Here is a 112,451-nt window from a genome sequence, read left to right on the forward strand (position 1 = left end):
GATCGAACAGGTCCGGGTTTGGGATACCCCCACCCAGCGAAATCACGCCCGCCATTTTGCTATGTTTTAATAATTCACGGATGGCAGAGGATTGCAGGCCCTGCGCGCTGCGGGCGAGTTTGTTTGCAGACATTCTTTGATTACCTTCTTTTTTTATATTGTGCCCAATCTTAGCAGAATATGGGCAATAAATTCCGTCAGCTTAGGCAGCGGCCGCAAATCCTGACGCCACAGTAAATGCACCGGCCTCGGCGCGGGCGTGAACGGCTCCAGCACCCGAACCAGCCTGCCGCTTGCCAGCTCTTCCGCCACCAGCACCTCCGGCTGCAGCAACAGCCCCGCCCCCGCGCGCGCCGCCATGCGTAAGCCATAGCCGTCATTGCATCGTAAAACGGCATCGCGCTTCCAGCGCACCTCCCCTTCCACGCCCGGCAGCCGCCACTCGTTGCGCGCGGTCCACACCGTGTGCGAAAGACAGAGGTGATCCACCAGATCGTCTGGCGTTTGCGGCGTGCCGTGTTGCGCTAAATAGTCCGGCGCGGCACAGATCACCATGTTGTAGGGGCACAGGTATTTCGCCACCAGATCGTCATTACGAATGTCGCCAATGCGAATGGCCAGATCGACGCCCTCTTCCACCAGATCGACCATCCGGTTAGTCAGATCCAGCTCGATGCGTACCTCCGGGTAGCGCTGCAAAAAGGATGCCGTCAGCGGGGCGATCGCGCAGCCGCCAAACGACGTAGGCGCCGTGACGCGCAGGGTTCCTGCGGGCGTGGCACGCAGCCGTTCAACCGCGCTTTCGGCAATCGACACCTGCTCCAGAACCCGTCGGGCTTCTTCAAAATAAACGCGTCCGGCATCCGTCAGGCTCTGACGGCGCGTGTTACGCTCCAGCAGTCGGGTGCCCAGCTGTGCTTCCAGCAGCGCAACGTATTTGCCCACCATCACCGCCGACATCTCCAGCCGCGCCGCCGCGCCGGTGAAGCTGCCGCTTTCCACCACGGCAATAAACGTCTCCATGCTGCGAAGCTTATCCATATTCCAAACCTCTGGTTAGCAATCTTCTAACTTTAGCCCAGTTTATCCGACTTTTAATTTATTAAAGAATGAAGGCTCACAACATAAGGAGTCGGCTATGAAAATCGTCATTATTGGTGCCAGCGGTACGGTCGGTCGTGCGGTAAAGGATGAGCTGAGTCGTCGCCACGAGGTCATCCGCGTGGGCCGCACGCAGGGCGACGAGCAGGTAGATATCACCTCGCAGGCGAGCGTTCAGGCGCTGTTTGAGAAAATCGGCCCGGTGGATGCCATTGTGTCCGCCAGCGGCGGCCTCTACTTCGGCCCGCTCGCGACCATGAAGGACAGTGACTTCAACCAGGGCCTGCAGGATAAGCTGCTCGGGCAGGTGCGTCTGGCGCTGACCGGCCAGCACTACCTGAACGAAGGCGGCTCGATTACGTTGATAAGCGGGATCGTGGCGCACGAGCCGATTGCGCAGGGGGTAAATGCCACCACGGTGAATGCCGCGCTGGAAGGGTTTGTTCGCGCCGCAGCCTGCGAACTGCCGCGCGGGATCCGCATCAACCTGATCAGCCCAACGGTGCTCACTGAATCGGTCGACACGTACGATGGCTTCTTCCCGGGCTTCGAAAGCGTGCCTGCCGCCACGGTGGCGCAAGCCTATCGTCGCAGCGTGGAAGGCGTGCAGACCGGGCGGGTGTACAAGGTCGGCTACTGAGCCTTGCGGGCGGCGATCAGCACCAGCATCGGGCGCTCCGCCTCTTCGGCCAGCGCGGGCCAGGCGTCAATCTGCGCCTGCGTTGGCCCCCATTCGTTGACGTTGCTTATCGTTAATCCGGCCTTGATCAGCGCGTTAAGCGTGGTGCCCAGCGTGCGGTGGTATTTGATCACCCCGTCCGCCAGCCAGTTGCTGACGCGCTGGCCTTCGTCCTGATAATGATTCACGCCCCAGAACCGCTCGCCGTTATCATCGGTCAGCCAGCCCTGACGCGAGGCGCAGGTGTAAATCGGGTGCTCCATGGAAAAGACCAGCCTGCCGCCGGGCTTGAGCGCGCGCTGAACCCTGGCGAATAACGTGTCCAGTTCCGGAAGGTAGTGCAGCGCCAGCGAGCTGTAGACGAGGTCGAGGCTGCTTTCGTCGAGCTTGAGAGCGTCCAGATCGCTGCGCTGATAGTGAATCTGTGGATCCGCCGTAAGCTCCGCTGCGCGGGCGAGCATCTTTTCGGAGATATCAACGCCCGTGACCTCAGAGGCGCCCAGTTCGCGCGCCGCGCGGCAGAACCAGCCGTAGCCGCAGCCGAGATCGACAACCGATTTACCGGTTAAATCCGGCAGCATGGCCTTAAGCGCGGGCCACTCCGGCGCACCGTCCAGCCCCTGCACCGAGCGCGGAAGCTGGGCGTAGCCTTCGAAAAACGCCGGGTTGTCGTAGATGTTTTGTGCCATGGCAGATCCCTCTTTAATAATGTGACTGCCAGTATAAAACATTGCCGGGTGGCGCTGCGCTTACCCGGCCTACGATTTGAGGGTTTCAGTAGGCCGGGTAAGGCGAAGCCGCCACCCGGCTCGCTTTTAGCCCACCGTACCCCAGACCAGATTGCCCTTATGGAACGTCGCGGTGCGCGGGGAGATGCGCGCCACGGCTTCGGCGGAACAGGAGGCGTCCACCAGCACAAAGCTGGCGTCGTCCTGCGCTTTCGGCCACACGCGTTCACCTTTGTCGTTCAGCGGCAGCACGTCGCCGGTCGCAATTCCCAGCGCGCGGGAGAGCGTCTGTTCGTTCGGGCGGATGTAGAGCTGGGCGTAGAGATTCGCTTTTTCCAGCATGTCCCCCAGACCGTACGGCGACCAGTGGTCGATTACGCTGTCGGTGCCGGTCATCACAAACACGCCTTTATCGCGCAGCTGCTTCAGCGGCATATGCAGGGTGCCAATCGGCACGGTGGAGGCGATAGTCACCTGCTGCGCCGCCATGCGGGTAGCAATCTCATCCACCTGTTGCTCGTTGAGCGTCGCCAGCGCGAAGGCGTGGCTGATGGTCAGCTTGCCCTTCAGTTGCGGGGTTTTCTCCACCGTTTCGACCATGTAATTCACCGCCGCCACGCCCGCCGGGCTGGTTTCGTGCAGGTGAATGTCCACCCCTTTGTCGTAGTCCAGCGCAATCTGGAACATCAGATCGAGAGATTTCTCCATCGCCCCGTCGACGTTGGTCGGGTCCAGCCCGCCCACGTAGTGCGCCCCGGCCTGCATCGCTTCGCGCATCAGCTTTTCGGAATTCGACAGCAGCAGCCCGTGCTGCGGAAACGCCACGATCTCGCAGTCAAATCCGGGCTTGCGGCGCGCCAGCACCGCCTGCAGGTTTTCGAGATTCTTCAGGCCGGAAACCGGCTCGATATTGCAGTGGCTGCGGGCGAGGGTGGAGCCTTTCGACTGGATCAGGTCGATCAGCTTTTCCGCACGCTCCTGGGTGTAGGGTTGGAGCTCAGGCAGCAGCTTCTGTTCCAGGCGGATCATATCCTGAATGGTGGTGCCCGCCGGGCGGTTGAGGGAGCGCCACGGGCCGCCGTAGAAGGTTTTATCCAGGTGAATGTGCATGTCGCGCATCGCCGGAAGCATCAGCTTTTTACCCGCGTCGTAGTGCGGCAGGGTCGCGTCGGCGTGGCTGCCGTTATCGCGCAGGGCGACAATTTTCCCGTCTTTGATCTCCAGCGTTTTCAGCTCGGTGCGGGTGCTCGTCGCCACGCTGCCGTCAAAATTAAACCCGGCTTCGAGCAGCACGTTGTCCAGATAGTAATGTTTCGCGGTGATGGTCATCGGTTTACCCGTCTCGCAGGTTGGTTTTGCGGAGTCGGCAGCATACGCGACGGAACCGGTCGCGCCAAACAGCGCGCAGGCGGTCACCATTTTGCCGCTCTGGCTGATGAATTCACGGCGGCTTTTATTTTCACTCATCTTATCTTCCTTCAGTCACAATATGGGTACCGGTTTCTCCGCGCAGCGCGGCGGGCAGGCAGTCCGGCGAGGTGATAATCACGCGCTTGCCGCCGTGGTGTAAAAACGCCAGCGAGGCGACGATTTTGGGCAGCATGCTGCCCGCCGGGAAATGGCCCTCGTCTTTGTAACGCGTCATCTGCGCCACGCTCACCGCGTCCAGCGCCTGCTGGTTCGGCTTGCCGAAGTTGATGCACACTTTTTCGACCCCGGTGGTGATCACCAGCACGTCGGCGCGGATCTCGCGCGCCAGCAGCGCGGTGGAGAGATCTTTATCGATCACCGCGTCGACGCTCTGGTAATCGCCCTGCTCAGTGCGCACCACCGGAATACCGCCGCCGCCCGCGCCAATCACCACAAAGCCTTTTTGCGTCAGGGTCTTGATCGCATCGGCCTCGACAATGCGCAGCGGCTTCGGGGAGGCCACCACGCGACGATATCCCCGGCCCGAATCCTCAACAAAGTGCCAGTCCGGGTGCGCGCGCTGCAGCTCGTCGCGCTGCGCCTCGCTGAAGAACGCGCCGATCGGCTTCGTGGGGTGCGTGAAACCCGGATCGTTTTTATCCACCTCCACCTGCGTGACGACCGTGACCGCTTTTTGCTCCCCGCGTGCGGCCAGGCGGTTGTTCAGCGCCTGCTGGATGAGGTAGCCGATGCCGCCCTGGGTGTCCGCCACGCAGTTTGCCAGCGGCGTCAGCGGGAGCCCTTCCCGCTCGTGGGCGATTTCGGCGCGGCGCAGATCCAGCCCCACCTGCGGACCGTTTCCGTGGGTGAGCACGATGTCATAGTCGGAGGCCAGCATTTCGAGCACCGACTCTGCCACCGCTTTAACCGCCTGCGCCTGATGTTCAATCGACTGGCTGGCGTTGTCTTTGATAATGCTGTTGCCGCCGATGGCAACGACCATAAGCTCTTTCATACGTGCTCCTTCGCAACAGTACCCGACGCAGCGCTCGTCACTTCCCGGCTGTCGAGAAAATGCTTCACCACAAACATGCCGCCCATCATCAGATACGCGGTGACGAACATCAGCGAACTGCCTTCGGCAAAGCCCACCACCGGCGCGTGGATCACCCCGAACAGCGCCAGCAGTGCCCCGCCCGCGGCAGCCACGGCGCCGCGCAGCGGTTTATTGATGATGGCGAAAATGGCGATACAGCCCCAGAGCATACTGGCGAGCGGTGCCCCGTTCCCCAGATGGACGAGTCCTTCGTAGTAGATCCCTTTGCTGTGCAGCACGTCGGTACCGATTTTGGCGGCATTGGTGCCCGCCGCCCCCATCACGCTGTTCATCATGGTCAGCGCCCAGTTGGCGATCCACGGGAACAGGCAGATGAAGATCACCGGCACTTCCACTTTCGGCGTCTCCCTCACCACCTGGTTGGCGGTGACCACGCCGATAAACACCAGAATCGGTACGATGGCGGTCATCGGGATGATGGCGAGCATAAAGGCTCCCAGCCCGAACAGCGGCACGATGAACATGGTCACGCCGGAAGCCAGCGTGTAGCCGATGCTCGCGCCCATCGCTTTCCAGCCCGGGTGGCCGACATAAACCGTCACCGGGAACGGGTTCCCCATCAGGCAGCCGAGCATCGACGCCAGACCGTTTGCCAGCATGACTTTACGCGTCGGGTATTCATCCCCCGCCGCATGGGCACTTTCGATGTTCTCCAGGTCAAAGATGTAGTTCGCCAGCCCCAGCGGCACGGCAGAGGCCAGATACGGCAGCGCATGCGGCAAGCCCTGCAGGAAGCCCTCCACATGCACCTGCGGCGGGTTAAAGCCGAACGATGACATGGAGGCTTTGATCGCTTCCGGGCTCTGCAGGCCGGAGATCCACGCCAGGGCCGTACCGGCAATCAGCAACAGCAGACCGGTCGGGATTTTGGCGAAAATCGGCTTTTTACCGAACCAGTTAATAAAGATCAGCAGCAGCACGATAAACGACACGGTGGGCGCTTCGAACGCCTGCAGCATCGGGTTCATCGCCAGCAGCAGCAGGCCCAGGCCGGAGAGGCACGACAGCAGCACGGTGCGCGGGATCATTTTGCGGATGGTTTCACCGAGGAACGAACCGCCCGCCAGGATCATCGCCTCCACGAAGCACCACACCAGGCCAATCTGAATCGCGAACTCCGCATCGCCCGTTTGCTGATAGACCGGCATCAGCACCAGGAAGGTCACGGTAAAAATTGACGGCGCGCTGGGGCCGGACGGCAGCGCGGTGACGTCCGTACGCCCGGTCTGGCGCGCCATCTGCATGCCGAACCACGCATAGCAAATACTCGCGGCCAATACCGCCAGCCCGAAGGCTGGCGCAATGCGTCCATAAACAATCTCCTTCGGGATGCCGACGACAAAAATGAGCAACCCCATCATGGTCAGCAGATTGGTCAGGTTGTTGGTCATCAACCCGAAATACGCCGCCCAGTCACCTCTTTTCCACTCCAGTTTCATGTTTTTCATGGATGCATGCCTTATAAAAAGTAGCGATCGCGGAAGGTCAACAGCGCCTTTTCAAAACAGCTAAACGGCGGGTGAACGATGCCCGCCCCTATCATGCCGATGCCCGCGTCTTTGTGGGCAATGGCGGTATTGATGACCGGCAGAATGCCGCTGCCCGCGACCTTCGTGATGTCGATGGCGGTCGGGATCCCCATAAAGGAGAGCAGCGGAATGGTGACGTTCGGGTTTTCGCCAAGGGTGATTTCGCGCATCTGACGGGAGAAGTCGATGGCTTCCTCCACCGTGCCGCCCACCAGCGCCACGATTGCCGGTGCCGTCGCCATCGCAAAGCCGCCGATGCCGTAGGTTTCGGTGATCGCGCTGTCGCCGATGTCCAGCCCGGAATCCTCCGGCTTATAGCCCGCGAACATCGGGCCAATCACCTGCTGCGCCGGGCCGGTGAACCACTGCCCCGGCAGGCCGGAGACGCGCAGGCCGAACTCGTAGCCGTTGCGCGCCATGGTGGTCACGACGGTGCTGTATTCAATGCCGTGGGCAGCGTCCAGCGCGGCTTTACACATCGCCATCCACGTCGGGCCGGAGAAGTAGTCGCTGCTGGCGACAAACTCGAACACCTCGCGCTGCTGCTCAACCGGATAGCCCGCCTGGATCAGCCCCGGGGTCAGCGCCTGGATCAGCAGCGTGGTGCCCGCATTGTTGCGGTTGTGGCACTCGTCGCCCATGTGCAGCGCCTGGGCCAGCATCAGGCGCAGGTCGATTTCGCCGATAATGTTCATGGCGTCGCGCAGCATCGGGCCGAGCACGTCGCGCATCCAGTTCAGGCGATCGATGACGCTCTGATCGTTGGCACCCATGCGCAGGATCTTCGCCATCTGCTCGCTGAGGTTGGTGAACGCGCGGTTGCCGTAGGTTTTGTTCTCCACGATGTGCATAAACATCGACGCAGAGGTGACGCCCGCCATGGAGCCCACGCAGTCATGCTCGTGGCACGGCGAGAAGGCGATCTCCCCGGAGGCGGCAAGCCGTGCCGCGTCGTCCAGATCTTTCGCCAGACCTTCAAACACCAGCGCACCGGTGACCGCGCCCTTCATCGCGCCGCACATGTTTTCCCAGGTAACAGGCGGACCGGCGTGCAGAATGGTGGTGTGGGTCATCCCCGGCACAACGTTAATCGCCTGGTCATACCCCACCAGCACCGGATGGGACTGAATAATGCGCTCAAGGGCGATTTGGTTAGCGGCGGCGATCTTCTCCGCCAGCGGTTTTTTCGCCAGCTGGTCGAGCGCTTCCACCACCTGCATATTGCCCTGCCCCGGCGGCGTCCAGTCGAGCTGGGTCACGGGTACGTGCTGCTTTTTAAGATCGTCGCTGAACATCGCAATGCCGATGTTAATGACGTTCAGCGGCTGGTTGAATAAGGTGGTCATTATACGTTCTCCCCTTTGCAGACAAATTCGCGTGCCAGTAATCCGGTATTGGTGCTGCTGCTGGCCCAGATGACGCCTGCGTCGGTCAGCCGCTGGCACTGCTGCGCCAGCGACTGCGGATCCTGGTCGGTGCCGAGCACGTAGCCGAGGATCTCAAGCGGACGGTTATCGGCCTTCGCGATGGCCTGCGCCTCTTTGATCGCCTCGATCATCACCCCTACAGGATCCTCATGCGCGCCGAAGCCCAGCACGAAGTCCATCACGATGACGCCCACTTCCGGATCGCGCGCCTCCTGCAGCAGGCGGCTGATGCGGTTGGTCGGGTCGATCATCGGGTGCGGCTTGCCGTTGGTGAACTCATCGTCGCCAAAGTCGAGGAAGGTATGGGCTTTACTGACGCTTATGTCGCTCAGGCGCTTAGCCGGATCCGGCTGGATGTTGCTGTAGACGTCGTCGAATTTCGCAAGCGCCGCAAACATCGCCTCGTCGCACAGGGTGCCGCCGCAGAACAGGCCGCGAATGTACTTCTGCTGCGGGGTCAGGCGGGCGCGCACCTCTTCGATCAATGGCCAGTTGAGCGGGTGCAGATCGAGGGACTCTTTTTTGATGCCGGTAAGCAGAACGGCCTTGAGCGCCGCCTCTTTGGTGCCGCGCGCAAACTGCAGTCCGTCCTCATCGGCGGGCGGTTCATTGCGCCCGAGGAAGCAAACAACCACCGGCTTGCGGCAGGCTTTGGCGCGGGCCAGCACCTTCTCTGCCACGGCTGGCGCCGGCGGCTTGGAGATCAGCGCAATCACCTCTGTGCCCTCGTCGGCTTCCAGCATGTCGATGGCGTCGAGCATCATCAGGCCGCCGATCTTCGCGCTAAGATCGCGCCCGCCGGTGCCAATCAGCTGCGACACGCCACCGCCGAATTCATGGATGCGCACGCTTAGCTCCTGGCTGCCGGTGCCGGACGCGCCGACGATGCCAATCGGCCCGCGACGCACCGCGTTGGCGAAGCACAATCCCGCGCCGTTGATAATGGCGGTGCCGCAGTCCGGCCCCATCATCAGCAGCCCTTTCTGGTGCGCCAGCTGCTTCAGCGCCAGCTCGTCGTCGAGCGACACGTTATCGGAGAAGAGCATCACGTTGAGATCGTGTTCCAGCGCCTGGCGCGCTTCGCGGGCAGCGAAGGTGCCGTTGACGGAAATCACCGCGAGGTTGCTCTCCGGGCGATGTTTTTTGGCGCTGGCAATCGTCGCGTAGCGCGCTTCATGGGAGCCCGCGGGCTCTTTACGCGTAAACAGCGCTTCGATGGCCGCCAGGGTTTCATCATTTGCCGCGTCGCCTTTAATGACGATCATCAGGTCGCCGTTTTTCGCCTCATTTAATTCCGGCGTTAACAGCCCGAGGTTTTTTAATACGCCCTTATTCATCTCCGTCGCCATGGCGACAAAGGCCTGCTCGACGCCCGGCAATTTATTGGCTTTGGTGGAAACGGACATTAATGACACGGAGTCATAATACGTATTCTTTTTAATCACGATTTTCGTTGGCATTATTTGCACCTGTTTACGGATAAAAGGAGGCCGCCGTCGTGCAAAATGCACGTCGGTAAAAATGCTTTTTTAAATTAGCGGCCAGCCGGAACGGGCTGACCGGTCGTGTTACGCGCCCGCCGCCAGCAGCAGGTCGGCAATCTCAGTGAAGCCTTTCTCCCGCGCCAGTTCGAGCGGGGTTTTGCCGTATTTGTCGGTCATGTGCGGGTTCGCGCCGTGATCCAGCAGCAGCTTCACAATCTCTTGCTGTTTCGCACCGCCGTCGTTTAACACGATGGCTTCCAGCAGCGGCGTCCAGCCGACAAAGTTGGTGTGGTTAACGTTAATGTCGGTTTTTTCCAGCAGCTCGCGCACGATCTCCACGTGCCCTTTTTCACTGGCAGGGGTAATGCCCACGCCGCCGAAGCGGGTAAGGCGGTCGAGATCCGGATTCGCGGGTAATACCAGCCGCAGGAGGGTTAAATCGTTCGTCAGGCAGCTGATCAGGAAGGGGTTAAAACAGGTCTGGTCCTGTTTATCAATATCTGCCCCGGCGGCAATTAATAACGCCACGCAGGAATAGTGTTTTTTCAGGCTGGCAATCGTAACGGCGGTTCTTTTCTGGCGGTTAGTGGCGTTAATATCCACGCCTTTTTCCAGACAGGCTTTTAGCGCATCGCTATTTCCCTCTTCTGCCGCCAGCAGAAATTCCGTAACCAGTTCAGTTGCAGACATATTCAGACTCCCGATGTTTTATTGCTCTTGACCCGAGAATAGCAACAGCCTGGTCATAAAAGAATCCGCTTAAAAATGATTCATCGACAGTGAATTCATTGTTGAGATAAATTTAACAGTCGGGATAAAACGTGCGTCCGTGCAACCTTTTTCTTATGTTTAACCGCTTTTTAGCGCCTCAGGCTGCATTATTCTTATGGTTGAAAAAGCCTTGCATGACGGGGCTCTGCGTAAAGAGTCAGAACTGTGATCGGCTTCAAATGTGTTGTAAAGGCGTTGTTAAAATATGTTCAAAACTGATGACTGAGGAAGCTGTGATATGAATTCCATCTTTACCGAAGAGAACCTGCTGGCCTTTACCACCGCCGCACGCTTCGGCAGCTTCAGCAAGGCGGCTGCCGAGCTGGGGGTCACCACCTCGGCCATCAGTTACACCATCAAGCGGATGGAAACCGGGCTGGACGTGGTGCTGTTTGTGCGTAACACGCGCAGCATTGAGCTGACCGAGTCCGGGTTCTACTTTTACCGCAAAGCCACCGACCTGCTTAACGACTTCCACGCCATCAAGCGCGGGATTGATACCATTTCACAGGGCATCGAGGCGCGGGTGCGCATCTGTATCAACCAGCTGTTATATACGCCGCGCCATACCGCGCGGCTGCTCCAGGTGCTGAAAAAGCAGTTTCCTACCTGCCAGATCACCGTCACCACGGAGGTCTATAACGGCGTGTGGGATTCGATCATCAACAACCAGGCCAATATCGCCATTGGCGCGCCGGACACGCTGCTCGACGGCGGCGGAATTGACTACACCGAGATCGGCGCCATCCGCTGGGTGTTTGCCATTGCGCCGGCGCATCCGCTGGCGTTCGTTCCGGAACCGATAGCGGAGAGCCAGCTGCGCCTGTATCCCAACATCATGGTGGAAGATACCGCACACACCATTAACAAGAAGGTGGGCTGGCTGCTGCACGGTCAGGAGGCGATTCTGGTGCCGGACTTTAATACCAAATGCCAGTGTCAGATCCTGGGCGAAGGGATAGGTTTTTTACCGGAGTATATGGCGCGGGACGCGGTGGAAGATGGGCTGCTGGTGACGCGGCGTATCAATAACCCGCGTCAGGATTCGCGCATGCTGCTCGCCACGCAGCATGCCGCGACAGGCCAGGTCACGCGCTGGATCAAACAGCAGTTTGGTCCAGCGGGGGTGCTGACCGATATCTATAGCGATTTACTGTGGCGCGCTTAGCTTTTGCTCTGTACCCAAAACGCGTGTATGAGGCCGGGGAAGTAGCCCAGCAGCGTCAGAAGAATGTTGATGATAAACGCCCAGCCAAGCCCTTTGCCCAACAGCACGCCCAGCGGCGGTAGCAGGATGGTAAAAACAATACGCCAAAAACCCATATTAAAACCCCGTGCAAGCTAATCCATTGAAAATAATAGAGAGAACCCTTTCTAAGCATAGCCAGTTTACCTGTCTGCGCCAGATCCCTGCTCCGCGTTTACCCTCTTTTACGCTTTTTACGCTGGCGTAAGGCGCACAATTACTTTAGCATTGCCTTAATTAAGTAAACGCTAAAGTACTATGACTGAACTCGAACAGCTTCAGGCCAGCGCAGAGCAGGCCGCAACGCTTTTAAAAGCGATGAGCAACCCGCGTCGGCTGCTGATCCTCTGCACGCTGTGCGGCGCCCCCGGCACCAGCGCGGGGGAGCTGGCCCGCGCGACGGGCCTGAGTCCTTCCGCCACGTCGCAGCATCTGGCGCGCATGCGTGAGGAAGGCCTGATCGCCAGCACCCGCGAGGCGCAGCGCATTCTCTATTTCATTAAAAACGACGCGGTGCATCAGCTCATCAGCACCCTGAAAACCCTTTATTGCCCGTAAGGAGCCGCCATGTCACTTCCCCTTCTTTCGCCGCGCGAGGCCAATGCCCGCATCGCCGATGGCGCAAAACTGATTGATATTCGTGATGCCGACGAGTACGCCCGCGAGCATATTCCCGCCGCGCAGTCCGTGCCGCTGAATACCTTACCCGGCGGACTTAAAACGCAGGCGGGCGAAACGGTGATTTTTCACTGCCAGTCTGGCGCCCGCACCTCAGGCAATGCCGATCGCCTTGCGCAGGCGGCCGCCCCCGCTCAGGCATTTGTGGTCGAAGGAGGCATTCAGGGCTGGAAGCAGGCGGGTCTGCAGACAGTCGAAGACAAAACCCAGCCGCTGCCGCTGATGCGTCAGGTGCAAATCGCTGCCGGGCTGCTCATTCTCTGCGGCGTAGTGCTGGGCTATAGCGTCTCAGACGGCTTTTTCCTGCTCAGCGGCTTCGTGGGGGCCGGGCTGCTGTTCGCCGGTGTAACCGGTTTTTGCGGCATGGCGCGGCTGCTGAAGGTGATGCCCTGGAACCGGCGTACCTCATAAGCAGTAATCGGTGAAATACGCTGTACCCGGTGTCATACGTGGGCTAAGGTGAAGATCGCTAAAACGATGAGGAGGTAATATGTTTTCTGTCGGTGATTATGTACAACCGCGTAAAGGCGGCCCGAAGCTGAAAGTGCTCGAAGTGAACGGTGAAAGCGTGGTGGCGGTACAGGCCAGCAATGAACAAGGCGAGAAATATACCCTGAAAGCCGCCGAGCTGGCGCCGTATACCGAAGACGGTGATTTCGGCGTCTGCTGAAAAGAGTGCCGGGCGGTATGTTCCGCCCGGTTCACGCATTAGATCAGAAAATCATCCAGTGATTTCCCCTCTGCCAGCGCGCTGGCAATAGGCTTCGGCGTACGGCCCTGGCCGGTCCACGTTTTCTCTTCACCGTTCTGGTCAATAAAGCGGTATTTCGCTTCACGCGGCTTACGCTTTTTCGTGGATTTACCCGTCTGCGCCAGTTCAGAGCCCAGCAGATCGGTCGGTGAAATACCATCGGCTTTCATCCGCTCCAGCAGAGCATTAATTTTCTCCTGCTGCTCGGCTCTCTGCTGCTCTAATTCCGCCAGCTCACTACGTTTCTCTTCAGCAACGACCCTGACTTTTTCCAGCATTTCCTCAAGAACGTCCAGGGATAATTCGCGTGCCATGGCGCGCAGAGTTCGGATATTATTAAGATTCTGTAACGTCAAAGACATATTATTTGAAAACCTTTTGTTTAGGGTAAATAGATAAATCACCGACAGAATAATTCATTTCCGCTGAAATATCTACCCGCAGGCTGGCCAGTCAATAGCGTAAATATGTTTACTGTCGCCGTTAATATTATCTTATAACGTCTGAGCGATACGCAGGGATTCAATCATCACTGCAATATAAAGGGTCAACCTTAATCAAAATTTCAGCATTCTTCGCTCCCCACAAAAGCACTGACTCACCTTTCAACATCAAGATAGTTAAGCCAATGATTTAAAACCAAAAATCATCGCACGAGACAGATTATAACGAAGCGAACAAAAAACCATCAATTTTAGAGAATTTTGTGGACAAAACGCGATTAAATAAAAATTAATCACTAGTTGTTACTTCAAACGTAGAGATATACGCTATACACGTCAAACAAACCAACCTAAAGCACTAACCGCTTCGGGAAAATCGTTTCTTTTGTGTTCTTCTCAAGGAGTTCAGACATGTTCTCACCGCAATCACGCCTTCGCCATGCTGTGGCGGATACTTTCGCGATGGTTGTTTACTGTTCCGTTGTGAACATGCTGATCGAAATATTCCTCTCCGGAATGTCCTTCGAGCAGTCACTTTCTTCTCGTCTGGTGGCGATTCCGGTCAATATTATTATTGCCTGGCCTTACGGTTTATACCGCGATGCCGTCATGCGCTTCGCGCGGCGTGTCAGCCCCGCAGGCTGGGTGAAAAATCTGGCAGACGTTCTGGCCTATGTGACGTTCCAGTCGCCGGTTTACGTGGCCATTCTGCTGACGGTGGGCGCGGACTGGCACCAGATCGCGGCGGCGGTCAGTTCGAATATTGTGATTTCAATGCTGATGGGGGCGGTATATGGCTATTTCCTCGACTACTGTCGCCGCCTGTTTAAGGTCAGCCAGTACAGCCAGGCTAAAGCGTGATGTGAAGCGACTGGCGCAGGCCAGTCGCAAATTTACTGTACGTCGCCAAACAGTCCCTTCAAAAACCGTTCCAGCGCCATACGCGAGCTGAAACCATGCGGAATACCATAATGCTCATGCGTCTCTCCGCCTAAATAGAGCGGAAATTGCTGATAATGATCGCAGGTTTTAATATCCGAGGCAGGCTCAGCAAATGACAGACTTCTGTCTTTCAGCGTCGGGTGAATAATGAGAGCGGTACGTCCCATTCTTGCTTCACGATTAACGTAAACATAATTCTCGCCACGGCGATATCCATACGCTTTTGGCGTCACCTCATCCATGGTGAATCCCTCTTTTTCAAGAACGCGTGCCACCTCGTCAGGTCGTAAATACATATCTTTTCCTCGTTATCTTTTCCTGCCCGGCAACCTTACAGTATTCAGCATTAGCAGGGCTTTCAGAATAGTCCATAAACTGGCGGATATCGCGTGATGCGCTTCAGATATTAAATTTCTGAACTAAACTGAACGGGAACACAAAATTACGGAGGATCGTATGTTTAACAGACCGAACCGAAACGATATTAACGACGACGCTCAGGATATTCGTAATGATGTCAGCCAATTAGCAGACACGCTGGAAGAGGTGCTGAAATCCTGGGGAAGTGACGCGAAGGACGAAGCGGATGCCGCAAAACGTAAGGCTCAGTCTCTGCTCCGTGAAACCCGCGCACGCCTAAATGGCCGCACGCGTACCACACAGGCTGCCTGCGATGCCGTCAGCTGCGCAACGACCTTCGTGCGCGAAAAACCGCTCTGCACGCTCGGCACGGTAGCGGCAGTCGGGATCTTCGTCGGCGCTCTGCTTAGCCTGCGTAAGTAAGCGCGAGCCATTAGCCCCGGTCGCCGCTGGCGCCGGGGCTTTTTAATGCCCGCAAGCCTGAAAAACCCGTACAACACCCCCTGCCCCGCTGTGCTCATCATCAGGGCATCATCAATCTAAATTTCCCATATCTTGTATGGTTGAAACTTAAGACAACTACATCTAGTATTCCTTTTAGCAAGATACACACAACCTGACGCGATGATTCGCGCCGCTCTCTCATTTTAAATGGAAATACGAATCATGAGCATTATTATTTACACTCGTAACGATTGTGTTCAGTGCCACGCGACCAAACGGGCGATGGAAAGCCGCGGCGTGGCGTTTGAGATGGTGAATATTGACCAGCAGCCCGAGGCCGCCGATACCCTTCGCGCGCAGGGTTTCCGTCAGCTTCCGGTGGTGGTGGCCGGGGAGACCAGCTGGTCTGGCTTCCGTCCGGACATGATCAACCGCATCGCCGCGCAGGCCGCACGGGCATGATTCGGCTGGTCTTCTTCTCCAGCAGCTCGGAAAACACGCTCCGTTTTATTGAGCGCGTCGGGCTGCCTGCGGTGCGCATTCCCCTTAACGAGCGGGAGCGCATCCGGGTAGGAGAACCGTACATTCTGGTGGTGCCCAGCTACGGCGGCGGCGGTACGGCGGGCGCTGTGCCTCGCCAGGTGATCCGCTTTCTGAACGATCCGCATAACCGCGGGCTAATCCGAGGCGTGATCGCGGCGGGCAATCGCAATTTCGGCGATGCCTTTGGCCGCGCCGGAGATGTCATCTCTCAAAAATGCGGCGTGCCGTATCTCTATCGCTTTGAGCTGATGGGGACGCAGCAGGACGTCGAAAACGTGCGTAAAGGAGTGAACGAATTTTGGCAACGACAACCGCAGAACGGGTAATACAGGCGACGCCGGATTACCACGCATTAAACGCGATGCTTAACCTCTATGACCGGGAGGGACGCATTCAGTTTGATAAAGACCGTGAGGCGGTGGACGCCTTTTTTGCCGCCCACGTGCGGCCCAACAGCGTGACCTTCGCGAGCCAGGATGAACGTCTCGACCACCTGGTTAACGAAGGTTACTACGACGCACGCGTCCTCACCCGCTACGCACGCGCCTTCGTCGTGAAGCTGTTTGAACGCGCCCACGCCAGCGGCTTTCGTTTCCAGACGTTCCTTGGCGCGTGGAAGTTCTACACCAGCTACACCCTGAAGACCTTCGACGGTAAGCGCTACTTAGAAAGCTTTGAAGATCGCGTGGTGATGGTCGCGCTGACCCTGGCGCAGGGCGATGAAGCGCTGGCGCAACAGCTCACCGACGAGATCCTCTCCGGCCGCTTCCAGCCCGCCACGCCGACCTTTCTCAACTGCGGCAAAGCCCAGCGCGGTGAACTGGTCTCCTGCTTCCTGCTGCGCATTGAAGATAATATGGAGTCGATAGGCCGCGCGGTGAACTCGGCGCTGCAGCTCTCCAAACGCGGCGGCGGCGTGGCGTTTATGCTCTCGAACCTGCGTGAAGCGGGCGCGCCGATTAAGCGCATCGAAAACCAGTCCTCCGGCGTGATCCCGGTCATGAAGATGCTGGAAGATGCCTTCTCCTACGCCAACCAGCTTGGCGCGCGTCAGGGCGCGGGCGCGGTTTATCTGCACGCGCACCACCCCGACATTCTGCGTTTCCTCGATACCAAGCGCGAAAACGCCGACGAAAAAATCCGCATAAAAACCCTGTCGCTGGGCGTGGTGATCCCGGATATCACCTTTAAGCTGGCTAAAGAGAATGCCGACATGGCGCTCTTCTCGCCGTATGACGTCGAGCGGATTTACGGCAAAGCCTTTGGCGACGTGGCGATAAGCGAGCTGTACGACGAGCTGCTGGCAGACGATCGCATCCGCAAAAAAACCATCAACGCCCGCGATTTCTTCCAGACGCTTGCCGAAATTCAGTTTGAGTCCGGCTATCCGTACATCATGTACGAGGACACGGTGAACCGCGCAAACCCGATTGCCGGACGCATCAACATGAGCAACCTGTGCTCGGAGATTTTGCAGGTCAACAGCGCCTCCCGCTATGACGAGAATCTGGACTACGCGGAGATCGGCAAAGACATCTCCTGCAACCTCGGGTCGCTGAATATCGCCCACACCATGGATTCCCCCGACTTTGGCCGCACGATAGAAACCGCCATTCGCGGGCTGACGGCGGTGTCGGACATGAGCCACATCCGCAGCGTGCCGTCCATCGAGGCGGGCAACGCCGCGTCGCACGCCATTGGCCTCGGGCAGATGAACCTGCACGGCTACCTGGCGCGGGAAGGCATCGCCTACGGCAGCCCGGAAGGGCTGGACTTCACCAACCTCTATTTTTACACCGTCACCTGGCACGCGCTGCATACCTCGATGATGCTGGCGCGCGAGCGCAACCAGCGTTTCGCGGGCTTTGAACAGTCGCGCTACGCCAGCGGAGAGTATTTCAGCCAGTATCTGGAAGGCGACTGGCAGCCGAAAACGGCGCGAGTAAGGGAGCTGTTTGCCCGCGCCGGGATCGTTCTGCCGACGCGCGAGATGTGGCAGCAGCTGCGTGATGACGTGATGCGCTACGGCATCTACAACCAGAACCTGCAGGCGGTGCCGCCAACCGGCTCTATCTCCTACATCAACCACGCCACGTCGAGCATTCACCCGATCGTGTCGAAGATTGAAATTCGCAAAGAAGGCAAAACCGGACGCGTTTACTACCCTGCCCCGTTTATGATCAACGAGAACCTGGCGCTGTATCAGGACGCATACGAGATTGGCCCGGAAAAAATCATCGATACCTACGCCGAGGCGACGAAACACGTGGATCAGGGGCTGTCGCTGACGCTGTTCTTCCCGGATACCGCCACCACGCGGGACATCAACAAAGCGCAGATCTACGCGTGGAAGAAAGGTATCAAGACGCTCTACTACATTCGCCTGCGCCAGCTTGCGCTGGAAGGCACCGAAATCGAAGGCTGCGTGTCCTGCGCGCTGTAAGGAGAAAGGATGAAACTGTCACGCGTGAGCGCCGTTAACTGGAACAAGATCCAGGACGAGAAAGATCTGGAAGTGTGGAACCGCCTGACCAGCAACTTCTGGCTGCCGGAAAAGGTCCCGCTCTCCAACGATATTCCGGCCTGGCAAACCCTGAGCCACACCGAGCAGCAGCTAACGATCCGCGTCTTTACCGGCCTGACGCTGCTGGACACCATTCAGAATACCGTTGGCGCACCGGCTCTGATGGGTGACGCGCTGACGCCGCACGAAGAGGCGGTGATGTCGAACATCAGCTTTATGGAGGCGGTGCACGCCCGCTCCTACAGCTCGATTTTCTCCACGCTGTGCCAGACCAAAGACGTGGACGCGGCCTACGCCTGGAGCGAAGCGAGCGAGTCGTTACAAAGAAAGGCGGAGCTGGTGCTGACGTATTATCGGGCCGACGAGCCGCTGAAGAAGAAGATCGCCAGCGTGTTTCTGGAATCATTCCTCTTCTATTCTGGCTTCTGGCTGCCCATGTACTGGTCAAGCCGCGGCAAGCTCACCAACACCGCCGATTTGATTCGCCTCATCATCCGGGATGAAGCGGTGCACGGGTATTACATCGGCTATAAATATCAGAAAGGGCTGGAAAAGGTCAGCGACGCGGAGCGCGAGGAGCTTAAAGGGTTTGCGCTCGATTTGCTGATGGATCTGTACGACAACGAGCTGAGCTATACCGAGGAACTGTACGCCGGCACCGGCTGGGAGGAGGACGTGAAAGCCTTCCTCTGCTACAACGCCAACAAGGCGCTGATGAATCTCGGCTACGACGCGCTGTTCCCGCCGGAACTGGCGGAGGTTAACCCGGCGATTCTCTCCGCGCTGTCGCCCAACGCCGACGAAAACCACGATTTCTTCTCCGGGTCGGGTTCGTCGTACGTGATGGGCAAAGCGGTGGAAACCGAGGATGAGGACTGGGATTTTTAATGAACGTTAACGTTCGTTAATTTAATATAAACCCAACAATTTCCTCTCCAATATTTACAAAGCAACTACACTGTCATTTCCGTGCCCTATTCGCCTGAATCACCCGATTCAGGCGAAATTCCCCGATGCCGCAGCAAAAAATTGAGAAAAATTCAAATCCCGCTCAGCCCTTTACTCATGGGAAATTCAGCCGTTTCGCCTCCCTGAAAATTTACGCCATAAGCAAACCCAGGGTTGTCTCAGATTCTCAGTATGTTAGGGTTATGCCCGTTAACAATTTACCATGGTAATCATATCGACATAAACAAATAACAGGACACTCTCTATTGCATGGCAATTAAATTAGAAGTGAAAAATCTTTATAAAGTATTTGGCGAGCATCCTCAGCGCGCATTCAAATATATTGAGAAAGGCCTTTCGAAAGAGCAAATTCTGGAAAAAACCGGGCTATCGCTTGGCGTTAAAGACGCCAGTCTGGCCATTGAAGAAGGCGAGATTTTTGTCATCATGGGATTATCCGGTTCGGGTAAATCCACTATGGTTCGCCTTCTCAATCGCCTGATTGAACCCACCCGCGGACAGGTGCTGATTGACGGCGTGGATATCGCCAGAATATCAGACGCCGAGCTTCGCGAGGTGCGCAGAAAGAAGATTGCGATGGTATTCCAGTCATTCGCGCTGATGCCACATATGACGGTGCTGGATAATACCGCTTTCGGCATGGAATTAGCCGGCACACCCGCGCAGGAACGTCAGGAAAAAGCCCTTGACGCCCTGCGTCAGGTTGGGCTGGAAAATTATGCGCATGCGTACCCGGATGAACTTTCCGGCGGCATGCGTCAGCGCGTGGGATTAGCCCGCGCATTAGCCATTAATCCAGACATTTTATTAATGGACGAAGCCTTCTCTGCCCTCGATCCGTTAATTCGCACCGAGATGCAGGATGAGCTGGTAAAATTACAGGCGAAACATCAGCGGACCATTGTCTTTATTTCCCACGATTTGGATGAAGCCATGCGTATTGGCGACCGTATTGCCATTATGCAAAATGGTGAAGTGGTGCAGGTCGGCACGCCGGATGAAATTCTCAATAATCCGGCAAATGATTATGTGCGCACCTTCTTCCGCGGCGTGGATATTAGCCAGGTCTTTAGCGCCAAAGATATTGCCCGTCGAACGCCAAACGGCATTATCCGTAAAACGCCTGGCTTCGGCCCGCGCTCCGCGCTGAAGCTGCTGCAGGACGAAGACCGTGAATATGGTTATCTGGTTGAACGCGGCAATAAATTTGTCGGTGTTGTCTCCATCGATTCTCTGAAAACCGCGCTCAGCGAAAACCAGGGCATCGATGCGGCGTTAATTGACGCTCCGCTTGCCGTGGACGCCGAAACGCCGCTCAGCGAGTTGCTCTCTCACGTGGGGCAGGCGCCTTGCGCCGTACCGGTCGTGGGTGAGGAACAACAGTACGTCGGCATCATCTCCAAACGGATGCTGCTGCAGGCTTTAGATCGCGAGGGGGCAAATAATGGCTGATCAAACTAACCCGTGGGGCACCACTGAAGCGGCGGACAACGCTGCGCAATCCGCCGACGCGTGGGGTTCCACGCCAGCACCCGCCGACGGTGGCGGTGCGGCGGACTGGCTGAACAGCGCACCCGCGCCTGCGCCAGAGCACTTCAATATTATGGATCCGTTCCACAAGACGCTGATCCCGCTGGACAGCTGGGTCACGGAGGGGATCGACTGGGTGGTCACGCACTTCCGCCCGGTTTTCCAGGGGATCCGCATCCCGGTGGATTACATCCTGAACGGCTTCCAGCAGCTGATGCTGGGCATGCCGGCACCGGTGGCGATTATCCTGTTCTCCCTGATCGCCTGGCAGTTTGGCAGCGCCGGGATGGGTGTCGCCACGCTGATTTCGCTGATTGCCATCGGCGCGATTGGGGCCTGGTCGCAGGCGATGATCACCCTGGCGCTGGTGCTGACCGCCCTGCTCTTCTGCATCGTCATCGGCCTGCCGATGGGGATCTGGCTGGCGCGCAGCCCGCGGGCCGCGAAGATAATTCGCCCGCTGCTGGATGCGATGCAGACCACTCCGGCGTTCGTCTATCTGGTGCCGATTGTGATGCTGTTCGGCATCGGCAACGTGCCGGGCGTGGTGGTCACCATTATCTTTGCCCTGCCGCCGATTATTCGTCTGACCATTCTCGGGATCAATCAGGTGCCTGCGGACCTGATCGAAGCGTCACGCTCGTTCGGTGCCAGCCCGCGCCAGATGCTGTTTAAGGTTCAGCTCCCGCTGGCGATGCCGACCATCATGGCGGGCGTTAACCAGACGCTGATGCTGGCCCTTTCGATGGTGGTGATTGCCTCGATGATCGCCGTTGGCGGTCTCGGTCAGATGGTGCTGCGCGGCATTGGCCGTCTCGACATGGGGCTGGCTACCGTCGGCGGCGTCGGGATTGTGATCCTCGCCATTATTCTTGACCGCCTGACCCAGGCCGTCGGTCGCGATTCACGCAGTCGCGGCAACCGTCGCTGGTATTCCACCGGCCCTGTTGGGTTACTCACCCGCCCCTTTAGAAAATAAGGAACAACGATGCGACATAACGTACTTTTTGCCACAGCGTTTGCCACCCTTGTCTCCACCAGCACGTTCGCAGCTGACCTGCCGGGCAAAGGCATTACCGTGCAGCCGGTGCAGAGCACTATTTCGGAAGAGAGCTTCCAGACCCTGCTGGTCAGCCGGGCGCTGGAAAAACTGGGCTATACGGTTAACACGCCGAGCGAAGTGGATTACAACGTGGGCTACACCTCGATTGCCTCCGGTGACGCCACCTTTACCGCCGTAAACTGGCAGCCGCTGCATGACGACATGTATGCCGCCGCCGGTGGCGACAAGAAATTCTACCGTGAAGGCACCTTTGTCACCGGCGCGGCGCAGGGGTACCTGATCGACAAGAAAACCGCCGACCAGTACCACATCACCAACATCGAACAGCTGAAGGATCCGAAGATCGCCAGACTGTTTGACACCAACGGTGACGGCAAGGCCGACATGATGGGCTGCTCGCCGGGCTGGGGCTGCGAAGCGGTGATTAACCACCAGAACAAGGCGTTCGATCTGGCGAAAACGGTCGACGTGAGCCACGGCAACTATTCAGCGATGATGGCCGACACCATTGCCCGCTTCAAAGAGGGTAAACCGGTGATCTACTACACCTGGACGCCGTACTGGGTGAGCGACGTGCTGAAGCCGGGTAAAGACGTGGTGTGGCTGCAGGTGCCGTTCTCCTCCCTGCCGGGCGAGCAGAAAGATATCGACACCAAACTGCCGAACGGCATGAACTACGGCTTCCCGGTGAACACCATGCATATCGTGGCGAACAAAGCCTGGGCGGAGAAAAACCCGGCGGCGGCGAAGCTGTTCTCGGTGATGAAGCTGCCGCTGGCGGACATCAACGCCCAGAACGCGATGATGCACGCGGGCAAATCGTCTGAGGCGGATGTTAAAGGCCACGTCGACGGCTGGATCAAGGCCCACCAGCAGCAGTTTGACGGCTGGGTGAAAGCGGCGCTGGCGGCGCAGAAATAAAACCTTTTCCCTCACCCTAACCCTCTCCCCGGATCGTACACACTGGGAGAGGGCCGGGGTGAGGGGATCAGACCGCACCCGACCTAAACCGCACAATCCAGCACGTAACAATCCCCCCACATTCACAATCATTGGCTATTATGGTTTCCGGAAAAATAATCACTTCACTAACGATTCCTGAAACTAATGACAAAAACCACTCAAGGGCTTAGCCCCGCACTCATCCTTTTAATGTCCGTGGCAACGGGTCTGGCGGTCGCCAGTAACTACTACGCACAACCTCTTCTCGACACCATCGCCCGCGCGTTCAATCTCTCCGCCAGTTCCGCAGGCTTTATCGTCACCGCCGCCCAGCTCGGCTATGCCGCCGGGCTGCTGTTCCTGGTGCCGCTTGGCGATATGTTTGAACGCCGGATGCTGATCGTCTCCATGACGCTTCTGGCCGCCGGCGGGATGCTGATCACCGCCAGCAGCCAGTCGCTGACGATGATGATTATCGGTACCGCGCTGACGGGGCTGTTCTCCGTGGTGGCGCAAATCCTGGTGCCGCTCGCCGCGACCCTCGCCTCACCGGAAAAACGTGGCAAGGTGGTGGGCACCATCATGAGCGGCCTGCTGCTGGGGATTTTGCTGGCGCGTACCGTCGCCGGGCTGCTGGCAAGCCTCGGCGGCTGGCGCACCGTATACTGGGTGGCGAGCGTATTGATGGTCGTCATGGCGCTGGCGCTGTGGCGCGGGCTGCCAAAAGTGAAGCAGGAAAATCACCTGAATTACCCGCAGCTGCTGGCCTCCGTTTTCAGCCTGTTTACCCAGGATAAACTTCTGCGCACCCGCGCCCTGCTGGGCTGCTTCACCTTCGCCAACTTCAGCATTCTCTGGACGTCGATGGCGTTTCTGCTGGCCGCGCCGCCGTTTAATTATTCCGAAGGGGTGATTGGCCTGTTCGGCCTGGCCGGTGCCGCAGGCGCACTGGGCGCGCGCCCCGCAGGCGGGCTGGCCGACAAGGGCAAATCCCATCTGACAACCTCCGCGGGGCTGGTGTTACTTCTGCTCTCCTGGGCGGCAATCTGGTATGGGCACGTCTCGGTGCTGGCGCTGATCGTCGGTATCCTGGTACTCGATCTCACCGTGCAGGGCGTTCACATTACCAATCAGACCGTCATCTATCGCGTGAAGCCGGAGGCGCGTAACCGCCTGACGGCCGGGTACATGACCAGCTACTTTATTGGCGGCGCGGCGGGCTCGCTCATTTCCGCCTCGGCGTGGCAGCATGCTGGCTGGTCAGGGGTATGTGCAATTGGCGCCATCGTCGCCACGATTAACCTGCTTGTATGGTGGCGCGGGTACCATCGCCAGGATGCAATTCACTAAGTTTTACATTGCTTTGGGCCTCTTAGGGTGTAAAGGGGCCCCTCACTCTGTTAATGTAAACGTAATCATTTATCCCAGAAATTTTAATGTGGGTGACATATTTACAATCGGCATGAATAGTTCAGACCCCCGTCCTCACATCCTCTCTTCAGCGGGTTCATCCCCTACGCTTTCTGTGCTCACCGGGTCACGGACTTACCCGGCGCTTTCTGATGGTGACATTAATTTGTCGGATATAACCGCACAAATAATTCATTTACATTATTTGTCACTATCGTTACTATATCGGCTGTAATTAATGAGGTTATGCCCAAATGGATAGTTCGTTTACGCCCATTGAACAAATGCTTAAATTCCGCGCCAGTCGCCATGAGGACTTCCCGTATCAGGAAATCCTGCTGACTCGCCTGTGCATGCACATGCAGGGTAAGCTACTGGAAAACCGCAATAAAATGCTGAAAGCTCAAGGGATTAACGAGACATTGTTTATGGCGTTGATCACGCTGGAGTCTCAGGAAAACCACAGCATTCAGCCTTCTGAGCTGAGCTGCGCGCTGGGCTCCTCCCGCACAAACGCCACCCGAATTGCCGATGAGCTGGAAAAGCGCGGCTGGATTGAGCGCCGTGAAAGCGATAACGATCGCCGCTGCCTGCATCTGCAACTGACCGATAAAGGTCACGAATTCCTGCGCGAGGTGCTGCCACCTCAGCACAATTGCCTGCACAAACTCTGGTCCGCTCTCAGCACCGCCGAGCGCGACCAGCTTGAGCACATCACTCGCAAGCTGCTCACCCGTCTGGACCAGATGGATGAAGAAGGCGCCGTTCTTGAGGCGCTGCGCTAACGCGACGACACGCTCAACAATCCAGATTTATAAGAAAACCGACAGGCCAGCACGTCACACTGCTGGCCTTTCTGACAACAGGTCGGCTCAGCCGATGTGAAAATAAGAAGATCGTGGAGAACAACAATGAGCGCAAATGCGGAGAGCACTACCCCGCAGCAACCGGCCAACAAGAAAGGCAAACGTAAGAGCGCCCTTCTTCTGTTGACCTTGCTCTTTATCATTATTGCCGTGGCATATGGGATCTATTGGTTTTTAGTACTGCGTCATGCTGAAGAGACTGACGACGCGTACGTGGCAGGGAACCAGGTACAAATTATGGCGCAGGTGTCGGGCAGCGTGACGAAAGTCTGGGCTGACAATACCGACTTTGTGCAAAAAGGCGATGTGCTGGTGACGCTCGATCCAACCGACGCCCAGCAGGCGTTTGAAAAAGCGCAGACCGCGCTGGCCTCCAGCGTTCGTCAGACCCGCCAGCTGATGATCAACAGCAAGCAGCTGCAGGCCAACATCGACGTGCAGAAAACCGCACTCGCGCAGGCGCAGAGCGATCTGAACCGCCGCGTGCCGCTCGGCACCGCCAACCTGATTGGCCGTGAAGAGCTGCAGCACGCCCGCGACGCCGTCGCCAGCGCTCAGGCACAGCTGGACGTGGCCATTCAGCAGTACAACGCCAACCAGGCGATGGTGCTGGGCACCAGCCTGGAAAACCAGCCTGCCGTTCAGCAGGCAGCGACTGAAGTCCGCAACGCGTGGCTTGCCCTGCAGCGTACTAAAATCGTCAGCCCAATGACCGGCTATGTCTCCCGTCGTTCCGTCCAGCCAGGGGCGCAGATCAGCCCAACCACGCCGCTGATGGCGGTCGTGCCGGCAGACAACCTGTGGGTCGATGCCAACTTTAAAGAGACGCAGCTTGCGCATATGCGTATCGGCCAGACCGCGACGGTTGTCAGCGACATCTATGGCGATGACGTGAAGTACACCGGCAAAGTGGTGGGTCTGGATATGGGGACCGGCAGCGCCTTCTCCCTGCTGCCTGCGCAGAACGCCACCGGTAACTGGATCAAAGTCGTACAGCGTCTGCCCGTGCGTATCGAACTGGATGCCAAACAGCTGGCGGATCACCCGCTGCGTATCGGCCTCTCCACGCTGGTGACGGTTGACACCGCCAACCGCGACGGTCAGATCCTGGCAAGCCAGGTGCGTAGCAGCCCGGTTTATGAAAGTAACGCCCGTGAAATTAGCCTCGATCCGGTCAACAAGCTGATCGATGACATCGTGAAGGCAAACGCCGGTTAATCCGAAGGTGAGCGTTATGCAACAGCAAAAGCCGCAAAAACCGCTGGAAGGCGCGCAGCTGGTCATTATGACCATCGCGCTGTCGCTGGCGACATTCATGCAGGTGCTGGACTCCACCATCGCAAACGTGGCGATCCCGACCATCGCCGGTAACCTTGGCTCGTCGCTGAGCCAGGGGACCTGGGTCATTACCTCGTTTGGGGTGGCAAACGCCATCTCCATTCCGATCACCGGCTGGCTGGCAAAGCGCGTCGGTGAGGTGAAGCTGTTCCTCTGGTCCACGGTGGCGTTTGTTCTGGCCTCGTGGGCGTGCGGCATGTCCAGCAGCCTGACGATGCTGATTTTCTTCCGCGTCATTCAGGGGATTGTCGCGGGGCCGCTGATCCCGCTCTCCCAGAGTTTGCTGCTGAGCAACTACCCTCCCGCAAAACGTTCCGTCGCGCTGGCACTCTGGTCGATGACCGTTATCGTCGCGCCTATCTGCGGACCGATTCTGGGCGGGTACATCAGCGATAACTACCACTGGGGCTGGATCTTCTTCATCAACGTACCGATTGGCGCCGTCGTGGTATTGATGACGCTGCAGTCGCTGCGGGGACGAGAGACGCGCACCGAACAGCGCCGTATCGACAGCATCGGGCTGGCGCTGCTGATCCTGGGTATCGGCAGTCTGCAGATCATGCTCGACCGCGGTAAAGAGCTCGACTGGTTCAACTCGCAGGAGATCATCATCCTGACCATTGTCGCGGTGGTGTCGATAAGCTTCCTGATCGTCTGGGAGCTGACGGACGACAACCCGATCGTCGATCTCTCGCTCTTTAAGTCGCGAAACTTCACCATCGGCTGCCTGTGTATCAGCCTCGCCTATATGCTCTACTTCGGCGCGATTGTTCTGCTGCCGCAGCTGTTGCAGGAGGTGTATGGCTATACCGCCACCTGGGCGGGTCTGGCGTCGGCACCTGTCGGGGTGATCCCGGTCCTGCTGTCGCCGATTATTGGCCGCTTCGCCCATAAGCTCGACATGCGTCGGCTGGTGACGTTCAGCTTCATCATGTACGCGGTGTGCTTCTACTGGCGTGCGTATACCTTTGAGCCGGGAATGGACTTTGGCGCCTCGGCGTGGCCGCAGTTCATTCAGGGCTTTGCGGTGGCGTGCTTCTTTATGCCGCTGACCACCATCACGCTCTCTGGCCTGCCGCCCGAGCGTCTGGCGGCCGCGTCGAGCCTGTCGAACTTCACCCGTACGCTGGCGGGCTCTATCGGGACGTCGATCACCACCACCCTGTGGACAAACCGCGAATCAATGCACCACGCGCAGCTGACCGAAGCGGTGAACCCGTTCAACCCTAACGCACAGCAGATGTACAGTCAGCTGCAGGGAATGGGGATGACGGAGCAGCAGGCGTCCGGCTGGATTGCCCAGCAGATCACCAACCAGGGACTGATTATCTCGGCCAACGAAATTTTCTGGATATCGGCAGGGATCTTTATCGTCCTGCTGGGGCTGGTGTGGTTTGCCAGACCGCCGTTTGGTGCCGGTGGTGGCGGTGGCGGCGCGCACTAGTTTGTGCGCGGGTTGCCGGGTGGCGGCTACGCCTTACCCGGCCTACGATAACTGACACATCCGTAGGCCCGGTAAGCGCAGCGCCACCGGGCAACCATTGCCACCGTGTCCAGAACGCGACAGCCATTGTCAGTGCCGATAAAGCAGCGCGCCTGAAATCGATTCACGATAGTGAAAAGACAACAGGAGCGCATCATGCTGAACACACCCGCCGACAAGTACCAACCCTTTCCCACCCTTTCCCTGCCCGACCGTCGCTGGCCGGAGCAACGCATCACCCGCGCGCCGCGCTGGCTCTCGACCGACCTGCGCGACGGAAACCAGGCTCTGGCCGAACCGATGGACAGCACGCGCAAGCTGCAGTTCTGGGACCTGCTGTTAAGCTGCGGGTTTAAAGAGATTGAAGTTGCCTTTCCTTCCGCCTCGCAGACGGATTTCAATTTCGTTCGCCAGCTGATTGAAGAGAACCGCATCCCGGATGACGTGACGATTCAGGTGCTCACTCAGGCACGGGAAGATCTCATCCATCGCACTTTTGAATCCCTGCGCGGCGCGAAGCAGGCGACCGTGCATCTGTATAACGCCACCGCTCCGCTGTTCCGCCGCCTGGTATTCGGCATGGAGAAAGCGCAAATCGTTGAGCTGGCCACCCGCGCCACGCGGCTTATCCGCCAGCTTTGTGAAGAGAACCCTGAAACCCGCTGGCAGTACGAATACTCTCCGGAAACCTTCTGCTTTACCGAGCCGGAATTTGCGCTGGAGATTTGTGAAGCCGTGGCGGAGATCTGGCAGCCTTGCGACGAACGCCCGATGGTGATCAACTTACCCGCCACCGTCGAAGTGAGCACGCCGAACGTCTATGCCGACCAGATCGAGTACTTCTGTCGCCACTTCAGCCGCCGCCGCGATGTCTGCATCAGCGTGCATCCGCATAACGACCGCGGTACCGGCGTCGCCTGCGCGGAGCTGGCCGTAATGGCGGGGGCTGACCGCGTGGAGGGCTGTCTGTTCGGTAACGGCGAGCGCACGGGCAACGTCTGCCTGGTGACGCTGGCGATGAACCTCTACAGCCAGGGTATCAGCCCGACTCTGGACTTTAGCGATATGAACCGGGTGGTGGAAGTGGTGGAAACCTGCAATCAGCTGCCGGTGCACCCGCGCCATCCGTGGGCAGGACGGCTGGCCTATACCGCCTTCTCCGGCTCGCACCAGGACGCAATCAAAAAAGGCTTTGATGCCCGCAGGCCTGGCGATCGCTGGGAGATGCCTTACCTGCCCGTCGATCCCCAGGATATCGGCTGCACCTACGAAGCGGTGATCCGCGTGAACAGCCAGTCAGGGAAAAGCGGCAGCGCGTGGCTGATCGAACAGAATCATGGTCTGAAACTGCCCCGCGCCCTGCAGCAGGATTTCAGCCAGCACGTGCAGCAGGAAACCGACCGTCACGGAAAAGAGATGACGCAAAATGCGCTGTGGCAGCTGTTTCGCACCCGCTACGGTCTGGTGGCCACGCCGCATTATGCGCTGCAATCCTACCGCAGCGACAGCCAGCAGGACGGCCAGCTGCGTTTGACGGCCTGCGTCGCCACACAGGGAGGAACGCGCCAGCTGGAAGGTCACGGCAACGGTCTGCTCTCCGCCGCCGCTCACGGCCTGAGCCGCTGGGTCAACGCCCCGTTCGTGATTAAGGATTATCACGAGCATACGTTAGGCGAACGCAGCGACAGCCGCTCGGTGGCGTACATTCGCTGCCTGTTCCAGGACGGCAGCAGCCGCTGGGGCGTGGGCATTGATAGCGACGTGGCGCGCGCGTCGCTTCAGGCGCTCTTTAACGCCGTCAGTCGTTCTTAAAGTAATCGCTGGGGGAGACGCCCATCACCCGACGGAACATTGCCGTAAAGGCGCTGTGGCTCCCATACCCCAGATCCAGCGCCACGCGCAATACCGGCTGGCCCTGCGCCAGCCGCACTAAGGCTTCCAGCAGACGCGCCCTTCTCAACCACTCGCCGTAGCTTAAACCCGTCTGCTGTTGAAAATGACGGTTCAGCGTGCGCTCGCTCATGTTCATCATGCTCGCAACCTGCGCGCTGCTCCAGCTTTCCCCCGGGTTTTGTCGGATTTGCAGGCACAGGCGACGTAGCGCCTCGCTTTCCGGCTCCGGCAGGTGAAACGGCAGCACCGGCATAGTGCGGATTTCATCGAGAATCAGTTCATAGACGCGTTCATCCCGGCTTCCGGGTGAGTACGATTCAGGCAACGCAAGGGAGACGAGGATCAGCTCGCGCAGCAGCGGCGCGATCTGCACGATCTGGCAGGTGGCGGGAAGATCGGCCCGCGCCAGCGGATCGATAAACAGCGTTCGCGCCGCAACGTTGCCGGTAATGCGCAGGGAATGCTGCGTGCCCGCAGGCAGCCAGACGCCGCGACCGGGAGGCACAACCCAACAGCCCGATGCGGTATCCACCCTTACCACGCCGCTCAGGGTGTGCAGCAGCTGCGCGCAGTCGTGCTTGTGCCAGGGTTCGCTGTCACCATGAACGTAATCATGGGCAAACGGAACGAGGGGTCGGTGGGTAAATGAGAAGGTTAAGGTTGTGGTCAAAGGAGGCACCAACACAATGTAGGCCCGGTAAGCGAAGCGCCACCGGGCATCCACAGGCACAATACTAGATGTGCAGTTCCTGCAGTTTTTCTTTCGGCAGGGCCAGCTCTTCGTTGCTGTTCACGCGAACGTCGCGTTCGATGATGTGGCGCGCGATCTCCTGCGCTTCTTCCAGAGAGTGCATCTGGTAGGTGCCGCACTGGTAAACGTTCAGCTCAGGGATCTGGTTCTGCTCTTTCACCTTCAGCACGTCTTCCATGGCCGCTTTCCAGGCATCTGCAACACGTTTCTCTTCAGGCTGACCAATCAGGCTCATGTAGAAACCGGTACGGCAGCCCATCGGAGAGATATCGATGATCTCAACGCCGTTGCCGTTCAGGTGGTCACGCATGAAGCCAGCGAACAGGTGCTCCAGCGTATGAATGCCTTTCTCCGGCATCACTTCTTTGTTTGGCACGCAGAAACGCAGATCGAAGACGGTGATCGTGTCGCCGTGCGGGGTGTGCATGGTCTTCGCCACGCGGACTGCAGGTGCTTCCATACGGGTATGGTCGACAGTAAAGCTATCTAATAACGGCATACGTCACCTCCGATAGTGATTTTTTTTAAAATAAACTGAACTCTTCTACAGAATGCGCGTCTGAGTATATGAAAGACGCGCATTTGTTATCATCATCCCTGAATTCAGAGATGTATATTTTGGCCACAGCGATGTGGCCTTTTTCTTTTCTGCTTAAGCCTGCTTCGCCAGAAACGCCTCAAACGACTCGGTATCCGCCGCTTCAACCTCTTTCTGACGCACAACGGACGCTTCGCGTTCCGCGACAAAATCTGATTCGCTCAGGATTTCTAACGGCTCCTGGATCAGCATTTCACGGTACTCCGCCGAGAGTGAGCGCCCCGTACCACCAATGCCCTGATCAATCATAGAACGCAGAATGCGCGCTGAGAACGTCAGTTCCGGGTTATCAAAGCACGCCACCAGCTGGTCGCAAATCTGTTGATACGCGTCGCCGCCGTCGATGGTGTCCATCGTCCGGGCAACACGCTTCAGGTCACGGAACAGATCTTTGCCGACTTTCGTCAGCGGGAACTGTGCCGTTTCGCAGCCGATACCCAGCGTCAGGCCCGGTTTACGCCCTTCCAGAATCACGCGGTTCCAGTTTGTACGGGTGCAGAGCAGTTCGTCTGAACTCATTTCCGGCGCATCCGCCAGCACGCACCAGACCATAAACAGATCCAGGAAGCGAATCTGCTGTTCATCAACGCCAATCGGTGAGAACGGGTTGATATCCAGCGAGCGCACTTCAATGTATTCGATCCCGCCGCGCTGCAGCGCATCCGACGGGGTTTCGCCGCTGCGCGTCACGCGCTTAGGACGAATTGGCGCATACAGCTCGTTTTCAATCTGCAGGACATTGCTGTTGATCTGCAGACGCTTACCGTCTTTTTCGAGGCCGATTTTTTCGTACTCTTCCGACGGGGTTTTGATCGCCCGCTTCAATCCTGCCACATATTCGTGCAATTCGTTAAACGTAATACCGAGATTGCTTTGCGATTTATTGGTATAGCCGAGATCGCTCAGACGCAGAGAGGTGGCGTACGGAAGATAGTACATTCCGCAGTCGGTCTTCTCGAACGGCAGCGTCGTCGGTTTTCCCTGCAGGAAGGATGAGCAAATAGCCGGCGACGCGCCGAACAGATACGGGATCACCCAGCCGAAACGGTAGTAGTTGCGGATCAGGCGGAAGTAGCCTTCAGAGATCGCGTCTTTATCCGTTTCACCGCATTTCGCCTGCCAGAACGCCATTGGCAGCGAGAAGTTGTAGTGCACGCCAGAGATGGTCTGCATCAGCGCGCCGTAGCGGTTCTTCAGCCCCTCACGGTAGAGCGTTTTCAGCCTGCCGATATTTGACGTGCCGTACTGTGCCAGCTCAATCTCCTGCCCCTGCTCGATATAGCACGGCATGCTGAGGGGCCACATACGCTCATCGCCGAGAGTGCGCGCGGTGTAGCGATGGATATCGCGCATAATCGTCAGCATATGATCAATATCACCCTCTACTGGGGTGATGAACTCCAGCAGCGCTTCAGCGAAATCGGTTGTGATCCATTTATGTGTCAGCGCCGAGCCTAACGCCTTCGGGTGACCCGTCGTCGCTAAACTGCCGTCCGCGTTAACGCGCAGCGTTTCACGCTCAAGACCACGCTGAATACCCTTCAATGCCTGAGGGTGGTTTTCCAGCCAGGCCAGCGCCTGAGATACGTCCGGGATCAAATTGACCTCCCGCCTGTCAAAGTAATGTTACTCAGCATAATTGTAATGGTTGACGATTGAAGGTCGCGTATTCATTCCACCAATTAGTGCCACCACGTCATACCCTGTAGTGTTGCCCACGCCACGAGAACATAGCGCAACGCCTTGCCAAGGCACAAAAAAAAGAGCACCGGTCCCCAGGAGATGCGCATCCATCCCGCCAGCAGACACAGTAAATCGCCTATTACAGGCATCCAGCTTAATAACAGCGTGGCAGCGCCATAGCGTTTTAGCCAGCCGACTGCCTTTTCCTGCCAGCGCGATTTTTCACGCAGCGGAAAGAAACGCCCAAGAATAACGTTAGTCAGCCCTCCAAGGCTATTACCCATTGTTGCTATTACTACAAGCAGCCAGGGCTGACTCACGCCGGACAACAGCATCGCCACCAGCACCACTTCCGAATTGCCCGGTAACAGCGTGGCGCTGAGAAAACTGCTGGCGAATAATGAGGCAAGTGACAGCGCGTCACTCACAGTAAGCGTACATCCACCGCATCCATTCCGGCATCACGCGCGGCCTGGATCCCAAAATCGGCATCTTCAAACACGACGCACTTTGCCGCCGGGACGCCCATTAATTCTGCGCAAAGCAGGAAGGTGTCCGGTGCGGGCTTGTGACGTTTAACATGATCGGCGGCGACCACGGCAGAAAAATAGTGGCGCAGGCCAAGATGATTGAGCAAGGCTTCTGCAATCGCGCTTTCGCTGCCCGTCCCCACCGACATCGGGCGACGCCCGTGCCACTCTTTTACCACATCAATCAGTGGTAACGGACGTACCGTATCTAAAAGCATGGCTTTTACCGCATCGGTTTTTTCGCGCGCGAGCAGGTGCGGGTCGAGATCGGCCTGATTCAGTTCAATCACGGCCTGCGCAATACGCCAGGTGGGGGAGCCGTTGAGGGCGATCATCGCCTGAAGGTCGAAACGCATGCCGTAGCGGCCCAGGACGTCGGTCCAGGCTTGACGATGCGTGGGTTCGGTGTCCAGGAGGGTACCATCCATATCGAAGATCAAACCGTCATACTGTGCGTACATCGTGCTCTCGCTAACCGATTAACAAAGCATTACTTTATCGTAAATGGTGGTTTTTGTCGCTGACAGAGAGAGTGATTGCTGACGGAACGTCGAAGGAATAAACAAAGAAGGAGAAGATGGTGCATCCGGGAGGATTCGAACCTCCGACCGCTCGGTTCGTAGCCGAGTACTCTATCCAGCTGAGCTACGGATGCATCAGGGTACTGCTTTCAGAAATAGTAAATGGTGCATCCGGGAGGATTCGAACCTCCGACCGCTCGGTTCGTAGCCGAGTACTCTATCCAGCTGAGCTACGGATGCATCGGGAAATGCTTTTAGAAACAGTAATGGTGCATCCGGGAGGATTCGAACCTCCGACCGCTCGGTTCGTAGCCGAGTACTCTATCCAGCTGAGCTACGGATGCATCGGGAAATGCTTTTAGAAACAGTAATGGTGCATCCGGGAGGATTCGAACCTCCGACCGCTCGGTTCGTAGCCGAGTACTCTATCCAGCTGAGCTACGGATGCATCGGGATTTACTACTGTACTGCTCGATGTTCATATCACTTCTAAAGCAATATGAAGTAATAGATGGTGCATCCGGGAGGATTCGAACCTCCGACCGCTCGGTTCGTAGCCGAGTACTCTATCCAGCTGAGCTACGGATGCAAAATGGCGGTGAGGCGGGGATTCGAACCCCGGATGCAGCTTTTGACCGCATACTCCCTTAGCAGGGGAGCGCCTTCAGCCTCTCGGCCACCTCACCACACAACGCCTCTTTCGAGTGCTTCGAGCAACTCGTCAAGAGCTTCTCGTCGCTGCGTGGCGCATATATTACTTTCTGGGACTTATAAGTCAAACAATTTTCCAAAAGCTTTTATCGTTTGCACAAATCACACGCAATTCGCATGTAAAATCCGCAAAGAGGGTGTTTTATAAGCGGATTTTGCAGGCATCTTCGCAGAAAACTGATGCGGAAAGAACAGTGTTGGGACGAGATAAGGGTAGCGGAGTGGTCAAAAAGAGAGCGATTGAAATTAAACGGTAACTTTGAGCAGGAAAAATAGCGGGAGGGTTGCGTCTCGCCCGACAGCGAGACGCGACAATATCAGTAACTGGACTGCTGGGATTTTTCAGCCTGGATACGCTGGTAGATCTCTTCACGGTGGACAGATACTTCTTTAGGAGCGTTAACACCAATACGTACCTGGTTACCCTTTACCCCTAAAACTGTCACGGTGACCTCATCCCCAATCATGAGGGTCTCACCAACTCGACGAGTCAGAATCAGCATTCTTTGCTCCTTGAAAGATTAAAAGAGTCGGGTCTCTTGTATCCCGGCATTATCCATCATATAACGCCAAAAAGTAAGCGATGACAAACACGTAAAGTGTAAGCAGTCACGGCATCACATTCTGTTAAACGTAAGTTTAGCCGATATACACAAACTCAACCTGACTTTATCGTTATCGATAGCACAGTGAACAAGACGCCATAACGTTACCGCTATGGCGTCAGCTTGTGCTTTGTAGTTATTACAGTTTCGCGCTTACCCAGCTTTCAACGCTGGCTAATGCCGCAGGAAGTGCCGCCGCATCCGTACCACCGGCTTGCGCCATGTCCGGACGACCGCCACCCTTGCCGCCCACCTGCTGAGCGACCATACCAATCAGTTCCCCTGCTTTTACGCGGTCAGTCACATCCTTAGAGACGCCCGCAATCAGAGAAACCTTACCTTCTGCCACTGTCGCCAGCACGATAACGGTAGAACCAAGCTGGTTCTTGAGATCGTCGACCATAGTACGCAGCATCTTAGGCTCAACGCCCGCCAGATCGCTGACCAGCAGTTTGACGCCCTTAATGTCTACAGCCTTGCTGGAGAGGTTTGCACTCTCCTGCGCCGCAGCCTGCTCTTTCAGCTGCTGCAGCTCTTTTTCCAGCTGGCGAGTACGATCCAGCGCAACGCGCACTTTCTCGCCCAGGTTCTGGCTATCGCCTTTCAGAAGCTGCGCGATGTCGTGCAGCTGATCGCTCTGCGCATGCAGGCTGGCAATCGCGCCTTCACCAGTCACCGCTTCAATACGACGCACGCCTGCCGCCGTACCCGACTCGGAAACGATGCGGAACAGGCCGATGTCACCGGTGCGCGAGGCGTGTGTACCGCCGCACAGTTCGGTAGAGAAGTCGCCCATGCTCAGCACGCGAACACGTTCGTCGTATTTCTCGCCAAACAGCGCCATCGCACCTTTTTTCTTCGCGTCTTCGAGATCCATGATGTGGGTCTCGATTGGCAGGTTACGACGGATCTGCGCGTTCACCAGATCTTCCACCGCGCGGATTTCAGACGGCTTCATCGCTTCAAAATGCGAGAAGTCGAAGCGCAGCACTTTGTCGTTAACCAGAGAACCTTTCTGTGCAACGTGGGTACCGAGTACGTCGCGCAGGGCAGCGTGCATCAGGTGGGTTGCCGAGTGGTTCAGACGAATGCGCGCGCGGCGAGCTTCATCAACGTTAGCCTGGACGCCCTCGCCCACTTTCAGAGAACCGGAAACCAGTTTGCCCTGGTGGCCAATCGCCTGACCGTATTTCTGGGTGTCGGTCACGCTGAAGCTAAAGCCATTGCCTTTCAGCTCGCCTTTATCGCCAACCTGGCCGCCGGATTCGGCGTAGAACGGCGTTTTGTCCAGAATGACTACGGCTTCCTGGCCCGCGCTGATGCTGTCTACGGCTTTACCGTCAACAAACAGAGCGGTCACTTTGCCGGTCAGTTCCAGCGCCTCATAGCCTTTGAATTCAGACGCGCTGTCAACGCGGATCATCGCGTTGTAGTCTGCACCGAAACCGCTGGACTCGCGCGCACGACGGCGCTGCTCTTCCATCGCGGCTTCGAAGCCCGCTTCGTCAACTTTAATGTTACGCTCGCGGCAAACGTCCGCCGTCAGGTCAACCGGGAAGCCGTAGGTGTCGTACAGGCGGAAAGCGGTTTCGCCGTCCAGGGTGTCGCCCTTAAGCTTCGCCAGCTCTTCGTCCAGCAGCGCCAGACCGCGCTCCAGCGTACGGGCAAACTGCTCTTCTTCGGTTTTCAGAACCTGCTCAACCTGCGCCTGCTGGCGTTTCAGCTCGTCACCCGCTGACCCCATCACGCCAATCAGTGGCCCAACGAGTTTATAGAAGAAGGTGTCCTTCGCGCCCAGCATGTTGCCGTGACGAATAGCACGACGAATGATACGACGCAGCACATAGCCACGGTTTTCATTCGACGGGATAACGCCGTCGGCAATCAGGAACGCGCAGGAACGAATGTGGTCTGCGATAACGCGCAGCGATTTATTATTCAGGTCGGTCGCGCCGGTGACTTCGGCAACGGCTTTGATCAGAGTGCTGAACAGGTCAATCTCATAGTTGGAGTTAACGTGCTGCAGTACCGCGGCAATACGCTCCAGACCCATACCGGTATCAACGGAAGGCTTCGGCAGCGGCTCCATGGTACCGTCGGCCTGACGGTTGAACTGCATGAAGACGATATTCCAGATCTCAATGTAGCGATCGCCGTCTTCTTCCGGGCTGCCTGGAGGGCCACCCCAGATGTGGTCGCCGTGATCGTAGAAGATCTCGGTGCACGGACCGCAAGGACCGGTGTCACCCATCTGCCAGAAGTTGTCAGACGCGTATGGCGCGCCTTTGTTATCACCGATGCGAATAATACGCTCGCGCGGGATACCGACCTCTTTTTCCCAGATTTCGTAGGCTTCGTCATCGGTTTCATAGACGGTAACCCACAGACGCTCTTTCGGCAGGTTGAACCAGTTTTCACCGGTCAGCAGTTCCCACGCATACTGGATGGCATCGTGTTTGAAGTAGTCGCCGAAGCTGAAGTTACCCAGCATTTCGAAGAAGGTGTGGTGACGCGCGGTGTAACCGACGTTTTCCAGGTCGTTGTGTTTACCGCCCGCACGCACGCAACGCTGTGAGGTTGTGGCGCGGGAATAATTACGCTTGTCGAGACCAAGGAACACATCCTTGAACTGGTTCATCCCGGCGTTGGTAAACAGCAGAGTCGGATCGTTGTTCGGTACCAGGGAGCTGCTGGCAACAACCTGGTGTCCCTTACTATGGAAAAAATCGAGAAACGCCTGACGGATCTCAGCGGTGCTCTTGCTCATAATTATCCTGAAATCAAGCTAACGAAATGTCGTAGCCAGCCTGTATCGGTGAACCGTTGGACAGACCAGCTACTGGAAAAAGTGGGAATAAGATAAGTTTTCTTTAGTGGGAAGTAAAATCCCGCATGCGTTCAATCGGCAAAATTACGCCAGATATCCTGAATATCTTCCATCAGAAAGCCGCGGTAGAGCAAAAAGCGCTGGATTTTGACTTTTTCTGAAAATTCACGCGGCAGCGGTTCGCCGTACTTACGAATGGCCTGCTCTTTTGCCAGCTCGCACCAGTCAATGTCGCACTCGCGCATCGCTTTTTCGATGGACTCCCGGGCCACCCCTTTCTGGTTCAGCTCCTGCCGGATGCGCGCAGGGCCGTAGCCCTTGCGGCCGCGGCTGGCGAGAAAGCGGGAAGCAAAGCGATCGTCGTCCAGGTAATGATGCTCATAGCACCAGGCCACCACGCGGTCGTAGTCTTCCGCCGTGGCATCAATCTCTTCCGGCCCGTTTTTACTCATCACCGGAGCCGACAGCTTCCGCCGCAGCTCCTGCTCACTGTGGTCACGCACGGCCAGGATGCGCACCGCACGATCCAGCAAGCGCGCGTAGGCGGGTCGGCGTGATGTCGGTTCACTCATAAAAAACCTGTAGAATCAGAAATGCAAAAAGGGCCGCATCAGCAGCCCTTCATCTTTACACGAGAGACTTAAAAGTCTTCGTTGGTTTCTTCAGCATCCGCAGCATCGACTACGAAATCAGGTTTGGAGTCCTGGTTGTTCAGCAGAAGCTCGCGCACCTTCTTCTCAATCTCTTTCGCCGCAGCCGGGTTCTCTTTCAGCCAGGAGATAGCATTCGCTTTACCCTGACCAATCTTGTCACCGTTGTAGCTGTACCAGGCGCCCGCTTTTTCAATCAGCTTCTCTTTCACGCCCAGGTCAACCAGTTCACCGTAGAAGTTGATCCCTTCACCGTAGAGGATCTGGAACTCAGCCTGTTTGAACGGTGCAGCGATTTTGTTCTTCACCACCTTCACGCGGGTTTCGCTACCGACGACGTTTTCACCCTCTTTCACCGCACCGATACGGCGGATATCCAGACGGACAGACGCGTAGAATTTCAGGGCGTTACCACCGGTTGTGGTTTCCGGGTTACCGAACATCACACCAATTTTCATACGGATCTGGTTGATGAAGATCAGCAGCGTGTTGGACTGCTTCAGGTTACCGGCCAGCTTACGCATCGCCTGGCTCATCATACGTGCCGCGAGGCCCATGTGAGAGTCGCCGATTTCACCTTCGATTTCCGCTTTTGGCGTCAGTGCGGCAACGGAGTCAACAACGATAACGTCAACCGCACCGGAGCGCGCCAGCGCGTCACAAATTTCCAGGGCCTGCTCACCGGTGTCCGGCTGAGAACACAGCAGGTTGTCGATGTCCACGCCCAGCTTACGCGCATAAACAGGATCCAGCGCGTGCTCGGCATCGATGAACGCACAGGTTTTACCTTCGCGCTGTGCCGCAGCAATCACCTGCAGCGTCAGGGTAGTTTTACCGGAGGATTCTGGCCCGTAGATCTCTACGATACGGCCCATTGGCAGGCCGCCCGCGCCCAGCGCGATATCCAGAGAAAGCGAACCGGTGGAGATCGTTTCCACATCCATGGTACGGTCTTCACCCAGGCGCATGATGGAGCCTTTACCGAATTGCTTTTCGATCTGGCCCAGTGCTGCCGCCAACGCTTTCTGTTTGTTTTCGTCGATAGCCATTATTACTCCTGTCATGCCGGGAGAAGCGACTGTGCTTCACCGTGGATTTCTGTTCTGTTGGTGCAATTATACTGTATGGTCATACAGTATCAAGTGTTTTGTAGAAATTGTTGCCAGAGCGTTTTTAACGCATATTCCGTTGCCTGACGGCGCACGCTTTCGCGATCGCCGCTGAAGCACTCCCGGCGGGTGATCCCTTCCCCTTTAGACGTGGCAAACCCAAACCAGACGGTGCCAACAGGCTTCACGTCGCTGCCGCCGTCCGGCCCCGCGATGCCGCTAATGGAAATCGCGTAATCTGCCCGCGCCGCCTTGAGCGCGCCAATGGCCATTTCAATGACCACCGGTTCACTGACCGCGCCATGCTGTTCCAGCGTGGCTTCACGTACGCCAATCATTTGTGCCTTAGCTTCGTTACTGTAGGTCACAAAACCGCGTTCAAACCAGGCGGAACTGCCGGCAATATCGGTAATCACTTTCGCCACCCAGCCGCCGGTGCAGGATTCCGCGGTGGTCATTGTCGCCCCACGCTGCTTAAGCGCCAGGCCAACGATCTCGCTAAGCTGCATCAATTCATGGTCAGTCATTCTCGCTCCAGGCATCAGAAAAACGTGCTGCACAAGATAGCACTTTCTCGTCAGATGTGGGGATGCGCTTCAGGTTTTACGAGGGGGCTTCAGAAAAAAGCCGGTGCAAACGCACCGGCCGTGGAAGAGGTTATTTCATGCTGTCGGCGAGGGTATTCACATTGTGGCGGAACGCCTTGACGTAGGTGTCTGCCACGCCGCCTTTTGCCGACAAGGCCTCCGGGTAAAGTTCTCCCCCTGGCTGCGCGCCCGTCGCCGAGGCAATCTGCTTCACCAGACGCGGATCGAGCTGGTTTTCCATAAACCAGGTTTTTACGCCGTCGGCTTTGATCTGATTGATGATCTCAGCAACCTGCGCCGCGCTGGCCTCGCTCTCTGAAGAGAGTCCTTGAGGTGCCATGAAGGTTACGCCATAAGCGCGGCTGAAATAGCCGAAGGCGTCATGGCTGGTCAGCACCTTGCGCTTCGCCTGCGGGATCTGGCTAAAGCGCATTTTGGCCCAGCTATCCAGCTGGTTGAGCTGCGTGATATAGGGTTTACCGGAGGCTTCCAGCGCGGCTTTGTCCTGCGGATCGGCTTTCACCAGCCCGTTCAGAATATTTTGTGCATATAACGCCCCGTTCGCCGCGCTGTTCCACGCGTGCGGATCGGTCACGGTCTTTCCATCTTCCTCAAGCGTGTGCGTTTTCACGCCTGTTGAGGCGATGACCAGTTGCCCTTTGAACCCGGAGGCTTTCACCAGGCGGTCAAGCCAGCCCTCCAGCCCCAGACCGTTCACCACCACCACATCGGCCTTGCTCAGCGCCGCGCTGTCCTTCGGCGACGGTTCGAAGGTATGCGGATCGCCGTCCGGCCCCACCAGCGTCGTCACCTTCACATGATCGCCGCCCACCTCCTGGGTGATATCCCCCAGTATCGAGAAGCTGGTGACCACATTCAGCGTTTTCGCCATCACGCCCTGCGACATCATCCCCAGCGCGAGCGCCACTGCCACTACTAGTCCTGTACGTTTCATCGTTTCCCCTTGCGTTAAAAATACGCCCGCAGACTGCCAGCGAGCCTGCTTCGCGTACCCAATAAAATGGAAATAAAGAACTGCGCGCTGGCGGTGAGCACAATGGATGGCCCAGCCGGGAGACTCATCGCCCAGGAGAGGCTCAACCCCAGCCATGCGCAGACAATACCGCTGATGCCCGCCATCAGGAGTAACGCCGGTAGCGTGCGTACCCAGCAGCGTGCCGCCACGGCTGGCAGCATCATCAGACCGACGGCCATCAGCGTGCCGAGCACCTGAAAACCGGCCACCAGGTTAAGAACCAGCAGCGCCAGAAACAGTCCGTGCAGCAGGCCGGGCAGCCAGCGGGCGTTCACCTGTAGCCAGGCGGTGTCAAACGCTTCGGTAACCAGGCCGCGATAAAACATTGCCAGCACGATAAGAGTGAACATGCACACGCCCGTGACAAACAGCGCGGCGTCGTTGTCCACGGCGAGGATGGAGCCAAACAGCAGATGCAGCAGATCGACATTCGACCCACGAAGCGATACCAGCGTGACCCCCAGCGCCAGTGAGCCAAGATAAAACCCGGCAAAGCTGGCATCTTCCTTAAGCGGCGTGCGTCGGCTGACCAGACCGGCCAGCAGCGCCACGGTAATGCCCGCGACAAAACCGCCGATACTCATTGCCAGCAGCGACAGGCCGCTGAGCAGGTATCCCACGGCGACGCCCGGCAAAATAGCGTGAGAAAGGGCATCGCCCATCAGGCTCATCCGGCGCAGCTGGAGGAATACGCCGAGCGCGGTGGTGCTGATAGAAAGCGCCAGGCAAACCACCAGCGCGCGGCGCATAAAGCCGTACTCGATGAACGGCTGGAAGAATGTGTGCCAGATCATGCCACCCTCACCCGCTCGGTTTTCCACTGAGGCACATCAGCATCCAGCCGCAACGTCTGCGGGAAGTGGCGCGACACGCGCTCGCTGTCGTGCAGTACCGCGAGCAGCGTTTGCCCCTGCATATACATCTCCAGCATCACATCCATCAGCACGTTACAGGTGGCTTCATCGATGCCGGTAAAGGGCTCGTCCAGCATCACCAGCGGCGCCTGCTGTACCAGGACGCGGGCAAACAGCATGCGCTGGAACTGGCCGCCGGAGAGCTCATCGATGGTGGATAACGCCATGGATGCCAGCCCGACCCGCTCAAGCGCGCTGGCAATACGCAACCGCGTTTCGCGACGAAACCCGGAAAGCAGCGAAATGCCCGGCCAGCAGCCCATGCTGACGACATCGCGCACGGTCAGCGGAAACTGCGCCTCCAGCGCGTGACGCTGTGCCAGCCAGCCAATCACCGGTCGCTTCCCCTGCCAGCGAAAACCGCCGCTTACGGGTGGGATAAAACCGGCGAGCGTTTTCAGCAGTGTGGATTTGCCGCAGCCGTTGGCCCCAACAATGGCGGTCATGCTGCCGCGTTCAATGACGCCCGAAAGCGCGCGCGTGACGGGCTGGTGGTCGTAACCCGCAACCAGTTCATTCATCACGATCATGGCAATGCCACCGCCCAGCGCACGGCCAGGCCGAGAAAGACGATAAGCACCAGCGCCAGCAAAAGCCGAACCGGCGCAGAAAGAGAGAAAAGGGACGTTGACATCTCGGCACCAATTTAAATGTTATAACATAACAATAATGAAAGGTGGTTAGGATGTAAATGGCAGGGTTGAAAAGGGAGTGTGGCGAAATGTTTCTGCAAAACGCCCTCTCCCGTGGGAGAGGGCAACAGGCCGCACCGTGCGCGCAGCCATGCCGGGTGGCGGCGTTGCCTTACCCGGCCTACCCGTCGGGGTAACTTACTGACTAAACGGTGACGCCGCCGGCACGCGGGCCTGCGATACCGCCAGCCCCAGCTGCCATACGGCCATCGCATAGTGGGTGCTGTGGTTATAGCGGGTGATGGTGTAGAAGTTCGGCAGCCCGTACCAGTACTGATAGCCCGTTCCGACATCGAGACGCAGCAGACTCGCCTGCTGTGCATTGCCCAGCGGCTGCGTTGGCGTTAGGCCTGCCGCGGACAGCTGCGAAATGCTGTAGTTGGTTTTGAAGCCGTTTTCCAGCCCCGGCGCCTGACCGTTCGCCTGCACCGCCACCTGGCCACCCGGCACCCAGCCGTGCGCTTTGAAGTAGTTCGCCACGCTGCCGATGGCATCCACCGGATCCCACAGGTTGATATGGCCATCGCCGTTAAAGTCGACGGCATACTGTTTATAGGAGGACGGCATAAACTGGCCGTAGCCCATCGCGCCGGCAAACGACCCTTTCAGATCGAGCGGATCGTCCTGTTCGTTGCGCGCCATCAGCAGGAAGGTTTCCAGCTCGGAAGAGAAATACTCCGCGCGGCGCGGATAGTTAAAGGAGAGCGTCGCCAGCGCATCCAGAATGCGGGTTTTGCCCATCACGCGGCCCCAGCGGGTTTCCACGCCGATAATTCCGACGATAATTTCAGGCGGCACGCCGTACACCTGCCACGCTCGGTTAAGCGCATCTTCATACTGATTCCAGAACGCCACGCCGTTTTGCACGTTGTCCGGGGTAATGAACTGTTTGCGATAGCGCAGCCACGCCCCGTTTGGCCCGCTCGGCACCTGGGCCGTCGGCGCCTGTCTGTCCATCAGGCGCAGCACGTAGTCCAGACGCTTGGCCTGAGACAAAATTTCGTGCAGCTGCTGTCTGTCAAAGCCGTGCTTGCTCACCATTTTATCGATGAACTGCTCGGCCGCCGGGTTATTCGCGAAGTCGCCGCCCATCTGCATCATATTGTGCTGCGGCTCCAGCAGGAATCCTCCGGAAGGCGCGCCCGCCGTTTGCTGAACGGCTTCGGTCTTAGGTTTGCTACTACAGGCAGACAGCAGAATAAGCGCAGGCAACAGCGCTGCATAACGACGCTTGAACATGAGACATCCATTTAACGGGTTCGATAAGAACCCAGTATGGTAAAGCATCCGCAACACCTCAAGGAAGCGGTACGCACCTCCCCAACGCAAATCCATGCTTTTTTCCCCCGAAAATCATTCACCACGTCAATTATCTTTCAAAATAATCCATTTTTCTTTCATTGCGAGATCTAACTAACACTTTAAAACCTTTCAAAGTGATTATTATTAGCCACAGATAGACAAAAACAAACGCCCTACAGGAGAGAAGAATGATAGAAACCATCACCCACGGCGCCGAGTGGTTCATCGGGCTGTTTCAGAAAGGCGGAGAAGTGTTCACCGGCATGGTGACCGGGATCCTGCCCCTGCTGATCAGCCTGCTGGTGATCATGAACGCGCTGATTAACTTTATCGGCCAGCAGCGCATTGAGCGCTTCGCCCAGCGCTGCGCCGGAAACCCGCTGTCCCGCTACCTGATACTGCCCTTTATCGGCACCTTCGTGTTCTGCAACCCGATGACCTTAAGCCTCGGCCGCTTTATGCCAGAGAAGTACAAGCCGAGCTATTACGCCGCCGCCTCCTACAGCTGCCATTCCATGAACGGCCTGTTCCCGCACATCAACCCCGGCGAGCTGTTCGTTTATCTCGGGATCGCCAGCGGCCTTACCACGCTTGGCCTGCCGCTCGGCCCGCTGGCGGTGAGCTACCTGCTGGTAGGTCTGGTGACCAACTTCTTCCGCGGCTGGGTGACCGACCTCACCACCGCTATTTTCGAGAAAAAAATGGGCATCCAGCTTGAACAGAAAGTCCATCTTTCAGGAGCCACAGCATGAACCGGATCCGCATTGAGAAAGGCACGGGCGGCTGGGGCGGCCCGCTGGAGTTCGACGCCACCGAAGGCAAAAAGATTGTTTACATCACCGCGGGTACCCGCCCGGCGATCGTCGACAGGCTGCGCGAGCTGACGGGCTGGGAAGCGGTCGATGGCTTCAAGGAAGGCGAACCGCCAGAAGCGGAAATTGGCGTGGCGGTGATCGACTGCGGCGGCACGCTGCGCTGCGGCATCTATCCGAAGCGCCGCATTCCGACGGTAAATATTCACTCCACCGGGAAATCCGGCCCGCTGGCGCAGTACATCCTCGAAGACATTTATGTCTCAGGCGTGAAGGAAGACAACATCTCCCTGGTGAAGGGGACGTCTGCGCCGCAAAAAGCGGCCCCGCGCGAGTACGACACCAGCAAGAAAATTACCGAGCAGAGCGACGGCCTGCTGGCAAAGGTCGGGATGGGAATGGGTTCCGCCGTGGCGGTGCTGTTCCAGTCCGGGCGCGACACCATCGACACGGTGCTGAAGACCATCCTGCCGTTTATGGCGTTCGTCTCGGCGCTGATCGGCATCATCATGGCCTCCGGCCTGGGCGACTGGATTGCCCATGGCCTCGCCCCGCTCGCCAGCCACCCGCTTGGGCTGGTGACGCTGGCGCTGATCTGCTCCTTCCCGCTGCTGTCGCCGTTCCTCGGCCCGGGCGCGGTGATTGCTCAGGTCATCGGCGTGCTGATTGGCGTGCAGATTGGTCTGGGGAACATTCCCCCGCACCTCGCCCTGCCCGCCCTGTTTGCCATTAACGCCCAGGCAGCGTGCGACTTTATTCCCGTGGGGCTGTCGCTGGCGGAAGCACGCCAGGACACCGTGCGCGTGGGCGTGCCGTCCGTGCTGGTCAGCCGCTTCCTGACGGGCGCGCCGACGGTGCTGATTGCCTGGTTTGTCTCCGGCTTTATTTATCAATAAGAGGTTCCTGCCATGACCGTGATTTACCAGACCACCATTACCCGCATCGGCCAGAGCGCGGCGGATGCGCTGAGCGACCAGATGCTGATCACCTTTCGCGAAGGGGCGCCTGCGGATATCGAAGAGTTTTGCTTCATCCACTGCCACGGCGAGCTGAACGGTGAGCTAAAGGCCGGGAGCCAGCTGGAGCTGGGCGAGGCGCGCTATGCCGTGACCGCCGTCGGCGACGTCGCTGAACAAAACCTGCGCGAGCTGGGCCACATCACCCTGCGTTTCGACGGCCAGCCGCAGGCGGAATATCCCGGCACGGTTCACGTAGCGGGCCCGGTTCCGCAGGCTGTCACCCCAGGCTGCACGTTAAAATTTGTTGCGTAATTAAGGAGATAGACATGAGTCAGGTTGCCGTTGTCATTGGTGGGGGACAAACCTTAGGCGAGTTCCTCTGCCGTGGGCTTGCCGCTGAGGGTTACCGCGTGGCGGTAGTGGATATTCAGAGTGAAAAGGCCGCCCGCGTGGCGGACACCATCAACACCGAGTTTGGCGAAGGAATGGCGTACGGGTTTGGCGCCGACGCCACCAGCGAGCAGAGCGTGATGGCGCTCGCCCGCGGCGTGGACGACATTTTTGGGCGTACCGACCTGCTGGTTTACAGCGCCGGCATTGCGAAAGCGGCCTTTATCAGCGACTTCGAGCTGGGGGATTTTGACCGCTCGCTGCAGGTCAATCTGGTGGGCTATTTCCTCTGCGCCCGCGAGTTTTCCCGTCTGATGATCCGCGACGGCATTCAGGGGCGCATCATTCAGATCAACTCAAAATCGGGGAAAGTGGGCAGCAAGCACAACTCCGGCTACAGCGCGGCGAAGTTTGGCGGCGTGGGGCTGACGCAGTCTCTGGCGCTGGATCTGGCCGAATACGGCATTACCGTCCACTCGCTGATGCTGGGCAATCTGCTGAAATCGCCGATGTTCCAGTCCCTGCTGCCGCAGTACGCCACCAAGCTCGGTATTAAAGCGGAAGAAGTGGAGCAGTACTACATCGATAAAGTGCCGCTCAAGCGCGGGTGCGACTATCAGGACGTGCTGAACATGCTGCTGTTTTACGCCAGCCCGAAAGCCTCGTACTGCACCGGACAGTCGATTAACGTCACCGGTGGGCAGGTGATGTTCTGAGTTCATTCCCCGGTGGCGCTGCGCTTACCGGGGCTACAATCCCCGTAGGCCAGGTAAGGCGCAGCCGCCACCCGGCAATTAAAGGAGCCGATATGGTCACCGCACTCATCACCGTCGCCGCCCTCGCCTGGCTCTGCCAGATGGCGTTTGGCGGCTGGCAAATCCATCGGTTTAACCGCGCGTTTGACGCCCTGTGCCAGAAAGGCCGCGTGGGCGTCGGGCGTTCCGGTGGACGTTTCAAGCCGCGGGTCGTCGTCGCTGTTGCGCTGGATGAAAACAATAAGGTCTGCGATTCCCTCATCATGCGCGGCATGACCGTCTTTGCCCGTCCGGTGAAAATCCAGGCAATCAACGGCATTTCGCTGCAGGAATTGCAGCCCGATGTGATCTTTCCCCATGATCCACTTTGTCAGAATGCACTATCATTAGCGCTTAATCTGAAACATGGATAATTTCGTTGTGAAAGATATAGACTTGCGAAATTATCATTTCGCAACCTAAGGAACGAAGCGCCTATGAAACCTCGTCAGCGGCAGGCGGCCATTCTCGAGCATCTGCAAAAGCAGGGAAAATGCTCGGTAGAGGATCTGGCCCACTACTTTGACACCACCGGCACGACGATACGCAAGGACCTCGTATTGCTCGAAAACTCTGGCGCCGTCATTCGAACCTACGGCGGCGTGGTGCTCAATAAAGACGAAGCGGACCCGCCTATCGACCACAAAACGCTGATCAATACCCACCAGAAAGCGCTGATTGCCGAAGCCGCCGTAAAATTTATCCACGATGGCGACTCGATCATTCTGGATGCAGGCAGTACCGTCCTGCAGATGATCCCCCTGCTCAGCCGCTTTAACAACATCACGGTGATGACCAACAGCCTGCACATCGTCAACGCCCTGTCGGAGAACGACTGCGAGCAGACCATCCTGATGCCCGGCGGCACCTTCCGTAAAAAATCCGCGTCGTTCCACGGGCAGCTGGCGGAGAACGCCTTCGACCACTTCAGCTTCGATAAACTGTTTATGGGTACCGACGGCATCGACCTGAACGCGGGCGTCACGACGTTTAACGAGGTGTTCAGCGTCAGTAAAGCCATGTGCAACGCCGCGCGGGAAGTGATTCTGATGGCGGACTCGTCGAAGTTTGGCCGCAAAAGCCCCAACATTGTCTGTAGCCTTGAAAGCGTTGATAAGCTGATTACCGACGCGGGTATCGACCCGGCGTTCAAAAAAGCGCTGGAAGAGAAAGGCATCGACGTGATCGTAACCGGAGAGAGAGATGAGTGATTTTCTGTTAGAAACGGGCCGCCAGACGCTGATGCTGGAGCTGCAGGAAGCCAGCCGCCTGCCGGAACGTCTGGGCGAGGATTTTGTCCGCGCGGCCAACACCATTATCCACTGCGAAGGCAAAGTGATCGTGGCGGGCATCGGTAAATCCGGCCATATCGGCAAAAAGATTGCCGCGACGCTGGCCAGCACCGGCACCCCGGCCTTCTTCGTGCACCCTGCCGAAGCGCTGCACGGCGATCTGGGAATGATTGAAAGCCGCGACGTGATGCTGTTTATCTCCTACTCCGGTTCGGCGAAAGAGCTGGATCTCATTATTCCACGCCTGCAGGAAAAATCGGTCGCCCTGCTGGCGATGACCGGGAAATCCCGCTCGCCCCTGGCGCTGGCCGCCAAGGCAACGCTGGATATTTCCGTTGAGCGTGAAGCCTGTCCGATGCACCTCGCCCCCACTTCCAGCACCGTGAATACCCTGATGATGGGCGACGCGCTGGCGATGGCGGTAATGCAGGCGCGCGGGTTTAACGAAGAAGATTTCGCCCGCTCGCATCCGGCGGGTGCGCTCGGGGCGCGCCTGCTCAACAAGGTCCACCACCTGATGCGCACAGAAGATGCGATTCCACAGGTCAAACTCAATACCAGCGTCATGGACGCGATGCTGGAGCTGAGCCGTACCGGTCTGGGGCTGGTGGCGGTGTGCGATGACGACGGATACGTCAAAGGCGTGTTCACCGACGGCGACCTGCGCCGCTGGCTGGTGGGCGGCGGTAAGCTGGAAACAGACGTGTCGGACGCCATGACCCAGGGCGGGCTGACGCTGAACGCCGAGAGCCGCGCCATTGAAGCCAAAGAGGTGCTGATGAAGCGCAAAATCACCGCCGCACCGGTGGTGGATGACACCGGCAGGCTGTGCGGTGCCATCAACCTGCAGGATTTCTATCAGGCCGGGATTATCTAACCCTTCAGCCCGAGACGCTTCGCCAGCCGGTGCAGGTTGGCGACGTCCATCTCCAGCGCCCGGGCGCACGCCGCCCAGTTGCGGTTGTTCTGCTCCAGCGCGCGGGTAATCATCTGACGCTGAAACGCCTCTGTCGCGTCACGCAGATTTTCATGCGCTCTCTCTGGTACAGCCTGCGCAATAGACGCAATTTCATCATGCTGCGCAAAATGCCGGGCATGTATAACCACTTCATCACCCGAACGCGTCGCTCGCGCCAGCACCACCGCGCGGTGAATCGCGTGTTCCAGCTCGCGCACGTTGCCCGGCCAGCCGTAGCTCAGCAGATGCGCCCTCGCCCCCGGGCTTAACACCACGCGGGAAAGCCCCATCCTGAGACGGCACTGCTCGCAGAAATAGCCCGCCAGCAGCACCACGTCGTCCCCGCGCTCGCGCAGCGGCGGCACGGTAAGCGGAAACACGCTCAGGCGGTGGAACAGGTCAGCGCGGAAGTTTCCGGCAAGCACCGCTTCACGCAGGTCGCGGTTGGTCGCCGCCAGCACGCGCACATCCACTCTCAAGCTGCGGTCATCCCCCACGCGCTGGATATCGCCGTACTGCAATACGCGCAGAAGTTTGGCCTGGAGCGACAGAGAGAGCTCGCCAATTTCATCCAGAAACAGCGTGCCGTTATCGGCCATTTCGAACTTGCCGCTGCGGTTGCTGATGGCGCCGGTAAACGCCCCTTTGACGTGGCCAAACAATTCGCTTTCCGCCACGCTTTCCGGCAGCGCGGCGCAGTTGAGGTACACCAGCGGATTGACCGCGCGCGGCGACGCTTCGTGAATCGACTTCGCCACCAGCTCCTTACCGGTGCCGGTCTCCCCGAAGATCAGCACGTTCAAATCGGAGGCGGCAACAATCTCAATCTCTTTTTTGAGCTGCGCCATGCCCGGAGAGAGGCCAATCATCTCCGTGTGCGTCACCTGCTCAAACGCCGCCGGGCTGCCGGGAGAAATATTCTGACTCTCCAGCTGTTCAATCAGCAGCGCATTGTTCAGCGCCCCGGCGGCCAGGGCGGCAATCAGGCGAAGCTCCTCATCGCTGAAGGTATCGAACTGGTCCGGCGACAAGCCGTCGAGGGTTAACGCGCCAATCAGATTCTGCCCGGCAAACAGCGGCAAGCCAATACAGGCGTGCACCTTCAGGCTCTCCTGGCCTGGAATCAGCCCGTCGTACGGGTCGGGCAGATCGCTGTCCGCCGGGAAACGCACCACGTCACCCGCGCGGGCGATGGTCTCCAGACGCGGATGGCCTTCAAGGGTAAAGCGCCGCCCGAGCACGTCCTTCGCCAGGCCGTCGATGGCCAGGGGAATAAACTGCCGCCCCTCGTAGCGCAGCAGCGCCGAGGCGTCGCACGCCAGCACGTGGCGCAGCGTGGAGATCAGCCGCTGGAAGCGGTCCTGATGACCAATACCGGTTTGCAGTTCAATGGCGATTTTCGCCAGCACGTCTACGGAAAAGCTCATCTCTGCCTCACTGTCATTTTGACAATGCATGTTGTCATAGTGACACTGTTTTTAATAGTCATAATGACTACCCACTTCGGATTATCAAAGTATTAACCTATAAAAATCAATATATTAAAAGTTGGCACGCGGCTTGATATAAGCAAACCATCCTATTTGAAAAACGCGATATTACGCTGAGGTTTGCTATGTCTATTCTGGTTAAAAATAACATTCATTGGGTGGGTCAACGTGACTGGGAAGTGCGCGATTTCCACGGGACGGAATATAAAACGCTGCGCGGCAGCAGCTACAACAGCTATCTCATTCGTGAAGGTAAAAATGTGCTGATCGATACCGTCGATCACAAGTTCAGCCGCGAGTTCGTGCAGAACCTGCGCAGCGAAATCGATCTGAACGCCATCGACTACATCATCGTCAACCACGCGGAGGAGGATCACGCCGGGGCCCTGACCGAGCTGATGTCGTATATTCCGGACACCCCGATTTACTGTACCACCAACGCCATCGACTCGATCAACGGTCACCACCACCATCCGGAGTGGAACTTCCACACCGTGAAAACGGGCGACGCGCTGGATATCGGCAACGGCAAGCAGCTGATCTTCGTGGAAACGCCCATGCTGCACTGGCCGGACAGCATGATGACCTACATGACCGGCGACGCGGTGCTGTTCAGCAACGACGCCTTCGGCCAGCACTACTGCGACGAACGCCTGTTCAATGACGAGGTGGATCAGACCGAGCTGTTCGAACAGTGCCAGCGGTACTACGCAAATATCCTGACTCCGTTCAGCCGTCTGGTGACGCCTAAAATCACCGAGATCCTCGGCTTTAACCTGCCGGTGGAGATGATTGCCACCTCCCACGGCGTGGTGTGGCGTGAAAACCCCACCCAGATCGTGGAGCTGTACCTGAAGTGGGCGGCGGATTATCAGGAAGATCGCATCACGATCTTCTACGACACCATGTCCAACAACACCCGCATGATGGCGGACGCCATTGCCCAGGGCATCAACGAAGTGGACCCGAACGTGGCGGTGAAAATCTTCAACGTGGCGCGCAGCGATAAAAACGAGATCCTCACCAACGTTTTCCGCTCAAAAGGGGTGCTGGTGGGTACGTCCACCATGAACAACGTGATGATGCCGAAGATTGCCGGTCTGGTCGAAGAGATGACCGGCCTGCGTTTTCGCAACAAGCGCGCCAGCGCCTTTGGCTCCCACGGCTGGAGCGGCGGTGCGGTCGACCGCCTTTCCACCCGTTTACAGGATGCAGGGTTTGAGATGTCGATGAGCCTGAAAGCGAAATGGCGGCCGGATATCGACGCCCTGGAAATCTGCCGCCAGCACGGCCGCGACATCGCCCGTCAGTGGGCGCTCGCACCGCTGCCGGAAACCGCCCCCGCCGCGGCGGTTGCGCCGGAAGCCGTAGCTGAAGCCGCCGCTGCCGACCTCGGTCCTTGCATGCAGTGCAGCGTGTGCCAGTGGATTTACGACCCGGAACGGGGCGAGCCGCTGCAGGATGTCGCGCCGGGCACGCCGTGGAGCGAGGTGCCGGACACCTTCCTCTGCCCGGAATGTTCCCTCGGGAAAGACGTCTTTGATGAACTGGCAACGGAGGCAAAATGAGCCACGGCATCGTCATTATCGGCTCGGGCTTTGCCGCCCGCCAGCTGGTGAAAAATATCCGCAAGCAGGACGCTAACGTGCCGCTGACGCTGATCGCCGCCGACAGCATGGACGAGTACAACAAGCCTGATTTAAGCCACGTCATTAGCCAGAACCAGCGCGCAGACGATCTCACCCGCCAGACGGCGGGGGCGTTCGCAGAACAGTTTAACCTGCGTCTGTTTCCGTACACCTGGGTCACCGATATCGACGCCAACGCCCATCTGGTGAAAGCGAAAGATAAAACCTGGCAGTACGACAAGCTGGTGCTGGCCACGGGTGCCTCCGCGTTTGTGCCGCCGGTTGAGGGCCGCGAGCTGATGGTCACGCTCAACAGCCAGCAGGCGTATCAGGCCAGCGAAACGGAGCTTCGCGACGCCACGCGGGTGATGATTGTCGGCGGCGGGCTGATCGGCACCGAGCTGGCGATGGATTTCTGCCGTGCGGGTAAATCCGTCACCCTGGTCGACCACGCGGCGAGCATTCTGTCAGCGCTGATGCCCGCGGAAGTGAGCAGTCGCTTACAGCATCGTCTGACCGACATGGGCGTGCATCTGCTGCTGAAATCGCAGCTGCAGAGCCTGAGCAAAACCGGCAGCGGCATACGTGCGACGCTCGACCGCAGCCGCAGCGTGGAGGTGGATGTGGTGATTGCGGCGACGGGGCTGCGCCCGGAAACGGCGCTGGCGCACCGCGCAGGCGCCGAAATCAACCGCGGCGTGAAGGTAGACTGCTATCTGCAAACCACCCAGCCGGACATGTATGCCCTGGGCGACTGCGCGGAAATTAACGGCCAGGTGCTGCCGTTCCTGCAACCGATTCAGTTAAGCGCCATGTGCCTGGCGAAAAACCTGCTCGGCGGCAACGCCCCGGTGAAATTACCCGCCATGCTGGTCAAAGTGAAAACGCCGGAATTGCCGCTGCATCTCGCAGGTGAAACGCAGCGTCAGGATCTGGACTGGCAGATTGCCCTTTCGCCGCAGGGCATGGTGGCGCGCGGCACCGATACCGACGGTCAGATGCGCGCCTTTGTCGTCAGTGAGGACAGGATGAAGGAGGCCTTCGCCCTGCTGAAATCGCTCCCTGCTTAACCCTCCTGTTGCCGGGTGGCGCTCCGCTTACCCGGCCTACATGCAGACCCGTGCAAGCGGAGCGCCACCGGACTGGGTCGTTCAGGAACGTACCACCAGCGCGTCGTAGCCGCGCCAGCGGTAATTCGCCATGGAGATCAGCCAGCAGGCGACAAACAGACCCACGACGACAAACCCGGCGTTGCCCAGATTGTCGTTTACCGCGCCAATCAGATCCCAGAGGCCGCCGCTGAGGGCAAATTTATCCATCAGCAGACCCAGCGCTTCCAGCCCGCCGATAAACAGCGCCACCACCACGGAGGTGCCGGTGATGGTCATGTTGTAGTAAAGCTTGCGCTGCGGTTTGTTAAACGCCCAGCCGTAGGCACCCACCATCAGCAGGTTGTCGAGGGTATCCACCAGCGCCATGCCGCTGGCGAAGAGTGCCGGGAAGATCATGATTGACCACACCGACATTCCGCTGGACGCGCTGGCGGCAGAGATCCCCAGCACGCCGATCTCGGTGGCCGTATCAAAGCCGAGACCAAACAGGAAACCGACCAGGTACATCTGCCAGCTTTTATTGACGAGGCGGAAGGTCTTGCCAAACAGCCAGTTCATCACCCCGCCCTGAGCCGGTAGCGTGATGTCGTCCTGCACGGGCCTGCCGCGTTTTAGCGCCTGAAAATTGCGCCAGACGCCGCGCAGGATCACCATATTCACCAGCGCCATCGCCAGCAGGAAGGTCGCGGAAACGGCGGTACCAATCAGGCTGCCGGTTTCGTGGAACCACGCCATGTTCTTCTGAAACGCCGTGGCGGTAGCGGCGATGGCAATGGAGGCCAGCACCACGATGGTGGAGTGGCCCAGCGAGAACCACGCCCCCACGCCGGACGGGCGTTTGCCCTGCTGCATCATCTTACGCGTCACGGTATCAATGGCGGCAATGTGGTCAGCGTCCACCGCATGACGCAGTCCGTAGCACCACGCCAGCAGGCTTGCCGCCATCAGCGCCGTGCTGCCGCTAAAGGTGTGCCATGCCCATCCCCAGGCCAGCAGGTTTGCCATTACCAGAGCCAGCAGCAGGAGCGCGGCGCGAGGTTCATTGCGTAACAGTCGTAACATTTTAAGTCCTTTGTAAACATGACCGGGCTGCGGCGACCACCGCCTGCCCGAAGGAGATCGCTCCGTCACCTGCGGGCAGGCGCGAAGGAAAAAGAAGCGTAAAGTCAGAAAGATAATGACGCAGACGCGCGCACAGCAGACGGTTGTGCAATACCCCGCCGCTGAGGCAGATTGTCGACAGCGACAGGCGCCGGGCGTGAAACGCGGCGAGCTGCGCCAGCCCTTTTGCCAGCGCGTCGTGAAACGCCCAGGCGCGCGCGCAGGGCTCCGCCTGCCAGCTCAGCCACTGCTGCCAGAAAAGCGCGAGGTTATCCACTATCAGCGTCACCGGATGGTCGACACCCGCGCACTGCGATGCCAGGGCTTCCAGCCGGCAGGCGGCTTCACCTTCCCAGGATTGGGTTTCGATACCCAGCGCGCAGGCGACTGCATCAAACAGGCGACCGCAGGACGAGGCCTGCGGCGCGTTGAGGCCGCGCTGGATCGCCGTCGCCAGCAGCGGCCAGTTCTGGCGCTGAACCGCATGGGTTTCCGGATGTTGCTGCCAGTCGGGCACAAACGCCAGGCAGTGGGCGAGCAGATTGCGCCACGGCTGCCGCGCCGCCAGATCGCCACCCGGCAGCGCAACGGCAGGCAGGCCACCCAGATGCGCATAGTCGAGATAGCTGACCCGCAGGCACTCTCCACCCCACAGCGCGCCGTTTTCCCCCATGCCGATCCCGTCCAACGTCAGGGCGATAACGTCTCCGCCATCGCGCGGCCAGCCGTTTTCGGCCAGGCACGCCGCCGCGTGAGCGTGATGGTGGTGTACCTCTTCAAGGGGCAACGCCTGCGCCTGCGCCCACTGGCGAGCGCGATACCCCGGATGGGCATCGCACACCACGCGCGTCGGCTGAAAGGCGTAAATGTCCTGCATCACCGACAGCGCGGAACGCCACTGCGCTTCCACACCCTCGTCACCGAGATCGCCAAAATGCTGGCTCAGCACCGCCTGGTTCCCACGCACCAGGCAGAAGGTGTTTTTCATCTCCGCCCCGGTGCACAGCATGGCGGGAATATTGTCGAACCCGGCAGGCAGCGTGACGGCATCCGGCACAAAACCGCGCGCGCGGCGCAGCATCGCACCGTCCCGATCCATCACCGAATCGTCCATCCGCTGCAGGATATCGCGGTTATGCAGCAGGAAGCCGTCCGCGATGTCGCTGAGCTCATCCAGCGCCTGGCGGTTGGTGACGGCAGGCGGTCTGCCGCTGAGGTTGCCGGAGGTCATCACCAGCGGGCGCTGACAGTCCATCATCAGAAGATGCTGCAGCGGGTTCGCAGGAAGCATGATGCCCACGGAATCCAGACCGGGCGCGATACCTTCCGGGAGCGCGGGCAGCCAGGCTTTTGGCGTGAGCACAATGGGTGCGGCGGGTGAGCGCAGCAGTGCCTGAACCGTCTCCGGCAGGTCATCCGCATGCGGGATCATTACCGCCAGCGGCTTCGACGGGCGCTGCTTGCGTGACCGAAGCGTCGCGACCGCCTGCGGGTTACGCGCATCGCAGACGAGGTGAAAGCTGCCCAGCCCTTTAACCGCAACAATACCGCCGCTTTTCAGCATCGCTACCGCCGCGCGCAGCGCAGCCTCGCTGTCAGCGGTCATGTCGCCCGCACGCCACGCCAGCGCGGGTCCGCAGTCCGGGCAGGCGACCGGCTGGGCGTGAAAACGGCGGTCGGCAGGATTGCGGTACTCGGCTTCACACGGCTCGCAGAGCGGGAACGGCGCCATTGCCGTGGCCGGACGGTCATAGGGCATCGCGCGGATAATGGTAAACCGCGGCCCGCAGTGGGTGCAGTTGATAAACGGATAGCGATAGCGGCGTTCGCGTGGGTCGCACATCTCAGCCAGACACGCCGGGCAGGTCGCGGCATCGGGGACAATCTGGGTGTCCATCGTCCCGGCCCCGCTGTGGCGGATGGTAAAGTCCTCCGGCACGTGCGCCCAGGTAAACGGCTGCGTTTCCACGCGATCAATGCGTGCCAGCGGCGGGCAGTCCTGATGCAGCCTCGCGGTAAAGGCCCCCCCATTACCCGCGAGGCGCACCAGCACGCCCTCTCCGTCATTGCAGACGTCACCGGTCAGCTGAAGCGCCTGCGCCAGCTGCCAGACGAAGGGACGAAATCCCACGCCCTGCACCTTGCCGCGCACCCGCAGCTGAACGCCGTTGCTGCTCATACGGTTCAGAACAGCAGTGATGACGAGGTGTCGAACGCCGCGCGACGGCGCTTTTCGGCGCTCATCTGCTCAAGCTTGTCGCGATCCACGCAGACCAGCGCGTGCGTCGGGCAGGCTTCCATACAGGCCGGGCCGGCCTCACGGTGGTAGCACAGGTCGCACTTGTTGGCTTCGGCTTTCTCCGCCCGCACGCTCAGCCCCATGCCGCTGTTGCGCACCACCGGACGGACCACCACCTCCATCGCGCCATACGGGCAGGCAACCACGCAGGTTTTGCAGCCAATGCAGCGCTCCTGCATCACGTGCACAAAGCCTTTCTCGCGTTTAATCGCCCCGTTCGGGCAGACGTTCGCGCACGGTGCGTCTTCGCACTGGCGACAGATGGCGGCGGTGGAGATATTCACGCCTTTGATGACGTGGATGCGCGGCAGGAAGGTGTCAGGGGTAAGCGACGCGCAGTCCTGCTCCGCCTGATGGGAAACCACGCACGCCACTTCACAGGTACGGCAACCAATACACTTACTGGCATCGGCCATAATAAAACGGTTCATCTGCTTCTCCAGCATTACAGTTATGCGCGGAGATATTCATAAACCGTGCCAACAATTAACACATTGATTTTATAGAACTTTAAAAATCGCAGCGGCGCTGTCATCGTCACTTATGACGATGACAGCTGTCGACATCAGCGGTGTGGGCCGTCAATAACCGAGTCGCGCAGGACAAGCTCGCCGGAGAAGGTTTGCTGATATTTAAACTCGCCGCCGTCGAGCATGAAGATCAGGCGGCTGATGGTCTCCTGAATCATCTCCGTTACCGGAATGCGTACGCTGGAGAGCGACGGCACGATGTAGGGCGCGATGGCCACATCGTCGAAACCGATCACCGACACCGCGTCCGGCGTGGCCACGCCGCTGTCGCGCAGCTGCTTCAGGGCACCGATGGCCATATCGTCATTGCTCGCCACCAGCGCCGTAAAGCGTTCGCCGCGAGCAAGCAGGTCGGACACCGCCGCCGCGCCGCTGGCGGGGTTCCACTTCCCCTGCGCAATCAGCCCCTCGCGCAGCGGAATACCGTGCTGCGCCAGTGCGTCCTTGTAGCCGGAGAGACGCTCGACCCCGGTGGGGGAATCCATCGAGCCGGTGATAAAGGCGATCTCCCGATGCCCTTTCGCAATCAGCTGTGACACCGCGTCCTGGCTGGAGGCTTTATGATCGGACCAGACGCTGTGGCTGCTGTTTTTCCGCAGGCGGCGGTTGAGCACCATAATGGGCTGCTCGCACTTCTCGACGATCGCATCCATCTCATCCACGCTCAGAAAACGCGGATAGATGATCACCGCGTCGCAGCGCATATCCAGCAGATACTGGATCGCCTCGCGCTCCTCATCGGCGCTGTGCTTGCCGTCCGCGAGGATCAGCTGTCGCCCTTTCTCTTCGGTCATGCGCGCGGCGTGAAACAGCAGTTCGCTAAAGTAGACGCCGTGATAAAGGGTGTTCGTCACCACCAGGCCCAGCGTCTGGGTGCGTTTGGTCGCCAGGTTGCGCGCCAGCAAATTTGGGCGATAGCCGCTCTCTTCAATGGCCTGAAACACCCGGTCTTTGGTCTCCTGGCTGACGTAGCCATTACCCGACAGCACCCGGGACACCGTCGCTTTCGAAACGCCTGCCCGCTTCGCCACTTCCAGCATCGTGGTCATGTTTTTTTCCATCCGAAACTCATGCGGGCAGTGTACTGCACTGCAGAAAAATTGTCGCAGCGGCGACATCACGCTTTCGGCACCTCATTGCGACATTCATCACGAAACTAAAAAATGGTCAAAAAGCGATCTTGTTTCATTCATAAAAACTCATAATGATTATGTGGAACCGGTTTCCTACATTTCACACAACGATAACAGGATCACATCCGATGGCCAAAAATTACGCTGCGCTGGCGAACGACGTTATCAGCGCGCTGGGCGGCAAAGAGAACATCGTCGCCGTCACCCACTGCATGACGCGACTGCGTTTCGTTCTGAAAGACGAAACCCTCACCGACGCCGCGCGCCTGAAAAGCATCAGCGGCGTGCTCGGCGTGGTGCGTAACGACAACCAGTGCCAGGTGATTATTGGCAATACCGTCTCTCAGGCGTACCGCGAGGTGGTAAGCCTGCTGCCCGCTGACCTGCAGCCCGCGGTGCCGGAAGGCCCGCAAAAGCTGACGTTACGCCGCATTGGCGCCGGGATCCTCGACGCGCTGATCGGCACCATGTCCCCGCTGATCCCGGCGATCATCGGCGGCTCGATGGTCAAGCTGCTGGCGATGATCCTCGAGATGACCGGCGTGCTGCCCAAAGGCGCACCGACGCTCACCATTTTGACCGTCATCGGCGACGGCGCGTTCTTCTTCCTGCCGCTGATGGTGGCGGCCTCGGCGGCGGTGAAATTCAAAACCAACATGTCGCTGGCGATAGCCATTGCGGGCGTGCTGGTGCACCCGAGCTTTATCGAGCTGATGGCGAAAGCCGCGCAGGGCGAGCACGTTGAGTTCGCCTTTATCCCGGTGACAGCGGTGAAATACACCTACACCGTCATCCCCGCGCTGGTGATGACCTGGTGCCTGTCGTACATCGAACGCTGGGTGGATCGCATCACCCCGGCGGTGACGAAAAACTTCCTCAAGCCGATGCTGATCGTGCTGATTGCCGCCCCGCTCGCCATCGTGCTGATTGGCCCGCTGGGGATCTGGATCGGTAGCGCCATCTCCGCGCTGGTCTACACCATTCACGGCTACCTGGGCTGGCTCTCCGTGGCGATCATGGGCGCATTGTGGCCGCTGCTGGTGATGACCGGGATGCACCGCGTCTTTACGCCGACCATCATTCAGACCATTGCCGAAACGGGCAAGGAAGGGATGGTGATGCCGTCGGAAATTGGTGCCAACCTGTCGCTCGGCGGTTCGTCGCTGGCGGTGGCGTGGAAAACGAAAAACCCGGAGCTGCGCCAGACGGCGCTGGCGGCGGCGGCCTCCGCCATCATGGCGGGGATCTCTGAACCGGCCCTGTACGGCGTCGCGATCCGTCTGAAACGCCCGCTGATTGCCAGCCTGATCAGCGGCTTTATCTGCGGCGCGGTGGCCGGTATCGCGGGTCTTGCCAGCCACTCGATGGCGGCACCGGGGCTGTTTACCAGCGTGCAGTTCTTCGACCCGGCCAACCCGATGACCATCGTCTGGGTGTTTGGCGTGATGGGTCTGGCAGTGGTGCTGTCGTTTATTCTGACCCTGATACTGGGCTTTGAGGATATTCCGGTCGAAGACGAGGCTGAAAAAGCGCGCGCCCTGCAGACCGCACCGGTACAGAACAACGCAGCAAAAGCATAAATTGAAAGCGAGGTAAGAATGTCTGTTTTTCCACAAGGATTTTTATGGGGCGGCGCGCTTGCCGCCAACCAGAGCGAAGGGGCTTACCGTGAAGGCGGAAAAGGGCTGACGACGGTCGATATGATCCCCCACGGCGCGAATCGCCTGGCGGTGAAGCTCGGTAAGGAAAAGCGTTTCTCGCTGCGTGACGACGAGTTCTACCCGAGCCACGAGGCGATTGATTTTTACCATCGCTATAAAGAGGACATCGCCCTGATGGCGGAGATGGGCTTTACGGTGTTCCGCACCTCGATCGCCTGGAGCCGCCTCTATCCGAACGGCGACGAGCCGCTGCCGAACAAAGAGGGCATTGCCTTTTACCGCGCGGTGTTCGAGGAGTGCAAAAAGTACAACATCGAGCCGCTGGTGACCCTCTGCCACTTTGACGTGCCGATGCACCTGGTGACGGAGTACGGCTCCTGGCGCAACCGCAAGATGGTCGATTTCTTCGCCCGCTACGCCCGCACCTGCTTCGAAGAATTTAACGGGTTGGTGAAATACTGGCTGACCTTCAACGAAATCAACATCATGCTGCACAGCCCGTTTTCCGGCGCGGGACTGGTGTTTGAGGAAGGCGAAAACGAAGACCAGGTGAAATACCAGGCCGCGCACCACGAGCTGGTGGCGAGCGCGCTGGCGACCAAAATTGCCCACGAGGTAAACCCGGAAAACCAGGTCGGCTGCATGCTGGCGGGCGGTAACTTCTACCCCTACTCCTGCAAGCCGGAAGACGTGTGGATGGCGCTGGAGAAAGACCGCGAGAACCTGTTCTTTATCGACGTGCAGGCGCGCGGCCGCTACCCGGCCTACTCTGCCCGCGTGTTCCGCGAGAAAGGTGTCGTGATTGTGAAAGATCCGGGCGATGACGAACTGCTGAAAAATACCGTCGACTTTGTGTCGTTTAGCTACTACGCCTCGCGCTGCGCCTCGGCGGACATGAACGCGGGCAACACCAGCGCGGCGAACATCGTGAAGTCCCTGCGCAACCCGCACATTCAGGTGAGCGAATGGGGCTGGGGCATCGACCCGCTCGGGCTGCGCATCACCATGAACATGATGTACGACCGCTACCAGAAGCCGCTGTTCCTGGTGGAAAACGGCCTCGGCGCGAAGGACGTCGTTGATGAAAACGGCGAGATTAACGACGACTACCGCATCAGCTACCTGCGCGAGCATATCCGCGCAATGGGCGACGCGATTGAGGACGGCGTGCCGCTGATGGGCTACACCACCTGGGGCTGCATTGACCTTGTCTCGGCCTCAACCGGGGAGATGAGCAAGCGCTACGGGTTTGTGTACGTCGACCGCGACGACGCCGGGAACGGCACGCTGGAACGGAAACGCAAGAAATCGTTCGGATGGTATAAGAAGGTGATTGCGAGTAACGGAGCGGATCTGGCGTAGCCTGTTTTGCCGGGTGGCGGCTTCGCCTTACCCGGCCTACAAAACCGTAGGCCCGGTAAGCGTAGCGCCACCGGGCGCTGCTCAGAGCTGAGAAAACCCTCCGTTCCCAACCCATCCCGCTAGCCGTGAATACACCACGTCCACCGCCTCTTTCACCGGCGGCGTCATCGGGTAATAAAATCCGACAATGTCCGGCTGAATGCCCAAAAACAGCACCTCGCCCACGTCACCTTTGATCTGATCCACGAGGTAGTTCAGCGGCATATTGTGGGTGGTCATCATAAACATCTCGGCGATATCGTCCGGGTCAATCAGGCGGATCTCGCCGGGGTTGAGCCACATATCGGTGGCATCGACGATTAACAGCCTGTCCGGGCGCAGCTCGCGGATGGCCACCACGTCGTTTTCCGGCGCGCTGCCGCCGTCAATCACCACCCAGTCGCCCTGCGGGTTCGCGGCACACATCTCCGCCAGCAGCGGACCCGCGCCGTCGTCGCCCATCATGCTGTTGCCGACACACAGTAAAACGTCAGTCACGTAATCTCCTCACCATCAGGTAGATGGCGCTCTCCTGATGAATATCATGCAGCATGCCGAGCAGCGTTTTGCTCCACGCCTGCTGCTCCGGGGTTTGTCTGCCGAGCGCCGCGTCAAAGGCGTTGGCGAGCATGGCAATGTGGTTCACATCGATCACGATCTCGCCGTACTTCGGCACGCCTTCCATTTTGCGCCGCGCCGCGCTGCCCTCCTCCAGCGTGGCAATCCACGCCAGGTATTCCGGCCACGGACAGCTCAGCGCGGCCTCCAGGCAGTCAATCACCCCGAGGTGATGCCCAATCGCCAGGCTGTAATAGACCACCTGCTGCGCCGCATCCGGCGTGGCATCGTTCTCATCAATAAACTTACGGCTCAGCTGGCTGAACACCACCGTTTCACTCATCGGATACGCGCCTCGTCGACGATGCTGTTCAGGTTCGCCACAATCTCATTGAGGCGCGGATCGTTTTCCGCCTCCAGCCAGCGTGCGACCTGGTGGTCACCCTGGCTCAGCAGGCGCAGATAATCATCGGCAATCTGACGGCCGTAGCGGTACCCCGCCAGCCTGCGCGCCGTGCGGTCAACCTTCACCCGCAGCGGCTGCACCATGTCCGGGTGCAGAATGGCGGCCGGCTGGTTGTCGAGTTCGCCCGGCTCGCGCGCGTGGATTTTCTGCTCCAGCAGGCCGAGCGCCATCGCGAAGCCGTACAGCGTGGCGGCGGGCGTCGGCGGGCAGCCCGGGATGTAGACGTCCACCGGCACGATTTTGTCGGTGCCGCCCCAGACGCAGTAGAGGTCATGGAAGATGCCGCCGCTGTTGCCGCAGGCGCCGTACGAGATGCAAATTTTCGGGTCCGGCGCGGACTGCCAGGCGCGCAGCGCGGGCGAGCGCATGGCGCGGGTGACGGCCCCGGTGAACAGCAGGATGTCCGCATGACGCGGGGACGGCACCACCTTGATGCCGAAGCGCTCGGCGTCAAACAGCGGCGACAGCGTAGCGAAGATCTCAATCTCGCAGCCGTTGCAGCCGCCGCAGTCCACGCGGTAGACGTAGGCCGAGCGTTTGATTTTTTTCAGCAGCGACGCCTTCATGCTGGCGATGGATTCGTCCACCGTCATCGGCACCGGAATGCCGTTTGCGTCGCGCGGGCCCAGTAGGTTTTCCATCAGCTGGCCTCTCTCATGTGGCGGGTGATATCAATGCGGTCGGACGGCAGCAGGCATTTCTGACGCTTGCACGCCGGGCAGGTTTCGAAGCTTTCGCGGTGGTGTTCCGCGCGCGCGTCGCCGTTGTGCTGCAGCAGCGCAATGGCGTAGTCGATCTCTTTTTGCACGGCGAACGGGCGCTGGCAGACGCGGCAGTGGCACAGGTCAAAGCGCGACTGCTGCAGGAAATCCTCTTTCTTCCACACCGCCAGCTCGTACTCCTGCGACAGGCGAATGGCGACCGTCGGGCAGACCTCCTCACAGCGGCCGCAGAAGATGCAGCGTCCAAGGTTAAACTGCCAGGCCAGCTCGCCGGTTTTGAGATCCGTTTCCACCGTCAGGGCGTTCGACGGGCAGGCGTTGACGCAGGCCGCGCAGCCGATGCACTGCTGCGGGTTGTGCTCCGGCTTGCCGCGAAAGTTTTTGTCGACCGGCATCGGCTCCAGCGGATAGCGGCTGGTCTGCGTGCCGGTTTTGATCACTTTTTTGATAAAGGTAAACATGGCGAGTCCTTATTTCAGCGGCGAGTTCTTACGCTCGATGCTGTAGCGCTCAAGCTCTTTGTACGGCACCACCTGGCTTTTCTTCTTGCGCACGTCCACGACGGTCATGCGGTCGGTGCAGGAGTAGCACGGGTCGAGGCTGCCGATGATCAGCGGCGCGTCGGAGACCGTGTTGCCGCGCAGCATATAGCGCAGGGTTGGCCAGTTGGCGTAGGTCGCCGCTCGGCAGCGCCAGCGGTAGAGCTTCTGGTTGTCGCCGGTCATGCTCCAGTGGATGTCGTCCCCGCGCGGCGCTTCGGCAAAGCCGAGGGCAAAGCGGTTTGGAATGTAGGTGAAGCCTTCCACCATCAGCAGGCCGCCCGGCAGGTTGTCCAGACCGAAGTCGATCATGTTCAGCGCGGTGAACACCTCGTTGATGCGCACCTTCAGGCGGGAAATGACGTCGCAGCCCTGCTCGCTGTGCACGGTCATCGGCAGCAGGCCATAGCCGACGAACGGGTGATCGGCACGGGTGTCGCGGGCGTGGCCGCTGGCGCGCACCATCGGGCCGACGTTGCTGAAGTCGCGGGCGATTTCCGGGTCAAGACGGCCGATGCCCACGGTGCGCTGCTCGATGTTGGGCGTGCTGAGCAGCATATCCACCAGCTCCTGCACGTCGCGGCGCATCTGCTGCGCCAGCTGGCGGGTCTGGATCATGTCGTTTTTCAGCAGGTCGCGGCGGATCCCGCCGATCAGGTTCAGACCGTAGGTTTTGCGCGCCCCGGTGAGGATCTCCGCCATCTTCATCGACGCTTCGCGCACGCGGAAGAACTGCATAAACCCGGAGTCAAAGCCGACGAAGTGGCAGGCCAGGCCGAGGTTCAGCAGGTGCGAGTGCAGGCGCTCCACCTCCAGCAGGATGGCGCGGATCATCTGCGCGCGTTCCGGCACCACGATCCCCATGCCGTTCTCTACCGAGGTGGTGTAGGCGGTGCTGTGGGCGAAGCCGCAGATGCCGCACACGCGGTCAGAAAGAAACGTCACTTCGTTGTAGCCCATGCGGGTCTCCGCCAGCTTCTCCATGCCGCGGTGGACGTAGAACAGGCGGTAGTCGGCGTCGATAATGTTTTCACCGTCAACGAACAGGCGGAAGTGGCCCGGCTCGTCAGAGGTGACGTGCAGCGGGCCGATCGGCACCACGTTATTCTTCTTGCTGCCCAGCTCGTTGATGAACTCGTAGGTTTCGCTGTCGGTAGTCGGCGCCGGACGCTGGCGGTAGTCCATGCTGTCTTTGCGCAGCGGATAGAGTTCGTCCGGCCAGTCGTCCGGCAGCACCAGACGGCGCTCATCCGGCAGGCCAACCGGCACCAGGCCATACATGTCGCGCACTTCACGCTCGCCCCAGACGGCAGCGGGCACGCGCGGCGTGACGGACGGGTATTCCGGTTTATTCGGGTCGACCTCGACGCGCACGGTGATCCAGCACTTCTCGCCCTGCTCCATCGACATCACGTAATACACCGCGTAACTGCCGCACAGCTGGCGCTCGTCGTTACCGAACAGCACCGACAGCCAGCCGCCCTGCTGGTAGTAGAGAAACTCCACCACTTCCGGCAGATAGTTCACCTTAATGGTGACGGTGATCTGGTCTTTGGTTTGCCAGGACTCCTCCAGCACCACGCCCGGGAAAGCCTGATGCAACGCGGCGAGATACTGCTGACCTTTCTTTTCTTCAGACATAAATACTCTCTTTAATCACGCCACCAGCAAGGAGACGAACGCTAAAAATGCAAAACCAAACCCGGCCCAGGTGATGCGGGACGTTTCCACAAAACGCAGGCGCGCCATGCTGTTTTCGAACAGGGCAATGACCAGCACGCCGACCAGCAGCTTGAGGGCGGCAACCACGACGGCCAGCAGCAGACCGCCCGCGGAGAAGTGCGTCATCTGCCCCCACGGGAAGAAGACGCCGACAAACATCTGCAGCACCACCAGCTGTTTGAGGCTGATGCCCCACTTCAGCACCGCAAAGCCGTAGCCGCTGTATTCGGTGAGCGGCCCTTCCTGCAGCTCCTGCTCGGCTTCGGCCAGATCGAACGGCAGCTTGCCCATCTCGATAAACGTGGCGAACGCGCAGGCGCACAGCGCCAGCACCAGCGGAAGGGAGCGGGCAACTGGCCAGTGGTAAACGGTGTCGGTGATAAAGCTGATGTGCGTGGAACCCGCAACCTGCGCGGCGACCCACAGCCCCAGCAGCAGGATCGGCTCAACCAGCACGCCGAGCATCGCCTCGCGGCTGGCACCGATGCCGGTAAACGGGCTACCGGTGTCCAGGCCCGCAATCGCAAAGAAGAAGCGGGCGATGGCGAAGAGGTAGATAAGCGTAATCAGATCGCCAAGCACGGGCAGGGGCGAAGCCACCGTCACCACCGGCAGCGCGGTGGCGACGGTGAGCATCACGCCCACCATCACGAACGGCGTCAGGCGGAAGACCCAGCCTGCGGCATCCGGGGCCACGCTCTGGCGAGAAAGCAGCTTGAAGAGATCGCGGTACTCCTGCAGTACGCCAGGCCCGCGACGGTTGTGCATCCGGGCACGCGCCACGCGCGTGATGCCCGACAGCAGCGGCGCGGCGGCGAACAGCACCAGCGCCTGAAGAATTGCCAGTAACAGACTCATGTCAGGCTCCTCGTGAAATCACAATCACTACCAGCACCGCCAGCTCGATCAACGCCAGACGGCGGAACAGCGCGGGCGCGGCAGCGTTCTGCCAGCCGGGTACCCAGCCCACCGGGTTCAGCCAGTGGCGCAGCTTCAGCACGGCGGCGAAGTTCTCTTTCACCGGCATAGCAAAACCGTGGGCGGTGATGACCATCGACTGTTCGTGTTCATAACCGCAGGCCCACGCGGCACCGCGCGAGCGGGAGGTGAGCCGGTCGCGTTTGAAGAACAGCATCAGCACGAACGGCAGCAGCGGCGCGGCAATCAGCAGCAGTGCAATCATCGGCTGGGAAACGACGGTATGCGCCGTCTCAAGCGGCAGCGGAATGGCGTGGCCCAGCAGCGGCAGCAGCCAAGGCGCGGCAACCCCGCCCGCGATGCAGCACAGCGCCAGCGCGACCACGCTTACGCCCATCAGTACCGGTGCGCAGCAGGCGTTCTCAGCCTCACGCGTACGCGGCGCGCCAAGGAAGGTCACGCCATAGACTTTCGCCATGCACATCACGGCCAGCGCCCCGGTAATCGCCAGCCCGACCGCCAGCAGCGGCCCCAGCAGGCGGGCGATAAACGCCTCGCTCTGACCGAGGGCGAAGAAGGACTGATAGATCACCCACTCCCCGGCAAAGCCGTTCAGCGGCGGCAGCGCGGCCATCGCCATCAGCCCGACCAGCATCGCCAGCGAAATCACCGGCATTTTTTTGCCAATCCCTCCCAGCTTTTCAATATCCCGATGACCGGTGCGGAACCAGACGCTGCCCGCGCCGAGGAACAGGGTGCTTTTAAACAGGCTGTGGTTAACGAGGTGATACAGACCGCCGATAAAGCCGGCGGCAATCAGCGCCGGTTGATTAAGCGCCAGCCCGGTCACGCCCGCGCCCATGCCGAGCAGGATGATGCCGATATTCTCCAGCGTGTGGTACGCCAGAAGACGCTGGATATTGTGCTCCATCAGCGCGTACAGGCCGCCGATAAAGGCGGTGATCATGCCTGCAATCAGCAGCACCACGCCCCACCACAGCGGCGGCTGGCCGCCGGTCAGCGTAATCGCCAGAATCCCGAACAGACCGACCTTCATCACCACCACAGAAAACAGCGCGGCAGCGGGCGCGGAGGCATTCGCATGCGCCTGCGGCACCCAGCCGTGCAGCGGGATAATCCCGGCCAGCAGGCCAAAGCCGATCACGCCCAGCAGCCAGACGTCATTGCCCAGCGGATGCCCGTTAAGCGCAGCGAACTCCAGCGTGCCGAAACGCTGCCACACCCGCCAGCAGGCCAGCGCCAGCAGCAGCGTCCCGAGGCGTCCCAGCGCAAACCACACTTTCCCGGAGGCGCTGCAGCCGGTCAGGAACACGCCGCACAGCGCCATGATCTCCGCCATCACCACCAGCGCGCCGAGGTTGCTGGCGATCACGGTGCAGACCGCCGTCGCCATCAGCAGGTTCACCAGCAGGCCGTTGGCTTTGGCGTGCGGATGGCGGTGCCAGTCGATATTGAACAGGCTGATAAACAGCCCGCACAGGCCAAAGGTCACCAGCCAGATGGCGTTCAGCGGCGTAATCGCAACGGTGTGGCGAATCAGCGGCATCACGGCCTCTGCGGACTGCCCGCCGAGCAGGACAACCCCACCCGCCGCCAGCGTCATCAGGCTGCCGACCGCCCCGCCGATCCCGGCGATCCAGCCGCTCAGGGTTTTATGGAATGACAGAAGCCACGCCAGCACGGCGGCGGCGGCAAAGTACGCCACGGCGCTGGTAATCATCGTAATCGCGTTCATTTCACCCCCTCGTTGAGCGCCTGCAGAAGCGAAAGATCGCCGACGTCGGTATTAATGGTCAGCTCGCGCTTGCGCTTGCTGGTGCGGGCGATGTCGCGAATGTTCACCAGAATCAGCGCTTTGGTTGGACAGGTGCGCACGCAGGCCGGGCCCTGGTCATCGAAGCTGCACAGGTCGCACTTCACCGCCACGGCGCGGATGCCGGGCACCCAGTCCAGCAGCGTGCTGACGCGTGCAGGCGCCGGAGGCGCGGGCGGGGCTTTAGGCGAGTTGGCATTGGCCGGAATATGCAGCGGGCGGCTGCCGGAGAATTCAATCGCACCGAACGGGCAGGCAATGCCGCACAGCTTGCAGCTTACGCACAGACTTTCGTTCAGCTGGACTGCGCCATCCACGCGGGTGATGGCGTTCACGGGACAGACACCCGCGCAGGGGGCATCTTCACAGTGATGGCAGAGCTGCGGGGAAGACTCTTTTTCATTACGCATGACGTGCAGGCGCGGCATGGACTGTAGCCCATGAAGGCGATGCGTTTCCGAACACGCCGCCTCACAGGTTCGACAGCCAATACAGACCGTCGAGTCAGCAATTACAAAACGGTTCACCGGGTTATCCTCTGGTGATAGTCATTTTTGACGAAAAACTGTCTTGTCGACACTTCTCGACACACGGGGGGTCAGGCCACGTTCGCTGAGGTATTTCCGTCCATCAGCTGCTTCAGGTTGACCGGGAGATCGTGTTCAACGGCGGTGTACAGGCCGTTATAAACCGGGGCGATTTTTTCCAGATAGTGCTCCAGTACCTGCTGGCGATCGCGGTTGCTGACGTGGCCGTCCACCATGCCGTCAGCCATCAGCTGCGCCTTCGCAATACACTGTTTTTCACCATCTTTTGTCTCGAGGTAGTACTCAATGGTGTGGCTGTTGAAGTTATCCGCCAGGGTGACGTTGATGGTGAAATGGCCGAAGAGGACAAAGCGCATATCCCCCTGCGCCGCGCAGCTCATCGCGTGGTGAAGACGCGCTTTCGACAACGTAATGCCCTGAACCAGCGAGTTGCAGTAAAGGTGCCACTGATCCTGTAACTGTTGATGACGCTGCGCGATGTAATCTGCTTTTTCGCTGATTTCCCAAATAGTCATAGAAGGTATCCGTTTAATGGAGATAGCGGCTGTTAAGCAGATTCCATGCCAGTTTTTATTTTGCTGATTTTAAAGGGATTAAACTGAAAAACTGCTGTCATCACCGCGGTGTCGACGTGTCATTTCGACAGCGTTGACATCGTCACGCCTTAACAAAAATCAAGCTGGCACTGTTATTGCATTACCGGGGCAATTCATTGAGGAGGCGTCATGCACGAAATCACCCTCTGCCAGCGGGCTCTGGAACTTATCGAACAGCATGCAGTGCAAAACCACGCGAAGCGCGTCACCGGCGTCTGGCTGAAGGTCGGAGCGTTTTCCTGCGTCGAGACCAGCGCCCTGACCTTCTGTTTTGAGCTGGTCTGCCGCGGCACGCTGGCGGAAGGCTGCGAACTGCATATTGAAGAGCAGCAGGCGGAGTGCTGGTGCGAGCAGTGTCAGCAGTACGTCACCCTGCTGTCATCGAAGGTACAGCGCTGCCCGCAGTGTCAGAGCGGCGGTCTGCGCATCGTGGCGGATGACGGCATGCAGATCCAACGCCTCGAAATCGAGAAGGAGTAAAGTATGTGTAGTACCTGCGGTTGCGCCGAAGGCAACCTGTATATAGAAGGGGATGAACACCGCCCCCACTCCGCGTTTCGCTCCGCGCCCTTTTCCCCTGCCCCGCGCCCTGCGGCAGCCCTGACCGGCATTACCTTTGCGCCGCAACGCTCCGATGCGGGCGACCTGCATTACGGCCACGGCGAAGCGGGCATCCACGCGCCGGGCATGAGCCAACGCCAGATGCTGGAGGTGGAAATCAACGTGCTGGACAAAAATAACCAGCTCGCCGCCCGCAACCGCGCCCGCTTTGCCACCCGCACACAGCTGGCGCTGAACCTGGTCTCCAGCCCCGGTTCCGGTAAAACCACGCTGCTGACCGAAACGCTCAAACGCCTCAACGGGCGCGTCTCCTGCGCGGTGATCGAGGGCGACCAGCAAACGGTAAACGACGCGGCGCGCATCCGCGAAACCGGCACCCCGGCAATTCAGGTTAACACCGGCAAAGGCTGCCACCTGGATGCGCAGATGATTGCCGACGCCGCCCCGCGCCTGCCGCTGGCGGATAACGGCATCCTGTTTATTGAAAACGTCGGCAACCTCGTCTGCCCGGCGAGCTTCGATCTGGGTGAACGACACAAGGTGGCGGTGCTTTCGGTGACCGAAGGCGAAGACAAGCCGCTGAAGTACCCGCATATGTTCGCCGCGGCATCCCTGATGCTGCTGAACAAAGTCGACCTGCTGCCGTACCTGAATTTCGACGTGGATAAGTGCCTGGCGTATGCCCGCGAGGTGAACCCGGAGATTGAGATCCTGCTGGTCTCCGCCACGCGCGGCGACGGCATGGACGGCTGGTTACGCTGGCTGGAGAACGAACGATGTGCATAGGCGTACCGGGACAAATCCATTCCCTCAACGGTAATCAGGCCAAAGTCGAGGTCTGCGGCATCCTGCGCGACGTCGACCTGACGCTGGTGGGCAGCACCGATGAAACGGGCGCGTCGCGTCTCGGCCAGTGGGTGCTGGTACACGTGGGGTTTGCCATGAGCGTGATTAACGAAGCGGAAGCCCGCGACACGCTGGATGCGTTGCAAAACATGTTCGACGTGGAGCCGGACGTCGGCGCGCTGCTGTACGGCGAGGAGCGGTAATCATGCGTTACGTTGATGAATACCGCGCGCCGGAGCAGGTGCTGCAGCTTATCGGACACCTCAAAACGCGCGCGGCGCGGCTGGACTACACCAAAGAAAAGCCGCTGCGGATCATGGAGGTGTGCGGCGGGCACACGCACGCGATCTTTAAATTTGGCCTCGACCAGCTGCTGCCGGAGAACATTGAGTTTATCCACGGCCCCGGCTGCCCGGTCTGCGTGCTGCCAATGGGACGCATCGACAGCTGTATCGAGATTGCCAGCCGGCCCGACGTCATATTCTGCACCTTTGGCGACGCGATGCGCGTGCCCGGGAAAAACGGCTCGCTGCTGCAGGCGAAAGCGCGCGGGGCCGACATCCGGATCGTCTATTCGCCGATGGATGCCCTGACGCTGGCAGCGGATAACCCCGCGCGCAAGGTGGTATTTTTTGGCCTGGGGTTTGAAACCACCATGCCCGCGACGGCCATCACGCTGCAGCAGGCGAAAGCGCGCGGCGTCGATAACTTTTTCTTCTTCTGCCAGCACATTACGCTTATCCCTACCCTGCGCAGCCTGCTGGAAGCGCCAGGCAACGGCATTGACGCCTTTCTGGCACCGGGCCACGTCAGCATGGTGATTGGCACAGACGCCTACGGTTTTATCGCTGAACAGTACAATCGTCCGTTAGTGGTGGCTGGTTTCGAACCACTTGATCTACTGCAAGGTGTCACCATGCTGGTTGAGCAGAAAATAGCGGCCCTGAGCGCGGTCGAAAACCAGTACCGCCGCGTGGTGCCGGATGCCGGCAATGAACGGGCTCAGCGTGCCATTGCGGAGGTGTTCAGCGTCGAAGGCGACAGCGAGTGGCGAGGACTGGGGCTGATTGCCGAATCCGGCGTGCGCCTGACGCCAGCCTATCGCGCGTTCGACGCCGAAGCGCATTTCCGCCCGCAGCCGCAGCAGGTTTGCGACGATCCCCGGGCCCGCTGTGGCGAGGTGCTCACCGGCAAATGCAAACCGCATCAGTGCCCGTTATTTGGCAAAACCTGTAACCCGCAAACGGCGTTTGGCGCGCTGATGGTCTCCTCCGAAGGGGCATGCGCCGCGTGGTATCAATATCGCAACCAGGAGTGTGAAGCATGAACACGGTGGAAATGGCGCACGGAAGCGGTGGACAGGCGATGCAGCAGTTGATTAACCGGCTGTTCATGGAGGCCTTTAACAACCCCTGGCTCGCCGAGCAGGAAGACCAGGCGCGCATTGACCTCGCCACCCTCACCGCCCAGGGCGACCGGCTGGCCTTCTCCACCGACAGCTACGTCATCGATCCGCTGTTCTTTCCCGGCGGCGATATCGGCAAGCTCGCCGTCTGCGGCACGGCCAACGACGTGGCCGTCAGCGGCGCCATTCCCCGCTACCTCTCCTGCGGATTCATCCTTGAAGAGGGTCTGCCGATGGAGACGCTCTCGGCGGTGGTGAACAGCATGGCACACACCGCGCGCGAGGCGGGTATCGCTATCGTCACCGGGGACACCAAAGTGGTCCAGCGCGGTGCGGCCGATAAGCTGTTTATCAACACCGCCGGAATGGGGGCTATCCCCGCCAACATTCACTGGGGCGCACAGCGGCTTAGCGCGGGCGACGTGCTGCTGGTAACCGGCACGCTGGGCTGCCACGGAGCGACTATCCTTAACCTGCGCGAAGGCTTAGGGCTGGACGGTGAACTGCGCAGCGACTGCGCGGTGCTCACCCCGCTGATTCAGACGCTGTGTGCTATTCCCGGCGTTAAGGCCTTGCGCGATGCCACCCGCGGCGGGGTGAATGCGGTGGTTCACGAATTCGCCGCAAGCAGCGGGTGCGGAATTGAACTGACCGAGCGTGGCCTGCCTGTAAAAGCTGCCGTGCGCGGGCTGTGCGAACTATTGGGACTTGACCCACTGAACTTTGCTAACGAAGGCAAGCTGGTGATCGGCGTGGAACGCGCGGCGGCGGAAGCCGTTCTTGCAGAGCTGCGCGCGCATCCATTAGGGAAAGAGGCCGCCATCATCGGCGAAGTGGTTGAGCGCAAGGGGGTGCGCCTGACCGGACTTTACGGCGTGAAGCGCACGCTGGACCTGCCGCACGCGGAACCCTTACCCCGAATTTGCTAGAGCCGCGCCATAAGCGGTCAGCACTGAATGTCTCTTTTTTGCCAGTTTCTATTGGAAAGCAATAATGCCGTATACACCGATGAGCGATCTTGGACAGCAGGGCCTGTTTGATATCACGCGTACACTTTTACAGCAGCCCGATCTCGGCGCGCTGAGCGATGCCCTGACGCGGCTGGTCAGGCAATCAGCGCTGGCCGACAGCGCGGCGATTGTACTGTGGCATAGCGGAACGCACCGCGCGAGCTACTACTCAACGCGCGATAATGGCAAAACGTTTGAGTACGAAGACGAAACGTATCTCGCGCATGGCCCGGTGCGCCGTATTCTCTCCCGTCCGGAAGCGCTGCACTGCAACTTTGAGGAGTTTCGGATGGCGTGGCCGCGGCTCGCGGAGAGCAATCTCTACCAGCCGTTCGGCCACTACAGCATGCTGCCGCTCGCGGCGGAGGGACATATTTTTGGTGGCTGCGAGTTTATTCGCACGACCGACCAGCCCTGGAGCGAGGCGGAATACGAGCGTCTGCACACCTTTACCCAGATTGTGGCCGTCGTCGCGGAGCAGATCCAAAGCCGCGTGACCAATAACGTGGATTACGACCTGCTGAGCCGCGAGCGCGACAACTTCCGCATTCTGGTCGCCATCACCAACGCCGTGCTGTCGCGCCTTGATATGGACGAGCTGGTCAGCGAAGTGTCGAAAGAGATCCACCACTATTTCAAAATCGATGCCATCAGCATCGCGCTGCGCGGCCATCGCAAGGGCAAGCTGAACATCTACTCCACGCATTATCTGGATGAAGCCAACCCGGCGCACGAGCAGAGCGAAGTGGACGAAGCGGGCACCCTGTCTGAGCGGGTATTTAAAAGCAAAGAGATCCTGCTGCTCAACCTGAGCGAGCAGGACCCGGTGGCTCCGTACGAGCGGATGCTGTTTAACACCTGGGGCAACAAGATTCAGACCCTGTGCCTGCTTCCCCTGATGTCCGGCAACACCATGCTGGGGGTGCTGAAGCTGGCGCAGTGTGATGAAGCCGTGTTTACCACCGCCAACCTGAAGCTGCTGCGCCAGATCGCCGAGCGTATCTCCATCGCGCTGGATAACGCCCTCGCCTATCAGGAGATCCACCGCCTGAAAGAGCGGCTGGTGGATGAGAACCTGGCCCTGACCGAACAGCTCAACAACGTGGACAGCGAGTTTGGTGAAATCATCGGGCGCAGCGACGCCATGTACAGCGTGCTCAAGCAGGTTGAGATGGTGGCGCAAAGCGACAGCACGGTGCTGATCCTTGGCGAAACCGGTACGGGTAAAGAGCTGATTGCCCGCGCCATCCACAACCTGAGCAACCGCAACAGCCGTCGGATGGTGAAGATGAACTGCGCGGCGATGCCTGCAGGCCTGCTGGAAAGCGACCTGTTCGGCCACGAGCGCGGTGCATTCACCGGGGCCAGCAGCCAGCGGCTGGGCCGTTTTGAGCTGGCGGACAAGAGCTCGCTGTTTCTCGACGAAGTGGGCGATATGCCGCTGGAGCTACAGCCGAAACTGCTGCGCGTCCTGCAGGAGCAGGAGTTTGAACGTCTTGGCAGCAACAAGCTTATCCAGACTGACGTGCGGCTGATTGCCGCCACCAACCGCGACCTGAAAAAAATGGTTGCCGACCGCGAGTTTCGCAGCGATCTCTACTATCGCCTGAACGTCTTCCCGATCTTCCTGCCGCCGCTGCGCGAGCGCCCGGAAGATATTCCCTTGCTGGTCAAAGCGTTTACCGCCAAGATCGCGCGTCGGATGGGTCGAAATATCGACAGCATTCCTGCCGAGACGTTACGTACCCTTTCATCGATGGAGTGGCCCGGCAACGTGCGCGAGCTGGAAAACGTCATCGAGCGTGCGGTGCTGCTGACGCGCGGCAATGTGCTGCAGCTCTCCCTGCCTGAAGTGACGCTGCCTGACGTGACCGTACCCGCCGCCGAGACGGCGAAAGAGGGAGAAGATGAATATCAGCTCATTATGCGCGTACTCAAAGAGACCAACGGCGTGGTCGCCGGGCCAAAAGGTGCCGCCCAGCGTTTAGGGTTAAAACGCACTACCCTGCTGTCGCGCATGAAGCGTCTCGGGATCGATAAAGAGAGCCTGGTTTAAGCCCCCAATCCGGCGGTGTTTTTCTGGCACCGCCTTTCGTTACCCTGCGCAATTGTCCCTCATTGACACAAAATCGTTTCCTCTGTATAAAATTCCGCCTTAATAATGAGTTTCATTTGCATCAATAATAATATTAATCAAGGGTAGCGTTTCATGAAGAAGGTCATCTGCGCGTTAGGCCTGGCGGTTGCGTCGGTCAGTTCTGCTCTGGCAACCACATATCCTCTGACGATTGAAAACTGTGGCTATAAAGAGACATTCACCAAAGCGCCGGAACGCGTCGTGGCTCTGGGTCAGAATACCGTCGAAATTCTGCTCCTGCTGGGGCTGGAAGATAAGGTGAAGGCCAGCGCCTTCTGGCCGACGAAAGTGCTGCCGCAGCTGGCGGACCAGAACGCAAAAATCAAAACCCTGACGGTCGAAATCCCTACCCTTGAATCCGTGCTTGCGCAAAATCCCGACTTTGTCCCCGCGCAGTCACCGCTGCTGCTGGGGCCAGAAAGCAAGGTCGCAAAACGCGACGATCTGATGACCCTGGGCGTGAACAGCTACGTGTCCCCGGGCATGTGTGCGACCAAAAAAGCCACCGGCGATATGTACGGCAGCCGCCAGAAACTGTGGGATATGACGTATCTCTATCAGGAGATTGAGGATTTCGCCAAAATCTTTAACGTTGAAGACCGCGGTCAGGCCGTGATTGCCGATTTCAAAAAACGTGAGGCCGACTTGCGTAAGGAATTCGGCAAGAACAAAAAAGACCTATCGTTTGTCTTCTGGTTCTCCAGCTCATCCCCCTCTGCGGACGCCTACGTAGGCGGTAAAAATAGCCCCTCCGGGTTTATCGCCAGCCTGATGGGCGGACATAACGCCATCACCTCCGAGACCGAATGGCCAACCGTGGGCTGGGAAAGCATTATTGCCGCCAATCCGGATGTGATTGTGGTCTCGAGCCTGGATCGCAACCGCTGGGCGCTGGATAACGCGGAAGAGAAAATCAAATTCCTGAAAAGCGATCCGGCCGTCAGCCAGCTGGACGCGGTGAAAAAAGGCCATATCGTGGTGATGGACGGTCAGGCCATGAACCCGACAATTCGCACGATTTACGGGGCTGAGCAGGTTGGCGAACAGCTCAGAAAACTGGGGCTGCACTGATGACCACCGCTGTCCTTCAGGCCAGGCAGAGCCTGGTTCTGACGACCTCGTGTTTGCTCGCCTTTGTCCTGCTATTTCTGGTTATCGCGCTGAGCGTCAGCGTCGGCGAGCTGTCCATCCCGCTGGATAACGTGTTTTACGCCATCAGCAATAAAATGGGGCTCACCGAGGTTCCGCTCACTCGCATCTATGAAAGCGTCATCTGGGACTTTCGCCTGAGCCGCGCGCTGGTGGCGGCCTGCTGCGGCGCGGGGCTGGCCATCTGCGGGGCCGTATTGCAGAGCCTGCTGAAGAACGCGCTGGCGGAACCCTACGTGCTCGGCGTGTCCGCGGGCGCGTCGACCGGGGCGGTTTCTGTTGTCGTATTGGGGATCGGCACCGGTGCGGTCTCCCTTTCTGCCGGTGCCTTCGCCGGGGCGTTCGCCGCATTTGCGTTTGTCGCGTTTCTGACGAACGGGGCGCGCGGCGGGAATGAACGTACGATTCTGGCAGGCGTCGCCGCCTCGCAGCTTTTTAACGCCATTACCGCCTACACCATTAGCACCTCCGCCAGTGCCCAGCAGGCGCGCGACGTGATGTTCTGGCTGCTGGGCAGCTTCAGCGGCGTACGCTGGCCTGAATTCCAGCTGGCACTGGTCGTGGTGCTGATTGGGTTAGCCGTGTGCCTCTACTATTCCCGGGCGCTGGATGCCTTTACGTTCGGTGATGACGCCGCAGCGTCGCTGGGCATTGCTGTCCCCTGGGTGCGCCTGGCGCTCTTTACCACCACCGCGCTGATCACCGCGACCATCGTCAGCATGGCGGGGTCAATCGGCTTTGTCGGGCTGGTGGTGCCGCACGTCATGCGTTTCCTGTTCGGGCCGCTGCACCGCACGCTGCTGATTGCCAGCGCGCTGGCAGGCGCGATCCTGATGGTGCTGGCAGACATTGCCTCGCGCATGCTGATTGCGCCGCAAAGCCTGCCCGTCGGCGTGGTCACCGCGCTGGTTGGCGTTCCGTTCTTTGCCGTGATTATCTACCGCTCAAGGAATAAGTGATGAGCATCCGCGCTGAAAATATTACCTGGAAGGTCGGCAAAAAAGTCATCGTTAATGACGTCTCGCTGAAGGTTTCCCGGGGCGAAACGGTAGGACTGCTTGGCCCTAACGGCTGCGGTAAATCGTCTCTTTTACGTATCCTCGCGGGGCTGCGTCGCCCGGATGCGGGCTGTGTGACGCTGGACGGCCAGGACATCTCTCGTATTGCCAAAAAGCAGCTGGCCCGCCGGGTCGCCTTCGTGGAGCAGCACGGCATGACTGACGCCAACATGCGCGTGCGCGACGTGGTCAAACTCGGGCGGATTCCGCACCACTCCGCCTTTTCCAACTGGAGCACGCACGATGACGAAACCGTCACCGCCGCTCTGCAGCGCGTGGATATGCTGGATAAAAGCGACCAGGGGTGGCTGAGCCTCTCCGGCGGTGAGCGCCAGCGCGTCCAAATTGCCCGCGCGCTGGCCCAGACCCCGACGGAAATCCTGCTGGATGAACCAACAAACCACCTGGACATTCATCATCAGATGCAGCTGATGCAGTTGATCAGCGAATTACCGGTCACCAGCATTGTCGCTATCCACGATCTCAACCACGCCTCGATGTTCTGCGACTCGCTGATTGTGATGCAGAAAGGGCAAATTGTGGCGACAGGGACACCGCAGGACATCCTGTCCGAGTCGTTGCTCTGGGACGTCTTCCGGGTCAAAACCAAAATCGAGATCTCGCCGTTCCATGGCAAAAAACACATTCACTTTATCGTTTAGGGGCGAGTGACCAACGATGCCCCTTCGCCCTGCCACCACGCTCTGGCCGCCCGTTTTACTGGGTAGCCAGTTTGTTTTTAACATCGGCTTTTACGCCGTTGTCCCCTTCCTGGCGATATTCCTGCGCGACGATATGCTGCTCTCCGGCGGGCTGATCGGGCTGATCCTCGGCCTGCGCACGTTCTCTCAGCAGGGGATGTTTATCGTCGGCGGCGCGCTCTCGGACCGGTTTGGCGCGAAAATCGTTATCCTGAGCGGGTGCATTATTCGCGTCACGGGGTATCTGCTGCTGGCGCTTGGTGAATCGCTGTGGCCGATTATTCTGGGCGCGTGCCTGACGGGGGTGGGCGGCGCGCTGTTTTCTCCTTCTATTGAGGCATTGCTGGCGAAAGCAGGCACGAATAGCGAGGCGAAAGGTAAACGAAGCCGGGCGGAGTGGTTCGCGCTCTTTGCGGTCTGCGGGGAACTCGGTGCGGTACTGGGCCCGGTTGCCGGCGCCCTGCTCACCGGCCTGGGCTTTCGCCAGGTGGCGCTGGCGGGCGCTGGCGTCTTTCTCGTTGCGCTGGTGGTTCTCTACTTTTGCCTACCCGCGTCACGCCACGCTGCGCGGACGCTAAAACTCGTTCCCTGGTGGACGACCTTTCGCCAGCCCCGCTTTGTCGCCTTTATCATTGCCTATAGCTCGTGGCTTTTAAGCTATAACCAGCTCTATCTGGCGCTGCCAGTAGAGATCCAGCGCTCCGGCGGTAACGAGAAAGATCTCGGCCCGCTTTTTATGCTGGCCTCTGTACTGATTGTTGCTTTACAGCTGCCGCTGGCGCGATTCGCCCGGCGCGTGGGCGCGGTGAGGATCCTGCCGGTGGGCTTTTTATTCCTCTCCGCCGCCTTTGCAAGCGTGGCAATGTTTGCGCCGACGGCACCGCCTGAAGGCTGGCTGCGCCTGCTGCCGTCGGTCTGTTTCGTGACGCTGTTGACGCTGGGACAGATGCTGCTGGTACCCTCGGCTAAGGACCTGGTCCCCCGGTTTGCCGAGGAGTCCACGCTGGGGGCGCACTACGGCGCACTCGCCACCGCCGGAGGCATTGCGGTACTGGCCGGGAATTTGCTGTTTGGCAGCCTGCTGGATCGCGCGCTGGTGCCCTCAACGCAGGCGATGCTCCCCTGGCTGCTGCTGGCCCTCTTCCCGCTCTGCAGCGCGCTGGCCCTTAACGTGATTTGCCGCCCGCTCAGAAGCTGAACCGGTCACTTTTTCGGACGATACTTTTCCGGCAGTTCCGGTACGGGACGACGGTCATCCATCAGATGGCGGACGGTCAGAATGGGGTGACGCCAGAGCATTCGCGGGCCTGCCCAGCGCATAATCTGCTTCATCTCTTCGCGTTTTGCAGGCTGGTAGCAGTGGACCGGACACTGTTTACAGGCGGGCTTTTCCTCCCCGAAAACGCATTTATCCAGACGCTTATCGGCATAGGCATTTAGCGCCTGATAGTGCCCCTCTTCCACAGAGGCCTGAGGACACTGCTTCTGATACAGCGCGATCATTTTCGCGATGGTCTCTTTTTCGCGTGAAATTCGTTTACCGGACATAGCGACTTACCGAACAATAAAGTGCAAAAATAATACACCTTTCAATGCGGGATTTCAGTTATTGCATGTCGTTTTCTGAAGCCTGATTCCAGTTTTAGCCCTGCAAGGCCCAACCATCACTGGTATTTTATACAGGCATCAGTAATGACTTTTATCCGTGTTGTCGGGAGACCCTATGCAAGAACTCGCTATCAACAAACCCTATCGCCATTTAACAGTGGGATATTTCAGAAAGCGCCATGAAGACCGCAATACCAAGATACCGAAGCGCTACAGCGTGCATGCGGCGCTGAGCTTAAAAGGTGACTGGCTTGAAAAGGCAGGGTTTACCACCCACTCCCGGGTGCGAGTGGGTGTGGAGCATGGAAAAATCGTCATTGAGCTCATGTCGGAAGATGCCTCGTAAAGCGGCGACATTTTTCTGCGCCGTACCTTTTTTTCATGCGACAATAGAAGGAACAAACGGCCACTGAGCCGCTCAAAACGGTTTATATTCAAAGAAATGGACATCATAACTCCATGAGCACACTCGACAATTTCGACGCACATACGCCGATGATGCAGCAGTATCTGAAGCTGAAGGCACAGCATCCGGAAATCCTGCTGTTCTATCGTATGGGCGATTTTTACGAGCTGTTTTATGACGATGCCAAACGCGCATCGCAGCTGCTCGACATCTCGCTGACCAAACGTGGCGCATCGGCTGGTGAACCCATTCCAATGGCCGGTATACCCCACCACGCGGTAGAAAACTACCTGGCGAAACTGGTGAATCAGGGTGAGTCTGTCGCCATCTGCGAACAGATCGGCGACCCCGCGACCTCAAAAGGTCCGGTGGAACGCAAGGTCGTGCGCATCGTCACGCCGGGCACCATCAGTGATGAAGCCCTGCTTCAGGAGCGCCAGGATAACCTGCTGGCCGCGCTGTGGCAGGACGGCAAAGGCTTTGGCTACGCGACGCTGGACATCAGCTCCGGGCGTTTTCGTCTGAGTGAACCGGCTGACCGAGAAACAATGGCAGCCGAACTGCAGCGCACCAACCCGGCAGAACTGCTCTACGCCGAAGATTTCGCCGAAATGTCGCTGATTGAAGGCCGTCGCGGGTTGCGCCGCCGTCCGCTGTGGGAATTCGAAATTGATACCGCGCGCCAGCAGCTGAATCTGCAGTTTGGCACCCGCGATCTGATTGGCTTTGGCGTTGAAAATGCCCCGCGCGGGCTGTGTGCGGCAGGTTGCCTCCTGCAGTACGTAAAAGATACCCAGCGCACCGCCCTGCCGCATATCCGCTCTATCACCATGGAGCGCCAGCAGGACAGCATCATCATGGATGCCGCCACGCGCCGTAACCTGGAGATCACCCAGAACCTGGCGGGCGGCGTAGAAAATACGCTCGCGTCGGTCCTCGACAATACGGTAACGCCAATGGGCAGCCGTATGCTGAAACGCTGGCTGCATATGCCGATTCGCGATACCGCTACGCTGGTTTGCCGTCAGCAGACGATTGCCGCCCTGCAGGATCGCTATACCGAGCTGCAGCCGGTCCTGCGTCAGGTGGGCGATCTGGAACGTATCCTGGCCCGTCTGGCGCTGCGCACGGCGCGACCGCGCGATCTTGCGCGGATGCGTCATGCTTTCCAGCAGCTGCCGGAACTGCGTGCGCAGCTGAGCGACGTTGACAGCGCGCCGGTACAGAAACTCCGCGAAACCATGGGCGAATTTACCGAACTCCGCGAGCTGCTTGAACGCGCCATTATTGATGCGCCTCCGGTTCTCGTGCGCGATGGCGGCGTGATTGCCCCGGGCTACAACGAGGAGCTGGACGAATGGCGCGCGCTGGCCGACGGCGCGACGGACTACCTTGATAAGCTGGAGATCCGCGAGCGCGAGCGTCTTGGGCTCGACACCCTGAAGGTGGGGTATAACGCGGTTCACGGTTACTACATTCAAATCAGCCGCGGGCAGAGCCATCTGGCGCCGATTCACTACGTGCGCCGCCAGACGTTGAAAAACGCTGAACGCTACATCATTCCCGAGCTGAAAGAGTACGAGGACAAAGTTCTCACCTCGAAAGGCAAAGCGTTGGCGCTGGAAAAACAGCTCTATGAAGAGCTGTTTGACATGCTGATGCCGCACCTGGCCGACCTGCAGCTGAGCGCCAGCGCGCTGGCGGAACTGGACGTGCTGGTGAACCTGGCCGAACGCGCGGAAACACTGAACTACACCTGCCCGACCTTTACCGACAAGCCCGGCATTCGCATCACTGAAGGCCGTCACCCGGTGGTCGAGCGGGTGCTGAACGAACCGTTCATCGCCAACCCGCTGAGCCTGTCGCCGCAGCGAAGAATGCTGATCATTACCGGTCCGAACATGGGCGGTAAGAGTACCTATATGCGTCAAACGGCGCTGATTGCGCTGCTCGCGTATATCGGCAGCTACGTCCCGGCGCAAAACGTGGAGATTGGCCCCATCGACCGTATTTTTACCCGCGTCGGGGCTGCGGACGATCTGGCGAGCGGTCGCTCAACCTTCATGGTCGAAATGACCGAAACGGCTAACATTCTGCATAACGCGACGGAGCACAGCCTGGTGCTGATGGACGAAGTCGGACGCGGAACGTCAACCTACGATGGCCTGTCGCTGGCCTGGGCCTGTGCGGAAAGCCTCGCGAATAAAATCAAGGCCATGACGCTGTTCGCCACCCACTACTTCGAGCTGACGCAGTTGCCGGAGAAAATGGAAGGCGTGGCTAACGTCCACCTTGATGCGCTGGAGCACGGCGACACCATCGCCTTTATGCACACGGTGCAGGATGGCGCGGCAAGCAAGAGCTATGGTCTGGCCGTTGCGGCGCTGGCCGGTGTACCGAAAGAGGTGATCAAGCGCGCGCGTCAGAAACTGCGTGAGCTGGAAAGCCTGTCACCGAATGCGGCGGCGACGCAGATCGATGGTACGCAGATGTCGCTGCTGGTGCCAGCGGAAGAGACATCGCCTGCAGTGGAAGCGCTGGAGAATCTCGATCCTGATTCCCTGACGCCGCGTCAGGCGCTGGAGTGGATTTATCGGTTGAAGAGTCTGGTTTAGTTTTCTGCGGTCTTTGCCCGGTGGCGCTGCGCTTACCGGGCCTACGAGTTTTGTAGGCCGGGTAAGGCGAAGCCGCCACCCGGCAAAACAGACCGCACAATATTATCGCCCGGTAAGCGCAGCGCCACCGGGCTTTTTTTTAGAGCAGCGGCGGGATTGTCGGCACCTGCGGCGCCTCGTCAATATCCTTCTGCGTCATGCGGAACGCTTCCGGGTAGTGCTCGCGGCTGGTACGACGCAGCGGTTCGGTATCGCGCCAGGTATACAGACAATGCTGGCACTGGTAAACGGTCCAGACCCCTTTCACCGGTGACGTCGCCATCACTTCAATATGCTCATCGGCACAACGTGGACAAATCATCTTTTCCTCCTTATTGGCGTGCAGCCAGCATCGCGGTCAGTTTTTCAGCCCAGGCTTTGGTTTCAGGCAGATCCTGAACCGGCTGGCTATAGTGGCCCCGGGTGTCCGGTGCGACAGGCGTGGTCGCATCAATAATCAGTTTGTCGGTAATGCCCGCCGGGCTGGATCCCGGATCGAGTTCAAGCACCGACATGTTCGGCAGTTGCACCAGATCGCCTGCCGGGTTGACCTTCGATGACAGCGCCCACATCACCTGCGGGAGGTTGAACGGGTCGACATCCTCATCCACCATGATCACCATCTTCACGTAGCCCAGGCCGTGCGGCGTGGTCATGGCGCGCAAGCCAACCGCGCGGGCGAAGCCGCCGTAACGCTTTTTGGTGGAGATGATCGCCAGCAGACCGTGGGTGTACATCGCGTTTACCGCCTGCACTTCCGGGAACTCCGCTTTCAGCTGCTGGTAGAGCGGCACGCAGGTGGCTGGCCCCATCAGATAATCAATCTCGGTCCACGGCATGCCGAGGTAAAGGGATTCGAAAATCGGTTTGGTGCGGTAAGAAACTTTGTCGATACGCACAACCGTCATGTTACGGCCACCGGAGTAGTGGCCGGTAAACTCGCCGAACGGCCCTTCAATTTCGCGCTTACGGCCTTCAATCACCCCTTCCAGGATCACTTCAGAACCCCACGGCACATCAAAGCCGGTCAGCGGCGCGGTGGCAATCGGGTACGGGCTTTCACGGAGCGCACCGGCCATTTCATATTCCGACTGATCGTATTTCAGCGGCGTCGCGCCCATCAGGGTGATGATCGGGTCGTTGCCCAGCGTAATCGCAATCGGCAGGTCTTCGCCGCGCTCTTCCGCTTTGTGCAGATGCAGAGCGATATCGTGCATCGGCACCGGCTGCAGGCCGAGCTTGCGCTTGCCCTTCACTTCCATGCGGTAGATGCCAACGTTCTGCTTGCCGAAGTTATCCGGGTCGAGCGGATCGCGCGAGACAACGCACGCTTTGTCGAGATAAAAACCACCGTCCCCGTCGTTCAGGCGGAACAGCGGCAGGATGTCGAACAGGTTAATGTCTTCACCGTCCACCGTATTCTGCGCCCAGGCCGGGTTGGCGCGGCGCTCTGGCGCAATCGGGAATTTATCCCAGCGGCGAATAAACTCGTCGATCTGCTTTTTCACCGGCGTGTTCGCAGGCAGCCCCATCGAAATAGCGTGATTTTGCCAGGAGCCGATGGTGTTCATCACCACGCGGGCATCGGTAAAGCCGCGAATATTGTCGAACCACAGCGCGGGCGCGCCGTCACCGATGCGGCCGGTCGCGTTGGCTGCCGCCGCCAGATCCGGCTCGGCGTTTACCTCTTCCTCAATTTTCAGCAGTTGCCCTTGCTCATCGAGCGCCTGCAGGAAGCTTCTCAGATCATCAAATGCCATCTTTATTCTCCTGTGAAAAATGTTTCGCCTCCCGCAACCCGTTCCAGCGACGCGCCTTTTTATGCTCCAGGCCAAACTGGTCGAGCACGCGGGTCACAATATGCTGGGTAATGTCATCGGCGGTTTGCGGGTGGTTGTAGTACGCAGGCATGGGCGGCACCATCGCCACGCCCATGCGGGAGAGCGCCAGCATGTTCTCCAGATGAATGGTGCTGAGCGGCGTTTCACGGGGCACCAGTACCAGCTTACGCCCCTCTTTCAGCACCACATCCGCCGCACGGCCCACCAGCCCTTCGGCATAGCCCGCGCGGATCCCGGCCAGCGTTTTCATGCTGCAGGGAATGACGATCATGCCGTCGGTACGAAACGAGCCGGAGGAGATGGTGGCGGCCTGGTCAGCCGGGCTGTGGACGACGTCAGCCAGGGCAGCAACGTCCTGGGCGGTGTAAGGCGTTTCCAGCTCAATGGTGGTTTTTGCCCACTTCGACATCACCAGATGCGTCTCTACTTCCGGCATTTCCCGCAGCGCCTGCAGCAGCGCCACGCCCAGCGGAGCACCCGTCGCCCCCGTCATTCCCACGATCAATCTCATTCATCACCTCAATCAATTTGTTCGTGTACGAACATTGTAGGTAAACTACTCCCGGATTGTTTTTCTGACAAGATCGTTCGTACACGATCACACAAAATGCTAAAAAATGCCGCATTATCATCCTGGACTTTAGCGGCTATCATAGGGGGTGATTTTTTCTGTCGGAGTGTTCATGGAACTAAGACAAGAGGCGTTCCACCTGTTACGTCAGCTTTTTCAACAGCATACCGCGAAGTGGCAACATGCCCTGCCGGAACTGACCAAGCCGCAGTATGCGGTGATGCGCTCAATTGCCGAGCATCCGGGCATTGAACAGGTGGCATTGACTGAAGTCGCGGTCAGCACGAAAGCGACCCTGGCGGAAATGCTGAGCCGCATGGAGGCGCGCGGGCTGGTCAAACGCGAGCACGACCCTGCGGATAAGCGCCGTCGCTTTGTCTTCCTCACGCCAGAAGGTGAGGCCCTGCTTGCAGACTGTAAGCCGGTAGGCAATGAGGTTGATGAGGCCTTTTTAGGACGCCTTAACAAGGCCGAGCGGGAGCAGTTCTCTGCGCTCATCAAAAAGATGATGCACGATTAACTCACGCTGGTGCGCATAAAATCGATAAAGGTGCGCACTTTTGCGGGCACATGCCGGGCATCAGGATAGACCGCATAGATCCCCTGCCGCGCAAAGGTATACTCCGGTAAAATCGTCACCAGCGTTCCCGCATCAAGCGCATCGCGCACCAGCCATTCCGGCAGTAACGCCACCCCACCGCCTGCGAGCGCAAAAGCCATAAGGGCCTGAGCGCTGTCGGCAAACAAACGCGGCGCCTTTTTTATCTCCAGCACGTCAGGCGCACCGCGGGCATCTTTCACCTGCCAGCGCAGCGGCGAGGCTAAGCGCTCGTGGATAATCCAGTCGGCCTGCGCCAGCTGTGCAAGCGATTCGATCGGGTTTCTCGCAAGCCACTCGGGCGTCGCGACGGGGAGAATAGAAAAGTGAGAAATCAGTGCGGCGTGGTTGCGCGAATCAACAAGCGTACCCAGCCGGATGGCCACGTCAAAGCGCTCCGAGATAAGGTCTGCGTGCAGTGACGACGAAACATGTCGGACGCGAAGATCCGTGTGTTGCTGGCTAAACCTGGCCAGCAGCGGCACCACGACCCGGGCGCCATATTCAGGCGTGGTCGTGATCCGCAGTTCACCGGTGAGTCCCGCATGGTTCGCACGGACATCATCCTGCAGCCGTTCGGCCTCCTTCAGAAGCGCCACGCTGCGCTGATGAAAAAGCACGCCCGCCTCGGTTAGCGTCAGGCGGCGGGTGGAGCGCAGCAGCAGCGTAACGCCCAGCTCATCTTCAAGCTGGCGGATATTGAAGCTAACCACCGCTTTTGTCAGCCCCATCGCCTCGGCGGCGGCCGTAAAACTGCCGGTGTCGGCCACCGCGATAAACATCTGCGTCCGCTGCAGGTTAATCATCATCTCGCCCTTTACTGTCAAAATATTTTTGACAGTATATCGCGCTTTGTCAGGTTTATCCGTGATGCCCGAGCCGATACGATACGCCACCTCACCGGAGGATCCACCATGACGTATCGCAGCCAAGTTGCCGTTGTCTATCTGCTGGGCTTTTTTCTTGATTTGATCAACATGTTTATTGCCAGCGTCGCCTTTCCGGCGATGGCTCACGCCTTTAACACCACGCCTTCTGCCCTTGCCTGGGTCAGTAACGGCTACATTGCCGGCCTGACGCTGGCGATCCCGTTCAGCAGCCTGCTCTCGCGCCGCATCGGACCAAAGCGCGTCATCCTGCTTTCGCTTTTTCTGTTCAGCGCAGCCTCCGCAGCGGCGGGCCTGTCTGCAACGCTTGAAAGTCTGATCGCCTGGCGAGTGCTTCAGGGCGTGGGAGGAGGCTTACTGATCCCCGTTGGACAGGCGCTGACCTGGCAACAGTATAAGCCTCACGAGCGTGCCAGACTCTCCTCGGCGGTGATGCTGGTCGCGCTGCTTGCCCCGGCCTGCTCCCCGGCTATCGGGGGACTGCTGGTACAGACGCTAAGCTGGCGATGGATCTTTTTCGCCACGCTACCGGTCGCTATCGTGACCTTTGTTCTGGCCTGCCTGTGGCTTAAACACGAAATGCCTGCGATGAACGCGGCCAGACTGCTAAACCTGACCTTGCTCGCGGACCCGCTTTTGCGTTTTTCCATGCTTGTCTATATCTGCGTTCCTGGCGTATTTATTGGGGTGAACGTCACGGGCATGTTTTATCTTCAGAACGTGGCGAACATGAGCCCAGCCGCTACGGGCATGCTCATGCTGCCGTGGTCTGTGGCATCGTTTATCGCCATCACGGCAACGGGACGTTATTTTAACCGTATCGGCCCCCGCCCCCTGATCGTCATCGGCTGCCTGCTGCAGGCGACGGGCATTCTGCTTTTGATTGACGTCAGTTCGGCTACGCTGTTGCCTGCCGTCGCGTTTGCCCTGATGGGCGCCGGGGGAAGCCTGTGCAGCAGCACGGCTCAGAGCAGCGCGTTTCTGACAACGCGCCGGGACGAGATGCCGGATGCCAGCGCGCTGTGGAATCTCAATCGTCAATTGAGCTTTTTTGCCGGTGCCCTGCTGCTGGCGCAGGTGCTGAACCTGGCGCAGGCGTGGCTGACGCCACACGCCGCCTGGCACGGGATGTTTATTTTTGCCGCAGGCATGACCTTGCTGCCTGTACCGTACGTTTTTCGTCTTAACAATACGCAGGTGCTAAACCCGCTGCGACAGGAGAATTCATGACGCCTTTCGAACACGACATTATCGACCTCCACATTGCGCTTGAAGCATGGTTAGGCAAAGGTGAAGGCGAGGCCGACGCGCTGCTCGCCCGTTTCCAGCGCGATTTTCTGATGATCCCGCCGGGCGGTGTGCAGGTCGACTATAACGGCCTGGCCAGTTTTCTGGAAAAACAGCGCGGAAGCCGTCCCGGGCTGAAAATCGTCATTGACGAATTAACCACGATCCAGAGCGGCGAACGGGGTGCAGTGCTTCACTACCGGGAGACGCAAACCCGGCCAGACCTGCCCGTTAACGTGCGCTGGTCAACCGCGGTGCTTAATCAGGAAGGTGACAAAATAACCTGGCGTCTGCTGCACGAGACGGCGACGCAGCCGTAACACAAAAGAAAAAGGCCCGTCTCACGACGGGCCTTTTTTGACGAAAGGTTGCTTATTCGCGGAACAGCGCTTCGATATTCAGACCTTGCCCCTGCAGGATTTCACGCAGGCGGCGCAGACCTTCAACCTGAATCTGACGAACACGTTCACGGGTCAGGCCAATTTCGCGGCCGACGTCTTCCAGTGTCGCAGCTTCATACCCCAGTAAACCGAAACGACGCGCCAGCACTTCACGCTGTTTGGCGTTCAGTTCGAACAGCCATTTGACGATGCTCTGTTTCATGTCATCGTCCTGCGTGGTGTCTTCCGGACCGTTATCTTTTTCATCGGCCAGGATGTCCAGCAGCGCTTTTTCGGAGTCGCCACCCAGCGGGGTGTCAACGGAGGTAATGCGCTCGTTGAGACGCAGCATACGGCTTACGTCATCAACCGGTTTATCGAGTTGCTCGGCAATTTCTTCTGCGCTTGGCTCGTGGTCCAGCTTATGGGACAACTCGCGCGCGGTACGCAGATAGACGTTCAACTCTTTGACGATGTGAATCGGCAGGCGAATCGTACGGGTCTGGTTCATAATAGCCCGTTCGATGGTCTGACGAATCCACCAGGTCGCGTAGGTTGAGAAACGGAACCCGCGTTCCGGGTCAAACTTCTCAACTGCGCGGATGAGACCTAAGTTGCCCTCTTCAATCAGATCCAGCAGAGCCAGACCACGATTGCCGTAACGGCGGGCAATTTTCACGACCAGTCGCAGGTTACTTTCAATCATGCGACGACGCGAGGCCACATCACCACGCAAAGCACGACGTGCGAAATAGACTTCTTCTTCGGCCGTTAGCAGTGGGGAGTAACCAATCTCCCCAAGGTAAAGCTGAGTCGCGTCCAGTACACGCTGTGTGGCGCCCTGCGATAACAGCTCTTCTTCAGCCAAATCGTTATCACTGGGTTCCTCTTCTACTAAGGCTTTTTCGTCAAAAGCCTCTACTCCGTTCTCATCAAATTCCGCGTCTTCATTTAAATCATGAACTTTCAGCGTATTCTGACTCATAAGGTGGCTCCTACCCGTGATCCCTGAACGAGACACCCTGGCTGGCATGCCCCGTCAAATTATCGCTGCGGCAAGTACTGCAGCGGGTTTACGGATTTCCCCTTGTAACGAATTTCAAAATGCAAGCGTGTAGAACTGGTTCCGGTGCTACCCATGGTAGCGATTTTTTGCCCCGCCTTAACTTCTTGTTGTTCCCGGACCAGCATTGTGTCGTTATGGGCGTAGGCACTCAGGTAATCATCGTTGTGTTTGATGATGATAAGATTACCGTAACCGCGCAGAGCGTTACCGGCATACACAACGCGTCCATCTGCGGTCGCGATGATAGCCTGTCCTTTACTCCCTGCGATATCGATCCCTTTATTTCCCCCTTCGGAAGAAGAGAAGTTCTCGATAACCTTGCCGTCAGTCGGCCAGCGCCATGCAGAAATCGGCGAACTGGAGGTCATACTGCTGGCAGTCGGTTCAGTAGAGCTAACCACAGGTGCCGTAACCGGTGCTGTGACAGCAGTCGCAGTCCCTTTATTATTCGGCAACATTTTGTTAGCAGTCTGATCACCTGAATCCTCAGAATACGTAATTACAGGTTGTGAAGCAACCACCGTGGTGGATTTTTGTGCAGGCTTAACGCTGTTATTTTGAGCCGTCACATCGGCCGCTGAAACCGTGTTGCCAGGCGTAAGCGGCGTACCCGTCGCGTTGCCCACCTGGAGCGTTTGCCCGACTTCCAGACCATATGGGGCCTGGACGTTGTTGCGCTGCGCGAGGTCACGGAAATCGTTCCCGGTGATCCACGCAATGTAGAACAGCGTATCGCCGCGTTTCACGGTATAGGTGCTGCCACCGGTGTAGCTGCCTTTCGGAATGTTCCCATACTGACGGTTATAGACTATGCGGCCGTTTTGGGTCTGAACAGGCTGTTCAACTGGCTGAACCTGCATTGGCTGTGTAACAGGATGTTGCACAGGCTGAATTTGTGGTGTTTGCTGCGGCGCAGCCGTCCCCATTTTAGGTGGCGGCGTGATTAACATTCCGCTGGACGTGTTACCGGAGCCGCTGTTTCCGCCGACGGAACTGACGGGCGCAGGCGCGTTGTTAGAACTTGTACAGCCTGCCAGCCAGAGCGAAACCAGTGATAATGCCGCAACACGGCTGATGGTGAATTTAGGGCTTCCCGCGCTCATTTATCCCCCAGGAATGTGTTAACTACCAGTGACTTAAAATTTACCGTGATGGCACGAATCTTTCGCGCCACACCATACGCTGAATTTGCCTTAATAACCCTGGATAATTCCGAGTCTCAGGCCAACTCCCCCTTCACCAGAGGCACAAAGCGCACGGCTTCCACGGTGTCGATAATAAACTCGCCGCCGCGCCGACGAACGCGCTTCAACAACTGCTGCTCGTCCCCGACAGGCAGAACCAGAATGCCCCCCTCATCCAGCTGCGACAACAGGGCTGCTGGAATTTCTGGCGGGGCCGCCGTCACGATGATCGCGTCAAACGGGGCACGAGCCTTCCAACCCTGCCATCCATCACCGTGTCGTGTCGAAACATTATGTAAATCAAGTTGTTTCAGGCGACGACGCGCCTGCCACTGTAAACCTTTAATCCGCTCAACGGAGCATACGTGATGAACGAGATGCGCCAGGATCGCGGTCTGATACCCCGACCCGGTGCCAATCTCCAGCACGCGGGAATCGGGCGTCAGCTCCAGCAGCTCCGTCATGCGAGCCACCATGTAAGGCTGCGAAATCGTCTGGCCCTGCCCGATGGGCAGCGCCACGTTTTCCCACGCTTTGTGTTCAAACGCCTCGTCTACAAATTTCTCACGCGGAACCAGGGCGAGCGCTTCGAGCACGTGCTCGTCGCGGATCCCCTGCGCGCGTAGTTGTTCCAGAAGAGTTTGTACACGTTTGTTTACCATTGCGCGTTCACTCCTGCGCGTTCCAGCCAGCCCGACACCACATCATGCGCGCTATACGCGGTTAAATCTACGTGCAGCGGGGTAACCGAAACATAGCCTTCCTCCACGGCGGCAAAGTCGGTATCCGGACCCGCATCGCACTTATCGCCGGGAGGGCCGATCCAGTAAAGCGTGTTGCCGCGCGGATCCTGCTGCGGGATCACCTGATCGGCAGGATGTCGACTCCCGCAACGGGTGACGCGGATGCCTTTAATTTCATCGAGAGGAAGATCCGGCACGTTAATGTTGAGGATGCGTCCGGTACGCAACGGCTCGCGGCCGAGCGCCCGCAGGATCGAACAGGTCACCGCGGCGGCGGTGTCGTAGTGCGTGTAGCCGTTCAACGAGACCGCCAGCGCCGGGAATCCCAGATGGCGGCCTTCCATTGCGGCCGCCACGGTGCCGGAGTAAATCACGTCATCGCCGAGGTTAGGCCCGGCGTTAATGCCGGAGACGACGATATCCGGACGCGGCCGCATCAGCGCGTTCACGCCCAGAAAAACACAGTCGGTCGGCGTGCCCATCTGTACGGCAATATCGCCATTTTCAAAGGTAAAGGTGCGAAGCGACGACTCCAGCGTCAGCGAGTTAGACGCTCCACTGCGGTTACGATCGGGCGCCACAACCTGCACATCCGCAAACTCACGGAGGTGTTTCGCCAGGGTCTGAATGCCTGGCGCGTGGATCCCGTCATCGTTACTCAGCAATATTCGCATAATCACCCGAGGTGTTGATAAGTTCCCTGACAACACTGGTGGCAAAGCTGCCTGCCGGCAGCCAGAAGCGTAACTCGACGGTCACGTCATCCCACCAGTTCCAGCTTAACTGCTGCGGATAGAGCAGCATCGCGCGGCGTGCCGCGTCGACTTTTTCCCGCACCAGCAAGGACTGCAATTCTGGCGCATCCGCCACGGCTGACTGCTCGGCGGCCAGGGCCTCCCCCTGGGTTCCCCAGTCGCCCGTACCGGGCAACGCGGCGGTGATCAGCAGCCCTTTTGCGTCCACGCGCGACTGGACATCGGCCATCTCTTCGGCCGTTGCCACAAACCAGCTTCCGCGTCCCGCTAATTGTAGCGCATCGCCAACAACAACTTGATTCGCGTCCGGTTTTTTCAGCCTTTCGCTCACAATCTGATTAAACAACGCACTGCGGGCCGCCGACAACCAAAAACTGCGTTTATTCCTGTCACGCACCGGCGCGTCGCTTTGCGCCCAGCGCAGTGCGCCCTGCAGGTTGCTGCCGCCGATGCCAAAGCGCTGCGCGCCAAAGTAGTTCGGTACGCCGCGGTCGCTGATGGCATTCAGGCGTTTTTCAACGTCTTCACGGTCAGTCACTTCGCGCAGCACCAGCGTAAACGCGTTGCCTTTTAACGCGCCCAGACGCAGTTTGCGCTTGTGGCGGGCATATTCCAGTACCTTACAGCCCTCAAGCTCAAATTTGCTTAAATCAGGCATCGCATTGCCGGGAACGCGCGCGCAGAGCCACTGTTCCGTGACGGCGTGTTTATCTTTCTGCCCGGCAAAGCTCACCTCGCGGGCATGAATTTTGAGGAATTTTGCCAGCGCGTCGGCCACAAAGCGGGTATTGCAGCCATTTTTCAGAATACGCACCAGGATATGTTCGCCTTCGCCATCCGGCTCAAAGCCCAGATCCTCCACCACGAGGAAATCTTCCGGGCTGGCTTTCAGCACCCCGTTCCCCTGCGGCTTACCGTGCAGGTATGTCAGGTTGTCGAATTCTGTCATTTGCTCGCCTTCACCAGCAGCGCCACGGCTTCACAGGCAATCCCTTCGCCACGACCGGTAAAGCCCAGCTTCTCGGTCGTCGTCGCTTTCACGTTCACGTCGTCCATGTGGCAGCCCAGATCTTCTGCAATAAATACGCGCATCTGCGGAATGTGCGGCAGCATTTTTGGGGCCTGGGCGATAATCGTCACGTCGACGTTGCCAAGGGTATAGCCTTTCGCCTGGATGCGGCGCCACGCTTCGCGCAGCAGTTCACGGCTGTCCGCCCCTTTAAACGCCGGATCGGTGTCCGGGAACAGCTTGCCGATATCACCCAGTGCGGCCGCGCCCAGCAGCGCGTCGGTCAGCGCATGCAGCGCCACGTCGCCATCAGAATGCGCCAGCAGCCCTTTTTCATAAGGAATGCGCACGCCGCCAATGATAATTGGGCCTTCGCCGCCAAAGGCGTGTACATCAAAACCGTGTCCAATTCGCATTATGCCTTCTCCTGATGGGTCGAACGGGTAAGATAAAATTCCGCGAGCTGTAAATCTTCCGGACGCGTCACTTTAATATTATCAGCACGTCCTTCAACAAGCTCAGGGTGGAAACCGCAGTACTCCAGCGCAGAGGCTTCGTCCGTGATGGTCGCACCTTCGTTAAGCGCGCGCGTTAAGCAATCGTGGAGCAGTTCGCGGGGGAAAAATTGCGGCGTCAGCGCGTGCCAAAGATCGACGCGATCGACGGTGTGGGCGATAGCCCGTTTGCCCGGCTCGGCACGCTTCATGGTGTCGCGCACGGGAGCGGCCAGAATGCCGCCCACTTTGCTGGTTTCGCTCAATGCCAGCAGGCGAGCGAGATCGTCCTGATGCAGGCACGGACGCGCCGCGTCATGGACCAGCACCCACGGCGCGTTACCGGCCGCCTGAATGCCTGCCAGCACGGAATCGGCGCGCTCGGCACCGCCATCGACAACGGTAATCTGTGGATGATTTGCCAGCGGGAGCTGCGCGAAGCGCTCATCGCCGGGGCTGATAGCGATGATCGCCCGCGTCACCCGCGGGTGCGCCAGCAGCGCCGCCACGGCGTGCTCGAGGATCGTTTTATCGCCAATAGAGAGGTATTGCTTGGGACATTCTGTCTGCATGCGCCGGCCAAAACCTGCGGCCGGCACCACGGCGCATACGTCCGAAAAAGTTACTGCCATGTCGTAATCCTGGGCCTGATTATCGATTGTTTTGTGCTGAGCCCTGATTGCGTTTAGACGCATCCGGAACCAGACGATAAAAGGTTTCGCCCGGCTTAGTCATACTGAGTTCATTGCGTGCGCGTTCCTCAATCGCCTCTTGCCCGCCATTGAGGTCATCAATTTCAGCGAAGAGTTGATCGTTTCGCGCCTTAAGTTTGGCGTTTGTTGCCTGCTGAGCCGCGACGTCATCGCTCACCCGGCTATAGTCGTGCAGTCCGTTCTTACCGAACCACAGCGAATATTGCAGCCAGATTAGCAAAGCCAGCAACAGCAGCGTTAGTTTACCCATCCTGCCCCCTGAAAAACGGCATCATCATCCCAAGACTTCCCCAGAGCACTACGCCGGGGTAACAGAGATGCCGCAACATCGCGGGCAAATGTACCACATTTTTTCCGCAGAATCGTCCTGCTCAATATCGTTACACAGTTGGTTACGGTTTGAATTATGGCTGAAGTTAGCCCATGAGCCACAAAAATAACAGACCAAACATCAGCACCACCGTCACAATCGTGACCACGGTACTGTACAGGAGCTTGCCGTTGAGCAGCGAGTGCAGCGCAATGCCGACGACAACCGCCACGGGCATCAGCGCCAGAAAGAAAGGCCAGGTGTAGAGAAAGAAGAACAGCGTGTTTCCGCCGTAGATAAGAAACGGGATACCCAGCGCCAGCAACCATGAGACGAAGCCAATGATGGCCCCAGGAAATGACCAGGTCGTTTCGTCGTCGGTCGCAAGCGGCTCCGACCCGGTGGTGGTGATGTAATGTTCACTGTTGCGCATAGCTAGTCCTGTGACCGTGACTCGTCGTTCGGGAAGACAGCTCCCGAACGATACCGTCTCAGGATCTGATAATATCGTCCCGTCTGAGCAGGTCTAATAATTGGCTTACTAAATTTGTTACCAATTGTTGACCCTCCAGGTGAATTTCTGGCGATTCAGGCGCTTCGTATACCGCGTCAATGCCGGTGAAGTTGCGCAATTCTCCGGCACGCGCTTTTTTGTACAACCCTTTCGGGTCGCGCGCTTCGCAAACCTCCAGCGGCGTATCCACAAACACTTCGATAAAGCGATCCTGTCCGACCCGTTCGCGCACCATCTGGCGCTCGGCGCGGTGTGGAGAGATAAATGCGGTCAGCACCACCAGCCCGGCGTCGGCCATCAGGCTGGCAACCTCCCCGACCCGGCGGATGTTCTCTTTGCGGTCGTCGTCGCTGAACCCTAAATCGCTGCACAGGCCATGGCGCACGTTGTCGCCATCCAGCAGGTACGTGCTTACGCCCTGCTGATGCAATGCCTCTTCCAGCGCGCCCGCCACCGTCGATTTACCCGAGCCGGACAGCCCGGTAAACCACAGCACAACTCCACGGTGACCGTGGAGCTGTTCGCGCTGGGCGACGGTGACCGGATGAGGATGCCAGACGACGTTCTCATCATGGGCAGCCATTACTTGCCTCCCAGCAGATCGCGCGCGCCCCAGTGCGGGAAGTGCTTACGCACCAGCGCGTTCAGTTCCAGCTCAAAGGCGCTGAATTCTGAAGCCGCGGACGCCTGTTCGTTTGGCTCACGGACCATCCCCGCGCCGACGGTGACGTTCGTCAGGCGGTCAATAAAGATAAGCCCGCCCGTCACCGGATTTTGCTGATACGGATCCAGCACCAGCGGTTCGTCAAAGGTCAGATCGACCAGACCAATACCGTTCAGCGGCAGCTCGGTGACCTCGCGCTGGGTCAGGTTGTTGATGTCCACCTGGAACTGAATACCGTCCACGCGGGCGCGGGTCTTCTTGCCGGCGATTTTGATGTCGTAGCTCTGGCCCGGCGTCAGCGGTTGCTCCGCCATCCACACCACATCCACGGAAGCCCCCTGCACGGCGGCCAGCGTTTCCTGGGCATCCACCAGCAGATCGCCCCGGCTGATATCAATCTCGTCTTTCAGCACCAGCGTAACCGCTTCACCGGCGCCTGCGTCCTGCAGGTCACCGTCGAAGGTGACGATACGGGCGATGGTCGATTCCACGCCGGATGGCAGCACCTTGACGCGCTGACCGACCTTCACGGAGCCTGACGCAAGGGTGCCGGAGAAACCGCGGAAGTCGAGGTTTGGACGGTTGACGTACTGCACCGGGAAGCGCATCGGCTGGGTGTCGACCACGCGCTGGATTTCAACCGTTTCCAGCACTTCCAGCAGCGTCGGGCCGCTGTACCACGGCATGTTCGCGCTCTGGGAGGCGACGTTATCCCCTTCCAGCGCCGAGAGCGGCACAAAGCGGATATCCAGGTTGCCCGGCAGCTGTTCGGCAAAGGTCAGATAGCTCTGGCGGATCTCCTCGAACTTCTCTTCGCTGAAGTTCACCAGATCCATCTTGTTGACCGCCACCACCAGGTGTTTGATCCCCAGCAGCGTGGAGATAAAGCTGTGGCGACGGGTCTGATCCAGCACGCCTTTACGCGCGTCGATCAGCAGGATCGCCAGGTCGCAGGTCGACGCGCCGGTCGCCATATTGCGGGTGTACTGTTCGTGCCCCGGGGTGTCGGCGATAATAAATTTGCGCTTCTCGGTAGAGAAATAGCGGTAGGCCACATCGATGGTGATGCCCTGCTCGCGCTCCGCCTGCAGGCCATCCACCAGCAGCGCCAGATCCAGCTTTTCACCCTGGGTACCGTGACGCTTACTGTCATTATGCAGGGAGGAGAGCTGATCTTCGTAAATCTGGCGCGTATCGTGCAGCAGGCGGCCAATCAGGGTGCTTTTCCCGTCATCCACGCTGCCGCAGGTCAGAAAACGCAGCAGGCTTTTGTGTTGTTGCGCATGCAGATACGCTTCCACACCGCCTTCTTTGGCAATTTGTTGAGCAATAGTGGTGTTCATGGCGGCTCCTTAGAAATAACCCTGACGTTTCTTCAGCTCCATGGAGCCTGCCTGGTCGCGGTCAATCACGCGCCCCTGTCGCTCGCTGGTGGTCGACACCAGCATCTCTTCGATGATCTCCGGCAGCGTCTGCGCACTGGACTCCACCGCGCCGGTCAGCGGCCAGCAGCCGAGGGTGCGGAAACGGACCATCTGTTTTTTGATCACTTCGCCCGGCTGCAGGTCGATGCGATCGTCATCGATCATCATCAGCATGCCGTCGCGCTCCAGCACCGGGCGCTCGGCGGCCAGGTACAGCGGAACGATCTCGATGTTTTCCAGATAGATGTACTGCCAGATATCCAGCTCGGTCCAGTTGGAGAGCGGGAAGACGCGGATGCTTTCGCCTTTGTTGATCTGACCGTTGTAGTTGTGCCACAGCTCCGGACGCTGGTTTTTGGGGTCCCAGCGGTGGAAGCGGTCGCGGAAGGAGTAGATACGCTCTTTGGCGCGGGATTTCTCTTCGTCACGACGCGCGCCGCCGAAGGCCGCATCAAAACCGTATTTGTTCAGCGCCTGCTTCAGCCCTTCGGTTTTCATGATATCGGTGTGTTTGGCGCTGCCGTGCACGAACGGGTTAATACCCATCGCCACCCCTTCCGGATTTTTATGCACCAGCAGCTCGCAGCCGTAGGCTTTCGCGGTACGATCGCGGAACTCGTACATCTCGCGGAATTTCCAGCCGGTGTCCACGTGCAGCAGCGGGAACGGCAGCGTGCCCGGATAAAACGCTTTACGCGCCAGATGCAGCATGACGCTGGAATCTTTACCGATGGAGTACATCATCACCGGGTTAGAAAACTCGGCGGCCACTTCGCGGATAATATGGATACTTTCCGCTTCGAGCTGCCGCAGGTGTGTAAGACGTTTTTGGTCCATAACCGTTCCTTAAGCCAAATTTACAACAGAAGAACCAAAGCCTTCTGTATCGGTTGTGTGCTGAAACCAGGCGAGCGTGCTGTGCAGCTGCACCACTTCCCCCACCACGATCAGGGCAGGCATCGGGGCGTCTTTCGCCAGGGTTGCAAGGTCTTGAAGTGTGCCGACAGCAACATGCTGATCGACGCGCGTGCCGCGAGAAATGACGGCGACGGGGGTCGTCGCCTCGCGACCGTGCTGAATAAGCTGTTCGCTGATGTCCGCCGCCTTCATCGTGCCCATGTATATCGCCAGCGTCTGGCGGCTCTGGGCGAGATGCGACCAGTCGAACGGCGTGCTGTCCGCCTTGTAGTGGCCGGTCACAAAGGTGACGCTCTGGGCGTAATCGCGGTGGGTCAACGGGATACCGGCGTAGGCCGTTACCGCAGAAGCCGCCGTGATGCCGGGCACCACCTGGAACGGAACGCCCGCTTCGGCTGCCGCCTGCAGCTCTTCGCCGCCGCGACCGAAAATGAACGGATCGCCCCCCTTCAGGCGCACCACGGTTTTGCCCGCTTTCGCGGCGTCAATTAGCATCTGGTTGGTGTCGTGCTGCGGCACCGAGTGTTCGCCCGCCCGTTTGCCGACGCAGATTTGCTCCGCGTCGCGACGGATCAGCTCGCGCACGCCGTCGGTGACCAGGTGGTCGTAGAACACCACGTCCGCATCCTGCAGCACCTGCAGGCCGCGCAGCGTCAGTAGCCCGGCATCGCCCGGCCCCGCGCCCACCAGAATGATCTCCCCGCCCGTACTGCCGGGGTTATCCAGTTCGTCCTCGAGGATTTTCTGCGCCGCTGTCTCATTACCGGCATGCATCAGGCTGGCAAAGCGGCCGCGAAACACGCGTTCCCAGAAGCGACGGCGCTCCGTCACGCTGGTCAGGCGGGTTTTCAGATGGTTGCGCCAGTAACTGGCTTTCTCAGCCATCCGCCCGAGGCTGGTCGGCAGCAGCGCTTCGATTTTTTCCCGCAGCACGCGCGCCAGCACCGGTGCGGTACCGCCGGAGGAGATCGCCACCAGCAGCGGCGAGCGGTCAACAATCGACGGGAAAATAAACGAGCATAAAGGCTGGTCGTCCACCACGTTCACCAGGCGGTAACGGGCCTGAGCGGCGTCGGAGATCCGCCGGTTAAGGTCGCGATCTTCGGTCGCCGCAATCACCAGCACAACGCTGTCGATTTGTGACTCGTCGAAATCCGCCTCTTCAACGACTTTCACCTGGGCCCCTGCGCGCTGCAGAAACGCGATTTTGCGATCGGCGATTTCACCCGTACCAACCACCAGCACCGGTTTCTCTTTAATCGCAGCAAATAAGGGCAGATAGTCCACAGGCAACAACTCACTAACAACGAGGAATAGAGGGACTATAGGGGGCGGCTTAGACCGAATGAAATTACGAATTGGAATGAGTAGTTACTCAATGGAATAACGCTGTGAAAAAGCTAATACCAAAAAGTGCTTAACGCGCGAAATTTCGGGCATTTAAGAACGATTCAAATTGTGTATGGACGATCACAGTTTCATACTAGGCGGGTTATTATTTTGCTCTGTTTTTAAGGACTCACTATGTTTTCCGCAACGCGCCATCGTATTGCTGCCCTGGCGCTCGGCGTTTGCTTTATTCTTCCTGCCCAGGCAAAAAACCAACCTTATGGTGAAATCGCCACTATGCAGGCGCGGCATATTGCCACCGTTTTCCCTGGCCGCATGACCGGATCGCCTGCGGAAATGCTCTCCGCGGACTATCTTCGCCAGCAGTTTGCCGACATGGGTTACCAGAGCGATATCCGATCGTTTCACAGCCGCTACGTCTATACCTCACGCAATAAAACGAAAAACTGGCATAACGTGACCGGCAGTACGGTGATTGCGGCCCACGAAGGCAGCGCAAAAGAGCAAATTATCATTATGGCGCACCTTGATACCTACGCCCCGATGAGTGACGCCGATACGGATAACAATCTTGGCGGGCTGACGCTGCAGGGCATGGACGATAATGCCGCAGGCCTGGGCGTGATGCTCGAACTGGCCGAGCGGATGAAAGATATTCCCACCCAATATGGCATTCGTTTTGTTGCCACCAGCGGTGAGGAAGAGGGCAAACTCGGCGCTGAGAATCTCCTTAAGCGTATGAGCGCTGAGGAGAAGAAAAATACGCTGCTGGTGATTAACCTCGACAACCTGATCGTCGGCGATAAGCTCTATTTCAACAGTGGGCAGAGTACGCCGGGTACCGTGCGGAAACTGACGCGCGACCGGGCGCTGGCGATAGCCCGCAGCCATGGTGTTTATGCCACCAGCAATCCCGGCGGTAACCCGGATTATCCGCGAGGCACAGGCTGCTGCAACGACGGGGAAGTGTTCGATAAGGCGGGCATTCCGGTGCTGTACGTGGAAGCGACAAACTGGGCGCTGGGCAAAAAAGATGGCTACCAGCAGCGGGCTAAATCGAAGGCCTTCCCGGACGGGACGAGCTGGCACAACGTGATGCTGGACAATCAGCAGCACATCGATCGCGCGCTGCCGCAGCGGATTGAACACCGCAGTCGTGATGTGGTGAAGGTGATGCTACCGCTGGTGAAGGAGCTGGCGAAAGCGGGGAAAGCCTGAGGCCGTTAAGCCCGGTGGCGGCTACGCCTTACCGGGCCTACATAGGGAACGAGCCTTAGTAGGCCCGGTAAGCGCAGCGCCACCGGGCAAAAAGGTTATCACCCTTCGTGCAACCCGCACTCGCGCTTCAGCCCGAAGAATCGCGTCTCTTCTTCCGCCATGCCCGGTTCCCACTTACGCGTGGTGTGGGTATCGCCCACCGACAGATAGCCCTGGTCCCACAGCGGATGGTATTTCAGCCCGTGCTTTTGCAGGTACTGGTACACCGTCCGGTTATCCCAGTCGATAATCGGCAGCACTTTAAACACCCCGCGCTGCACCGCCAGCACCGGTAAGGTTGCCCGGCTGCCGGACTGCTCGCGGCGCAGGCCCGCGAACCACGTCTGGGCATTAAGCTCTTTCAGCGCCCGGTTCATCGGCTCGACCTTGTTGATCTCATTGTATTTCTCAATGCCCTCAACGCCCTGCTCCCACAGCTTGCCGTAGCGCGCCTCCTGCCAGGCCGCGCTTTCCGTCGCGCGGTAAACTTTGAGGTTCAGCCTGAGCTTGTCCGTCAGCTCGTCAATAAACTGGTAGGTCTCCGGGAACAGGTAGCCGGTATCGGTGAGGATCACCGGAATGTCCGGACGGATCTGATTCACCAGATGCAGGCTGACCGCCGCCTGAATACCAAAGCTCGACGAGAGCACATACTCTCCCGGCAGGTTTTCCAGGGCCCACGCCACGCGCCCTTCGGCGTCCAGCTTTTCAAGGTGGGCATTGGTTTCTGCCAGCGCCAGAATGCGTTCGACTTTTGGCAGGTCATTAAGGGCGTTTAGATCGAGTTCGGACATAGTTACCTCTCGTGGTTACTCCCAGAAATCCCTGGCGGGATCGAGCACCGGGCGAATGATGCCCGCACGCACCGTAAAGTCGCCGAAGCCTTCACCCGCTTCGCGCTCTTTCGCCCAGCGCCCGACAAGCTCGTCGATGGAATCAAGAATTTCCGGCTCGGTGATGTTCTCGCGGAACATACGCGGAATGCGCGTGCCGATACGGTTACCGCCCAGGTGCAGGTTGTAGCGCCCCGGCGCTTTCCCCACCAGCCCCAGTTCGGCCAGCATCGCGCGACCGCAGCCGTTCGGGCAGCCCGTCACGCGCATAACAATATGCTCGTCCGGAATGCCGTGTTTTTCCAGAATCGCTTCTACCTTGTCAGTGAATGACGGCAGGAAACGTTCCGCTTCCGCCATCGCCAGCGGACAGGTCGGGAACGACACGCAGGCCATTGAGTTTTCACGCTGCGGTTTGACCGCATCCATTAACCCATGTTCGCGCGCCAGCTTCTCGATCTTCGCCTTTTGGCTTTCCGGCACGCCGGCAATGATCAGGTTCTGGTTAGCGGTAATGCGGAACTCGCCCTTATGGATCTTCGCAATTTCCAGCAGACCGGTTTTCAGCGGACGCCCCGGATAATCCAGAATACGGCCGTTTTCGATAAACAGCGTCAGGTGCCATTTATTATCGATACCCTTCACCCAGCCAATGCGATCGCCGCGACCGGTGAATTCGTAAGGGCGGATCGGCTCAAACTTGATGCCCGCGCGACGCTCCACTTCCGCTTTGAACGTCTCCACGCCCACGCGCTCCAGGGTATATTTGGTTTTCGCGTTTTTACGGTCGGTACGGTTACCCCAGTCGCGCTGGGTCGTCACCACCGCTTCCGCCACGGCCAGCGTATGCTCCAGCGGCAGGAAGCCGAACTCGCTGGCGGTACGGGCGTAGGTTTTCTTGTTACCGTGCTCAATGGACAGGCCGCCGCCCACCAGCAGGTTAAAGCCCACCAGCTTGCCGTTTTCGGCAATCGCCACGAAGTTCATGTCGTTGGCGTGCAGGTCGATATCGTTCTGCGGCGGGATCACTACCGTGGTTTTAAACTTACGCGGCAGGTAGGTCTGGCCGAGGATCGGCTCTTCATCGGTGGTCGCGACTTTTTCCTGATCGAGCCAGATCTCCGCATAGGCGCGCGTGCGCGGCAGCAGGTGCTCGGAGATCTTCTTCGCCCACTCGTACGCTTCGGCATGCAGCTCGGACTCATACGGGTTCGAGGTGCAGAGCACGTTACGGTTCATGTCGTTGGCGGTCGCCAGCGCGTCCAGCCCAACGGAGTGCAGCATCTGGTGCACCGGCTTGACGTTCTTCTTCAGAATGCCGTGGAACTGGAAGGTCTGACGGTTAGTCAGACGGATGCTGCCGTAGATCGTGTTTTCACCGGCAAACTTGTCGATCGCCTGCCACTGTTTGGTGGTAATCACCCCGCCCGGCAGACGGCAGCGCAGCAGCATCGCGTGACGCGGCTCCAGCTTCTGCTCTGCACGCTCGGCGCGGATGTCGCGGTCGTCCTGCTGATACATGCCGTGGAAACGGATCAGCAGGAAGTTGTCGCCTTTGAAACCGCCGGTGAGACCGTCATTCAGATCTTCAGCAATGGTGCCACGCAGATAGTTGCTTTCCAGCTTCATGCGCTCGGCGTCTGTCAGTTTACCTTCGACCACCAGTGGCCCTGGATGTTTTTCGCTCATTAGTAGACATCTCGCTGATAACGGCGCTCAACGCGCAGCTCACTTAAAAATTCATCCGCCGCTTCGGCATCCATACCGCCGAATTCGGCAATCACTTCCAGCAAAGTCTGCTCAACGTCTTTCGCCATGCGATTGGCGTCGCCGCAGACATAAATGTGGGCACCGTCATTGATCCAGCGCCACAGCTCTGCGCCCTGTTCGCGCAGTTTGTCTTGTACGTATACTTTTTCTTTCTGGTCGCGAGACCAGGCCAGATCGATGCGGGTCAGTACGCCTTCTTTCACATAGCGCTGCCACTCCACCTGGTAGAGGAAATCTTCCGTAAAGTGCGGGTTGCCGAAGAACAGCCAGTTTTTACCCGGTGCGCCATCCGCCGCACGCTGCTGCATGAAGGCGCGGAACGGCGCAATGCCGGTGCCCGGGCCAATCATGATGACCGGCGTTTCCGGGTTTGCAGGCAGGCGGAAGTTGTCGTTGTGCTCGATAAAGACGCGCACTTCGCCCTCTTCTTCCACGCGGTCTGCCAGGAAGCCCGATGCCCCACCCGTACGGGCGCGACCTTCGATGTCGTAGCGCACCACGCCGACGGTGATATGCACTTCGCTCTCCACCTCGGCCTGAGACGAGGCAATGGAGTACAGGCGTGGGGTCAGCGGACGCAGCAGGCCGATCAGCGCATCGGCATCCAGCTGAGCCGGAGAGAAGCGCACCATATCGACAATTGGCGTCGTCGCGGCGTAATGCTGCAGCTTCGCCTTGTCGCCCACCAGCGGCAGCAGGGATTCGCTGCGCGTTAAGGTGGCATAATTTTCGACGATATTCGGGGTGTTCACCGTCAGCTCAAAATGCCACTGCAACGCTTCAGAAAGCGGCTGCGTTTTGCCGTCAACGGTGACGGGCTCGTCGCCTTTCAGCCACAGCAGCTCAACCAGCTCTTTCACCAGCGCCGGATCGTTCTGATACCAGACGCCCAGCGCATCGCCAGGCTGATAGCGCAGGCCCGAGTCGCCGAGATCGATTTCGATATGGCGAACGTCTTTCTCGGAATCGCGGCCGGTAATTTTCTGGTTCACCGACAGGCTCGCCGCCAGCGGCGCCTCTTTGGTGTACGGGCTGGTGTGGATGTCGTTAACAGCACCCGTCGCGGTGAACGCGGCCTGGGCTGACGTCTCTTTCGGCACGCGCGCTTTTAGCACGTCGACGATGCGGGCACGCCATTCAGCGGCGGCGGTCTGGTATTCAACATCCGCGTCAACGCGGTCCAGCAGGCGCTCTGCGCCCAGCTCCGCCAGCCTGCTGTCGAAGTCTTTGCCGGACTGGCAGAAGAATTCATAGGAGGTATCGCCCAGGCCAAAGACGGCAAACGCCGTGCCATCCAGCTTCGGCGCTTTTTTCGAGAACAGGAACTTATGCAGCGCCACCGCTTCTTCAGCGGGTTCACCTTCACCCTGCGTAGAAGCCACCACCACCAGCAGTTTTTCTGACGCGATTTGCTTAAATTTATAATCCCCGGCGTTGACCAGGTTCACGTTCAGCCTGGCGGCCAGCAGGTCGTCACGCAGCGCTTCGGCCACGCGGCGGGCGTTACCCGTCTGCGAGGCGGAAATCAGGGTAATGGCCGGAATTTCTACGGCCGTGGCCGGTGCACCCGCCACAGCGCCAGGCTGCTGATTAAGCATTCCCCAGAAATAACCGGAGACCCAGGCAAGCTGAGTGGGAGAAAAATCAGAGGTGGCAGCCTGAAGGCGCGCCAGCTGCTCCGGGTTCAGGGGAAGCAAGTTTGAAGGTGGGGCCTGTGTTGTCATGCGTCGTTATGTTCCAGTAGCCAAGCGGACTTTAAGCGAATAAATCCAAACTGAAGATAAGGTTAACGGCGAGGATAATAACAATTAAAGAAGGGATGGAAATAATAAATAACCAAATGGACTAACCTGTTTTGGTTGTCATGCTTAGCGATAAAACCGATTAAATAATTATTTGAAATATAAGAAGAAATAGCGATAAACACCCCATATACGAGGCGGTTGCCGCTCAGAGCCGTTTTAGTTAATGCTAAAAATTGTGCTTTCCGGTACTATGCGGCGGTTTTTTCCGCATTACTGAGAGCGATCATGTCCACCACACTGTTTAAAGATTTCACCTTCGAAGCCGCCCACCACCTTCCGCATGTCCCTGAAGGGCATAAATGTGGCCGTCTGCACGGGCATTCGTTCATGGTGCGTCTTGAGATCACCGGTGAAGTTGATCCGCATACCGGTTGGATCATGGATTTTGCCGAGCTGAAGGCGGCGTTTAAGCCGACCTACGATCGTCTGGATCACTACTACCTGAATGAGATCCCGGGCCTTGAAAACCCGACCAGCGAGGTGCTGGCAAAATGGATTTGGGATCAGATGAAACCGCGGGTACCGCTGCTGAGCGCGGTGATGATCAAAGAGACCTGTACGGCAGGCTGCGTGTATCGCGGCGAGTGATGCTTGCCGGGTGGCGGCTTCGCCTTACCCGGCCTACAATCGCCTCGAAACCCAGGCCCGGTAAGCGCTCGCGCCACCGGGCTTTTTTTCAGGCGATATTCAGATACTTGTGCGTCTGCATCGACAGGCGCCAGTTGCGCGCAATACAGGTTTCAATGCACAGGCGCGTTGCATCGTCTTTCTGGCTGATAGGCTGCAGGGCAATGACCCGCTGCTTTTCGTCCGTCAGCGTGGCCAGCAGTTCATCCAGCGCTTCGATATCACGCACGCGTCCTACCGGGTGCTTAATCTCATCCGCGCGCTCCAGCGCCTGAGACAGCACGTCATACCCGCCGCGCATATTCACTTTTGGCGATACCGTCACCCAGGTAGAGTGTGAACAGCGCACTTCATGGGTGCCGCTGGTCTCAATCTGGCAGCTGTAGCCGTTCTTTTCGAGCAGCTCGGTCAGCGGCGTCAGATCGTGGATGCAGGGTTCACCGCCGGTGATCACCACGTGACGCGCCGTCCAGCCCTGACGACCAATGATGGCGAGCAGATCTTCGGCACTGCCCGCGCCCCACTTATCGCTCTCTTTGGTTTTCGCCAGAATGCTAAACAGCGACACTTCCCGATCTGCGAGCTTATCCCACGTATGTTTGGTATCACACCAGGCACAGCCAACCGGGCATCCCTGTAAACGAATGAAAATAGCGGGAACGCCGGTAAAGTAACCCTCGCCTTGCAGGGTCTGGAACATCTCGTTAATCGGGTACTGCATAGTCATCTCAGTAAAGGGGATAAACGATAAGTATCGCAGATCCCCGCCGGATGGTCATGCTCCATCGGTGCTTTGCGCGTCAATCGCCGCCATAAACCGCTCCGTGATTTGCTGGGGACGGGTGATCGCGCCGCCGACCACCACCGTATGCGCGCCCAGCGCCAGACACCTGGCCGCACGCTCGGGGGTATCCACGTTGCCTTCGGCAACCACGGGCACCGTCACGGCGGCCAGCACCGCCTTCAGGAAGGTGCAGTCGTTTTCCGGAAGTGAATGGCCCGCCGTTTCCGCCGTGTAGCCGTAAAGCGTGGTGCCGACGCAGTCGAAGCCCAGCGCCTGCGCCGTCACGGCTTCCTCCACGGAGGAGATATCCGCCATCAGCAGCACCGCGGGATAACGTGCGCGGATGCGCGAGACCAGCGTTTCCAGAGATTCTCCGCCGGGACGTGACCGCGCCGTCGCATCAAGCGCAATGATGTCCGGCGAGACGCTCATGAGCTCATCCACTTCTTTCATTGTCGCGGTGATAAACACCTCGCTTTCGGGATAATCCCGTTTGATGATGCCGATGACCGGCAAAGACACCTGCTGCCTGATGGCCTCGATATCCACCACGCTGTTCGCGCGAATGGCGGCAGCCCCGCCCTGTGCCGCAGCCAGCGCCATGCGCGACATAATAAACGGGCTGTGCAGCGGTTCATTTTCCAGCGCCTGACAGGAGACGACCAGTTTTCCCTTCAGGGTATCCAGTACAGTTTTCATTACGATAAGATCTCTTCCACTTCGTTTTTGATAATCGTGACGTGCGGGCCATAAATGACCTGAACGCCGTTGCCGCGCACGATAACGCCGCGCGCCCCGGTGGCTTTCAGTGCCGACTCATTCACTTTGCTGCCGTCTTTAACCGTGACGCGAAGACGCGTGGCGCAGCAGTCCACCTCGTCCAGATTCTCTTTTCCGCCTAATCCGGCGATCACCGCGGCTGCGCGTTCGTTTTGCGGCAGACTGACCTCATCAGCCATCGCCTCCTTTTCCCGACCTGGCGTCGCGAAATCAAAGCGATTAATCAGATAGCGGAAGGTAAAGTAGTAAAGGAAGAACCACGGTACGCCGACCAGCGGAACGAACATCCAGTTGGTTTTGGCTTCTCCCTGCAAAATGCCGAACAGCACAAAGTCGATGAAACCGCCGGAGAAGGTTTGCCCGATGGTGATATGCAGCATGTGCGCGAGCATGAATGCCAGCCCGTCAAACAGCGCATGGATGACGTAGAGCACCGGCGCAATAAACAGGAACGAGAATTCGATAGGCTCGGTAATCCCGGTCAGGAACGAGGTTAACGCCGCAGAAAGCAGCAGCCCGGCAACGCGTTTTTTGTTCTCGGGTTTTGCCGTGTGGTACATCGCCAGGCACGCCCCGAGCAGGCCAAACATCATCGTAATAAAGCGCCCGGACATGAAGCGTGACGTGCCCTCATAGAAATGTTGCGTGTTCGGGTCAGCCAGCTGAGCGAAGAAGATCCGCTGTGTGCCCTCAACCAGATGGCCGTTGACGATTTCACTCCCGCCAAGCGCCGTGGTCCAGAAAGGCAGATAGAAGATGTGGTGCAGACCGAACGGACCCAGCATGCGTAAAATGAAGCCGTACAGCAAAGTGCCCAGATAGCCGGTCGCATCCACCAGCCCGCCGAGACCAAAAATCAGCTTCTGGAAATGCGGCCAGACCACGGTCATGAGCGCACCGACGAGTATCGCCGCCAGCGAGCTGATGATAGGAACAAAGCGCGAGCCGCCAAAAAAGCCCAGGAACTGCGGAAGTGCAATCTTGTTAAACCGATGATGGAGCGCGCAGGTTACCAGCCCAATCACCACGCCGCCAAAGACGCCGGTTTCCAGCGTCTGAATACCCAGCGTCATGCCCTGCCCCACCGCACCCGGGTTCTCATGCGCCAGTTTGCCGGTGAGGATCAGCAGCGCGTTGATGGTGGCATTCATCACCAGAAACGCGAGAAGCGCCGCCAGCCCCGCCGTGCCCTTATCGCTTTTTGCCAGCCCGACGGCGACCCCAACCGCAAACAGCACCGAGAGGTTCGCAAATACGATTGATCCTGCGCTGCTCATGATGGTGAAAATGGCCTGCAGCCAGCTCACGTCTAAAAACGGATAGGCCGCCAGCGTGTTGGGATTGGATAGCGCGCCGCCTATCCCCAGCAGCAGACCTGCCGCAGGCAGCACGGCAATCGGCAACATAAAGGATTTGCCAAAGCGCTGCGCTTTTTCAAACCATCCCCCTGAAGAAGCCCCACTGAATATTTGCATCATTTTTTCATCCCCCCATTAATAGATGAAAATTTTTACCATATTAATTTTAAACGGTGAAAATTATCATCAAAAACCAGGACGACGATCATACTTTTTCGAAATGACTGGCATCCTTCCCCCGCTTTCCGCCACACTAGTCGCAGAGAAACGCATTAAGGATCGAGCATGTCAGACCATGAAAACCTGCTGCTGAAGCTACGCCAGGAGGCTTCCGGGTACAGCCCAACACAACAAAAACTCGGTGAGTTTGTTCTCAGCGATCCTGCCCGGGTGCTCTACCTGACGATCACCGAACTGGCGCGCGAGAGCCACACCAGCGAGGCCAGCGTGACGCGTCTTTGCCGCACGCTGGGCTGCAAGGGCTATAACGAATTTAAAATGGCGCTTGCGCTGGATATTCAGCAGGGGCAGCCCGCGCGTCAGGCGGGGGATGAGATTGATAACGTCGTGGATGAGTCGGTGCAGGCTTTGCAGGACACCGCCCGGCTCCTTGACCGCACGCTGCTTGAAAAGGCCGCGTTGGCGCTGCATCAGGCGCAGTCGGTGCAGATTTATGGCGTTGCGGCCAGCGCGATCCTCGGGGAGTATCTGCACTACAAGCTGTTGCGGCTGGGCAAACCTGCACAGCTGTTTAGCGATATGCACCGCGCGGCCATGAATGCGACAACGCTTTCGGAAGAGACGCTGGTGGTGGCAATCTCCAGTTCCGGCTCAACGCGAGATCTACTCCACGTGGTGAAGCTTGCCCGCAAGCGCGGCGCTAAGGTTCTGGCACTCAGCAATACGCCTCGTAGCCCGCTGGCGTCCCTGAGCGACATGCAGCTGGTGGCCGCCAAGCCAGAGGGGCCGCTTAGCGCGGGCGCGCTCAATGCCAAAGTTGGGGTCATGCTGCTGGTCGAACTGCTGACCACGTCCATGATTGCGCTGGATGGCCGTTACGGCGACGTTAGCCAGCAAACGGCCAGCGCCACGCTTCCTCTGTTACTCTAAAAACCCTTCGCAGGCTAAATAAAATAGCCTGCGCTTAATGTCGCCTGATTTAAGTTAAGTGGTGTTTAAATCATTTATCCGGTAAATGTTTGGTGTAACAAAGTATTATATTTATTACATTTCGAATTAAGTTCACCATCCGATGAGCGCCACAAAAAGGACTTTAAAATCATAATATTGAAATATTCATTTTAATAAATTGAATTTTCACCCTGCCTGTAATGTCCAATATCTCCACCTGAATTCCTTTCCTTAAAATAAGCTTAAGATGCTGTCGATTTCGGCGTTTTATTATTTAAATGCCGTTTACTTTTGCACGCCTACAATCCGCCTCATCAATCATAATGAGACGGTATTAATGAAGATGTTAATGATTACAGGCGTGACGGGGTTTCTGGGCGGTGCAGTACTGGAAAAAATTCTGACCAGCGATCAATCCGTAAAACTGCTTTTGCTCGCGCGTGCCAGCGATCCGCAGAGCGGGCTGGAGCGCGTGCTGGAGAACATGCGCAAGTTCAACGTTCCTGAGGACAAACTGGCCACTCTGAGCGTGGACAATATCCTCATTGGCGATCTCAGCCAGCCTGAAGCCTTCCTGAACGATCCGCGTCTGGACCAGGTCACGCATGTCGTGAACTGTGCAGCTGTTGCCTCATTTGGTAACAACCCGCTCATCTGGAAGGTCAACGTGGAAGGAACGCTGGCACTGGCGCGCCGCATGGAGCAGGTTTCAACGCTACAACGCTTCCTCCACGTGGGCACGGCAATGTCATGTACGCCGGAGCAGGATTCCTTGGTCGCCGAAAGCGCCGAATTCAGAGAGAATGCTGAACACCTGGTGGAATACACGTTTTCGAAGTCAACCATCGAACAGCTGATGCGCCAGGAATGTCCGAACCTGCCGCTGCTCATCGCCCGTCCATCCATCGTTGTCGGCCATACCCGCCACGGCTGCACGCCCTCGAGCAGTATTTTCTGGGTCTTCAGCATGGGCCTGATGCTGCAGAAGTTTATGTGCTCGATGGAGGACCGGATCGACGTTGTCCCGGTGGATTATTGTGCCGACGCGCTGTTAATGCTGCTCAACAGCAACGCGCGTCCGGGGGAAGTGGTACACATTTCGGCCGGAGAAGAGAACAGCGTTCGCTTTGCGGATATTGATAATGCGATGGCGCAGGCGCTGGAGAAAGCACCCGTCGGCGATAAGTACGCGCAGGTCAGCTACGAAACGCTGGTCAGAATGCGCCGTGAACTGAAAACGATTTTTGGCCCGTGCAACGAACGTCTGATGCTGAGAGCCATGCGGTTATACGGTGCGTTTGCCACGCTTAACGTGCGATTCAGCAACGATAAGCTGCTGAGCATGGGGATGCCGAAGCCACCCCGGTTTACGGATTATATTGCCCGCTGCGTGCAAACCACCCGGGGGCTGACCATTCCAGAGCAAATGGCGGTCGATTTTAAATAGCCAAAAAAAATGCCAGTCATTCGACTGGCATTTTCATGTTAAGGCTTAAGCGATTATGCCTGGCCTTTGATCTCTTTACGACCGTTGTATGGTGCTTTTTCGCCCAGCGCTTCTTCGATACGAATCAGCTGGTTGTATTTAGCAACACGGTCAGAACGGCTCATAGAACCCGTTTTGATCTGGCCAGCAGCGGTACCCACAGCCAGGTCAGCAATGGTCGCGTCTTCAGTTTCGCCAGAACGGTGAGAGATAACCGCGGTGTAGCCAGCGTCTTTCGCCATTTTGATCGCAGCCAGCGTTTCGGTCAGGGAACCGATCTGGTTGAATTTGATCAGGATGGAGTTAACGATGCCTTTCTCGATACCTTCTTTCAGGATCTTGGTGTTGGTTACGAACAGGTCGTCACCCACCAGCTGGATTTTGTCGCCCAGTACTTTAGTCTGGTATGCGAAGCCAGCCCAGTCAGACTCGTCCAGACCGTCTTCGATAGACACGATTGGGTACTGTTTGGTCAGGTCTTCCAGGAAGTGAGTGAACTCTTCGGAGGTGAACGCTTTGTTGCCTTCGCCAGCCAGAACGTATTTACCGTCTTTGTAGAATTCTGATGCTGCACAGTCCATCGCCAGGGTGATGTCTTTGCCCAGCTCGTAGCCCGCTGCTTTTACCGCTTCTGCGATAACAGCCAGTGCTTCTGCGTTAGAACCCAGGTTTGGCGCATAGCCACCTTCGTCACCCACAGCTGTGTTCATACCTTTAGCTTTCAGAA

115 protein-coding genes and 6 tRNA genes (2 of these 121 running past the window's edge) are annotated in these 112,451 nt (G+C 58.6%); 50 read left to right on the top strand and 71 right to left on the bottom strand.

Features of this window, described 5'->3' with window-relative positions:
- Positions 1-133, bottom strand: partial view of an aminotransferase-like domain-containing protein gene (locus L362_RS09605; RefSeq protein WP_023344769.1) — the 5' portion only. The gene continues 1,049 nt to the left of window position 1, outside the view; only the first 133 of its 1,182 coding nucleotides appear in the window; the start codon lies at positions 131-133; its stop codon lies off the left edge, out of view.
- 20 nt (positions 134-153) lie between these two features.
- Positions 154-1,041 carry a LysR family transcriptional regulator gene (locus L362_RS09600; protein WP_023344770.1) on the bottom strand — a complete coding sequence of 296 codons (888 nt, stop codon included), beginning with the start codon at positions 1,039-1,041 and terminating at the stop codon, positions 154-156.
- Between the two features lie 97 nt (positions 1,042-1,138).
- Between L362_RS09600 and L362_RS09595 the strand changes: the two genes are divergently transcribed.
- On the top strand, positions 1,139-1,741 hold the full coding sequence (locus L362_RS09595) for a short chain dehydrogenase (RefSeq protein WP_023344771.1): 603 nt from the start codon (positions 1,139-1,141) through the stop codon (positions 1,739-1,741).
- On the opposite strand, the gene L362_RS09590 is transcribed toward L362_RS09595, so the two are convergent.
- The 7 genes from L362_RS09590 to L362_RS09560 form a co-directional block, all read right to left on the bottom strand.
- Positions 1,735-2,469, bottom strand: coding sequence for a class I SAM-dependent methyltransferase (locus L362_RS09590; RefSeq protein ID WP_023344772.1), 735 nt, complete (start codon positions 2,467-2,469; stop codon positions 1,735-1,737). The two genes, L362_RS09595 and L362_RS09590, sit on opposite strands and share 7 nt — an antisense overlap.
- A 126-nt stretch (positions 2,470-2,595) precedes the next feature.
- Entirely contained in the window at positions 2,596-3,975 is a 1,380-nt protein-coding gene (locus L362_RS09585) for an amidohydrolase family protein (protein ID WP_023344773.1), read from the bottom strand.
- A 1-nt stretch (position 3,976) separates the two neighbouring features.
- Positions 3,977-4,933, bottom strand: coding sequence for a carbamate kinase family protein (locus L362_RS09580; protein ID WP_023344774.1), 957 nt, complete (start codon positions 4,931-4,933; stop codon positions 3,977-3,979).
- Complete coding sequence (locus tag L362_RS09575; RefSeq protein WP_008502557.1) at positions 4,930-6,483, bottom strand: hypothetical protein; 1,554 nt, start codon at positions 6,481-6,483, stop codon at positions 4,930-4,932. The genes L362_RS09580 and L362_RS09575 overlap by 4 nt, the downstream gene beginning before the upstream one ends.
- 11 nt (positions 6,484-6,494) lie before the next feature.
- A complete protein-coding gene (locus L362_RS09570; protein ID WP_023344775.1) occupies positions 6,495-7,910 on the bottom strand; it encodes a YlbE family protein in 1,416 nt (471 codons plus the stop codon).
- Positions 7,910-9,451, bottom strand: coding sequence for an acyl-CoA synthetase FdrA (gene fdrA / locus L362_RS09565; RefSeq protein ID WP_023344776.1), 1,542 nt, complete (start codon positions 9,449-9,451; stop codon positions 7,910-7,912). Before fdrA ends, L362_RS09570 begins: the two co-directional genes overlap by 1 nt.
- Positions 9,452-9,559: 108 nt before the next feature.
- Complete coding sequence (locus L362_RS09560) at positions 9,560-10,165, bottom strand: ankyrin repeat domain-containing protein (RefSeq protein WP_008502560.1); 606 nt, start codon at positions 10,163-10,165, stop codon at positions 9,560-9,562.
- A 319-nt stretch (positions 10,166-10,484) separates the two neighbouring features.
- Between L362_RS09560 and L362_RS09555 the strand changes: the two genes are divergently transcribed.
- The gene (locus L362_RS09555) at positions 10,485-11,414 is read left to right on the top strand and encodes a LysR substrate-binding domain-containing protein (protein WP_008502561.1); all 930 of its coding nucleotides are present in this window, start codon (positions 10,485-10,487) and stop codon (positions 11,412-11,414) included.
- On the opposite strand, the gene L362_RS09550 is transcribed toward L362_RS09555, so the two are convergent.
- Positions 11,411-11,569 carry a YqaE/Pmp3 family membrane protein gene (locus L362_RS09550; protein ID WP_008502562.1) on the bottom strand — a complete coding sequence of 53 codons (159 nt, stop codon included), beginning with the start codon at positions 11,567-11,569 and terminating at the stop codon, positions 11,411-11,413. The genes L362_RS09555 and L362_RS09550 overlap by 4 nt on opposite strands.
- A gap of 181 nt (positions 11,570-11,750) precedes the next feature.
- Here L362_RS09550 and L362_RS09545 point away from each other — a divergent pair, with 181 nt between their 5' ends.
- From L362_RS09545 to L362_RS09535, 3 genes are all read left to right on the top strand, one after another.
- Complete coding sequence (locus tag L362_RS09545) at positions 11,751-12,050, top strand: ArsR/SmtB family transcription factor (RefSeq protein ID WP_008502563.1); 300 nt, start codon at positions 11,751-11,753, stop codon at positions 12,048-12,050.
- Between the two features lie 9 nt (positions 12,051-12,059).
- Positions 12,060-12,581: a rhodanese family protein gene (locus tag L362_RS09540; protein ID WP_023344777.1), complete on the top strand. Its 522-nt coding sequence runs from the start codon at positions 12,060-12,062 to the stop codon at positions 12,579-12,581.
- Between the two features lie 79 nt (positions 12,582-12,660).
- Positions 12,661-12,840, top strand: coding sequence for a hypothetical protein (locus L362_RS09535; protein WP_008502565.1), 180 nt, complete (start codon positions 12,661-12,663; stop codon positions 12,838-12,840).
- A gap of 38 nt (positions 12,841-12,878) precedes the next feature.
- Here L362_RS09535 and stpA read toward each other — a convergent pair whose 3' ends face one another.
- Positions 12,879-13,283: a DNA-binding protein StpA gene (gene stpA / locus L362_RS09530; RefSeq protein WP_008502566.1), complete on the bottom strand. Its 405-nt coding sequence runs from the start codon at positions 13,281-13,283 to the stop codon at positions 12,879-12,881.
- Positions 13,284-13,775: 492 nt separating this feature from the next.
- On the opposite strand from stpA, the gene alaE reads away from it, so the two are divergent.
- Complete coding sequence (gene alaE / locus L362_RS09525) at positions 13,776-14,225, top strand: L-alanine exporter AlaE (protein WP_023294397.1); 450 nt, start codon at positions 13,776-13,778, stop codon at positions 14,223-14,225.
- A gap of 32 nt (positions 14,226-14,257) precedes the next feature.
- Here the strand turns inward: alaE and L362_RS09520 are convergent, their stop codons facing one another.
- A complete protein-coding gene (locus L362_RS09520; protein ID WP_008502568.1) occupies positions 14,258-14,602 on the bottom strand; it encodes a DUF2002 family protein in 345 nt (114 codons plus the stop codon).
- A gap of 160 nt (positions 14,603-14,762) precedes the next feature.
- Here L362_RS09520 and L362_RS09515 point away from each other — a divergent pair, with 160 nt between their 5' ends.
- The 13 genes from L362_RS09515 to leuA all read left to right on the top strand — a co-directional run bounded on the left by L362_RS09515 (position 14,763) and on the right by leuA (position 29,590).
- A complete protein-coding gene (locus tag L362_RS09515; protein WP_008502569.1) occupies positions 14,763-15,089 on the top strand; it encodes an ElaB/YgaM/YqjD family protein in 327 nt (108 codons plus the stop codon).
- A gap of 243 nt (positions 15,090-15,332) precedes the next feature.
- Positions 15,333-15,572, top strand: coding sequence for a glutaredoxin-like protein NrdH (gene nrdH, locus L362_RS09510; RefSeq protein WP_008502570.1), 240 nt, complete (start codon positions 15,333-15,335; stop codon positions 15,570-15,572).
- A complete protein-coding gene (gene nrdI / locus L362_RS09505; RefSeq protein ID WP_023344778.1) occupies positions 15,569-15,979 on the top strand; it encodes a class Ib ribonucleoside-diphosphate reductase assembly flavoprotein NrdI in 411 nt (136 codons plus the stop codon). The genes nrdH and nrdI overlap by 4 nt, the downstream gene beginning before the upstream one ends.
- Entirely contained in the window at positions 15,952-18,096 is a 2,145-nt protein-coding gene (gene nrdE, locus L362_RS09500; RefSeq protein ID WP_023344779.1) for a class 1b ribonucleoside-diphosphate reductase subunit alpha, read from the top strand. The genes nrdI and nrdE overlap by 28 nt, the downstream gene beginning before the upstream one ends.
- 9 nt (positions 18,097-18,105) lie before the next feature.
- Positions 18,106-19,065 (top strand): class 1b ribonucleoside-diphosphate reductase subunit beta, encoded by a 960-nt coding sequence (nrdF, locus tag L362_RS09495; protein ID WP_023344780.1) that lies wholly within the window; start codon positions 18,106-18,108, stop codon positions 19,063-19,065.
- Between the two features lie 330 nt (positions 19,066-19,395).
- A complete protein-coding gene (gene proV / locus L362_RS09490) occupies positions 19,396-20,598 on the top strand; it encodes a glycine betaine/L-proline ABC transporter ATP-binding protein ProV (protein ID WP_008502574.1) in 1,203 nt (400 codons plus the stop codon).
- Positions 20,591-21,655, top strand: a complete 1,065-nt coding sequence (gene proW / locus L362_RS09485; RefSeq protein WP_008502575.1) for a glycine betaine/L-proline ABC transporter permease ProW — start codon at positions 20,591-20,593, stop codon at positions 21,653-21,655. The genes proV and proW overlap by 8 nt, the downstream gene beginning before the upstream one ends.
- Positions 21,656-21,664: 9 nt before the next feature.
- Complete coding sequence (proX, locus tag L362_RS09480; protein WP_021241961.1) at positions 21,665-22,660, top strand: glycine betaine/L-proline ABC transporter substrate-binding protein ProX; 996 nt, start codon at positions 21,665-21,667, stop codon at positions 22,658-22,660.
- Positions 22,661-22,846: 186 nt separating this feature from the next.
- Positions 22,847-24,031, top strand: coding sequence for an MFS transporter (locus L362_RS09475; RefSeq protein WP_023325947.1), 1,185 nt, complete (start codon positions 22,847-22,849; stop codon positions 24,029-24,031).
- Between the two features lie 314 nt (positions 24,032-24,345).
- The gene (gene mprA / locus L362_RS09470; protein ID WP_008502578.1) at positions 24,346-24,876 is read left to right on the top strand and encodes a transcriptional repressor MprA; all 531 of its coding nucleotides are present in this window, start codon (positions 24,346-24,348) and stop codon (positions 24,874-24,876) included.
- A gap of 126 nt (positions 24,877-25,002) precedes the next feature.
- The gene (gene emrA, locus L362_RS09465) at positions 25,003-26,175 is read left to right on the top strand and encodes a multidrug efflux MFS transporter periplasmic adaptor subunit EmrA (protein WP_021241959.1); all 1,173 of its coding nucleotides are present in this window, start codon (positions 25,003-25,005) and stop codon (positions 26,173-26,175) included.
- Positions 26,176-26,191: 16 nt separating this feature from the next.
- Positions 26,192-27,739, top strand: coding sequence for a multidrug efflux MFS transporter permease subunit EmrB (emrB, locus tag L362_RS09460; RefSeq protein WP_008502580.1), 1,548 nt, complete (start codon positions 26,192-26,194; stop codon positions 27,737-27,739).
- A 195-nt stretch (positions 27,740-27,934) separates the two neighbouring features.
- Positions 27,935-29,590: a 2-isopropylmalate synthase gene (gene leuA / locus L362_RS09455; protein ID WP_023344781.1), complete on the top strand. Its 1,656-nt coding sequence runs from the start codon at positions 27,935-27,937 to the stop codon at positions 29,588-29,590.
- Here the strand turns inward: leuA and L362_RS09450 are convergent.
- The 20 genes from L362_RS09450 to mltB all read right to left on the bottom strand — a co-directional run bounded on the left by L362_RS09450 (position 29,577) and on the right by mltB (position 44,124).
- Positions 29,577-30,341, bottom strand: a complete 765-nt coding sequence (locus tag L362_RS09450; RefSeq protein ID WP_032638030.1) for an AraC family transcriptional regulator — start codon at positions 30,339-30,341, stop codon at positions 29,577-29,579. The two genes, leuA and L362_RS09450, sit on opposite strands and share 14 nt — an antisense overlap.
- Before the next feature lie 64 nt (positions 30,342-30,405).
- Positions 30,406-30,921, bottom strand: coding sequence for an S-ribosylhomocysteine lyase (gene luxS, locus L362_RS09445; protein ID WP_008499539.1), 516 nt, complete (start codon positions 30,919-30,921; stop codon positions 30,406-30,408).
- Between the two features lie 153 nt (positions 30,922-31,074).
- Positions 31,075-32,619 carry a glutamate--cysteine ligase gene (gshA, locus tag L362_RS09440; protein WP_023344783.1) on the bottom strand — a complete coding sequence of 515 codons (1,545 nt, stop codon included), beginning with the start codon at positions 32,617-32,619 and terminating at the stop codon, positions 31,075-31,077.
- Between the two features lie 83 nt (positions 32,620-32,702).
- Positions 32,703-33,131, bottom strand: coding sequence for a YqaA family protein (locus L362_RS09435; RefSeq protein ID WP_021241956.1), 429 nt, complete (start codon positions 33,129-33,131; stop codon positions 32,703-32,705).
- Positions 33,128-33,694 (bottom strand): fructose-1-phosphate/6-phosphogluconate phosphatase, encoded by a 567-nt coding sequence (gene yqaB, locus L362_RS09430; RefSeq protein ID WP_008499542.1) that lies wholly within the window; start codon positions 33,692-33,694, stop codon positions 33,128-33,130. Before yqaB ends, L362_RS09435 begins: the two co-directional genes overlap by 4 nt.
- Before the next feature lie 117 nt (positions 33,695-33,811).
- A tRNA-Arg gene (locus L362_RS09425) sits at positions 33,812-33,888 on the bottom strand.
- 29 nt (positions 33,889-33,917) lie between these two features.
- Positions 33,918-33,994, bottom strand: a tRNA-Arg gene (locus L362_RS09420).
- A 27-nt stretch (positions 33,995-34,021) separates the two neighbouring features.
- Positions 34,022-34,098 (bottom strand) — tRNA-Arg (locus tag L362_RS09415).
- Between the two features lie 27 nt (positions 34,099-34,125).
- Positions 34,126-34,202: transfer RNA gene (locus tag L362_RS09410), tRNA-Arg, on the bottom strand.
- A 64-nt stretch (positions 34,203-34,266) separates the two neighbouring features.
- Positions 34,267-34,343, bottom strand: a tRNA-Arg gene (locus L362_RS09405).
- Positions 34,344-34,347: 4 nt separating this feature from the next.
- A tRNA-Ser gene (locus L362_RS09400) sits at positions 34,348-34,440 on the bottom strand.
- A gap of 342 nt (positions 34,441-34,782) precedes the next feature.
- A complete protein-coding gene (gene csrA, locus L362_RS09395) occupies positions 34,783-34,968 on the bottom strand; it encodes a carbon storage regulator CsrA (RefSeq protein WP_000906486.1) in 186 nt (61 codons plus the stop codon).
- A 241-nt stretch (positions 34,969-35,209) separates the two neighbouring features.
- The gene (alaS, locus tag L362_RS09390) at positions 35,210-37,837 is read right to left on the bottom strand and encodes an alanine--tRNA ligase (protein WP_008499543.1); all 2,628 of its coding nucleotides are present in this window, start codon (positions 37,835-37,837) and stop codon (positions 35,210-35,212) included.
- A gap of 131 nt (positions 37,838-37,968) precedes the next feature.
- Entirely contained in the window at positions 37,969-38,469 is a 501-nt protein-coding gene (gene recX / locus L362_RS09385; protein WP_008499544.1) for a recombination regulator RecX, read from the bottom strand.
- 68 nt (positions 38,470-38,537) lie between these two features.
- Positions 38,538-39,596, bottom strand: coding sequence for a recombinase RecA (gene recA / locus L362_RS09380; protein WP_008499546.1), 1,059 nt, complete (start codon positions 39,594-39,596; stop codon positions 38,538-38,540).
- Between the two features lie 89 nt (positions 39,597-39,685).
- Positions 39,686-40,183, bottom strand: a complete 498-nt coding sequence (gene pncC / locus L362_RS09375; RefSeq protein ID WP_008499547.1) for a nicotinamide-nucleotide amidase — start codon at positions 40,181-40,183, stop codon at positions 39,686-39,688.
- A 130-nt stretch (positions 40,184-40,313) separates the two neighbouring features.
- Positions 40,314-41,198: a metal ABC transporter substrate-binding protein gene (locus L362_RS09370; protein WP_032637844.1), complete on the bottom strand. Its 885-nt coding sequence runs from the start codon at positions 41,196-41,198 to the stop codon at positions 40,314-40,316.
- A 14-nt stretch (positions 41,199-41,212) separates the two neighbouring features.
- A complete protein-coding gene (locus L362_RS09365) occupies positions 41,213-42,073 on the bottom strand; it encodes a metal ABC transporter permease (RefSeq protein WP_008499549.1) in 861 nt (286 codons plus the stop codon).
- A complete protein-coding gene (locus tag L362_RS09360; RefSeq protein WP_023344785.1) occupies positions 42,070-42,723 on the bottom strand; it encodes a metal ABC transporter ATP-binding protein in 654 nt (217 codons plus the stop codon). Before L362_RS09360 ends, L362_RS09365 begins: the two co-directional genes overlap by 4 nt.
- Positions 42,724-43,023: 300 nt before the next feature.
- Positions 43,024-44,124: a lytic murein transglycosylase B gene (gene mltB / locus L362_RS09355; protein WP_008499552.1), complete on the bottom strand. Its 1,101-nt coding sequence runs from the start codon at positions 44,122-44,124 to the stop codon at positions 43,024-43,026.
- 251 nt (positions 44,125-44,375) lie between these two features.
- Between mltB and srlA the strand changes: the two genes are divergently transcribed.
- From srlA to gutQ, 7 genes are all read left to right on the top strand, one after another.
- Positions 44,376-44,939, top strand: a complete 564-nt coding sequence (gene srlA, locus L362_RS09350) for a PTS glucitol/sorbitol transporter subunit IIC (RefSeq protein WP_003862164.1) — start codon at positions 44,376-44,378, stop codon at positions 44,937-44,939.
- Positions 44,936-45,895: a PTS glucitol/sorbitol transporter subunit IIB gene (locus tag L362_RS09345; RefSeq protein ID WP_023344788.1), complete on the top strand. Its 960-nt coding sequence runs from the start codon at positions 44,936-44,938 to the stop codon at positions 45,893-45,895. The genes srlA and L362_RS09345 overlap by 4 nt, the downstream gene beginning before the upstream one ends.
- Before the next feature lie 12 nt (positions 45,896-45,907).
- Positions 45,908-46,270 carry a PTS glucitol/sorbitol transporter subunit IIA gene (gene srlB, locus L362_RS09340; RefSeq protein WP_008499554.1) on the top strand — a complete coding sequence of 121 codons (363 nt, stop codon included), beginning with the start codon at positions 45,908-45,910 and terminating at the stop codon, positions 46,268-46,270.
- A gap of 14 nt (positions 46,271-46,284) precedes the next feature.
- The gene (gene srlD / locus L362_RS09335) at positions 46,285-47,064 is read left to right on the top strand and encodes a sorbitol-6-phosphate dehydrogenase (protein WP_008499555.1); all 780 of its coding nucleotides are present in this window, start codon (positions 46,285-46,287) and stop codon (positions 47,062-47,064) included.
- 92 nt (positions 47,065-47,156) lie between these two features.
- Positions 47,157-47,516: a transcriptional regulator GutM gene (gutM, locus tag L362_RS09330; protein ID WP_008499556.1), complete on the top strand. Its 360-nt coding sequence runs from the start codon at positions 47,157-47,159 to the stop codon at positions 47,514-47,516.
- Between the two features lie 63 nt (positions 47,517-47,579).
- Positions 47,580-48,353: a glucitol operon DNA-binding transcriptional repressor SrlR gene (locus L362_RS09325; RefSeq protein WP_008499558.1), complete on the top strand. Its 774-nt coding sequence runs from the start codon at positions 47,580-47,582 to the stop codon at positions 48,351-48,353.
- On the top strand, positions 48,346-49,311 hold the full coding sequence (gene gutQ / locus L362_RS09320; RefSeq protein ID WP_021241948.1) for an arabinose-5-phosphate isomerase GutQ: 966 nt from the start codon (positions 48,346-48,348) through the stop codon (positions 49,309-49,311). The genes L362_RS09325 and gutQ overlap by 8 nt, the downstream gene beginning before the upstream one ends.
- On the opposite strand, the gene norR is transcribed toward gutQ, so the two are convergent.
- Positions 49,308-50,819: a nitric oxide reductase transcriptional regulator NorR gene (gene norR, locus L362_RS09315; RefSeq protein ID WP_023344789.1), complete on the bottom strand. Its 1,512-nt coding sequence runs from the start codon at positions 50,817-50,819 to the stop codon at positions 49,308-49,310. The genes gutQ and norR overlap by 4 nt on opposite strands.
- Before the next feature lie 188 nt (positions 50,820-51,007).
- Between norR and norV the strand changes: the two genes are divergently transcribed.
- Together norV and norW are read left to right on the top strand one after the other, a co-directional pair.
- Positions 51,008-52,450 carry an anaerobic nitric oxide reductase flavorubredoxin gene (gene norV / locus L362_RS09310; protein ID WP_021241946.1) on the top strand — a complete coding sequence of 481 codons (1,443 nt, stop codon included), beginning with the start codon at positions 51,008-51,010 and terminating at the stop codon, positions 52,448-52,450.
- Positions 52,447-53,580 carry an NADH:flavorubredoxin reductase NorW gene (norW, locus tag L362_RS09305; RefSeq protein WP_023344790.1) on the top strand — a complete coding sequence of 378 codons (1,134 nt, stop codon included), beginning with the start codon at positions 52,447-52,449 and terminating at the stop codon, positions 53,578-53,580. The genes norV and norW overlap by 4 nt, the downstream gene beginning before the upstream one ends.
- Positions 53,581-53,661: 81 nt before the next feature.
- Here the strand turns inward: norW and L362_RS09300 are convergent, their stop codons facing one another.
- From L362_RS09300 to L362_RS09285, 4 genes are all read right to left on the bottom strand, one after another.
- Positions 53,662-54,684, bottom strand: coding sequence for a HoxN/HupN/NixA family nickel/cobalt transporter (locus tag L362_RS09300; protein WP_023325958.1), 1,023 nt, complete (start codon positions 54,682-54,684; stop codon positions 53,662-53,664).
- Between the two features lies 1 nt (position 54,685).
- The gene (hypF, locus tag L362_RS09295; protein ID WP_023344791.1) at positions 54,686-56,902 is read right to left on the bottom strand and encodes a carbamoyltransferase HypF; all 2,217 of its coding nucleotides are present in this window, start codon (positions 56,900-56,902) and stop codon (positions 54,686-54,688) included.
- A 5-nt stretch (positions 56,903-56,907) separates the two neighbouring features.
- The gene (hydN, locus tag L362_RS09290; protein ID WP_008499565.1) at positions 56,908-57,453 is read right to left on the bottom strand and encodes an electron transport protein HydN; all 546 of its coding nucleotides are present in this window, start codon (positions 57,451-57,453) and stop codon (positions 56,908-56,910) included.
- A gap of 134 nt (positions 57,454-57,587) precedes the next feature.
- Positions 57,588-58,601 (bottom strand): LacI family DNA-binding transcriptional regulator, encoded by a 1,014-nt coding sequence (locus L362_RS09285; protein ID WP_032638031.1) that lies wholly within the window; start codon positions 58,599-58,601, stop codon positions 57,588-57,590.
- Positions 58,602-58,813: 212 nt separating this feature from the next.
- Here L362_RS09285 and ascF point away from each other — a divergent pair, with 212 nt between their 5' ends.
- Both ascF and L362_RS09275 read left to right on the top strand, forming a co-directional pair.
- On the top strand, positions 58,814-60,265 hold the full coding sequence (ascF, locus tag L362_RS09280; protein ID WP_008499568.1) for a PTS cellobiose/arbutin/salicin transporter subunit IIBC: 1,452 nt from the start codon (positions 58,814-58,816) through the stop codon (positions 60,263-60,265).
- Positions 60,266-60,283: 18 nt separating this feature from the next.
- Entirely contained in the window at positions 60,284-61,708 is a 1,425-nt protein-coding gene (locus L362_RS09275) for a 6-phospho-beta-glucosidase (protein WP_023325962.1), read from the top strand.
- Between the two features lie 81 nt (positions 61,709-61,789).
- Here the strand turns inward: L362_RS09275 and hycI are convergent, their stop codons facing one another.
- The 9 genes from hycI to hycA form a co-directional block, all read right to left on the bottom strand.
- Positions 61,790-62,245 (bottom strand): hydrogenase maturation peptidase HycI, encoded by a 456-nt coding sequence (hycI, locus tag L362_RS09270; RefSeq protein ID WP_023344793.1) that lies wholly within the window; start codon positions 62,243-62,245, stop codon positions 61,790-61,792.
- A complete protein-coding gene (locus L362_RS09265) occupies positions 62,238-62,648 on the bottom strand; it encodes a formate hydrogenlyase maturation HycH family protein (protein ID WP_023344794.1) in 411 nt (136 codons plus the stop codon). Before L362_RS09265 ends, hycI begins: the two co-directional genes overlap by 8 nt.
- On the bottom strand, positions 62,645-63,412 hold the full coding sequence (locus L362_RS09260; RefSeq protein ID WP_021241938.1) for an NADH-quinone oxidoreductase subunit B family protein: 768 nt from the start codon (positions 63,410-63,412) through the stop codon (positions 62,645-62,647). Before L362_RS09260 ends, L362_RS09265 begins: the two co-directional genes overlap by 4 nt.
- Positions 63,412-63,954 (bottom strand): formate hydrogenlyase complex iron-sulfur subunit, encoded by a 543-nt coding sequence (locus L362_RS09255; RefSeq protein ID WP_008499573.1) that lies wholly within the window; start codon positions 63,952-63,954, stop codon positions 63,412-63,414. The genes L362_RS09260 and L362_RS09255 overlap by 1 nt, the downstream gene beginning before the upstream one ends.
- A gap of 9 nt (positions 63,955-63,963) precedes the next feature.
- Complete coding sequence (gene hycE, locus L362_RS09250; protein ID WP_023344795.1) at positions 63,964-65,673, bottom strand: formate hydrogenlyase subunit HycE; 1,710 nt, start codon at positions 65,671-65,673, stop codon at positions 63,964-63,966.
- A 15-nt stretch (positions 65,674-65,688) separates the two neighbouring features.
- A complete protein-coding gene (locus L362_RS09245; protein ID WP_023294425.1) occupies positions 65,689-66,612 on the bottom strand; it encodes a respiratory chain complex I subunit 1 family protein in 924 nt (307 codons plus the stop codon).
- A 1-nt stretch (position 66,613) separates the two neighbouring features.
- Complete coding sequence (gene hycC, locus L362_RS09240; protein WP_023344796.1) at positions 66,614-68,428, bottom strand: formate hydrogenlyase subunit 3; 1,815 nt, start codon at positions 68,426-68,428, stop codon at positions 66,614-66,616.
- The gene (locus L362_RS09235; RefSeq protein WP_023344797.1) at positions 68,425-69,033 is read right to left on the bottom strand and encodes a 4Fe-4S dicluster domain-containing protein; all 609 of its coding nucleotides are present in this window, start codon (positions 69,031-69,033) and stop codon (positions 68,425-68,427) included. Before L362_RS09235 ends, hycC begins: the two co-directional genes overlap by 4 nt.
- A gap of 71 nt (positions 69,034-69,104) precedes the next feature.
- Positions 69,105-69,569: a formate hydrogenlyase regulator HycA gene (gene hycA / locus L362_RS09230; RefSeq protein WP_023344798.1), complete on the bottom strand. Its 465-nt coding sequence runs from the start codon at positions 69,567-69,569 to the stop codon at positions 69,105-69,107.
- Between the two features lie 210 nt (positions 69,570-69,779).
- On the opposite strand from hycA, the gene hypA reads away from it, so the two are divergent.
- The 10 genes from hypA to L362_RS09180 all read left to right on the top strand — a co-directional run bounded on the left by hypA (position 69,780) and on the right by L362_RS09180 (position 79,715).
- Positions 69,780-70,130, top strand: coding sequence for a hydrogenase maturation nickel metallochaperone HypA (gene hypA / locus L362_RS09225; protein WP_023344799.1), 351 nt, complete (start codon positions 69,780-69,782; stop codon positions 70,128-70,130).
- A 3-nt stretch (positions 70,131-70,133) separates the two neighbouring features.
- Positions 70,134-70,997 (top strand): hydrogenase nickel incorporation protein HypB, encoded by an 864-nt coding sequence (gene hypB / locus L362_RS09220; protein ID WP_023344800.1) that lies wholly within the window; start codon positions 70,134-70,136, stop codon positions 70,995-70,997.
- Complete coding sequence (locus L362_RS09215; RefSeq protein ID WP_008499582.1) at positions 70,988-71,260, top strand: HypC/HybG/HupF family hydrogenase formation chaperone; 273 nt, start codon at positions 70,988-70,990, stop codon at positions 71,258-71,260. The genes hypB and L362_RS09215 overlap by 10 nt, the downstream gene beginning before the upstream one ends.
- A gap of 2 nt (positions 71,261-71,262) precedes the next feature.
- Positions 71,263-72,384 carry a hydrogenase formation protein HypD gene (hypD, locus tag L362_RS09210; protein WP_023344801.1) on the top strand — a complete coding sequence of 374 codons (1,122 nt, stop codon included), beginning with the start codon at positions 71,263-71,265 and terminating at the stop codon, positions 72,382-72,384.
- Positions 72,381-73,391 (top strand): hydrogenase expression/formation protein HypE, encoded by a 1,011-nt coding sequence (gene hypE / locus L362_RS09205; RefSeq protein ID WP_023344802.1) that lies wholly within the window; start codon positions 72,381-72,383, stop codon positions 73,389-73,391. Before hypD ends, hypE begins: the two co-directional genes overlap by 4 nt.
- Positions 73,392-73,455: 64 nt before the next feature.
- The gene (gene flhA / locus L362_RS09200; RefSeq protein WP_023344803.1) at positions 73,456-75,528 is read left to right on the top strand and encodes a formate hydrogenlyase transcriptional activator FlhA; all 2,073 of its coding nucleotides are present in this window, start codon (positions 73,456-73,458) and stop codon (positions 75,526-75,528) included.
- Positions 75,529-75,681: 153 nt separating this feature from the next.
- Complete coding sequence (locus tag L362_RS09195) at positions 75,682-76,680, top strand: siderophore ABC transporter substrate-binding protein EitA (RefSeq protein WP_023344804.1); 999 nt, start codon at positions 75,682-75,684, stop codon at positions 76,678-76,680.
- Positions 76,680-77,717 (top strand): FecCD family ABC transporter permease, encoded by a 1,038-nt coding sequence (locus tag L362_RS09190; RefSeq protein WP_023294435.1) that lies wholly within the window; start codon positions 76,680-76,682, stop codon positions 77,715-77,717. The genes L362_RS09195 and L362_RS09190 overlap by 1 nt, the downstream gene beginning before the upstream one ends.
- A complete protein-coding gene (locus L362_RS09185) occupies positions 77,717-78,478 on the top strand; it encodes a siderophore ABC transporter ATP-binding protein EitC (protein ID WP_023344805.1) in 762 nt (253 codons plus the stop codon). Before L362_RS09190 ends, L362_RS09185 begins: the two co-directional genes overlap by 1 nt.
- Before the next feature lie 16 nt (positions 78,479-78,494).
- Positions 78,495-79,715, top strand: coding sequence for an MDR family MFS transporter (locus tag L362_RS09180; RefSeq protein ID WP_023344806.1), 1,221 nt, complete (start codon positions 78,495-78,497; stop codon positions 79,713-79,715).
- A gap of 5 nt (positions 79,716-79,720) precedes the next feature.
- On the opposite strand, the gene L362_RS09175 is transcribed toward L362_RS09180, so the two are convergent.
- Positions 79,721-80,065 carry a nitrous oxide-stimulated promoter family protein gene (locus L362_RS09175; RefSeq protein ID WP_008499590.1) on the bottom strand — a complete coding sequence of 115 codons (345 nt, stop codon included), beginning with the start codon at positions 80,063-80,065 and terminating at the stop codon, positions 79,721-79,723.
- A 175-nt stretch (positions 80,066-80,240) separates the two neighbouring features.
- On the opposite strand from L362_RS09175, the gene L362_RS09170 reads away from it, so the two are divergent.
- Together L362_RS09170 and mutS are read left to right on the top strand one after the other, a co-directional pair.
- A complete protein-coding gene (locus L362_RS09170) occupies positions 80,241-80,471 on the top strand; it encodes a SymE family type I addiction module toxin (RefSeq protein WP_008499591.1) in 231 nt (76 codons plus the stop codon).
- A gap of 113 nt (positions 80,472-80,584) precedes the next feature.
- Positions 80,585-83,146, top strand: coding sequence for a DNA mismatch repair protein MutS (mutS, locus tag L362_RS09165; protein WP_023344807.1), 2,562 nt, complete (start codon positions 80,585-80,587; stop codon positions 83,144-83,146).
- Positions 83,147-83,285: 139 nt separating this feature from the next.
- On the opposite strand, the gene L362_RS09160 is transcribed toward mutS, so the two are convergent.
- The 3 genes from L362_RS09160 to L362_RS09150 are packed head-to-tail and all read right to left on the bottom strand — an operon-like array spanning position 83,286 to position 85,537.
- On the bottom strand, positions 83,286-83,507 hold the full coding sequence (locus L362_RS09160; RefSeq protein ID WP_003862116.1) for a non-oxidative hydroxyarylic acid decarboxylases subunit D: 222 nt from the start codon (positions 83,505-83,507) through the stop codon (positions 83,286-83,288).
- 10 nt (positions 83,508-83,517) lie between these two features.
- Positions 83,518-84,945 (bottom strand): non-oxidative hydroxyarylic acid decarboxylases subunit C, encoded by a 1,428-nt coding sequence (locus L362_RS09155; protein ID WP_008499594.1) that lies wholly within the window; start codon positions 84,943-84,945, stop codon positions 83,518-83,520.
- Entirely contained in the window at positions 84,935-85,537 is a 603-nt protein-coding gene (locus tag L362_RS09150) for a non-oxidative hydroxyarylic acid decarboxylases subunit B (protein WP_008499595.1), read from the bottom strand. The genes L362_RS09155 and L362_RS09150 overlap by 11 nt, the downstream gene beginning before the upstream one ends.
- A gap of 172 nt (positions 85,538-85,709) precedes the next feature.
- Here L362_RS09150 and L362_RS09145 point away from each other — a divergent pair, with 172 nt between their 5' ends.
- Positions 85,710-86,117 (top strand): MarR family winged helix-turn-helix transcriptional regulator, encoded by a 408-nt coding sequence (locus L362_RS09145; RefSeq protein ID WP_008499596.1) that lies wholly within the window; start codon positions 85,710-85,712, stop codon positions 86,115-86,117.
- Here the strand turns inward: L362_RS09145 and L362_RS09140 are convergent.
- Positions 86,114-87,001 (bottom strand): LysR family transcriptional regulator, encoded by an 888-nt coding sequence (locus L362_RS09140; RefSeq protein WP_032622703.1) that lies wholly within the window; start codon positions 86,999-87,001, stop codon positions 86,114-86,116. The two genes, L362_RS09145 and L362_RS09140, sit on opposite strands and share 4 nt — an antisense overlap.
- Before the next feature lie 108 nt (positions 87,002-87,109).
- Here L362_RS09140 and L362_RS09135 point away from each other — a divergent pair, with 108 nt between their 5' ends.
- Together L362_RS09135 and L362_RS09130 are read left to right on the top strand one after the other, a co-directional pair.
- The gene (locus L362_RS09135; RefSeq protein ID WP_023344808.1) at positions 87,110-88,312 is read left to right on the top strand and encodes an MFS transporter; all 1,203 of its coding nucleotides are present in this window, start codon (positions 87,110-87,112) and stop codon (positions 88,310-88,312) included.
- Positions 88,309-88,689, top strand: coding sequence for a DUF4440 domain-containing protein (locus L362_RS09130; RefSeq protein WP_021241912.1), 381 nt, complete (start codon positions 88,309-88,311; stop codon positions 88,687-88,689). The genes L362_RS09135 and L362_RS09130 overlap by 4 nt, the downstream gene beginning before the upstream one ends.
- A gap of 52 nt (positions 88,690-88,741) precedes the next feature.
- Here the strand turns inward: L362_RS09130 and rpoS are convergent, their stop codons facing one another.
- Both rpoS and nlpD read right to left on the bottom strand, forming a co-directional pair.
- The gene (gene rpoS, locus L362_RS09125) at positions 88,742-89,734 is read right to left on the bottom strand and encodes an RNA polymerase sigma factor RpoS (protein ID WP_008499600.1); all 993 of its coding nucleotides are present in this window, start codon (positions 89,732-89,734) and stop codon (positions 88,742-88,744) included.
- Positions 89,735-89,793: 59 nt separating this feature from the next.
- Positions 89,794-90,867, bottom strand: a complete 1,074-nt coding sequence (gene nlpD, locus L362_RS09120) for a murein hydrolase activator NlpD (protein WP_240613108.1) — start codon at positions 90,865-90,867, stop codon at positions 89,794-89,796.
- Here nlpD and L362_RS25120 point away from each other — a divergent pair.
- Positions 90,809-90,940 (top strand): peptidase, encoded by a 132-nt coding sequence (locus L362_RS25120; RefSeq protein WP_369751013.1) that lies wholly within the window; start codon positions 90,809-90,811, stop codon positions 90,938-90,940. The two genes, nlpD and L362_RS25120, sit on opposite strands and share 59 nt — an antisense overlap.
- A gap of 94 nt (positions 90,941-91,034) precedes the next feature.
- On the opposite strand, the gene L362_RS09115 is transcribed toward L362_RS25120, so the two are convergent.
- From L362_RS09115 to cysG, 11 genes are all read right to left on the bottom strand, one after another.
- Positions 91,035-91,661 carry a protein-L-isoaspartate(D-aspartate) O-methyltransferase gene (locus tag L362_RS09115; RefSeq protein WP_008499604.1) on the bottom strand — a complete coding sequence of 209 codons (627 nt, stop codon included), beginning with the start codon at positions 91,659-91,661 and terminating at the stop codon, positions 91,035-91,037.
- Entirely contained in the window at positions 91,655-92,416 is a 762-nt protein-coding gene (gene surE, locus L362_RS09110; RefSeq protein ID WP_023344809.1) for a 5'/3'-nucleotidase SurE, read from the bottom strand. Before surE ends, L362_RS09115 begins: the two co-directional genes overlap by 7 nt.
- Positions 92,397-93,446 (bottom strand): tRNA pseudouridine(13) synthase TruD, encoded by a 1,050-nt coding sequence (gene truD / locus L362_RS09105; RefSeq protein ID WP_023344810.1) that lies wholly within the window; start codon positions 93,444-93,446, stop codon positions 92,397-92,399. Before truD ends, surE begins: the two co-directional genes overlap by 20 nt.
- The gene (gene ispF / locus L362_RS09100) at positions 93,443-93,922 is read right to left on the bottom strand and encodes a 2-C-methyl-D-erythritol 2,4-cyclodiphosphate synthase (RefSeq protein ID WP_008499607.1); all 480 of its coding nucleotides are present in this window, start codon (positions 93,920-93,922) and stop codon (positions 93,443-93,445) included. Before ispF ends, truD begins: the two co-directional genes overlap by 4 nt.
- Positions 93,922-94,632 (bottom strand): 2-C-methyl-D-erythritol 4-phosphate cytidylyltransferase, encoded by a 711-nt coding sequence (gene ispD, locus L362_RS09095; protein ID WP_023344811.1) that lies wholly within the window; start codon positions 94,630-94,632, stop codon positions 93,922-93,924. The genes ispF and ispD overlap by 1 nt, the downstream gene beginning before the upstream one ends.
- 19 nt (positions 94,633-94,651) lie before the next feature.
- Positions 94,652-94,963 (bottom strand): cell division protein FtsB, encoded by a 312-nt coding sequence (gene ftsB / locus L362_RS09090; protein ID WP_008499609.1) that lies wholly within the window; start codon positions 94,961-94,963, stop codon positions 94,652-94,654.
- Between the two features lie 166 nt (positions 94,964-95,129).
- Entirely contained in the window at positions 95,130-95,456 is a 327-nt protein-coding gene (locus L362_RS09085; RefSeq protein ID WP_008499610.1) for a DUF3561 family protein, read from the bottom strand.
- Between the two features lie 58 nt (positions 95,457-95,514).
- Entirely contained in the window at positions 95,515-96,120 is a 606-nt protein-coding gene (gene cysC, locus L362_RS09080; protein WP_021241908.1) for an adenylyl-sulfate kinase, read from the bottom strand.
- The gene (gene cysN, locus L362_RS09075) at positions 96,120-97,544 is read right to left on the bottom strand and encodes a sulfate adenylyltransferase subunit CysN (protein WP_023344812.1); all 1,425 of its coding nucleotides are present in this window, start codon (positions 97,542-97,544) and stop codon (positions 96,120-96,122) included. Before cysN ends, cysC begins: the two co-directional genes overlap by 1 nt.
- Positions 97,545-97,553: 9 nt before the next feature.
- Positions 97,554-98,462 carry a sulfate adenylyltransferase subunit CysD gene (gene cysD, locus L362_RS09070; protein WP_006811770.1) on the bottom strand — a complete coding sequence of 303 codons (909 nt, stop codon included), beginning with the start codon at positions 98,460-98,462 and terminating at the stop codon, positions 97,554-97,556.
- A gap of 9 nt (positions 98,463-98,471) precedes the next feature.
- Positions 98,472-99,830, bottom strand: a complete 1,359-nt coding sequence (gene cysG / locus L362_RS09065; RefSeq protein WP_023325979.1) for a siroheme synthase CysG — start codon at positions 99,828-99,830, stop codon at positions 98,472-98,474.
- A gap of 237 nt (positions 99,831-100,067) precedes the next feature.
- Here cysG and L362_RS09060 point away from each other — a divergent pair, with 237 nt between their 5' ends.
- Positions 100,068-101,111: an aminopeptidase gene (locus L362_RS09060; RefSeq protein ID WP_008499615.1), complete on the top strand. Its 1,044-nt coding sequence runs from the start codon at positions 100,068-100,070 to the stop codon at positions 101,109-101,111.
- A gap of 98 nt (positions 101,112-101,209) precedes the next feature.
- On the opposite strand, the gene cysH is transcribed toward L362_RS09060, so the two are convergent.
- Genes cysH through cysJ form a run of 3 tightly spaced genes read right to left on the bottom strand, consistent with a single transcriptional unit; the run spans position 101,210 to position 105,477 of the window.
- The gene (cysH, locus tag L362_RS09055) at positions 101,210-101,944 is read right to left on the bottom strand and encodes a phosphoadenosine phosphosulfate reductase (protein ID WP_023344813.1); all 735 of its coding nucleotides are present in this window, start codon (positions 101,942-101,944) and stop codon (positions 101,210-101,212) included.
- 15 nt (positions 101,945-101,959) lie between these two features.
- On the bottom strand, positions 101,960-103,672 hold the full coding sequence (gene cysI, locus L362_RS09050) for an assimilatory sulfite reductase (NADPH) hemoprotein subunit (RefSeq protein ID WP_008499617.1): 1,713 nt from the start codon (positions 103,670-103,672) through the stop codon (positions 101,960-101,962).
- On the bottom strand, positions 103,672-105,477 hold the full coding sequence (gene cysJ / locus L362_RS09045; RefSeq protein WP_023344814.1) for an NADPH-dependent assimilatory sulfite reductase flavoprotein subunit: 1,806 nt from the start codon (positions 105,475-105,477) through the stop codon (positions 103,672-103,674). The genes cysI and cysJ overlap by 1 nt, the downstream gene beginning before the upstream one ends.
- 306 nt (positions 105,478-105,783) lie before the next feature.
- Here cysJ and queD point away from each other — a divergent pair, with 306 nt between their 5' ends.
- The gene (queD, locus tag L362_RS09040) at positions 105,784-106,146 is read left to right on the top strand and encodes a 6-carboxytetrahydropterin synthase QueD (protein WP_008499619.1); all 363 of its coding nucleotides are present in this window, start codon (positions 105,784-105,786) and stop codon (positions 106,144-106,146) included.
- Positions 106,147-106,234: 88 nt separating this feature from the next.
- Here the strand turns inward: queD and queE are convergent, their stop codons facing one another.
- From queE to L362_RS09025, 3 genes are read right to left on the bottom strand one after another with little or no spacing between them, the layout of a single operon-like run.
- On the bottom strand, positions 106,235-106,906 hold the full coding sequence (gene queE / locus L362_RS09035; protein ID WP_008499620.1) for a 7-carboxy-7-deazaguanine synthase QueE: 672 nt from the start codon (positions 106,904-106,906) through the stop codon (positions 106,235-106,237).
- A 54-nt stretch (positions 106,907-106,960) separates the two neighbouring features.
- Entirely contained in the window at positions 106,961-107,668 is a 708-nt protein-coding gene (locus L362_RS09030) for an N-acetylmannosamine-6-phosphate 2-epimerase (RefSeq protein WP_023344815.1), read from the bottom strand.
- The gene (locus L362_RS09025; protein WP_023294452.1) at positions 107,668-109,227 is read right to left on the bottom strand and encodes a PTS transporter subunit EIIC; all 1,560 of its coding nucleotides are present in this window, start codon (positions 109,225-109,227) and stop codon (positions 107,668-107,670) included. Before L362_RS09025 ends, L362_RS09030 begins: the two co-directional genes overlap by 1 nt.
- A 165-nt stretch (positions 109,228-109,392) precedes the next feature.
- Here L362_RS09025 and L362_RS09020 point away from each other — a divergent pair, with 165 nt between their 5' ends.
- Positions 109,393-110,217 (top strand): MurR/RpiR family transcriptional regulator, encoded by an 825-nt coding sequence (locus L362_RS09020; protein ID WP_021241902.1) that lies wholly within the window; start codon positions 109,393-109,395, stop codon positions 110,215-110,217.
- Positions 110,218-110,575: 358 nt separating this feature from the next.
- Complete coding sequence (locus L362_RS09015; protein ID WP_008499625.1) at positions 110,576-111,685, top strand: SDR family oxidoreductase; 1,110 nt, start codon at positions 110,576-110,578, stop codon at positions 111,683-111,685.
- A gap of 53 nt (positions 111,686-111,738) precedes the next feature.
- Here the strand turns inward: L362_RS09015 and eno are convergent, their stop codons facing one another.
- Positions 111,739-112,451 carry the 3' portion of a phosphopyruvate hydratase gene (eno, locus tag L362_RS09010; protein WP_003862715.1) on the bottom strand. 586 nt of this gene lie beyond the right edge of the window, so only the last 713 of its 1,299 coding nucleotides appear in the window; its start codon lies beyond the right edge, outside the window — the gene reads right to left on this strand; it ends in the stop codon at positions 111,739-111,741.

It is taken from the genome of Enterobacter sp. MGH 16 (assembly GCF_000493175.1).
GTDB lineage: Bacteria > Pseudomonadota > Gammaproteobacteria > Enterobacterales > Enterobacteriaceae > Enterobacter > Enterobacter roggenkampii.

Excerpts from the sequence above, each read along its gene's own strand:
- L362_RS09600 (WP_023344770.1), bottom strand. The coding sequence starts at position 1,041 with ATGGATAAGCTTCGCAGCATGGAGACGTTTATTGCCGTGGTGGAAAGC.
- L362_RS09595 (WP_023344771.1), top strand. The coding sequence starts at position 1,139 with ATGAAAATCGTCATTATTGGTGCCAGCGGTACGGTCGGTCGTGCGGTA.
- L362_RS09590 (WP_023344772.1), bottom strand. The coding sequence starts at position 2,469 with ATGGCACAAAACATCTACGACAACCCGGCGTTTTTCGAAGGCTACGCC.
- L362_RS09585 (WP_023344773.1), bottom strand. The coding sequence starts at position 3,975 with ATGAGTGAAAATAAAAGCCGCCGTGAATTCATCAGCCAGAGCGGCAAA.
- L362_RS09580 (WP_023344774.1), bottom strand. The coding sequence starts at position 4,933 with ATGAAAGAGCTTATGGTCGTTGCCATCGGCGGCAACAGCATTATCAAA.
- L362_RS09575 (WP_008502557.1), bottom strand. The coding sequence starts at position 6,483 with ATGAAAAACATGAAACTGGAGTGGAAAAGAGGTGACTGGGCGGCGTAT.
- L362_RS09570 (WP_023344775.1), bottom strand. The coding sequence starts at position 7,910 with ATGACCACCTTATTCAACCAGCCGCTGAACGTCATTAACATCGGCATT.
- fdrA (WP_023344776.1), bottom strand. The coding sequence starts at position 9,451 with ATGCCAACGAAAATCGTGATTAAAAAGAATACGTATTATGACTCCGTG.
- L362_RS09560 (WP_008502560.1), bottom strand. The coding sequence starts at position 10,165 with ATGTCTGCAACTGAACTGGTTACGGAATTTCTGCTGGCGGCAGAAGAG.
- L362_RS09555 (WP_008502561.1), top strand. The coding sequence starts at position 10,485 with ATGAATTCCATCTTTACCGAAGAGAACCTGCTGGCCTTTACCACCGCC.
- L362_RS09550 (WP_008502562.1), bottom strand. The coding sequence starts at position 11,569 with ATGGGTTTTTGGCGTATTGTTTTTACCATCCTGCTACCGCCGCTGGGC.
- L362_RS09545 (WP_008502563.1), top strand. The coding sequence starts at position 11,751 with ATGACTGAACTCGAACAGCTTCAGGCCAGCGCAGAGCAGGCCGCAACG.
- L362_RS09540 (WP_023344777.1), top strand. The coding sequence starts at position 12,060 with ATGTCACTTCCCCTTCTTTCGCCGCGCGAGGCCAATGCCCGCATCGCC.
- L362_RS09535 (WP_008502565.1), top strand. The coding sequence starts at position 12,661 with ATGTTTTCTGTCGGTGATTATGTACAACCGCGTAAAGGCGGCCCGAAG.
- stpA (WP_008502566.1), bottom strand. The coding sequence starts at position 13,283 with ATGTCTTTGACGTTACAGAATCTTAATAATATCCGAACTCTGCGCGCC.
- alaE (WP_023294397.1), top strand. The coding sequence starts at position 13,776 with ATGTTCTCACCGCAATCACGCCTTCGCCATGCTGTGGCGGATACTTTC.
- L362_RS09520 (WP_008502568.1), bottom strand. The coding sequence starts at position 14,602 with ATGTATTTACGACCTGACGAGGTGGCACGCGTTCTTGAAAAAGAGGGA.
- L362_RS09515 (WP_008502569.1), top strand. The coding sequence starts at position 14,763 with ATGTTTAACAGACCGAACCGAAACGATATTAACGACGACGCTCAGGAT.
- nrdH (WP_008502570.1), top strand. The coding sequence starts at position 15,333 with ATGAGCATTATTATTTACACTCGTAACGATTGTGTTCAGTGCCACGCG.
- nrdI (WP_023344778.1), top strand. The coding sequence starts at position 15,569 with ATGATTCGGCTGGTCTTCTTCTCCAGCAGCTCGGAAAACACGCTCCGT.
- nrdF (WP_023344780.1), top strand. The coding sequence starts at position 18,106 with ATGAAACTGTCACGCGTGAGCGCCGTTAACTGGAACAAGATCCAGGAC.
- proV (WP_008502574.1), top strand. The coding sequence starts at position 19,396 with ATGGCAATTAAATTAGAAGTGAAAAATCTTTATAAAGTATTTGGCGAG.
- proW (WP_008502575.1), top strand. The coding sequence starts at position 20,591 with ATGGCTGATCAAACTAACCCGTGGGGCACCACTGAAGCGGCGGACAAC.
- proX (WP_021241961.1), top strand. The coding sequence starts at position 21,665 with ATGCGACATAACGTACTTTTTGCCACAGCGTTTGCCACCCTTGTCTCC.
- L362_RS09475 (WP_023325947.1), top strand. The coding sequence starts at position 22,847 with ATGACAAAAACCACTCAAGGGCTTAGCCCCGCACTCATCCTTTTAATG.
- mprA (WP_008502578.1), top strand. The coding sequence starts at position 24,346 with ATGGATAGTTCGTTTACGCCCATTGAACAAATGCTTAAATTCCGCGCC.
- emrA (WP_021241959.1), top strand. The coding sequence starts at position 25,003 with ATGAGCGCAAATGCGGAGAGCACTACCCCGCAGCAACCGGCCAACAAG.
- emrB (WP_008502580.1), top strand. The coding sequence starts at position 26,192 with ATGCAACAGCAAAAGCCGCAAAAACCGCTGGAAGGCGCGCAGCTGGTC.
- leuA (WP_023344781.1), top strand. The coding sequence starts at position 27,935 with ATGCTGAACACACCCGCCGACAAGTACCAACCCTTTCCCACCCTTTCC.
- luxS (WP_008499539.1), bottom strand. The coding sequence starts at position 30,921 with ATGCCGTTATTAGATAGCTTTACTGTCGACCATACCCGTATGGAAGCA.
- yqaB (WP_008499542.1), bottom strand. The coding sequence starts at position 33,694 with ATGTACGCACAGTATGACGGTTTGATCTTCGATATGGATGGTACCCTC.
- csrA (WP_000906486.1), bottom strand. The coding sequence starts at position 34,968 with ATGCTGATTCTGACTCGTCGAGTTGGTGAGACCCTCATGATTGGGGAT.
- alaS (WP_008499543.1), bottom strand. The coding sequence starts at position 37,837 with ATGAGCAAGAGCACCGCTGAGATCCGTCAGGCGTTTCTCGATTTTTTC.
- recX (WP_008499544.1), bottom strand. The coding sequence starts at position 38,469 with ATGAGTGAACCGACATCACGCCGACCCGCCTACGCGCGCTTGCTGGAT.
- recA (WP_008499546.1), bottom strand. The coding sequence starts at position 39,596 with ATGGCTATCGACGAAAACAAACAGAAAGCGTTGGCGGCAGCACTGGGC.
- pncC (WP_008499547.1), bottom strand. The coding sequence starts at position 40,183 with ATGACTGACCATGAATTGATGCAGCTTAGCGAGATCGTTGGCCTGGCG.
- L362_RS09370 (WP_032637844.1), bottom strand. The coding sequence starts at position 41,198 with ATGAAACGTACAGGACTAGTAGTGGCAGTGGCGCTCGCGCTGGGGATG.
- L362_RS09365 (WP_008499549.1), bottom strand. The coding sequence starts at position 42,073 with ATGATCTGGCACACATTCTTCCAGCCGTTCATCGAGTACGGCTTTATG.
- L362_RS09360 (WP_023344785.1), bottom strand. The coding sequence starts at position 42,723 with ATGATCGTGATGAATGAACTGGTTGCGGGTTACGACCACCAGCCCGTC.
- mltB (WP_008499552.1), bottom strand. The coding sequence starts at position 44,124 with ATGTTCAAGCGTCGTTATGCAGCGCTGTTGCCTGCGCTTATTCTGCTG.
- srlA (WP_003862164.1), top strand. The coding sequence starts at position 44,376 with ATGATAGAAACCATCACCCACGGCGCCGAGTGGTTCATCGGGCTGTTT.
- L362_RS09345 (WP_023344788.1), top strand. The coding sequence starts at position 44,936 with ATGAACCGGATCCGCATTGAGAAAGGCACGGGCGGCTGGGGCGGCCCG.
- srlB (WP_008499554.1), top strand. The coding sequence starts at position 45,908 with ATGACCGTGATTTACCAGACCACCATTACCCGCATCGGCCAGAGCGCG.
- srlD (WP_008499555.1), top strand. The coding sequence starts at position 46,285 with ATGAGTCAGGTTGCCGTTGTCATTGGTGGGGGACAAACCTTAGGCGAG.
- gutM (WP_008499556.1), top strand. The coding sequence starts at position 47,157 with ATGGTCACCGCACTCATCACCGTCGCCGCCCTCGCCTGGCTCTGCCAG.
- L362_RS09325 (WP_008499558.1), top strand. The coding sequence starts at position 47,580 with ATGAAACCTCGTCAGCGGCAGGCGGCCATTCTCGAGCATCTGCAAAAG.
- gutQ (WP_021241948.1), top strand. The coding sequence starts at position 48,346 with ATGAGTGATTTTCTGTTAGAAACGGGCCGCCAGACGCTGATGCTGGAG.
- norR (WP_023344789.1), bottom strand. The coding sequence starts at position 50,819 with ATGAGCTTTTCCGTAGACGTGCTGGCGAAAATCGCCATTGAACTGCAA.
- norV (WP_021241946.1), top strand. The coding sequence starts at position 51,008 with ATGTCTATTCTGGTTAAAAATAACATTCATTGGGTGGGTCAACGTGAC.
- norW (WP_023344790.1), top strand. The coding sequence starts at position 52,447 with ATGAGCCACGGCATCGTCATTATCGGCTCGGGCTTTGCCGCCCGCCAG.
- L362_RS09300 (WP_023325958.1), bottom strand. The coding sequence starts at position 54,684 with ATGTTACGACTGTTACGCAATGAACCTCGCGCCGCGCTCCTGCTGCTG.
- hypF (WP_023344791.1), bottom strand. The coding sequence starts at position 56,902 with ATGAGCAGCAACGGCGTTCAGCTGCGGGTGCGCGGCAAGGTGCAGGGC.
- hydN (WP_008499565.1), bottom strand. The coding sequence starts at position 57,453 with ATGAACCGTTTTATTATGGCCGATGCCAGTAAGTGTATTGGTTGCCGT.
- L362_RS09285 (WP_032638031.1), bottom strand. The coding sequence starts at position 58,601 with ATGACCACGATGCTGGAAGTGGCGAAGCGGGCAGGCGTTTCGAAAGCG.
- ascF (WP_008499568.1), top strand. The coding sequence starts at position 58,814 with ATGGCCAAAAATTACGCTGCGCTGGCGAACGACGTTATCAGCGCGCTG.
- L362_RS09275 (WP_023325962.1), top strand. The coding sequence starts at position 60,284 with ATGTCTGTTTTTCCACAAGGATTTTTATGGGGCGGCGCGCTTGCCGCC.
- L362_RS09265 (WP_023344794.1), bottom strand. The coding sequence starts at position 62,648 with ATGAGTGAAACGGTGGTGTTCAGCCAGCTGAGCCGTAAGTTTATTGAT.
- L362_RS09260 (WP_021241938.1), bottom strand. The coding sequence starts at position 63,412 with ATGGAAAACCTACTGGGCCCGCGCGACGCAAACGGCATTCCGGTGCCG.
- L362_RS09255 (WP_008499573.1), bottom strand. The coding sequence starts at position 63,954 with ATGTTTACCTTTATCAAAAAAGTGATCAAAACCGGCACGCAGACCAGC.
- hycE (WP_023344795.1), bottom strand. The coding sequence starts at position 65,673 with ATGTCTGAAGAAAAGAAAGGTCAGCAGTATCTCGCCGCGTTGCATCAG.
- L362_RS09245 (WP_023294425.1), bottom strand. The coding sequence starts at position 66,612 with ATGAGTCTGTTACTGGCAATTCTTCAGGCGCTGGTGCTGTTCGCCGCC.
- hycC (WP_023344796.1), bottom strand. The coding sequence starts at position 68,428 with ATGAACGCGATTACGATGATTACCAGCGCCGTGGCGTACTTTGCCGCC.
- hycA (WP_023344798.1), bottom strand. The coding sequence starts at position 69,569 with ATGACTATTTGGGAAATCAGCGAAAAAGCAGATTACATCGCGCAGCGT.
- hypA (WP_023344799.1), top strand. The coding sequence starts at position 69,780 with ATGCACGAAATCACCCTCTGCCAGCGGGCTCTGGAACTTATCGAACAG.
- hypB (WP_023344800.1), top strand. The coding sequence starts at position 70,134 with ATGTGTAGTACCTGCGGTTGCGCCGAAGGCAACCTGTATATAGAAGGG.
- L362_RS09215 (WP_008499582.1), top strand. The coding sequence starts at position 70,988 with ATGTGCATAGGCGTACCGGGACAAATCCATTCCCTCAACGGTAATCAG.
- hypD (WP_023344801.1), top strand. The coding sequence starts at position 71,263 with ATGCGTTACGTTGATGAATACCGCGCGCCGGAGCAGGTGCTGCAGCTT.
- hypE (WP_023344802.1), top strand. The coding sequence starts at position 72,381 with ATGAACACGGTGGAAATGGCGCACGGAAGCGGTGGACAGGCGATGCAG.
- flhA (WP_023344803.1), top strand. The coding sequence starts at position 73,456 with ATGCCGTATACACCGATGAGCGATCTTGGACAGCAGGGCCTGTTTGAT.
- L362_RS09195 (WP_023344804.1), top strand. The coding sequence starts at position 75,682 with ATGAAGAAGGTCATCTGCGCGTTAGGCCTGGCGGTTGCGTCGGTCAGT.
- L362_RS09190 (WP_023294435.1), top strand. The coding sequence starts at position 76,680 with ATGACCACCGCTGTCCTTCAGGCCAGGCAGAGCCTGGTTCTGACGACC.
- L362_RS09185 (WP_023344805.1), top strand. The coding sequence starts at position 77,717 with ATGAGCATCCGCGCTGAAAATATTACCTGGAAGGTCGGCAAAAAAGTC.
- L362_RS09180 (WP_023344806.1), top strand. The coding sequence starts at position 78,495 with ATGCCCCTTCGCCCTGCCACCACGCTCTGGCCGCCCGTTTTACTGGGT.
- L362_RS09175 (WP_008499590.1), bottom strand. The coding sequence starts at position 80,065 with ATGTCCGGTAAACGAATTTCACGCGAAAAAGAGACCATCGCGAAAATG.
- L362_RS09170 (WP_008499591.1), top strand. The coding sequence starts at position 80,241 with ATGCAAGAACTCGCTATCAACAAACCCTATCGCCATTTAACAGTGGGA.
- mutS (WP_023344807.1), top strand. The coding sequence starts at position 80,585 with ATGAGCACACTCGACAATTTCGACGCACATACGCCGATGATGCAGCAG.
- L362_RS09160 (WP_003862116.1), bottom strand. The coding sequence starts at position 83,507 with ATGATTTGTCCACGTTGTGCCGATGAGCATATTGAAGTGATGGCGACG.
- L362_RS09155 (WP_008499594.1), bottom strand. The coding sequence starts at position 84,945 with ATGGCATTTGATGATCTGAGAAGCTTCCTGCAGGCGCTCGATGAGCAA.
- L362_RS09150 (WP_008499595.1), bottom strand. The coding sequence starts at position 85,537 with ATGAGATTGATCGTGGGAATGACGGGGGCGACGGGTGCTCCGCTGGGC.
- L362_RS09145 (WP_008499596.1), top strand. The coding sequence starts at position 85,710 with ATGGAACTAAGACAAGAGGCGTTCCACCTGTTACGTCAGCTTTTTCAA.
- L362_RS09140 (WP_032622703.1), bottom strand. The coding sequence starts at position 87,001 with ATGATTAACCTGCAGCGGACGCAGATGTTTATCGCGGTGGCCGACACC.
- L362_RS09135 (WP_023344808.1), top strand. The coding sequence starts at position 87,110 with ATGACGTATCGCAGCCAAGTTGCCGTTGTCTATCTGCTGGGCTTTTTT.
- L362_RS09130 (WP_021241912.1), top strand. The coding sequence starts at position 88,309 with ATGACGCCTTTCGAACACGACATTATCGACCTCCACATTGCGCTTGAA.
- rpoS (WP_008499600.1), bottom strand. The coding sequence starts at position 89,734 with ATGAGTCAGAATACGCTGAAAGTTCATGATTTAAATGAAGACGCGGAA.
- L362_RS09115 (WP_008499604.1), bottom strand. The coding sequence starts at position 91,661 with ATGGTAAACAAACGTGTACAAACTCTTCTGGAACAACTACGCGCGCAG.
- surE (WP_023344809.1), bottom strand. The coding sequence starts at position 92,416 with ATGCGAATATTGCTGAGTAACGATGACGGGATCCACGCGCCAGGCATT.
- truD (WP_023344810.1), bottom strand. The coding sequence starts at position 93,446 with ATGACAGAATTCGACAACCTGACATACCTGCACGGTAAGCCGCAGGGG.
- ispF (WP_008499607.1), bottom strand. The coding sequence starts at position 93,922 with ATGCGAATTGGACACGGTTTTGATGTACACGCCTTTGGCGGCGAAGGC.
- ispD (WP_023344811.1), bottom strand. The coding sequence starts at position 94,632 with ATGGCAGTAACTTTTTCGGACGTATGCGCCGTGGTGCCGGCCGCAGGT.
- ftsB (WP_008499609.1), bottom strand. The coding sequence starts at position 94,963 with ATGGGTAAACTAACGCTGCTGTTGCTGGCTTTGCTAATCTGGCTGCAA.
- L362_RS09085 (WP_008499610.1), bottom strand. The coding sequence starts at position 95,456 with ATGCGCAACAGTGAACATTACATCACCACCACCGGGTCGGAGCCGCTT.
- cysC (WP_021241908.1), bottom strand. The coding sequence starts at position 96,120 with ATGGCTGCCCATGATGAGAACGTCGTCTGGCATCCTCATCCGGTCACC.
- cysN (WP_023344812.1), bottom strand. The coding sequence starts at position 97,544 with ATGAACACCACTATTGCTCAACAAATTGCCAAAGAAGGCGGTGTGGAA.
- cysD (WP_006811770.1), bottom strand. The coding sequence starts at position 98,462 with ATGGACCAAAAACGTCTTACACACCTGCGGCAGCTCGAAGCGGAAAGT.
- L362_RS09060 (WP_008499615.1), top strand. The coding sequence starts at position 100,068 with ATGTTTTCCGCAACGCGCCATCGTATTGCTGCCCTGGCGCTCGGCGTT.
- cysH (WP_023344813.1), bottom strand. The coding sequence starts at position 101,944 with ATGTCCGAACTCGATCTAAACGCCCTTAATGACCTGCCAAAAGTCGAA.
- cysI (WP_008499617.1), bottom strand. The coding sequence starts at position 103,672 with ATGAGCGAAAAACATCCAGGGCCACTGGTGGTCGAAGGTAAACTGACA.
- cysJ (WP_023344814.1), bottom strand. The coding sequence starts at position 105,477 with ATGACAACACAGGCCCCACCTTCAAACTTGCTTCCCCTGAACCCGGAG.
- queD (WP_008499619.1), top strand. The coding sequence starts at position 105,784 with ATGTCCACCACACTGTTTAAAGATTTCACCTTCGAAGCCGCCCACCAC.
- queE (WP_008499620.1), bottom strand. The coding sequence starts at position 106,906 with ATGCAGTACCCGATTAACGAGATGTTCCAGACCCTGCAAGGCGAGGGT.
- L362_RS09030 (WP_023344815.1), bottom strand. The coding sequence starts at position 107,668 with ATGAAAACTGTACTGGATACCCTGAAGGGAAAACTGGTCGTCTCCTGT.
- L362_RS09025 (WP_023294452.1), bottom strand. The coding sequence starts at position 109,227 with ATGATGCAAATATTCAGTGGGGCTTCTTCAGGGGGATGGTTTGAAAAA.
- L362_RS09020 (WP_021241902.1), top strand. The coding sequence starts at position 109,393 with ATGTCAGACCATGAAAACCTGCTGCTGAAGCTACGCCAGGAGGCTTCC.
- L362_RS09015 (WP_008499625.1), top strand. The coding sequence starts at position 110,576 with ATGAAGATGTTAATGATTACAGGCGTGACGGGGTTTCTGGGCGGTGCA.